This window comes from Ornithinimicrobium cavernae, from assembly GCF_003121625.1.
GTDB lineage: Bacteria > Actinomycetota > Actinomycetes > Actinomycetales > Dermatophilaceae > Ornithinicoccus > Ornithinicoccus cavernae.
The window spans coordinates 1-115,343 of the sequence record NZ_QDDJ01000015.1 but is presented as its reverse complement, the minus strand read 5'-3'; the positions used below and the strand labels follow the sequence as shown (position 1 = coordinate 115,343).

Below are 115,343 nucleotides of genomic sequence, written 5' to 3'. Positions count from 1 at the left end.
TGCAGGGGCCGATCATGCTCGATGCTGCGCAGGCCCTCGGAGTGGACCCGGCGATCGCCATCATGGCCGTGTCCTACGGGGACCAGTGGACCAACATGATTCAGCCGTTCTGGGCGCTGCCCCTGCTGGCGATCGCCGGCCTCAAGATCAGGGACATCATGGGCTACACGACCGTGACCTGCATCGTCTCAGGGTTTGCCTTCGCCGGGACTCTGCTCGTGGCCAGCTTCATCCTCTGACCCGGTGCACGGAAAGGACAACACCTTGACTACCTCACGGATCGTCTGGACGCCGGACGAGGAGCGCGCAGCCGCATCGAACCTCAAACGGTTCATGGAGCTGAACGGCTTCGGTGGCGCGCCCTATGAAACCCTCCACCGCTGGTCCGTCGCCAGGCCGGACGAGTTCTGGTCCGCGCTGTGGACGTTCGCCGAGATCATCGGAGAGCCCGGGACGGTGAGTTTTGTCCGGGACCGGGAACGCCCGATGACCGGGTCCCGCTTCTTTCCCGACGCGAGCCTCAACCTGGCTGAGAACCTGCTCCGGGGTGATGCCGACGCACCAGCCGTGGTCGAGGTCGACGAGACCGGTGAGACCTCCACGCTCACCTACGGAGAGCTTCGTCGCGAGGTCGGCCGCGCGCAGCGCATCCTCCGGGACCTCGGCGTCGAGCCGGGAGACCGGGTGGCGGGAATCGTCCCGAACAACGCGGCGGCCCTGGCCTACACCCTCGGTGCGCTGTCCATCGGGGCGATCTGGACGTCCTGCGCCCCCGAGTTCGGCACCGCTGGTGTGCTCGACAGGTTCGGCCAGGTCGACCCGTCGGTCCTCGTGCTGGCCCCCGACTACCTCTACAACGGTCGACGGCACGACCTCCTCGCCAAGGGCCTGGACATCGCCGGGTCGCTGCCCGGCCTGGGGCACGTACTAGTCCTGGGGGCGGCCCCCGACGTGAGTGGTCCGGCAGGCGTGGGCCTTCACGCGACGGACGAGAGGGCGGACGCTGGCGACGAGCCTCCACACTTCGTGAGGCTCCCGTTCGACCACCCCGCCTTCATCGTGTACACCTCCGGCACCACCGGGCTGCCCAAGTCGATCGTCCACCGGGCCGGCGGGATCCTCGTGAACCTGCTCAAGGAGCACCTCCTGCACAGTGACGTGCACCAGGGCGACCGGATGATGTACTTCACCAACACCGCGTGGATGATGTACCACTGGTCGATCGCGGCCCTCGGCTGCGGTGCCTCAGTGGTGCTCTACGACGGCGCAGCGATCCCGCGCGATGACCCGGGCCTCCTGTGGCGCCTCATCGACGACCTCGACGTGACGCACTTCGGCACCAGCCCCAAGTACCTGTCGATGATGGACCAGCTCGGCGTCGAGCCCGCCAGCACGCTCACGCTCGAGCACCTCAGGGTGATCCTCTCGGCCGGGGCACCGCTGACCGACGACAACTTCACGTGGGTCTATGACAGGGCCAAGTCGGACGTGCAGCTGGCCTCCATCTCCGGCGGAACGGAGATCCTGGGGTGCTTCGTCCTCGGCAACCCGATGGCTCCGGTCCGCAGCGGAGAGATCCAGGTGCTGGGACTGGGACTCGCCGTGAACGTGCTGGACGACCGCCGTGCACCGGTGGTGGGGCAGCCCGGCGACCTGGTGTGCACCGAGCCCTTCCCGAGCATGCCTCTCACGTTCTGGGGCGAGGGCGGGGACGAGCGTTATCGCCAGGCGTACTTCGATGTGCAGCCCGAGGTCTGGCACCACGGCGACCTGGCACAGGTGCAGACATCCGGCGGGATGGTGATCTCGGGGCGCACCGACACCACACTGAAACCTGGTGGGGTGCGGATCGGCACCAGCGAGATCTACCGCGTGGTGGAGGGCCTGCCAGGGGTCACCGACTCCCTGGTCATCGGCTACCCCACGGCCGATGACATGGAGATCTGGCTCTTCCTCGTCACCGGCGAGACCGGAGTCAACCCGGACGACGTGCGGGCTGTGCTGCGCAGGGAAGCCTCCCCACGACACGTCCCGGCACGCATCCTGACGGTCGAGGACATCCCCTACAACCTGGCCGGCAAGAAGGTCGAGGGCGCCGCGCTCAAGACTGTGACCGGGCAGGACGTCAAGAACAGGGACTCCCTGCGCAACCCCGGGTGCCTTGACGGGTTCCGGCTGGACAAGCTGGTCGACCTCCAGGGCGCGTCATGAGCCCCGCCGCGATCGTCGGCATCGGTGAGCTCGCACCACAGCGCTACTCCTCGGGTGCCACCACACTCAGCATGATCGCGAGGGCCGCCCTCGAGGCCACCCGGGACGCCGGGCTGGCGAGGGAGGACATCGACGGGCTCCTCGTGGGACCGCAGGTGGGCGAGACCCCCCAGCACGTCCCGGCGACCGTGGCGGAGTATCTCGGCCTCCACCCGACCATGGCCAACGTGGTCGACCTCGGCGGCGCGTCCGGGGCGGGGATGGCCTGGCGGGCGGCGGCAGCCATCCAGGCCGGGATGTGCCAGACGGTCCTGTGCGTCCTGGGGAACATCAACGAGCGCGGACGCGTGCCCCGCTCACCGAACCGCAACCCCATCCGCGAGTTCGACGTCCCCTTCGGGGCCTCCGGGGCCAACACGTCCTACGCGTTCCTGGCTCAGCGACACTTGGCCGAGTACGGCACCACCAGCGCCCAGCTCGCGACGGCGGTCGTGGCCCAGCGCGAGAACGCCCAGCTCAACCCCAAGGCGGTCTTCCACGGCACCCCGCTCACCGTCGAGGAGGTGCTCGCTTCACCCTTCGTGGTCGAGCCCCTGCGGCTGCTGGAGATCGTCATGCCGTGTGCGGGGGCTGCGGCGTTCATCGTCACCAGCGCGGAGCGTGCCCGCGACCTCCGCCACCGGCCGGTCCTGCTCTCCGGGGCGGGGGAGAAGGTCACTCACCGAGCGATGTCGCAGGCGCCGTCGCTCACCTCGGGGCCGCTGAAGGCAGCGATCGACTCCGCCTACCGGCAGAGCGGCACGGGCGCCCAGGACATGGACCTGCTGCAGCTGTACGACTGCTACTCGATCGTCATCGCGCTCACCCTCGAGGACGCCGGGGTGTGCCCGGTCGGTGAGAGCGGCCCGTGGATGGCCGAGAACGATCTGACCTGGAGGGGCCCCAAGCCGCTCAACACGCACGGCGGTCAGCTGTCGTTCGGCCAGGCGGACCTGGCCGGAGGCATGTCGCACATCGTCGAAGCCGTCCACCAGCTCCGGCACGAGGCCGGGGAACGTCAGGTGGCCGATGCGAGGACCGCCCTGGTGACCGGCAACGGCGCCACGCTGAGTGAGGCGACGGCCCTCGTGCTGCAGAGGGAGGACTCATGACACGCGAGCAGACGACACCCTCCTACCCACCGCCCACGCCCACGGCGGTGAGCGCCCCCTTCTGGGAGGCGGCCCAGGAACGGCGCCTCGCGTATCAGCGGTGTGCGGACTGCGCGCAGGCGGTCTTCCCGCCCCGCGCGCACTGCCCCCACTGCTGGTCGGAGTCCCTGACGTGGCAGGAGAGCACAGGGCACGGGACGATCGCCTCGTTCACCGTCGCGCACCGACCCGGGCACCCCGCCTTTGCCGAGCTCGCACCGTTCGTGCTCGCCCTCATCGATGTGCAGGACGGCTTCCGCCTGCTGTCACGCCTCACCACGAACCCCGAGGAGGGGTTGGCGGTGAGCGCCCCGGTGCGAGTGGTCTGGGAGTCCTCTGGCGACTGGACCCTGCCCTTGTTCGAACTGATCACGGTGGATGGAGGTCCATGATGGACGTCGCGATTCTCGATGCCCTACGCACGCCCTTCGGCAAGTACCTCAGGCGTCTCAGCTCGCTGAGCTCTCGACAGCTCGGTGCCCAGGTGCTCAGGACCCTGCTGGAGCGGCACCCCGAGCTGGTGGACGCTGACGGTGTCATGCTGGCGCAGGTGCTCCAGGGCGGGGCAGGTCAGAACCCGGCCCGCCAGGTGGCTGTCGACGGCGGCGTCTCCATGCGGACACCCGCGATCACGTTGAACAACGTGTGCCTCGGTGGCATGGCCGCCATGGCCGACGCCTCCCGACGTATCCGCCTGGGTGAGGGCACGGCATACGTCGTGGGAGGCATGGACTCGATGAGCCGGGCCCCGCACGCCGGACTCATCCGGCAGGGCCCCTCGATGGCCCGGGCCGACCTGGTCGACACGCTGTCGGTCGACGGGCTGTGGTGCGCCCTGGAGGACTCCTCCATGGGAGACCTCTCCGAGCGCGTCAACACCGAGCTCGGCATCGACCGCGAGGTGCAGGACGCCATCGCGCTGCGCAGCCACCTGACCGCACGCGAGGCCCGGGACAACGGTCACCTCGCAGAGGAGATCGTGCCCCTCGAGGTCAACGGCGAGGCCGTCGTCCACGACGACGGCATCAGGGACGACGCACGCCTGGAGTCGCTGAGCCGCCTCCGCCCCGTCTTTGACGCCCGGGGCACGATCACGGCGGGCAACGCCTCCCAGATGACCGATGGTGCCTCGATCGGTGCGGTGGTCTCCAGGGCCCGCGCCGACGAGTGGGGCCGCGAGCCCCTGGCCCTCCTGCGGGGTTACGCCGAGGTCGGGGGCCCCGACGGGTCGCTGCACCTCAGACCGGCCGAGGCGATCGAGAAGGTGCTCGGCACGGCGGGTCTGCGCGTGCAGGACCTTGCCGTCATCGAGATCAACGAGGCCTTCGCCGGCGTCGTCGAGGCGAGCCGCAGGCAGCTGTCCGTGCCGCTGGACGTCGTCAACGTCAACGGTGGGGCCATCGCGCTGGGGCACCCGCTCGGTGGCACGGGGCTGCGCCTGGTGATGGCGGCTGCCCGTGAGCTCCGACGCCGCGGCGAACGCTACGCGGTGGCCAGCATGTGCGGCGGGGGTGGACAGGGCGCTGCCGCACTCATTGAGAACCCTGCGCACCACGACTGAAAGGAACCAGAGTCATGACGAGTACGGATCAGGCGAGGGAGACGACGATGGACGGCTGGCAAGGGACCCGCTTCGGAAGGCCGGAGGTGGGAGCCACCGCGAGCATCAGCAAGACCTTAGGGGCCCGAGAGGTCGAGCTGTTCAGCGAGATCACCGGGGACCGCAACCCGCTCCACAACGACGAGCAGGCGGCACAGGCATCCCGTTTCGGCGGGCTGATCACGCAGGGGGGAGTGACGTCGGGACTCCTGAACGCCGTCGTCGCGGAGAAGCTCCCCGGGCCCGGCAGTGTCTTCCTCGCGACCCGGTGGTCGTTTCGTAAGCCGACCTACTTCGGCGAGGAGATGACGGCGACCGTCGTGGTGGAGCGCGTCCGCGCCGACAAGCCCATCTGCGAGCTGAGGACCACCGTGACCAACAGTGAGGGTGAGATCTGCATTGAGGGAGAGGCTGTCACCTACACCGCAGATCTCGACTGAGCGGATGCCGGAGGGTCCAGCCACCGTCCCGCGGGGCGCCTGGAGGGCACTGGCCGCCCTGGGGGTGGCCATGCTGCTCGGCATGGCCACCTGGTTCTCCGCCGGTGCCGTCGTCCCGCAGCTGACCGCAGAGTTCGACCTCGGGTCCTCCCAGGTCGCCTGGCTCACCATCGGGGTCCAGTTCGGGTTCGTCATCGGTGCCCTGGCCCTCGCTCTCACCAGCACCGCGGACCGCATCGGACCGCGGCAGCTCATCGCCATGGGAGCGATCGGTGCCGGAGCCGTCAACCTGTCGCTGCTGTTCGTGGGCGCAGGCTGGCAGGTCATCGCGGCCCGCATCCTCACCGGTGTCTGCCTCGCCGGGGTGTACCCGCCGGGCATGAAGGCGATCTCGACGTGGTTCCCCCACTCGAGGGCGACCGCCGTGGCAGTGCTCATCGGGGCCCTCACGCTCGGGTCCGCGGCGCCCCACCTGGTGGCGGCTGTCGGAGGGCTCGACTGGACCTTCGTGGTCATCGGGACCAGCGTGCTCAGCGCTGTCAGTGGTGTCGTGGCGATCGGCATCGTGCGCGACGGCCCGCACCCGTTCCCGGCGAGCGGCCCGTTCCGCCTCGGCGCAGCCGCGCGAGCCTTCTCCAGGCCGCGGGTCCTGTTGACCTCGTTGGGCTATTTCGGTCACATGTGGGAGCTCTATGCCATGTGGTCGTGGTTCGCCGTCTTCTTCGCCCACGTCCTGTCCGGCCACGGGTCGGTGCCCGCGTGGGTCGGCAGCCTGGTCACCTTCCTGGTGATCGGGATCGGCGCCCTCGGGTGCCTGGTCGGGGGCCGGATGGCCGAACGTTTGGGGAGTGCCAGGGTCGCGATCCTGTCGATGTGGATCTCCGGCGCCTGCGCCCTGGTCATCGGCTGGCTCGCCGATGGCCCCGTGTGGCTCGTGGTCGTCGTGGCTCTCGTGTGGGGTTTCTGGATCATCCCCGACTCCCCGCAGTTCTCCGCCCTCATCACCCACGTGGCGGACCAGCGACTCGTCGGCAGCGTGCTCACGCTGCAGCTGGCGCTCGGCTACATCGTCACCATCCCCATCGTGTGGCTGGTCCCGCTCGTGTCCGACAGGGTGGGCTGGGGGCCGACGTTCACCCTCCTGGCCCTCGGACCCATGCTCGGCATCCTCGCGATGCGGAGGCTCCGGACCTCGCTAGCGGGGACCGAGCACGAGCCCGTCAACGCTCGCCGCTGACCCACCCAGCCAGAGCTGCTCGGGCACCGGGTGGCTCAGGAAGTTGGTCATCGCCTGGGTGAACCCGTAGGCGCCGGCCTGGCCGAAGACCAGCAGGTCACCGGGTTGCAGCGGTGCCAGCTCGGCCGTGCCGACCCGGTCCAGCGAGGTGCACAGCGGCCCGGCGAGCGTGTATGTCGCGCGCTCGCCCGGGTCGTCCGCGGCACCGCTGTCGTCGGTCCAGTCGATGGTGGCCAGGTCACGTCGTGCCGACACGGCCCGGACGGGGAAGGACTGCCCGGTCATCAGGGGGCGCAGCAGGTGGTTGATGCCGCCCTCCAGGACCGCGAAGGTCGTGCTGCGGCTCTCCTTGACCCGGACCACGCGGGTCACGTAGACCCCGGTCGGTCCGGACAGCCAGCGGCCCGGCTCCAGCACGACGTTGCCGGTGAACCACGCGTTGGCCTCCAGCAGCTCAGCCAGCCCCGCGCCCAGGGCGACGATGTCCAGCTCGGGTGACCCCACGGCATACGGGATGCCGAGACCACCGCCGAGGTCGATGAGGTCCAGCGGACGGCCGAGCAGCCGCTGCAGGCGCTCGCCGATCGCGAGTGCGGTGCGGTGGTTGGCGAGCAGGGACTGCGCGTCGAGCTCGTTGCTGGCCGAGAAGACCTGCAGACCGGCCAGCCGCACGGACGGGTACTCCGCGCACGCGGCGACGAAGTCGGCCAGGTCCTCCTCGTCCACGCCGAACGCCGACGGGCCGGACCCACCGATGATCGACGCCGTCTCGCTGATGCCGCCGAGCGGGTGGACGCGCACGTTGACGTCGAGGGAGCCGGGGCCGTGGTACCAGTCCGCGAGGCGCTGCACGTCCTCGATGCCGTCGACCTGGATCCGGGCCCCGGCGGCCAGCGCGGCCCGCAGGTCGGCCTCGGACTTGGCCGGTCCGGCGAAGACCATGCGCCCGGAGACCGCATCGGTCACCTCGTCGCGGGCGAGGCCGACCGCGGCCACCTCACCCGCCGAGGCGCAGTCGAACCAGGCGCCCAGGCCGGCCAGCTCGGCCAGCAGCGGGGGACCGGGGTTGGACTTCACGGCATAGGCGAGGTGGACCCGCTCCGGCAGGGCCGACCGCAGCGCCAGGAAGCGCTCCCGCGCGACGTCGAGGCGGTAGGCGAAGCAGGGGGTCGACGCCGTCTCGGCCACCAGGAGGGCCGCCGAGTCCGAGAGCGCGAACAGGTGGCGGTCGTCGTGGGCCGCCGCCGGAGTCGTCTCCGCGTGCCCCACCGGAGCCGCACCGGCCGTGGACAGGCTCACCGGCGCGCTCACGAGGCCTCCCAGAACGGGGCCATCCGCGACAGGCCCTGGGCCAGCAGCCGGGGGTCGCCACCGCAGGAGACCCGCACGTAGCCCTCGCCGGCGGCACCGAAGGCGGTGCCGGGGACCACGATCACGTGGCCCTCGTCGCGCACCCGCCGGCAGAAGCCGAAGGTGTCGTGGGCCTCCCACTCCGGCACCGGGATCCACGCATAGAAGCCACCGGCCGGCGTCGCCACCGGCCGCACGGCCGCGGGCCCGGTCTGGGCGATCGACCAGCGCTGGATCAGCTCGCGCCGCGTCTGGCGCAGCACCTGCTCGGAGGAGCGCAGCAGCGCGGTCGCCGCCAGCTGGCTGGGGCGCGCGGCGCTGGTCGTCATGGCGTTGTGCACCAGGCGGGCCGGCTGCAGCAGGCCGGGGTCGCCGACCGCCCAACCGACGCGCAGCCCGGGAGCCGCCCAGCCCTTGCTCACCGACGACACGACCACACCGCTGTCGGTCACGTCGCGCAGCGAGGCGGGCCGCCGACCGAGGTAGACCTCGCGGTAGACCTCGTCGGAAACGAGCACGGCACCGGCCGCGCGGCACGCCGACGCCACCGTGGCCAGGGCATCCAGCGAGGCCCCGCCACCGGTCGGGTTGCCGGGGTGGTTGAGCACGGCGAGCGCCACGTCACCGGAGTCCAGCGCCTGCGTGAACGCCTCCGCGTCCAGGTCGCCGCGCGGGCCGAGCCGGTAGGGCACCGGGACCGCGCCGGCGAGCCGGGCCAGCGTGGCGTAGGCCGGGAAGCCGGGATCGGGGACCAGCACGAGCTGACCGGGGGAGACGTGGGCCAGGAACAGCGCGGTCAGCGCCGCCTGGCTGCCGGCGGTCACCATGACCTGGTCGGCGCCGTCGTCGTCCGCGAGCAGGTGGTAGTCCGCGATCGCCGAGACCAGCTCGGGGGCACCGCCGTTGGGGCCGTAGCCGAGCGGCTCCTCCCGGCCGGCGCACTCGGCCAGTGCCCGGCCGGCCGGCTCCGGCAGCGCCCAGCCGGGCACGCCGAGACCGAGGTCGATGGCCTCCGGCGGCGCGCCCACGGACATCGCGCGGATCAGCGACGGCGACAGCGAGGTGACCCGGGTCGCGACGCTCACCGCAACGCCTCTTCCAGGACGGTGGAGGCGTCGGTCGAGCCGTCCCGGTACTTCACGATGACCGGCGCGTAGAGGGACAGACCCAGCCGCTCGGCATACTCCCCCCGGGCGGGACGCGACCCCGGCACCACGACGGCGCCGGCCGGGACCTCGCCCTGCACCTCGCGGCCGTTGACCAGGTCGTAGATCACCGTGCGGGAGGTGAGGGTCACGCCGGGGGCCAGCACCGCGCGCTCGCGGACCACGACCCCCTCGTAGAGCCCGCACTGCGCACCGATGAACGCGTCGTCCTCGACGACCACCGGGGTGGCGCCGACCGGCTCGAGCACGCCGCCGAGCTGCACCGCGGTGGACAGGTGGACCCGCTCACCGACCTGCGCGCAGGACCCGACCAGCACGTGGCTGTCGACCATGGAGCCGGCCCCGACCCAGGCGCCGGTGTTGAGATAGCTGGGCGGCATCACGACGGTGCCCGCCGCGAGGCCGGCACCGCGGCGCACCGAGGTGCCGCCGGGGACCAGCCGTATGCCGTGGGCCGGGTCGATCTGCCGCGGCGGGACCAGCGACTTGTCGACCGCGCCGCCCGGCCACCCGGGCAGGGTGACGGTCTCGCTGAGCGCGAAGGCCACCAGGATGCCGGACTTCACCCAGGTGTTGGCGCGCCAGGTGCCGTCGCTGTCGCGCTCGGCGGCGCGCACCTCGCCGGCCTCGAGCGCGTCGAGGAACTCGCCGAGGCGCTCGGCCGAGGCCGGGTCCTCCCGCAGCTGGGCGACAGGGGTGCTGAGGTAGTCCTGCAGGTCCGTGGTCACCGTCGTCATGAGGCCACCTCCAGCTCCGCGGTGCGGTGGCGGGTGCCCAGACCCAGGCCGGACAGCGCCGACTGGATGCGGGCCCAGGTGTCGGGGGCAGCCGGCGCGAGCGGCGAGCGCACCATGCCGGTGGCCAGGCCCAGGCACGCCAGGGCGGCCTTGAGCGGCACCGGGTTGGACTCGGAGAACAGCGCCGACATCAGCGGCGCCAGCTCGGTGTTGAGCCCGCGCGCGAGGGTCAGGTCGCCGGCCACGGCGGCCCGCACGAGGGCGGAGGTCTGGGCGGGGGCGACGTTGCCGCACACCGAGATCAGGCCGGTCGCGCCGACGGCGATCGCCGGCAGGGCCAGGTCGTCGTCGCCGGCGAGGACGGTCTTCCCCGTCGGCGCCTCCTGACAGACCTGGGCGATCTGGCGCAGGTCGCCGGAGGACTCCTTGACGGCCACGACCTCCGGGATCGCCCACAGCTCGCGCAGCGTCTCCGGGGCGAGGTTGGACCCGGTGCGGCCGGGCACGTTGTAGGCGATGACCGGGACGCCCGGCAGCTCCTCGGCGATCGCGCGGAAGTGCGCCACGATCCCGGCCGGCTGCGGCTTGTTGTAGTAGGGGGTGACCACGAGCAGCCCGTCTGCTCCCGAGGCGACGGCATCGCGGGCCAGCTCCACGGCATACTCCGTGTTGTTGTGCCCGGTGCCCACGACCAGCGGCACACCCGGGGCGGCCGACCGGGCCGTCTCGATCAGCGCGGCGCGCTCCTGCTCATCGACCGTCGCGGCCTCTCCGGTGGACCCGAGGACCACCAGGAAGTCGGTGCCGCCGGCGACGACGTGCTCGACCAGGGACCGGAACGCCGTGAGGTCCACGGCGGGCCGCTTGCGGGAGGAACCTCCTGTGGCAAGGGGCTTCGCGGACCCCTCCGTCCCTGTGGTGAACGGGGTCGCGAGCGCGACGCCGAGGCCGGTGAACTGTGCACCGCTCATGGTTCCTCCTTCTGTGTGGGTGTGGGTTGGAACAGTGGGTCGAGGACCTCTGCGGCGAGGTCGTCGAAGGTGAAGGTGCCGCGGCGGCCGTGCAGCCAGCGCACCGCGGTCAGGGCGCCCAGGCCGTAGATCTCCCGGTTGTGCGCCTCGTGCGTGAGGGTGATCGACTCGGCGGCGCTGGTCAGGTGCACGTCGTGCCGCCCGACGACGTCCCCGAGGCGCAGGCTGGCGGTCTGGACACTGTCGGCCTCGCGGCCCGCACCCCGGGCGAGTGCGTCGCGGAGCAGGAGCGCGGTGCCGCTGGGGGCGTCGACCTTGCGGGTGTGGTGGACCTCGCTGACGGCCAGGTCGGCGTCCTGCAGCTGCGCGTAGCCCCCGAGGGCCAGGGCGATGCGCCGCATGAGGGCGACGGTGAGGGAGAAGTTCGGGGCGATGAGTATGCCGTTCGCCGGGCTCTCCCCGCCGCTCACCCGGGCGAGGGCCGGGTCCCAGCCGGTGGTGCCGATGACCAGGGCCGTGCCGGTCGCCCGGGCCCACTCGAGGCGGTCCGCGACGGCGTCGCCGTGGCTCACCTCGAGGGCCACGTCGACGGGGGAGAGGTCCTGTGCCTCCCGGCCGACCTGCCAGGCCACCTCGAGGTCGTCGGCCCGCTCGGCGGCAGCGGCGATCGCGGAGCCGAGGCGGCCCCGTCCGAAGATCCCGATCTGCAGCGGCACAGGAACGAGTATGAGGCACCCGTGCGGGCTCGAAAACCACTAAAACCGCAGGTCAACAAGGGTTTCCGGTCGAAGGGGGCTCTCGCCGGAAAATGTCCGGTGGACCGGCGGGTAGGCCCGGTTCGTTGCTCCAGGATCGCCGAAAGTTCGGACCGGTCCAGCGGGACTGGCGAGAAAGAGCGAGGATTGCACAGCTGGCCCGGCGAACCTGCGCGATCGACGTCGCTCGGCACGTCCTGTGCACAGGAGCGCCTCGCGGCCGTGGCGTGCGACCACGCTCAGTGCGGCAAGGTCGGATACGACCGTGTCGGCGGTGCGGACGTCGTCTTGGAGCCGCGCATCGTTCTGAGAGCGTGTAATAGCCGGCTCGAAGAACGCTTTGCGGCTCCAAGACGACATCGGCGTGTGTCGCCGTCAGGCGGGCCGGGACGCGACGGTCGACCGGGCGTGGGTGCTCCGGAAGGCGCGGGGGCTGGTGCCGTAGCGGGTCGTGAACGCCTGCCGGAGGGTCTCGGCAGAGCTGAAGCCGCAGCGGCGGGCGACCTGGGCGCTGGTCAGGTCCGTGGAGGCGATCAGGCGGGCGGCGAGCTCCAGGCGGATGCGTCGCACGGCGGCCGCGGGCGGGGCGTGCAGGTGCTCCTGGAAGAGCCGGGTCAGCTGCCTGCTGCTCACCCCGGCGAGGTGCGCCAGGGTGCTGGTGCGCAGGTCGTCGTCCGGGTGGGCCAGCGCGTGGTCGAGCACCTGACGGACCACCGCGTGGTCCGGGTGCGGCGCCTCGGTGAAGATGCTCATCTGGGCCTGGTTGCCGGGCCGCTGCAGGTAGGTGACCATCCCCATGGCGACCCAGCGGGCGAGCTCGGCCGTGTGGTCCTCCTCGATGAACGCGAGGGTCAGGTCCAGGGAGGCGGTGACGCCGCCGGACGTGGCGTAGCGGCCCTCGCGGATGTAGACGGGCGTGGAGTCGACCCGCACACGCGGGAACCTCCGGGCCAGGTCGGCGGCGTAGAACCAGTGCGTCGTCGCCCGACGGCCGTCCAGCAGTCCGGCCGCCGCCAGCACCGTGGTGCCGGTGCAGACCGAGGCCACCCTCCGGGCAGTGCCCGCGAGCCTACGGACGTGCCCGACCAGCTGGCCGTTGCGGCTGGCCGGGTCGTGCCCCAGACCCCCGGAGACGACGAGCGTGTCCACCGACGCCACGTCCGCCAGGTCGCACTGGGCGCGGAGGCGCTGCCCCGAGTCGCACAGGATGTCGCGACCTCCGAGGGTGGCCAGCCGCACGGCATACCGAGGCCTGGCCCCCAGCCGGTTGGCGAGGGCCAGCGCCGAGGTGACGCTCGCGATGTCGACCAGCTCTGCGCCGTCGTAGCCGAGGACGAGCACCTCCGAAGCCGCCATGCCCTCAGCATGGCAGCACGAGCGGTGTCCGGGCGGACGGATTTCCCAGGATTCCGGCCATCGCGGTCCGGAGCGCGAGCCGCCGCGGCATCGTCGAGGGAGACCACCCGTCCCGCAGAAGGGAACCCTCATGACGACCACCACCCTCACCGCCCCCGTGCCGCGGGTCGGCACCAGCACCTTCCTGACCGTCTGGATCGCGCTCGGCGTGCTCAGCGCCGTCGGCATGACCTATGGCCTCGCGGCCCTGGAGGGCGAGGGCCTCACGGCGGGGACCACCGCGATGACGCCCGCGACGTCGGTCGGCGTGGCGGCCCTGTGCTACCTGGGGGCCGCCGCCACGCGCACCCGGTGGGTCTCGTGGCTCGGTGTCCCGGTCTTCAGCGCCCTCGCTTTCGCCGGGTTCCTGGTGACCCTCCCGTGGTGGGTGCTGTTCGCGCTCGCTGGTGTGGTCCTGCTGCTGGTCGGGACCCTCACCGGTGCCGGACGGATCACGGCGGTCCAGGCCGTGGCCATGCTCGGTTACTTCGGCGTCGCCGTCGTGGCGCTGTCCCTCTCGCCGCGGCTCGGGCTCGCCGTGGCCGGCCTCGCGCTCGCGGCCCACGCCCTCTGGGACGTGTGGCACTACCGGCGCGACGTGGTCGTCAACCGCTCCCTCGCCGTGTGGTGCATCGGCCTGGACGTCGCCATGGGCGGCCTCTGCCTCGCGCTCGCCGTGACCGGCTGAGCGTCTCGCTGGTCACCCGACGCGGCGGTGCGGTTCACTGGGGCACATGGTGGGACGGCAGGCCGATGGCTGATGTGGAGGACGTCCGCGCGGTCGCGCTCACGCTCGAGCGGGCCTATGAGGTCTTCGTGCGCGGGCGCCGGAAGTTCCGCGTCGGCTCGATCGTCTTCGTGGCCTTCTCCCTGGACGAGGAGATCATCGAGTTCGGCTTCCCGAAGGAGCACCGGGACGGACTGGTAGCCAGCGACCCGGACACCTTCCTGATGCCCGCGCCCAGCGACCTCCGCTTCAACTGGGTGGGCGCCCGCCTGGACCGCCTCGACCCCCTGGAGGCGCGTGAGTTCGTCGTCGAGGCCTGGGCGATGTGCGTGCCGCAGAAGCTGGTCCGCGCGTGGGAGGCCGCCCACCCCGACGGCCCGGGCTGAGGGCGGTCCGATGGGCTGACTGGCCCATGTCCTCCGTGCACGGCCCGATCTGGCCTGGCAGGGTGGGACGATCATGGACGAGACCCCCTGACGGCTCCGTGGCGGCAGAGGTCGACGACATCGAGGATGTCGACCTGGTCGGCGTGCTGCCGCAGATGCGACGCAGCAGCCGGTGGAGCCGCCTCTGGCGTCCGTTCTGGGTGCTGCCGACCGTCATCGTCGTCACGGCCACACTGGTCGGTGCGCTCCTGCCCGAGTGGGAGGAGACCGTCGCCGATCAGCTGCCGCACGTCTTCCAGGGAGGCGCCGACGGCGCCCGCAGCATGCTGAGCACCATCGCCGGGGCGATGATCTCGGTCACCGGTCTGGTCTTCACCATCACGATGGTGGTGGTGCAGCTGGCGAGCAGCCAGTTCAGCCCCCGCCTCCTCAGCGACTTCCTCTCCAGCCGGATCACCCAGACCACCATCGGTGTGTTCGCCGCGACCTTCGCCTATGCCCTCACCGTGCTGCGTGCCGTCCAGGGCGCCTCGGGTGAGGCCTCCTTCGTCCCCCAGATCTCGATCACCGTCGCCTTCGGGCTGGTGCTCGCCAGCGTGGGGACCTTCCTGCTGTTCATCCAGCACATCACGACGTCGATCCAGGTCTTCTCGATCGTGTCCCAGCTCGGCGACCGGGCGATGCGGGTGAGCGACAAGTACTTTCCGAGGGCCGACAGTCCTCCGGCACTGCACCGCGACGCGGACTGAGGACCGCCGGCGGCCACGACCCTGCTGGAGCTGACGTCCCGTCGGCACGGCTACGTCGTGGAGGTGGGCCACCGCACGCTGGTGGAGTGGGCGACGCAGCACGGGGCGGTGGTCGAGGTGCTCATCCCGGTGGGGCGCTATGTCACCGAGGGTGCGCCCCTGGTGCGGATCTGGGGTCTGCCGCTGCCGCAGCAGGAGATCACGCTGAGCGAGCACCAGGACGAGCAGGAGTGGGTGCGGCCCTTCGAGCTGGGGCTTGTCCGCCGGATGATCGTCGTGGAGCAGTGCCGCGCCTTCCACCAGGATCCGTCCTTCGGCGTGCGCAAGCTCGTCGACATCGCCGAGCGGGCCCTCAGCCCGGCGATCAACGACCCGACGACCGCCAGCCAGGTCACCGACGAGCTGCACCGGGTGCTCGCGCTGCTGGTCACCCGGCGTGACCTGCCCAGGGCAGTGCGGCACGGTGGCGCGGTCCGGCTGGTGCACCGGCCACAGCACATCTGCGACCTCATCGACCTGGCGCTGGAGGAGCTACTGCACCACGGGAGGGACTCCGTCCAGATCCCGCGGCAGGTCCTCTCCCTCATCGAGCGGCTGCGGCCGGTCGCCGTGCCCGAGCACGCCAACGTCCTCGACCACTGGGCCGGTGTGGCGGCACACACCGTCAAGGAGACCCGGGACTAGGGGGTCGCCTCGCGATTGCGGGCCGTTTCGCCGTCTGCTGATACTGGCAGGACCGTGAGCACAGGGCCCGACCTCGGCAGGCTGGAGTGAGACGTGACCAGGAACATCTTCGTCCTCGGGATGACCGACCTCCAGCGCCAGGAGCTGGAGACGACGCGCAGTGCCGAGGACTGCCGGTTCCACGGGCTGCTCGACTACGAGCAGCTGGTCCAGGACACCGACTACGACCTCGAGGTGCTACTCGACCGGGCGCGACACCAGCTGGACACCTTCCCCGGGTCGGTCGACGCGATCGTCTGCCACTGGGACTTCCCCAGCTCGGTCATCGGCCCCATCCTGTCCGCCGAGCGGGACCTGCCGGCCCCGACCCTGGAGAGTCTGCTCGCCTGCGAGCACAAGTACTGGAGCCGCCTGGCCCAGCGGGAGGTCGTGCCGGACGTCGTCCCCGCGTTCTGCCCGTTCGACCCGTTCGCCGACGACGTCCGGGCACAGATCGCGCTGGACTTCCCGTTCTGGGTCAAGCCGGTCAAGGCGCACTCCTCCGAGCTCGGCTTCGCCATCCACGACGAGGACGAGCTGGCCCGTGCCGTGGAGCAGATCCGGGACGAGATCGGTGAGGTCGGTGACGCATTCGACCAGGCCCTGGCGCGGGTCACGGTGCCGGAGGAGGTCGGCAGCGTGGGCGGCAACAGCTGCCTGGCCGAGCAGATCGTCACCGGCATCCAGGCGGCCCCGGAGGCGAGTGTCTACCAGGGTGCCTTCCACGCCCACGGCCTCATCGACATGCACAAGGACGAGGACGGGACGAGCATCACCCGGATCGACTACCCGGGCGCCAGCGTCCCAGGGGATGTGCAGGACCGGATGGTCGAGGTCTCACGCCGGCTCCTGGAGCACGTCGGCTTCGACAACGGCGCGTGCAACGTCGAGTTCATGTGGGACCCCGACGCCGACCGGCTCTGGCTCATCGAGGTCAACACGCGCATCTCCCAGTCGCACAGCGAGCTGTTCATCCTGGTCGACGGTGCCTCCAACCACGAGGTGGTGATCGACATCGCGCTCGGCCGGGAGCCGCGGATGCCACACCGCGAGGGACCGTATGCCGTGGCCGCCAAGTGCGCGATCTTCCACGACCGCGACGGCATCGTCCGGCGCGTGCCGTCAGCGCAGGACAAGGAGGCGGTAGCCCGGCGCTTCCCGGGCGCGCGCGTGACGCTCGTGGTGCAGGAGGGCGACCAGCTCTCCGAGCTGCCGCACCAGGACTCGTACCGCTACCTCTGGGGCAACGTCTACCTGGGGGCACACGACCGCGACGAGCTGCAGCAGCGCTACGACGAGGTGGTCGCCATGCTGCCCATCGCGTTCGACCCGGCACCGTGAGGACCGGCGGACCACCGGCTGGACAGGAGGAGAGCAGCGGATGCAGACCGTGACCGACTTCCCGCACGCGATCGAGGCGGTGGAGAACATCTTCATCCCGCTCCGGGACGGCCACCGGGTCGCCGCGCGGGTCTGGCGGCCGGTGGACGCGGACGAGCACCCGGTGCCTGCGGTCCTGGAGTACATCCCCTACCGCAAACGGGACAGCACCCGCAGCCGCGACGCCGTCAACCACCCCTATATCGCTGGGCACGGCTATGCCTGTGTCCGGGTGGACCTGCGGGGCAGCGGTGACTCCGACGGCGTGATGACCGACGAGTACCGCCCGCAGGAGCACGAGGACGCCGAGGACGTCATCGACTGGCTCTCCCGCCAGTCCTGGTGCGACGGCGCGGTCGGGATGATGGGCATCTCGTGGGGCGGCTTCAACGCCCTGCAGCTCGCGGCCCGCCAGCCACCGGCACTGCGTGCGGTCATCAGCGCCTCGGCCACCGAGGACCTCTACGTCGACAACATGCACTACATGGGTGGCTGCCTGCTGGCGGACAACATGTCGGAGGCGACCGTGATGTTCGCTTTCAACAGCCTCCCGCCCGACCCGGCCATCGTCGGAGCCCGCTGGCGCGACCTGTGGCGCGAGCGGCTCGAGGGCAGCGGCCTGTGGCTCGACACCTGGCTGCGCCACCAGCGCCGCGACGACTACTGGAAACCCGCCTCGGTCCGGGAGGACTACTCGGCCATCACCGTGCCGGTGATGGCCGTGGGTGGCTGGGCCGACGGCTACACCAACGCCATCTTCCGGCTGATGGAGCACCTCGACGTCCCGCGGAAGGGACTGATCGGGCCGTGGGGTCACCGCTACCCGCACCTGGGGGTCCCCGGGCCGGCGATCGGCTTCCTGCAGCAGGTGGTGCGCTGGTGGGACCACTGGCTGAAGGGCCAGGACACAGGGGTCGAGGAGGAGCCGATGATCCTGGCGTGGATGCAGGACTCCGTGCCACCGAGCGCGGCCTACGAGCACCGTCCCGGCCGGTGGATCGGGGAGCCGTCCTGGCCCAGCGACAACCTCACCGAGCGCACCCTGGTGGCCTCCGAGCACGGGCTCCGTGACCCGGCCGACCCCGCCCTGCCCGACCGGGCGGTGGAGCTGCGCTCGCCGCTCAGCGTCGGCATGTTCGCGGGCAAGTGGGCGTCCTACTCCGCCGTCCCCGACCTGCCCTACGACCAGCGGGAGGAGGACGGCGGGGCGCTGGTGTTCGAGAGCGAGCCGCTCGAGGAGCCGCTGGAGATCTTCGGGCTGCCGACCTTCACCGCCCGGGTGTCGGCGGACCGGCCGGTCGCCCAGCTGGCCGTGCGGCTCAGCGACGTGGGGACGACGGGAGAGGCCACGCGCGTCACCTACGGGGTGCTCAACCTCACCCACCGGGACGGCAGCGAGGACCCGCAGCCGCTGGAGCCGGGGGAGCGGTATGACGTGTCGGTGCAGCTCAACGGCACCGCCCACTCGTTCCCTACGGGGCACCGGTTGCGGGTGTCGGTCTCCACGTCCTACTGGCCGCTGGTCTGGCCGGCGCCGGAGCAGGCCACGGTGACCGTGCTGACGGGCCGCTCCAGCTTCCTCACACTGCCCGTGCGGGCCCCCCGCCCCGAGGACGGGGACCTGCCGGATCTCGGCGCACCGGAGGGCGCGCCGGACCTGGAGGTGACGCCGCTGGCCACCGGCGAGCACAGCTGGAAGGTCACCCGCGACCTGGCCACCGACGTGTCGACGCTGGAGATCGTCAACGACCAGGGCACGTTCCGCATCGAGGAGACCGGGACCGCGATCCACCGGGACACCAGGGAGTGGTACAGCTTCCGCTGGAACGACGTGAACTCCGTCCGCGGCGAGACCCGCACCGTGCGCCGCTACGAGCGCGACGACTGGCGCACCGAGGTCCACACCAGGACGGTCCTGACGTCCGACCCCGAGTCGTTCTTCATCACGGCCCAGCTGGACGCCTACGAGCTCCTCGAGGAGCGCGGCAACCCACGGGTCTGGTCCCAGAGCTGGGACCGCACCATCCCCAGGGACCTGGTCTGACACGGGACCGGGCACGACACCACACAGGAGGACACGATGAGCACACAGGATCCGGAGGGCGCGGACCTCGGTGACCGGTTCGCGCGGGCGGCGAAGCCCCACGGGACGATGAGCGTCCACGGCGAGGACCCCGACGACGACACCGGCGAGGACGTGCTGCCCGAGGACGAGACCGAGGGGCACGCCGACGTGTTCAGCCCCGGCCGCACCGACCAGCCGGACTGAGGCCGGGCCCGTGAGCGGCCGGCATCCTCCTCACCAGGTCCGCCTTCCCGCCAACCTGCAGACCTGGCGGCACCTGACCTTCCTGCACTGGCCGTATGCCGTGGCGACCGTCCAGCAGCTCGTGCCGGACCGGCTGCGGGTCCAGGAGTGGGAGGGGGTCACCTGGGTGGGCATCACCCCGTTCGAGATGGCCAGGGTGCGCCCGCCCGGGCTGCCGCCACCACCGGGCTGGGACGCCTTCGGCGAGCTCAACGTCCGCAGCTACGTCCGCGCGGACGACGGCCGCGACGGCATCTGGTTCCTCACCATGCTCGTCCCGCGCGTCAGCTTCCAGGCGGCGCTGGGCTCCATCGGCCTTCCCTACGTGCGGTCGGACTGCCGGGTCGAGGCCACCGGGAGCAGCTGGGACTACCGCTTCGGCGAGCCGGCCCAGGTCCACCCGCCGGCCGACGACTGGTTCCGGGCGCACGTGGAGGTCGGCGCCCCGTTGCCCGAGGCGGACCGCACGCAGCTCGTGGACAGCCTCACCGGGCGCTGGTGGGCGTTCCACCGCAGGGCGCGCATCCTCTGGCGGACCCCCGTGCACCACGAGCCGTGGCCGCTGCACACGGCGACGGTCACCGGTGACCTCGTCGCGCCGCTGCTCCTGGCCGGCCTGCCGGTGCCGGAGGGGCCGCCGATTGTCCATGCCGCCCCCGTGGTGCACGCGCGACTCGGCCCGCTGCGCCCGGCGTGATCCCGCGCCGCGTCGCTACCCGTCCTCGGTGGCGACGTCCTCCTCACCGTGGAAACGGCTCGGCCCGGCGAGGTTGCCGTCCCGCCCACCGGTGCCCTCCGCGGCGGCCTCCGGGGTCTCGCCCGCGCCGGCGCCCGTGGGCCGCGGGTCGGTCGCCGCCACGTCCCACTCCTCGCTCACCTGGTCGGCGCCGTGCTGGGTCAGCCCGTCGTCCTCGCGGCCCTGCCCGGACGGGTCCTGGGGCTCCTGCTGGTCCTGCGTGCCTGTCATGGTCCACCTCCTGGTCTCAGTGCCTCCCAGCCTGGCACCGGTGGCCGTGGCCAGCGAGGCGTGCGGGCACCCGGGACGGCGGCGCTCAGCCCACGAGCACGAGGGCGACGACGTCGAGCAATGCGATGCCGATCGCGGCCAGGAAGGGCACCTTCCCCCGCGCGGTCCAGGCCGGGACGGCCAGCAGCGCCGCGACCCCCACGGCGACCCACCCCCAGGCGGGCACCGGCCCTGGGGGAGCGACCGCGAGCACGAGGGTGGCCGTGACCAGCAGCAGCGGCGCCAGGAGGCGGGAGGCGCGGCTGCCGATCCGGTGCGGCAGGCCCCGTATGCCGGCGCGCAGGTCCTCCTCCAGGTCCGGCAGGACGTTGAGCAGGTGGGCGCCGACCCCGAGGAGCGCACCGACGACGACCACCCACCACGGCGCCGTGCCCCGGCCGACCGAGGCCCAGACGAACGCCGGCAGTGTGCCGAACGCCACGGCATACGGCATCCAGGACCAGGCCGTGGCCTTGAGCCCGGCGTTGTAGGCCAGGCCGGACCCCACCACCAGCCCCACGTGCAGTCCCAGACCGAGCCACCCGCCGCTGGCCAGCGACAGCAGGACCGTCAGCACGAGCGCACCGCCGAGCGCTGCGCGCACGGTGCGCGCCGAGACGTCGCCCCGCGCGAGCGGCTTGTCGGCCCGCCCCGCGGCACGGTCACGCGCCGCGTCGAGTAGGTCGTTGTGCCAGCCGATGGCGAGCTGTCCGGTGAGGACCGCGCCGACCACGAGCGCCACCTCGACCGGCGCGGCGCCGAGCGCGAGCAGCAGGGCCAGGACGGTGACCGCCGCGGAGGGCAGGGGGTGGCAGGCCAGGGCCAGGCCGCGCACGGTGCTCACACCCGTGAGCGTAGGGCCCCTCACGCACGGGGCGCAGGCGCCGGCCGCACTCCGTAGGCTCACCTCATGTCGGTGATCGCGTCGGTGCGCGGGGTGCTCCCCGGCCACCGCTACGCGCAGGCGGAGCTGACCACGGGCCTCGCCGAGCTGGTCGGACTGGAGCCGGAGCACCTGACGGTCCTGGAGCAGGTGCACCGCAACGCGGGGGTGGAGCACCGGCACCTGGCGCTCCCACTGGAGGACTACGCGGAGGCGACGGCCGACTTCGGGCGCTCCAACGACCTGTTCATCGAGATCGCCACCGACCTCGGCGCCCGGGCGGTGCGGGAGGCGCTGGCCGCAGCCGGGATCCGTGCCCGTGATGTGGACCTGCTCATGACCACCACGATCACCGGGCTGGCCGTGCCCTCCCTCGACGCCCGGCTGATGGCTCGCCTGCCGCTGCGCGAGGACCTCCGGCGCGTCCCGGTCGTGGGGCTCGGCTGTGTCGGTGGGGCCGCCGGGGTCGCCCGGGTCCACGAGTGGCTGGCCGGCCACCCCGACGGCGTCGCGGTGCTGCTCGCGGTGGAGCTGTGCAGCCTGACCCTGCAACGGGACGACACCTCGACGGCCAACCTCGTGGCCAGCGGCCTGTTCGGCGACGGCGCCGCCGCCGTGGTCATGATGGGGGACCGGGCCGCCGAACGGCTGGCCCCCGAGGGCGTCGAGGTGCGTGCCAGCCGCAGCCGGCTCTACCCGGGCACCGAGCGCGCCATGGGCTGGGACGTGGGGGCCACCGGCCTGCGCATCGTGCTCGGCGCGGAGGTGCCCGACCTGGTCCGCACCCAGGTGCGCGGCGACGTGGACCGGTTCCTCACGGCATACGGGCTGGACCGCTCGCAGGTCGGTTGGTGGGTCGCCCACCCCGGCGGGCCCAAGGTCCTGGACGCGCTGGCCGAGGCGCTGCAGGTGCCCGCCGAGGCGCTGGGGGTCACCTGGCGGTCGCTCGCCAGGATTGGGAACCTGTCCTCGGCCTCCGTCCTGCACGTGCTCGCCGACACCCTCCGCGACGCGCCACCGGAGCCAGGGAGCGCGGGGGTCCTGCTCGCCATGGGCCCCGGCTTCTGCCTGGAGACCGTCCTGCTGCGGGCGCCGGGCGGCCCCCGGTGACCTCCCTGACCTGGTATGCCGTGCTGCTGGGTCTGGTGGCCCTCGAGCGTCTCGCGGAGCTGGTCCTGTCGACCCGGCACGCGGCCTGGGCCCTCGGGCGGGGCGGCGTGGAGCACGGCCGCGGGCACTACCCGCCGATGGTCGCGCTGCACGCGGGGCTGCTGGCTGCCTGCCTGGCGGAGGCGTGGTTGGGCGGCCGGGAGTTCTTGCCGTGGCTGGGCGTGCCGATGCTGGTCGTGGTGCTCCTCGCACAGGCCGTGCGGTGGTGGTGCATCGTCACGCTCGGGCGCCAGTGGAGCACGCGCGTCATCGTGGTGCCGGGTCTGCCGCTGGTGAGCCGCGGGCCGTACCGGTGGCTGCGCCATCCCAACTACGTGGCGGTGGTCGCCGAGGGCATCGCGCTGCCCCTGGTGCACACCGCGTGGCTGACCGCGGTCGGGTTCACCGTGCTCAACGCCTGGCTGCTCACCGTGCGAATCCGGAGCGAGGACGCCGCCCTGGGCGCGGTGCGCGGGGGTGGGGCCTGAGGTGGACGCCGACCTCGTGGTCATCGGTGGGGGACCGGTGGGGCTGGCCACCGCGCTGCTCGCCGAGCGCGCGGGACTCGTGCCGCTGGTGCTGGAGCCGCGGCCCGCCCCGATCGACAAGGCCTGCGGCGAGGGTCTGATGCCCGGCGCGGTCGCCGCCCTGTCGCGGCTGGGGGTGCAGGTCGGCGGGCACCTGTTCACCGGCATCCGGTATGCCGAGGCGCACCGGTCCGTCGAGGCCCGGTTCCGCGGTGGTCCGGGGCGCGGTGTGCGCCGCACCGCGCTGCACGCGGCGCTGACCGCCGCCGTGGAGCGGGCCGGCATCGAGGTCGTGCCGCGGGGGATGGCGACGCTCGACCAGGACGCCGCCGGGGTCCGGGTGGCGCTGCAGGGGTCGCCCGCCGCAGCGGTCCGGGGCCGGTTCGTGGTGGCCGCGGACGGGCTGCACTCACCGACCCGCCGCCTGCTCGATCTGGACGTGCCGCCCCGCGGCCCACGCCGCTTCGGCCTGCGCCGCCACTTCCGGGTCGCCCCCTGGACCGGACTCGTGGAGGTGCACTGGTCGGCGGTCGGCGAGGCCTACGTGACCCCGGTCGCCGACGACGAGGTCGGCGTGGCCCTGCTCGGTTCTGGTCGGGGTTCGTGGCCGGAGCGCCTCCAGGCGTTCCCGGGCCTGCGTGAGCGGCTGGGGTCCGCCGAGCCGGCCTCAACGGTGCTGGGCGCCGGGCCGCTGCGACAGCGGGCGCGGTCGCGGCGGGCGGGACGGGTCCTGCTCGTCGGCGATGCCGGCGGCTACGTCGACGCGCTGACCGGCGAGGGCCTCGCGGTCGGGCTGGCCCAGGCCGGGGCCGCGGTCACCGCGCTCGCGGAGGGTCGCCCGCAGGACTATCCCCATGCCGCCACACGGGTGGGCCGACGCAGTGGCGTCCTGACCTCCGGTCTCCTCGTGGCCACGCGCACCGCTCCGGGACGCCGCGCCGTGCTCGCGACGGCCCACCGGCAGCCGTGGCTCTTCACCCGCGCCGTCAACGCGCTGGCCCACGACTGACGCCGCACTGCCGCCTGCCCGAGCCCGTGCGGCCGGTGGTCGGGAGGTCTGACCCGGCCCCTCGGCATACCGCACTGTGACGCCTCGCACACTGGGCCCGATCGGGGAACATTGTTGAAGGGTCACCTATTGAATTGGGCATGACTTCTCTCAAGATCGGCATCGTCGTCAGCTCCTCCCGCCCGAACCGCATCGGCCCCAAGGTGGCCCAGTGGGTCAGCGAGCTGGCCCCCTACGGCACCGAGGTCGACGTCATCGACCTGGCTGCGGTGGAGCTGCCCTTCCTGGCCGAGCCGGAGCTGCCGGCCACCGGCAACTACACCCTGCCCAGCACCATCGCGTGGTCGGAGCAGGTGCGCGGCTACGACGCCCTCATCATCACGCTGCCCGAGTACAACGCCGGCTACCCGGCCGTCGTGAAGAACGCGATCGACTCCCTCCACGCCGAGTGGAACGGCCTGCCGGTCGGCGTGATCGGCTACGGCTGGGGCGCTGCCGCCAACTCCGTCAAGCAGTTCGGCGAGGTGCTGGATCGCGTGCAGACGGTCCGCCTGGACGGCCCCGGCCTGAAGTTCGGTGAGGACCTCAGCCCCGAGGGCGACGTCCTTGACGCCGCCCCGGAGGATGCCGTCCGCGGCCTCTACGACCAGCTCGTCGCCGCCGTGCGCGAGAAGGTCGCTGCCTGATCCACTGACTTCGGTCAGTCCTTCCCCCACCGGTCGAGGCGGTGGCGCCCGGTGCGCCACCGCCTCGACGTGTGTGTGGCGCCGGAACCCTGCTCCGGCCTGAGCGGCCGGTCAGGCTGCACCGCTCCCGGGCGGGCCGTCCAGGACGCGGGGCACGTAGTCGAGGAGCTGCAGGCCACCCTCGAAGGTGCGGCTCTCGACGAGGTCGAGGGCCACGTCCGGGTAGCCGTCGAAGATGCGTTCCGAGCCCGTCGCGCCGGTGATGACCGGGAAGACGACGAGCCGGTACCGGTCGACCAGGCCCGCGCTGAGCAGCGAGCGGCAGAGGCTGACGCTGCCGAGGGTGTGCAGCGGCTGGTCGCCCTCCGCCTTCATCCGACGCACCTCCTCGACGGCGTCACCCGTCACGAGCCGGCTGTTGGCCCACTCCAGCGGCTCCTGCAGGGTGGAGGAGAAGACCACCTTCGGGGCGTCCGTGAGGCTTCGCAACGCCTCCGCCTCCTGCTCCGTGCCGGTCGCGCCGGCGGCGAACGACGACATGAGCCGGTAGGTCGTGGCGCCCATCAGCGTCGGGTAGGTGAGGTCGGGTTGCTCCTCGAGCCACGCCAGGTACTCGGGGCTCTCCAGCCCCCACCACCCGGGCCATCCGTCCGCGGAGGCGTAGCCGTCCAGCGAGATGATGAAGTCCACCATGAGTTCCTGCACGAGTCGGGTCCTTTCTCGGGAGGCGGGGCTGAGGTCTGCCCGCACACCAGAGATGACCGTCGGACGCCCGACAACTCATCGCCGGCGGCACGCCGGTCCTGCCGGCTCACTGGTCGGCGGGACCGACGCGTGCAGCCTCAGGTGAGGCCGACGAAGTTCGCGAGGAACACGGGCCAGCCGTCGGCGACGCCACGGCTGTAGGCCTCCCAGCCCTCACCGTGACGCTCCAGGTGGCGATGGTCGACCACGACCCTGGTGCGGGTCGGTGAGACCGGCACGAAGCTGATCTCCACCTCACTGGTCCTGCTCAGGTCGGTCTCGACCTGCCACCGGGGGTTGAGGTCCCAGCTGATGACGAAGCTGTCGAACGGGTCGAACGCCAGGACCCGCCCCCAGCGACAGACCGTGCCGTCGACGCCACGGTCGAAGACGTCGCCGCCGACCCGTGGCTCGAGCACGGTCTCGGCGATGTCGACCTCGAGCAGGTTGTACTGGCGCGGTTTGACCCTGTCGAACTGCTCCGTGAACAGCGTGAAGGCCTGCTCCTGGGACACATCGACGGTGACCTCCGCCTGCACGGACGTGCTGGTGGTCGGCTCGGTGTCTTGGGTGCTCATGATCGTTCCTTCCTCGGGGGAGGGGCCGCGGTGTCCACCGCGGTCTCGGTCAGGTGCCGGAAGTTCGCCAACGCCTGGGTCCAGAACGCGTCCAGCTCGCGACGCAGCGCGTCCAGGCCGTCCGGGCGGGCCGAGTAGATGCGGTGGCGACCCTGTGGGCGCACCTCCACGAGACCGGCCTCGAGGAGCACCTGGAGGTGCTGCGAGACCGCGGGCCGACTGACGGGAAACTGCTCCGCCAGTGCGGTCACCGAGCTCGGCTCCTGGGTGATGCGTGCCAGGATCCCGCGGCGCGTGGGATCACCCAGCGCGGTCCAGGCGTCAACATCAGGCACAATGCGTAAGTTACTGCTTACGCGTTGGCTCTGTCAAGGGGTGCACCGTGGGACGGGAGGGACCTCAACTGCTGGCGGCGGACGGCATAGTGTCGTGGCGTGACCGACTCCGAGGACCAGACCCCGCTCGTGCTGCTGCACGGGCTCGGCCAGGCCCCGATGGCGTGGGAGGACGTCGTCGTGCCGCTGTATGCGTCGCGGCGCCTGCTCACGCCGTGGGTGCCCGGGCTCAAGCCGACCGAGAAGAAGCCCGTGTCGGTCGCGGACGCTGCCGCCAGGCTCGACACGGACGTGATGCTGGAGGGGATGCAGCAGGTCGATCTCTGCGGGTTCTCCTACGGAGCCGTCGTGGCCACCCAGCTGGCGGCGGACTTCCCCGAGCGGGTGCGGAGGCTGGTGCTGATCGCCGGGATGGTGGCGCCGCCGAAGGCCCTGATGAGGCTGCAGCTCGGGATGCTCAAGATGATGCCCGCCTCGCGCCTGGCCGACTCCAGCGTGTCCAAGGAACGACTGCTGCGGACCCTGGACGTGGTGCGTGCGGTGGACCTGACCGACGCCCTGCCGAGGATCGCGGCACCGACCCTCGTGCTCGTCGGCGCCAAGGACCGGCCCAACCAGCCCGCAGCCCGCGCCCTGGCCGCGGGCATCGCCGGTGCGGAGCTGCGCGAGGTGCCCGGGGCGGGACACCAGGTCAACGTCGAGCAGCCGCGCGCGCTGGTGGACCTGCTGAAGGGGTTCCTGGACGACGCCGGTTAACGGTCACCGGTGAGGTCCGCGAGCCACGCCCCGAGGACCTGGGCGCTGGCGTCGACCAGCTCCGGCCAGGCCATGGCGCCGGCGTCCGCGCTGTCCGAGACGTGCTTGACCAGCCGCGCCGGGACGCCCAGGGCCTCGCAGGCGAAGGCGACGGCATAACCCTCCATGTCGACCAGGTCCGCCCGGGCGGCCAGCTGGTCGCGCACCACCGGGTCCGTCACAAACGTGTCGCCGGAGGCCAGGACCGTGTCATCGCCGCCGTCAAGGACCAGCTCATCGCGCGGGTCGTAGCCGAGAGCGCGCAGGGCCGCGGCACTGATGTCGTGGTTCACCACCCTCCCGGGGAGGAACAGGCCCTCCCGCCCCGGTCGCAGGGCACCGGCCGTGCCGATGTTGAGCACCACGAGCCCGGACCTGTCCGTCTCCAGCAGGGCCCGGGTCACCGCGGTGGCCGCCGCGGTCTTCCCGATGCCGGTGACGACGACGGGCAGGCCCACGGGGACGTGCGCGGCCTCGGCGCGCGTCGCACTGACAACGAGATAACGGGTCACCCCGAGATCCTAGGGACGGCGGTGCAGGCGGTGACACCCCGACCGCCCCGGCCGTACGAGAGACCGACGCGAGGGCAGGGCACCGGTCACCCCTCACCTGGAACTGCGCGCAGCCCCGACCCGTTGAAGACTGGTGTCATCACCGCCTGACCTCAGGAGGAACCATGGGTTTGCTGGACAACGTGAAGAAGGCCGCCCACGCGGCCAAGGAGCAGGCCGGCCACCTGGCCGAGAAGCACGGAGACAAGATCGACCGGGCTCTCGACAAGGGTGGCTCGATGATCGACCAGCGCACGCACGGCAAGTACAGCGACAAGATCACCAAGGCCAAGGGTGCCGCCCGCAGTGCGGCCGACAAGCTGGCCGCCGAGCGCGGACAGGCCGGCACCTCCGAGGCTCCCGGTCCCGTGCACGCCCCGCCTCCTCCGGGAGCAGGCACGGCAGCCACCGCGCCGCCGCCCCCGCCGCCGGGATCAGGCACGGCAGCCAGCGCGACCCCGCCGCCACCGCCTCCCGGTGGCGCCACGCCACCGCCGGTGGCCGACGAGCTGCCCGGCACCGGAGCCACGACCGGCGCCGCAGCACTCCCCAGCCCGGTGCGTGAGTTCGTCGCAGCGGTCAACGCCCACGACGAGCAGGGCTTCCTCGACAGCTTCGGTGAGGCCGGGGTGGTAGACGACTGGGGCCGGGAGTTCGTCGGCCGCCAGGCGATCAAGGAGTGGAGCGACAAGGAGTTCATCGGTGCCCAGGGCACCATGGAGGTCCAGCGGGTCGACGTCCGGGAGAGCCAGGTCGTCGTGCTCGCGGACTGGCGCAGCACCCATGCCAACGGGCTGTCCGAGTTCACCTTCGACACCGTCGGGGACACGATCCACCGGATGACGATCCGCGGAGCCCACTGAGCGGCATACTGCTGGGTCAAAGAGGTGGCGCCGCGACGCGGTGCAGGCACAGACTGGACCATGATCTGGATCTGCGAGAACTGCGCCGTCGAGACCGCCGACCAGGAGAGCCCACCGGCGCTCTGTGAGATCTGCGCCGACGAGCGCCAGTGGGTCCCTGAGGGCGGTTCGCGGTGGACGACGCTGGAGAAGCTGAAGGCCGACGGCACCCGGCTGGTGGTCACCGAGGTCGAGCCCGAGCTGTGGGGGATCCGGGCCGATCCCGGGATGGGCATCGGCCAGCAGACCATGGTGGTGCGCACGCCGGAGGGGACGCTCCTGTTCGACTGCGTCGGTTATGTCGACGACGAGGCCCTCGAGTTCGTGCGCGGACTGGGCCCGACCCTGGCGGTCGCCGCGAGCCACCCGCACATGTACGGCGTGCAGACCGAGTGGGCCGCCGCGCTCGACGCCCCGGTCCTGGTCACCGAGGCCGACCGGGAGTGGGTCCGCCGGGACGACCGCGTCGAGTTCTACGAGGACGAGCGGGAGGTTGCCCCCGGGCTGACGCTGCACCGGATCGGTGGGCACTTCCGTGGCCAGGCGGTCGTGGAGTGGGCGACCGGCAACTCCGGCCGCGGCGTCCTGCTCGCCGGCGACGCGATCTTCACCAACCCGGACCGCAAGACGGTCAGCTTCATGCGCAGCTATCCCAACCGGCTCCCGCTGTCCGGCAACGTCGTCCAGCGCCTGGCCGCCCACGTCGAGCAGCTGCACTTCGACCGGCTCTACAACAACTTCGGTGCCGCTGTCCGGGAGGACGCCAAGGCGGTCGTGCGCTACTCGGCCAACCGGCACACCGCCTGGGTGCGCGGCGACTACGACCACCTGACCTGAGCTGACAGAGCCCCGACGGCGGGCCCCGGCAGTGGGCCCGCCTTGGGGCGACCTACTCCCCGGACCTCGTCGAGCTCTGGTCGCTGACGGACGTCTTCGCCGCTGGCTTCGGCAACGGCTTCGGCTTCGTCGGCGCTGGCGTCGAGCTGTCCGCCCCGCCGGGCGAGTTCCCCGTCCCGCCACCCGGGCGCTGGGGCGCCTGGGGAGAGGTGGAACTGGTTGTCGACGGTGTCGTGGACGACACGGTGCTGGGACCGCCCGGCGCCGGTGAGGCCGGTCGCGCGGGCGGGCTGGTTGACGTGGCGTCGGTGGGTGTGTCGGAGCCGCCGAGCGTGAGCCGCTTGCCGTAGGGCGCGCCGATCTTGACGGTCCCGGCGCTCAGGTCGATGTCGATGAACGCGTTGGGCTCGAACTTGTCCGCAAACGCCTGCAACGACTCCGCCCGCTTCGTGTCCAGGGCCAGCTTCACAAAGCTGCGGGGCAGCTTGGAGTCCAGGCTGGCGGCGATCGAGGCCGCCACGTCCGGGTTGTCCTTGAGCTTTGCCCGGACAGCCTTGTCGGCGGCCTTCACCATCTCCGCCTGTGCCTGGGTGGTGATGAACATCTGCCCGGAGGGGTCGACATTGCTGATCGGGTTGGCGCCCGCGAAGGAGTAGGCAGCCCGCAGCTCCGGCTGCTCGATCACTGCAAGCGGGTCCTCCACCAGCAGCGAGTCGGGGGAGTACATGAGCTCGTCGCGGCTGTCGTACCACCGCTCGCCCACCCCCAGCAGGTCGCGCTGCTCGTCGTCGTAGTGACCGCCGAACTGGTACGGCGTGCGGAACACGGTGCTGTTCTCCGCGATCCACACCTCGCCGCCGGGGAAGTACTCCTGGTGCTGGAACGTGTCGCCGCGGTAGTCGGAGACGATGTTGGTGCTGCCCTGCAGGTCCTGGTGCAGGAAGTAGCGCTTCAGCTCCTCCGCGCCGCCGTCGTCGCGCTGCGTGGCGATCCGCTCCTCGTCGATCCAGATGTGCTTGTAGATCTCGGTGCCGTTGCGGACGGTGACCCACGGGTTGACGAAGGCGGTCTCGCCGCTCGGGCCGCGCTCGATCATCCGTTGGCCGGTGTCGTCATACCTGAAGGTGGTCTCGTTGGAGGCATCGTTCACCACCGTCAGCCGGTCGGTGGCGTCCCAGGTCAGCTCCCGGATCCACTTGCCCCTGCTGTCCTTGGTGCCCAGCAGGTTGCCGTTGGCGTCGTAGTGATAGGTCGTCGGACCGGCACTGGTCGCCAGTCCCGGCGCCGCGTCGGAGTAGTCCCGGTCGAAGGAGTAGGTCGTGTCCTTCTGCACCAGGTCCTTCTTGCCGTTGTTGATCACATCCCGTTGCGTCTTGCCGATGACGTTGCGGTGCTCGTCGTACTCCAGCTCCAGGTCGTAGACGCGGGTGCTCTTGGTGTCCTGGCGCCACTCGCCGTGGGCCCCGACCAACCGGTCGTAGCCGTCCAGCTCGTAGGTCTGCACGGTCGCGCCACCGAACTGGCTGGACAGCGGCTCGGGCAGGTCGTTGCGGTACTCCTGGACGTTGCCGACCACGTCATAGGCATAGTTCAGGTCCTGGATCTCCTGGTAGGCCGGGTCCGTCACGTTGCGGTGGGGCGAGATCGTCTGCTGGCGGTCCAGCCACCTGGTCGTCGCCTGGTAGGACCACTCCGTGCTCACCTCGTTGCCGTAGGTGGTGGACCGGCGGGCCAGGAACTCGTCATAGGTGCGGTTGAGAACGTAGTCGTACTCCCACGTGCGGGGCACCCGCTCCCAGATCGGGTCACCGAACTCGTCGTAGCCGGTGATGATGTCCTCGTAGCCGTCCTCCTCACCGACGACCTCGCGGACCAGTCCGCCGGAGTCGTAGTCGTAGGTCAGCCGCTCGCCGTCGGGGTAGGTCATCGAGGCGATCCGGCCCAGCCCGTCAAAGCTCCAGGAGGTGGTCCACGTGAAGTCCTCGGCCCGGGCGGGGTCCCAGTTGTGCAGCTTCATCTGCGCGGCCTGCTCCACGACCGACCCGCCGGCACTGTAGGTGAGGTCGACGATGCGCGTGCCGTCCTCGATCCGGGTCACCCGTCCGGCGCCGTTGCCGTCCGCACCCGCGTCGCCGTAGGTGTAGGACACGTCAGGCGTGCCGGTGGGGTGGTCGATGCCGACCAGCTTGCCGAGCCGGTAGGCGTAGGTCGTCTCCTGCTCCGCTGCGCGCAGGTTCGGGCTGACGCGGCTGGTCAGCTTGCCCTCGTCGTCGTAGGCCATGGTGACCAGGCCGCCGTCCGGGGTATCCGTGGTGGTGTGCCGGCCCAGCATGTCGTAGCTGTGGGTGGTCACCTCGCCCGCCGAGTCGGTGAAGGACAGCAGCTCACCCAGGCCGTTGTAGTCGTACCAGGAGGTGAGAGCGACCTCGTCCGCGGGCGCGTCGTCGATGCGCAGCACCTGCTCGCGCATGTCGGTCCAGGTGGTGGTCTGCCGGCCGCGCGGGTCGGTGGTCGTGGTCGCGAAGACCACGGTGCCGTCGCCGATGTCCTCGTAGAGGTACTCGGTCGTGGTCACCCGGTCACCCGGCTCGGTGACCTCGTTGGGCGCGTCCCACAGGTCGAGCACGGTGGTCGTCGCCGCCGCGGGGTCCGGGGCGGTCGTGTCGTATGCCGTGAGGCCGGCCTGCTGGTCGGCGGTCGGATAGTGCTCGGTCACCACCCGGCCGAGCGCGTCGTACTCCACGACGCCGCTCACCACCCGGGCCGCCACGCCGGGCTGACCCGTCGCGACGTGCAGGGTGGCGTCCCGCTTGGTCTGGGTCTCGCGACCCAGCCCGTCGACGAAGGTGATCGTGTCGATGGTGTCGCCGGGGTTGAACTGGTCGGTGTGGTGGGCGATCGCATAGCCGTAGGCGGGCGCGCTGGGCGCGTAGTCGAAGGTCACCAGGTCCTGCGTCGAGCCCGGGATGCTGATCGAGATGACCCGGCCGAAGGCGTCGTATCCGTAGTGGCTGGTGTTGTTGTTGGCGTCCGTGCGGCTCGTCACGCGACCCGACAGCGGGTCGAAGGTGGCCGTCGCGGTGAGGCCGGTGCGCAGCGCGCCGCTGGGGTCGTCGTCCTCCAGGAAGGCGTCCACCGCGGCCTGGGAGTCGAAGTCGTAGTCGGTGACCTGCGCGATGTTGGAGTGCCGGTCGGCGTCCCAGACGTACTTCACGGCATAACGGACGCCGTCGGCACCCTCGGGATAGACGATCCGGTCATAGCTGCCCCACGAGTCGTAGGTCAGGTCGGTCACGGCCACGTCGCCGTCGTCCACCGTCTCCTCGAGGTGGGTGACCGAGGCGTTGTCGCACAGGTCGGTCCGGCCGTCCCGGTGGCGATAGACCACCTCGTCGGCACCGGTCCGGTTGTTGGTCTCGGTGACCACCGCGGGCAGGCTGACCCAGGTGGCGCAGACGTCCTCGTCCCACAGCGGCGAGGTCAGGGCGGGCTGCGCCAGGCAGCCGACACTGGAGGAGATCTCACAGGTGCTGTAGGTGTGCCGGGTGAGCACGTCGTCGGTCGCGTCCTCCAGCTCGCCGCGGTCCAGCTGCTCGAGCACATTGCCGAGCGCGTCATAGACAAAGGTCGTCTCGGTCTGCTGGCCGATGTCCTCCCAGTCATAGAACTCCTCGGTGACCGAGAGCAGCAGCGGGGCGATCGAGCGGCCCAGCGAGCCGATGCCGCGCAGGTCGGAGATGGTCGCCACCGGTGAGACCGGCGCGTGGACGTCCCCGTGCTCCTCGCGCGCGTCGCGGAAGCCCCACGTCATGGTGGCCCCACTGAGGTTGTCCTCGAGGGGGTCGGCCTGCGCGTCGGTCCTGAGGGTCGACCACTCCAGGCCCGCGACGAACACGTTGTCGTTGAGGAACCGGCGGGTGGTGGTGCGGATGGCGGTGCCCGTGGTGGCGTCCATCTCGTGCTCGAGGATGGTCGCGAAGCCGAGGGACTGCCGGTGCGCCCGGTCGTAGTCCAGGCCCTCGTAGTCGTAGGTCCAGGCCAGCACGTCGACACCGTCGCCGGCGCTGTCCCGGCCGTCGTCGAGGGTCACGCTGGTCATCGTGAAGACCGAGCCCGGGTGGGCGATGGTGTTGCCGTCGCGTGCGTAGTCCAGGGTCATGGTGCCCCCGAGCGGGTTGACGACCTCCTGCAGCAGGTTGGTCCTGCCATGGTTGTTGAGCGAGACCTTGAGCTCCTCGTCCGCGGTGGTGGCCACCGAGTCGGCGAAGCCGTCACCGTTGACGTCCTCGAGGGCGACCTCGGTGCTGCTCAGCGAGTTCTGGTAGCTGGCACCGGGGTTGATGACCAGATAGCAGGCGACCAGGCACAGCGGCCCGACATAGACGGTGAAGTCGAAGCCGCCGCCGATGCCGCTGCTGCGGTCGAAGCTGGCGTTGGGTCCCGTCGGCACGCCCATCGCGGCCGCGGCCGACTGCATGTCGCCATAGCTGACTGCGGGGGTCAGCCCGCTGCCGGTGCCGAACCGGACGACGGGGCTGGCGCCCTGGCTGAGTTTGTGGACCTGGTCCAGGATCCCGTCGCCGTTGACATCGGTCCAGGTGTAGCGGGCCAGGTCGTAGTTCCAGCTGAACGCGACGCCTCCGGAGAACTCTCCGAGGGGTGTCGAGAAGCCGGCGTTGACGCCGCTGGAGTAGGACTCCATCGACTCGAAGCCGCCGGTGCCGAGATAGACCGCGCCCTCGGTGAAGCCGTAGCCCAGGTTGTAGTGGGCGAAGACACCCTGCGAGGTCGTGTAGACGCGGTCCGGCAGGCCGTCGCCGTTGACGTCGGCCAGCTCCTGGCTGATACGGGCGCCTTCTTCGGTGGCCTCGGCCCCGGCCTCCTCGACCGCGTCGCCGTGCTCGTCGGAGGGGTTGGAGGAGATGGTGCCCACGATGGGCTCGTCGTCGGCGCCGGAGGCGTTGGGGCTGGTCCAGCTGGCGCCGATGTCGAGACCGATCTCCACACCGCCGGAGCTGTCGCCGGCGTCACCGCCCTTGCCGGCGGCACTGCCCTTGGTGGCGTTGGTGCGCCCCTTGTTGTTGGCGCTGATGTCGACCAGCCCCTGCGAGAGGCCGCCCTCGACGGACATCGTGAGGTCCTGGTTGGTGACCGCCATGAGGCCGTCGTTGATGCTCGTCGCGCTGTCGGCGAACGCGCCCCGCTGGGTCGTGTAGTGCACGCTCCCAGGCGTGATGACGTCGGGATAGCCGTCGCCGTTCAGGTCCTCATAGTCCTGGAGCCCGAAGCTGGGTGACATGCCGAAGCTCGCGCCGAGCGGGCCGGCGCCGATGGCCAGCGCGGCCTGCGGAGCCGTGATCGAGACGCGGGTGACGGCCCGACCGGTCCCGCCGGTCTGGGTCAGCGCGATGCTGTCGGCGCCCAGCCGCGAGGAGCGCATCCGGTCGGCGTTGGCCGCCAGGTTCTCCCGGCTGCCCTGCCACAGGGGTCCGGCCAGGGGGCCGAACTGGGCGGACACGTCGCTGTCCGGCAGGTCCTCGTCGAGGGTGGGCGGGTTGTTGACCGGCAGGTAGGCATAGGACGGCTCGGGGTCCCCGGCGTCCGCCGGGAGGTCGTCGAACCCGTCCGGCTTGGCGCCGCCCTCCTTGAGGGCGTCGGTGTCGATGACGAACGCCTCGTGCACGATCGGATCGGTCGCCAGGTCGCCACCGGCGGTGTAGCCCGCGACGCCCCAGCCGCGATAGGGCAGCGGGAAGATGCCCTGCTGGCCGCTGACCCGCACAGCCGGGGCCACGACGATGTCGCCCGCCCCGTCCGGGGCGCCGTCGGGGCGCAGCGCGAACGAGTCGAGGGTCGTCTTCAGGGACACCTGCGGGTCGGTCATCGTGACCTCGACCCAGTACGCGGTGCCGCTGGAGAGGCCGGCGTTCAGCTGCACGGTCTCGGTGACCGTGCCTCCACCCGTGCTGGCGCCGACGATCCACGGCACCTGCTCGACGACGCCGTCCCGCGTCTTCACCGAGACCAGGACGCGGCCGCCGGGGTGCTTCTCGGCCAGACTCAGGCTGACGCGGGCGTCGAAGGTGCCGGTGGCGGTCGCGGTCCAGGGCTCGGACGGGCCGGCCTCTGCGGCGGCGTCGGGGTGGAGCTGCTGGGGATAGATGTCGATGTTCGGGATGAGCCCGACCTGGATGATCGGCTCTCCGTCGTCGTCCACGACGTCCATGGCGCCGCCGTCGCGGTCGGTCGCGCTGGTGTAGGTGAGGGTCGGGTCCCACGAGATCGTCGAGATGTCGATCGGGGTGTCGACGGCCAGGTGCGCCTCCACCGTGTCCGGCGCCGGGACCGGGGTGTCCGGGTTGTCCGGGTCGGGCAGTGTCGGCTGGGTCACCGGGAAGGTGAGGCTCACCGGGGTCGTGCCGATGAAGTCGGCGTCAATGGTGATGTCGGAGTCCTCGACGATGGTGCCGTTGTGCTCCAGCACCAGTGCCAGGTCGTCGGTGGTCACGGCGGACTTGACGATGTCGGCGGTGAACTCGACCTCGCCGGTGTAGGGCATGACGACGCCGCTGTCGGGACGACCGGCCAGGGTGAAGTCCTCCGCGAGCGCGAAGGTGGTCTGGGACAGGCCGTTGACATCGGTCGGCAGGGTCGCCACGTCGTGGTCCGCGATCGCGGTGTAGGTGATGGTGGGGGACCACTCCACCTCGTCGTTGGCTCCGTCGTTCACGGAGCCGAGCCGGAAGTAGACCGGGTCGCCGGCCGTGACGGGCTCGGAGAGGGCGGTGCCGAAGGCGGTGCTGCCGGGGACCCCCAGGTTGGCCGTGGCGACCTCCCTGCCGGCCACCTGGATCGCGACCCGGACGCCGTCCTTGGAGTCGCCCTTGGTGGGGGAGAGGGTGACAGGCGCGTCGATCGTGACGGTCCCGGTGTAGGGCGCCACCCACCGTCGGACGGTGTCGATCGTCGGGGAGCGCCGGTCCAGGTCGGCCTGCATGTCGGTCAGCAGGTCGCTGTCGGCGCTGGGCGTGCCGCCGCCGGTCGGCAGCGGGACGAGGGTGCTCGCGCTGTCCTCGGAGAAGGTCGGGCGGTCATCGCCGTCGAGGTGGTTGAAGAAGACCTTGCCGCCGGAGACGAGGTCCGGCAGACCGTCGGCGTTGACGTCGGTGAAGTAGGAGTCGCCCCAGGCGACCTCGAGGCCGAGACCGAAGGACGCGGTGACCCCGAGGTTGACCTCGACGCCGCCCTGCACACCGATGTTGTTGTCGTTGGACAGGGTGCCGATCTCCTCGATGTCCTCGGGGTCCTCGAAGGTGGTGCCGCCGGCCGGGCCGGAGGTGTTCAGGCGGTATCTCAGCTCACCGTCCTGCTTCCACACCTTGTCGGGCAGCGAGTCACCGTTGATGTCCAGCCACTCGGCCAGCGCCTGGGTGTTGCCGCCGCCGATCTGCAGGCTGCCGCCGAAGGACCCGTTCTTGTCGGGGATCAGCGGGTTGAAGCCGAGGTAGGCGTGCCCCTCGGCGGAGTTGGACTCGCTGGCGCCCATCGCTCCGGGGCTGACGTTCTCATCGAGCATCGACCGGGTGCGCAGGTCGTCGCCGGTGTTCCACGTCGCCGAGTCGCCGAAACCGCCATACGAGCTCGCGCGGGTGCCGACCTCGTTGTGATAGGCGAAGGTGTGCACCGCGGTGTCGGCGGTGCCGCCGCTCTGGGTCACGCTGGTCAGCAGCGACTTCTCGAACGGCGTCCTGCTGCCCTGCTCGTAGGCGAACTCGTAGCGCACCGCGACGTTGTCGTGGTCACGGGCGGCACCGCCGTCGGGGGCGCCGTGGTTGACCTCCACCTTGGCCAGGCGCTTGACCAGGACGTCGACATAGCCCAGGCTCGCGTCGACCACGGGGTCCGAGCGGTGGATCACGTCCTCGAGCTCGAAGATCACCTCATAGGCCGGGTCGGCCGGCTGCCCCGAGACCTCCGCAGCCGCGGTGTAGTCGATGCTGCTGAGATAGGTGTGCTCGCCGCAGACCGTCGTGTCGCTCTCGGTGCAGTCGGAGGTAACCTGCCAGCCGCTGTCTCCGTCGGCATACTCAATGGTCGTGTAGTGGTACTGGATGAGGTTGACGCCCACGTCACGCTGCGCGGACAGCAGCCACCGCACGGCGTTGTCGTCCTGGTCGGTGACGATCGCCGAGCGGTCGATCCCGCCCTGCGAGGTCAGGCCGCCCTCCGGGCCGCCGACGTCGGGGTGCCCGCCGTACCACCGGACGTTGCCCTGCTTGTCGTAGACCTCCCAGTAGTAGTCCTTGGGGTTGTCGCCGTGGCGGATGATCCGCTCGTAGGAGGTCTCGACCTGGCGGGTCCAGTCCTCGCGGTCCCCGTCCGAGCGCGGCTCCCACGCCTCGCCCAGCGCGTTGGGCACCAGCAGGTCGCCGTCCAGCAGGTAGGACTCGCTCTCGAGGTCGGCATCGAAGTGGGGCGCGCCGAAGGTGGTGTCGACCGAGACCTCGTCGACGGAGAGGTCCCACCCCACGCCCAGCCAGCCGTTGCCGCCGCCGGAGTCATAGGTGAGGGCCAGCTCGGGGGTGATCCCGCGGCCGGGTGGGAACAGGAGGGGATAGGACAGCTGGGCGCTGCCGCCGGTGTTGGCCACCGGCGGGTCGATCAGCGACAGGCCCTCGGTGGGATCGGCGAACTGCAGCCCGTCGATCCCGCCGGTGCCGAGCTGCTCGGGCGTCAGCACCGCCTCCCTGCCCAGGGCGTCGTCGGCGGCCACCGGATCAGCGGTCGTGAGGAGTGACCCTGCTGAGGCGGTCGCCACGAGGGCGAGGGCCAGTGCTGATCCGATGACTTTTCTTGACGCGCGCATGACCGGCTCCTCGCCTGGCACGGTGATGGGCCTGAACTACAACTGACCCGCTGTCATGCCTACTCCCAGGATGTTCCCAGGCACAAGCGACGAAAGTAGGTTGTGCCGACACCCTCCGAGGGTGTACGGAGGTGGCCATGGAGCTCCTCGCGCAGGGCCGGGACGCGCACGTCTATGCCATCGACGGGCACACCGTGCTGCGCCGGTTCCCGGAGCCCCGCGACCTGGGTGGGGAGGTCGCCGCGATGGAGTGCGCCCGCGCCGCCGGGTTCCCGGTGCCTGCGATCCACGAGGTGAGGGCCGACGGCATGGTGCTGGAGCGCGTGCACGGGCCCACCATGCTCGAGGCCCTGCTGGCCGACCCGTCCGGTGCCGAGGCGCACGCGCACACCCTCGGGGAGCTGCACCGCCTGCTCGGCCAGGTGCTGGCGCCGCCCGACCTGCCGACCACCGTGGGGGAGGGCGCGGCCCTGCTGCACCTGGACCTCCACCCGGGCAACGTCATCCTGGGCGACGTGCCCACGGTGATCGACTGGACCAACGCCGCCCGGGGCCCGGCGGGAGCCGACCCGGCCGCCTGCTGGCTGCTGACGCGCATCGTGCAGGTCGACGTGCCCGGCCTGTCCCCGGCGGAGCAGACCGTGCTGGTCGGCGCGTTCGTCGAGACGTTCCTGGACGGCTTCGACACCGAGGAGCTGGTCGGGCACCTGCCGGCGGTGGGGGAGGTCCGGCTCCGCGACCCGAACCTGAGCCCGGAGGAGCTGCGGCGGATCAGGGCCTTCGTCGACGACCCCTGGTGACGGCGCCGGGCCGCTCGGGCCCGGGCCGTCACGCCGAGGCCAGGGCTGGCCCGCTCCGCTCGCACGCCCAGAGACCGGGTTGACCCGAAACCGGGTGTCCTCCGCGGCCGGCCGGTGACAGGATCGGGGCCGTGACCACGGACCAGAGCACCAGCCCGCCCCAGAGCCCGCCGGAGACCCGCGAGCGTGGCCAGCGGGCCGCCGCCGCTCTCGCGGCCGACCTGGGCCTGGGCACCGTCGTCCCGCAGGTCATCTCCGACCGTGGTTCCCTCATGCTGCGGCTGCCCGGCACCGGTCTGGTCGCCCGGGTCTCCACCCACACCCTCGCCCAGCGCCGGGACCCGGGTTGGTGGGTGCGGCAGGAGGTCGAGGTCGGGCGGCTCGCCCACCGGGCCGGTGCTCCTGTCGTCCCGCCGGCCGAGGACGCCGGTCCGCACGAGGTCGACGGTCTGTGGATCTCGCTGTGGACCGACCAGGGCAGCGCCGAGGTGCGGGCGACCCCGGAGGAGTCGGCCGCCGCCCTCGCCGCGTGGCACCGAGCCCTGGCCGGGGCGGGACAGCACCTGCCGGTCATGACGATGGCTCACCAGGTGATCACCGAACCGCTGGAGTATGCCGCCCGGCTGGGTCACCTGGACGCCGCCACCCACGCGGCACTGGCCCGGGAACACGAGGAGGCGCTGGTCGGCATCGAGGGCCTGGGCACCGAGCAGGTGCTGCTGCACGGGGACGCCCACCGGGGCAACCTGCTGCAGGACACCGAGGGGGTGTGGCGCTGGAGCGACCTGGAGGAGTCCTGTCGCGGACCGGTCGAGTGGGACCTCGCCGTCCTGGGCAGCACCCCGACGGAGGAGATCGGGAGAGCCGCGCTCACGGCATACTGCCGGATCACCGGACGGGACGTGCCGACCCGGGAGGAGCTGGCCCCGTGGCTGCGGCTGCGGACCCTGGAGGGCACCGCGTGGCTCATCGGCTGCGCCGTGACCTTCCCCGAGCGCTACGCCGTGCCGGCCCGCACCTACACCGACCAGATCCTGGGCCGCTGAGCGGCCACGGACGCGCCGGGCGATGAGTTGTGACGCGCCGGCCGGTCTGTGTCAGTGTCGGATTCATCCCCCAGAGAGGACACTGCGATGGCACGCACAGTCACGGCACACCTGTTCAACTCCGTCAACGGCGTGGTGGAGTCACCCGACCAGTGGCAGTTCGACTCCTTCGGGCCGGACGACATGGCCGGCATGGGCAAGGCCATCGCCGAGGTCACCGACGTCGTGATCGGACGCCGGCTGTGGCAGGAGTGGGCGGAGTACTGGCCCGGGGCCGACGACCCGTTCGGCGCCTTTATCAACCCGGTGCGCAAGCACGTCATCAGCTCGACCGTGGACGACGTGTCCGGCTGGCAGAACTCCGTGCTCGTCGAGGGTGACCCCGTGGAGTATGTGCGGGCGCTCGCCGAGAACGGGGAGTCGGGGACGATCAGCGTGGCCGGTGGGATCGACACCGTGCGGTCGCTGTTCCTCGCCGGCGTCATCGACGCCCTCACCCTCACCACACACCCCGTGGTCGGGGTCGGACGACGACTGTTCGACGAGTCCGTGCCGGTGACCCGCCTGGAGCTGGTCGAGGCGCCCACCACCTCCACCGGCAACGTGGCGATGACCTACCGCCTGCGCGCCTGACCGGCCCCGTCCAGTCGGTCCGTGACGCAGACTGGGGCCATGCGGATCGCCGTCCTCGCTGCGGGCAGCCGGGGTGACTACCAGCCTGCCCTCGCCGTGGCCCGGGGGCTGCAGTCCCGCGGGCACGACGTCGGGATGACGGCCACGACCGACTTCGTCGACCTGGTCAGGGACGCCGGGGTGCGGGCCGAGGAGGTGGCGGTCGATGCCATGGGCTACTACCGCAACGACGCGCTGCGGCGGGGGATGCCCGTCGGGCTGACCGAGCAGATGGGGCTGCTCGGGGAGGTCGCGCGGGTGATGGCGCCGGCCGTCCGCGCCACGATGACCGACCTGCTCCCGCGCTATGACGGGCTGGTGACGACCGCCATGAGCTCCGCGTGGCCGGGCATGGTCGGCGGTCCCCGCAGGCCGCAGGTGCTCATGATGTTCGTGCCCGCCCTGGCCTCGGTGTGGGGAGACGCCAGCCTCTACGCCGTGCGCGGTGGCCGCTCGGTGCACAACCTCGTCGCGGGTCTCCGGGCGACCGTCCCGTCCCTGCGGCTGGCCTCCGCCGACCCGGCAGCGTCCCGCCGGGACCGCCTGCGGGGGCTGGCGCAGCTGGCGACCGCCCCCGCGTTCGTCGCCAACAGTGCCCGGCTCGTGACGCCCCGACGGGTGGGTGGCCGTCTGGTCCGCAGCACCGGCTACCCGTTCCTGGACGTCCCCGACGGCACGTCGCTGCCGGACCCGGTGGCCCGGTTCCTGGACGCGGGGCCGCCGCCGGTCTACGCCGGTCTGGGGTCGCACACGGTGCCGGCGGTGCGGGCCGCGCTGCGGCACACCGTCGACGCGGCGCTGGAGCTGGGGCACCGGGCGGTCGTGCAACGCGGCTCGGGCCTGGAGGACCAGGAGGAGTATGCCGCTCGCGTCCTGTTCGTCGACGACGTCCCCCACGAGCTGCTCTTCCCGCGCGTGGCCGCCGTCGTGCACCACGGCGGGGCCGGCACCACGGCCCAGGCCCTGCGGGCGGGGCGGCCGCAGCTCGTGCTGCCGTTCACCATGGACCAGCCGTTCTTCGCCCGCAGGGTCCACGAGATCGGGGTCGGCGCCGCGCCGGTCCCCACGCCCGAGGCCACGCCACAGCGACTGCGCGCCGCGCTCACCGAGCTGCGCTCCGCGCGGGTCGCCGCGACAGCCGCCACGGTCGCTCGGGTCGTGCGCGGTGAGGACGGCGTCGGCGGCGCGGTCGCCGTCATCGAGCAGGAGCTGGCGCGCGGCCGCTCCGACCGCGGGGTGAGACACCACCCCCGACCCTGGTCGGATCCGCCGGGCACCGGCGACGAGTAGCCTCCACACCCATGGACCGTGGCGTGCGGACGGCGGACCGGCCGGGGGAGCGCGGACCGGACCTCTCGCGCGTCGGCGTCGGGGTCCTGGCGTTCGTGTTCGTGCCGATCGCTGCCCTGAGCGAGCCCTCGTCCTTGTGGCTGGTCGCGGCCCTCACAGCGGCGGCACTCGGCCTCGCGGCCTGGGCCTTCCTGGAGGTGCCGGTCCACGCCGTGGCCGTCCCGGTGCTCGTGCTGACCGCCGTGTCGCAGCGGGACGCCGGACTCGAGCCGGGCCTGTTCCTGCTGAGCCTCCTGGCCATCGTGCTCACCGGTTGGTCGGACCTCACCTGGACCTCGGTCACACTCGTCCTGGCCACCGCCGCGACGCCGGTGGTCGTCGCGCTGCTGCAGCGCGGCGAGGACAGCATCTCCGGTGGCATCTGGGTGCTCGCCGTGCTCTTCCCCGCCCTGATGGGCTGGGCGTTCCACCGCCAGGAGAAGCTCGCCGCCGAGCTGGAGCGTGCGCGCCTGGCACTCGCAGAGCAGGCCGTGCTCGAGGAGCGCCGGCGCATCGCCCGCGACGTCCACGACCTGGTCGGCCACGGGCTGGCCGCGATGATGCTGCAGATCACCAGTGCCCGGCACGTGCTGGACCGGGACACCGAGGAGGTCCGGGAGGCCCTCACCTCCGCCGAGGACGTGGGCCGGCGCACCCTGCAGGACCTGCGGCGGACCGTCGGCGTGCTGCGCGACGAGGGTGGGGTGCAGGCACCGTTGGAGGGGCTCGAGCAGATCGGTGACCTGGTCGAGGACGCCCGCTCCGGCGGCCTGCGCGCCGAGTACGTCGCGCGCGGCCCCCAGGACGGCGTCGAGCAGTCGGTCGGGCTCACCATGTTCCGCATCGCCCAGGCGGCCCTCGCCAACGCCGCCATCCACGCGCCGGCCGCGCGCACCGTGGTCACCTCCACCGTGACCAGCGAGAATGTGACCCTGGAGGTGCTCAGCTCGGGACCGTTGCGACCCGCCGACCCGCACGAACGGCGCGGCCACTACGGACTGCGGGGTATGCAGGAGCGCGCCGAGGTCGTCGGCGGCGAGTTCAGTGCCGGACCGGTCCCCGGTGGCTGGCTGGTGCGGTGTGGCGTGACCCGGTGAGCGGCGGCCGGGTGAGGGGCCGCTCGGTGAGCGGCGGCCCGGTGAGTGGCGGCCCGGGTGATCGGCCGCTCGGCGCGGCAGCTCGGCCGCCGGTGAGAGGGTGGGGCGAGAGGAGGTGGGCGGGATGATCCGCGTGGTGCTCGTCGACGACCAGCCGATCGTCCGTGCCGGCGTGGGGCGGATCCTCGGCCACGAGGACGGCTTCGAGGTCGTCGCCGAGTGCGGGGACGGCGAGGAGGCGGTGACCGCCGTCGCGGCGCACGGGCCGGACGTGGTTCTGATGGACATCCGGATGCCCCGCCTGGACGGGATCGAGGCGAGTCGCCGGATCGCTCGCCTGCCGGACCCGCCACCCGTCCTGGTCCTCACGACCTTCGACGAGGACGAGGTCCTGTGGGGTGCCCTCGAGGCCGGCGTCAGCGGCTTCCTGCTCAAGGACGCCTCGGCCGACGACCTCATCGCCGCCACCCGAGCCGTCGCCGGCGGGGGAGCGTGGTTCGACCGCTCGGTCGCCCCGCGGGTGCTGGACGCCTACCGGGACCGCGTCGCCCCGGCCAACCGGGAGCGGCAGCGGCTCGAGCAGCTGACCGACCGGGAGAACGCCGTGTTGGCGTTGATCGCCCGCGGCGCCAGCAACCGGGAGGTCGGCGCCACCCTGTTTGTCAGCGAGGCGACGGTGAAGTCGCACGTCGGCTCGATCTTCACCAAGCTCGGCGTCCGCGACCGCGCGGCGGCCATCGTCTTCGCCTTCGACCACGGGGTCGTCGGGATCGGCGAGCGGCACGACGACGGCGGTGGGAGCCCCGGGCACGCACCTCCGCCCAGGGACTGATCCCGGCCCTGGCCCGTGGCCCGATGTGCCGGGCCGTGCGGCTGGCGAGGCTGGAGGGCATGAAACCTCAGACGCTGTCACGGACAGCCCCACAGAGCAGACCACCCACCCCAGGAGCCGGCGCCGACCACGGCCCCGGGCTCGCCACCGACCAGGCCGACAGTGCCGGGCGCGCCACCGACACCGTGATCGACGTGCGCGGCCTCACCAAGACCTACGGCGACCGGTCCGTGATCCGCGGACTCGACCTCTCGGTCAGCCGCGGCGAGATCTTCGGGATCCTCGGCCCCAACGGCGCCGGCAAGACGACCACGGTCGAGGCCATCCAGGGCCTGCGGCGCGTCGACGCCGGTCACTTGCGGGTGCTGGGCCTCGACCCGTTCCGGGACCGGCAGCGGCTGCGGTCGCAGGTCGGCTCCCAGCTGCAGTCGTCCTCGCTGCCCGAGCGGCTCCGGGTGGGCGAGGCCCTGCGCACCTTCGCCCGGCTCGCGGGCGACGTCGTCGACTGGCGCGAGGCACTGGACACGTGGGGCCTGACCTCCCTGCGGCGCAGCGCCTTCGGCGGACTCTCCGGAGGTGAGCGACAACGGTTGTTCATCGCCCTGGCCCTGGTCAACGACCCGCAGGTCGTCTTCCTCGACGAGCTGACCCAGGGCCTGGACCCCGCGGCCCGCCGGGAGACGTGGGCGCTGATCCGGCAGATCCGCGACCGCGGGGCCACGGTGGTGCTGGTCAGCCACTACATGGACGAGGTCGAGCAGCTCGCCGACCGCGCCGCCGTCCTGCACGACGGGCGGATCACCGCGTGTGACACCCCGGCCAACCTGGTGGCGCTCGCCGACGGTGCGGTCCGCACCCGGTTCACGCTCCGTGCGGGCGAGCACCCCGGGCGGCTCGACCAGCTGCCCGGCGTCGTGCTGGTGGCCCGGGAGGGACGGCGCACGGAGGTCGTCGGGGACCGGACCACACCCGTCCTGGTCGCTGCAGAGCTGGCGCGTGTCGGCATACTCCCGGAGGACCTGACCGTCGTCCGGCCGTCGCTGGAGGACGTCTTCGTCCAGCTCACCTCCGGGGAGGTGGCGGCATGACTGCCGTGACCCGGCCCACCGCCTCGCGACCCGTGTCGCCGCTGCGTGCGCTGCTGACCATGACGGGGATGGAGGCGCGGTTGCTCACCCGGGAGTGGGCGCCGATGCTCTTCGCCTTCGTCTTCCCGCCGATGATGATGCTCGTGCTGGCCGGGGTCTTCGCCAGCGACAACGGCCCGGAGTTCCTGGGGCTCAACGGGACCGACTACTACATCGCCGCCTACCTCGCCGTGCCGATCTCGGCGATGACGCTCATCGGGCTGCCCGTGGCCCTGGCCGGCTACCGGGAGCGCGGGGTGCTCCGGCGGCTGTCGGCCTCGGGCCAGTCCCAGCTCACCGTGATCGGCGCGCAGGTGCTGGTGACCGCGCTGCTCGTGGTCCTCGGCGCCGGTCTCGTCCTCGCCGTGGCCGCGCCCGTGTACGGGCTGCCGCCGGTCGACGACCTCGCCGGGGTCGTCGGGGCCTTCGCGCTGGGTGCCGGCATGCTGCTCACCCTCGGTGTCGCCCTCGGGCTGGCCGTGGGGACGGCCCGCTCGGCCCAGGCGCTGGGGCTGTTGCTCTTCATGCCGATGTGGCTGCTCGGGGGCGGCGGACCGCCGCCCGGCGTGATGACCGGACCGATGCAGACGATCGCCGACTTCCTGCCCCTGACCCCGGTCACCACCGCCGTCCGTGACGCGTGGCTGGGCAGTGGCGACCTCGGCGAGCCGCTGCTCTTGACGGCGGCCTGGCTGGCCGGTGGACTGGTGCTGGTGGCCGCGCTGCGGCGGCGACGCGCGCGGGAGTGACCCGGGTGCTCACTCGTCGCCGGGGTCGGGGAACACGATGTCGCCCACTTCGCTGGATGCTTGATCTGGTTGGTTCGGTCCCTCGATGAGCGGGGCCATGGCTTCCCTCGTGAGGGTGCGCACCTCGTGGCCGTCATCGAAGCCATGGTGATCACAGCCTGAATAGCGAGCCACCACCTCGGACGTGCCCGCCGCTGACGTCACACGGAGCACGATCGCTTCGTCGCCGTAGGCGAAGTCGGGGGCGCACTGGTCCGGGTTGTTCGGCCCGCCACCGACGTAGGCCGAGGCGATAGTCTCGATCGCCTGTCGCGCATCCTGACCCTCGAGACGTAGTGACGACAAGATCCCTCCTGCCACCTCACCGCCCGTGCGGGGCCAGGCTCCGCTGAACTGATAACGACAGACAGAGATGGAGGAGACCTCGCTCAGCTGCGCCACGGCAGGGCCGCTGGGTCGCCAGCTGGAATCGCTGGTGACCGGATGGGTCGTAGTGCAGCCGTTGGCGTCGGTAGTCACAAGATGGATGGTCGACACGATCTGGTCACGCAGTGGCTGCCTGGCCTGCACGGTCACGGCCACCCCGTTGACCTGCACAGTGGTGCGGTCTCCCACCTCGGTCGGGCGCACGTCCGGCTGTGGGGACCAGCTGAACATGACGACCTCCCCGGTGTTCTCCACCAGACTGTCCCTGGGGGGACTTGCACCACCGTCCACATCACACCCGACCGCGGTGCTGATTCCGGCGCGGCCCACGATGGGCTGGCTCCGATCACCCTCATCGTTCAGGCACCACTGGTGGATGCGCTGGCTGGGACCGCCCCAGTCCCAGTCGCCGGGGATGCCGACCTGGACTCCGCCGAAGGACTCCCACCGCCACTCCTCAGGGAGGGCCGGAGTGTTTGGTTCTTGGGTGGCGGGCGCCGTCTGGCGAGCTGTCCTGTCGGCCGGGAGCAGTGCCTCATCTCCAGAGCCCCCGGTCTGAGTCAGGGCGAAGGTCAGTGCGAGACCTGCGGCGGCGAGCGAGACGATGCCCAGATTGCGGTTGCGCCGGTGTCGCTCGGCACGCTGCCAAGTGCCACTGACCAGATCGGTGTCTACGGCGTCAGAGGCGCCACGAGCCAGCAGTTCACGGATGTCGTCGTTCACCGGATCTCCTCTCCGTCCAGGCTGTCCTGCTCGAGCGCGAGCTCCTCGCGAAGGCGACGAAGCCCGGCATGTGCCTGGCTCTTGACCGTGCCTGCGGTGACGCCGAGGGCCTCGGCAATCTGCCGCTCGGACAGGTCCTCGTAGTAGCGCAGTACCAGCACGGCCCGCTGTTTGGTGGTCAGTCGCTGGAGGGCTGCACGGATGTCGGCGCCGGAGAGCCAGTCATCTGTCGTCGCGGTGGCGATCACCTCAGGGACCACGGCATGTGCGGGCTCCCGGCTGTGTCGTCGGAAGCGGGACATCGCGCCGTTGTAGATGATGCGTCGGGCGTAGGCGTCCGGCGCCTCGTCGCGCAACCGGGACCAGCGCTCTGCGACCTTGAGGAGTGCGTCCTGCACCAGGTCCTCGGCGGAGGCCTGGTCACCGGTCAGGAGCAAGGCAGAGCGCAGCCAGGCCCCTTGTCGTACCGTCGCCCAGGCGACGAACTCGCCCTCCATGCATTGGCTCACCTAGAACCTCCCTTGCCCAGGTAACGCGGGCAACCCCTCTGAGGTTGGCGCCGGCTCCAACGTGTTGTGGGAGGCGCCAGGACTGGCCCGATGGTCGCATGCGCGGCCCGGGACCCACGGCTCACCGCCGGAGCGGCCAGCTCCGAAGACCCGCAAACGCCAGAACGACTGGCAGTTCGCGGCAACAGGCGGTCGCGCCGTGCTCAGCGACCGCTCGAGCGCTCGAACTGCCAGCCCTTGTGGCGAAATCTGGTGGGTCTGTGCCCTTGACAGGATTAGTTAGTAGGGCATACTAACTACATGACGCAGGTCACAACGCGACCCCGCGGCGGGCGCCGTCCCCTCGGGAAGGTGCTCCCCGGGGACGCCCGCCGACACCATCTCGCGCTCGTCCTCCAGCAGCTGTTCGACGACGGTCCGCGCAGCCGCGCCGACCTCGCGCGGGAGACCGGGCTGACCCGTGTCACCGTCTCCGACCTGGTCTCCGAGCTGCTCACCACCGGCATGGTCGCCGAGCTGGGGCACCGCCCCGGGGTCCGGCAGGGCAAGCCGGCCACGCTGGTCGGCCTGGCCGACACCGCACCCGTGGTGATCGCCCTCGATCTCTCGGGTGACGGCATACTGCGCGGTGCTCTCATCGACCTGCACGGCGGCATCCTGACCGCCGAGGCGACCGCCCTGTCCGCGGGTGAGACCGCGGTCCGGGAGGTGCTGGACCTCGCCCGCCGGCTGCGGGAGGGGGCCACCCGCACCGTGCTGGGCGTCGGCATCGGCACGCCGGGCATCGTCGACCACAACGGCAGCGTGCTCCACGCCCCGAACCTGGGGTGGTCCGAGCTGGGCCTGGCCGCCCGCGTGCAGGACGAGCTGGGACTGCCCGCGCACGTCGGCAACGACGCCAACCTGGCGACCACGGCCGAGAGTACCTTCGGCGCCGGGGACGAGGCCGGCCTGCTGCTGGTCACGATCGGCCACGGCGTGGGGGGCGGGGTCCTCATCGACGGGCGGGTGCTGTCCGGCCCGCTGCTGTCCTCCGGGGAGATCGGCCACGTGGTCGTCGACGCCGAGGGCCCCACCTGCGCCTGCGGCAACCGCGGCTGCCTGGAGACCACCCTGGCCGTGCCAGCCCTGCGCCGGGCCGACGCCGCGACCGAGCTCGCCACCGCCGGGCAGCGCCTGGGCTCGGTGCTCAGCCCGGTCGTCACGACCCTCGGCATCGCCGACGTGGTGCTCTACGGGCCGGCCGAGCTGCTCGACGGCCACCTGCTCCGGGCGACGCAGGACGCGCTCGCCCACCAGACCCTTCCCTTCGTCGCCCAGCAGGTCCACGTCCGGGTGGTCCCGCTCGAGAACGAGCTCGTCCTGAAGGGAGCGGCAGCGTACGTGCGCTACCGCGAGATCGGGGTGGTGTGACCCCCGGGTTCACTGCCGACCAGCACACCGAGAGGTTCAATGATGAAACTCAGCACCTTGACCAGGACCGCGATCGTGACCGCAGTCACCGCGACCATGTTGGCTGCCTGCGGACAGGGCAGCACCACCGATACCCCTGACGCGGGGGCCGACGACACACCGTCGGCCGACGACGCCCCCGCGGACGGCGACGACCCCTCCGCCGGTCCCGGCGAGGCCCCGGCCGCGGCGGGCGGCGACACCCTGACCCTGTGGCTGGCCGGCGAGACCGACACCCCGGTCGAGCTCGAGGAGTGGCTCGTCACGGCGTTCGAGGAGGAGACCGGCGCGACCCTGGAGGTCCAGCGGATCCCCTGGGGCGAGCTGCTGCAGCGCGCCAACCAGGCCCTGCCCGACCCCGACAACACTCCGGACGTCATCGAGATGGGCAACACCCAGGTGCCGACCTACACCAGCGTCGGCGCCTTCGAGGACCTGACCGGCCTGCTCGAGGAGCTCGGTGACATCGGTCCGGAGGGCTTCATCGAGGCCGGCACCTACGAGGACACGGTCTACGCGGTGCCCTACTACTGGGGCTCGCGCTACATCTTCTTCGACAAGGCCGCCTTCGAGGAGAACGACCTCGCGGTGCCCACCACGCTCGCGGAGCTGTCCGAGGCGGCGCTCGCCCTCCGCGGGGCCAGCGGCGACGGCTACTCCGGGATCTGGCTGCCCGGGCAGGACTGGCGCAACGGCATCAGCTGGATCTTCGCCCACGGCGGTGACATCGCCGTGCAGGAGGACGGCCAGTGGGTCGGCAAGCTCTCCTCGGCCGAGAGTGTCGCCGGGCTGACCCAGTGGCAGGAGCTCTACGAGGGTGCCACGACCGCTCCGCAGGACGGTCGGGACGCCGAGCCGTGGGTGCCCTTCAACAATGGTGAGGCCGCCATGTTCATGGCGCCGAGCTGGGCCCGCTGGAGCGTGGAGGAGGCGAAGGCCGAGGACCTGGGCGCGTTCGCGCTGCCCGGCGTCGACGGCGGCGTGGCCCCCGTGTTCGCCGGCGGCTCCAACATCGCCATCTCCGCCCAGTCGCAGCACAAGGAGCTGGCGGCCGACCTGCTGCGGCTCATCTTCAGCGACGAGTACCAGACGATGCTCGCCGAGAACGGGCTCGGTCCCGCCGACAGCGAGTTCACCAGCCTGATGGGTGACGACGAGTTCGCCGAGGCGGCGATCGCGGCCGCGAGCAGCGCAAAGCTGACGCCGGCCTCGCCCGAGTGGGCCGCGGTCGAGACCGCCACCGTGATGGAGGAGGCCTTCGGCCGCATCGCCGGCGGCGAGGACGTGGCGACGGTCGCCAAGGAGACCGACGCCCAGCTGGCCGACCTGCTCAACGGGTGAGTCAGCGGCATACCGGTATGCCGTGGGGGCCGGTGCCGAGCCAGGCGCCGCCCCCCCACGGGCCCGGAAGCGTCGGCGCGGTCCGAGCCGAACCTCCCCGAAATTGCGCGGGGAGCGATCCGAACCTCCCCAAAAATGGTGTCGGAGCGTTCCGAACCTCCCCAAAAATGGGTGCAAACCACGAAGAGAACGGGTGTGAGGATGTCCCAGGAGAGCGGCACCGTGCTCGCGGCCGTGCCACCGGCGGCCGTGGCCGGCGTGCCCGGGCCCGCGCCGCGGCCCGGCCGGCGCAGCAGGCGCGGGCTCGGGCCCTACGGGCTGCTGCTGCCGGCGATCGCGCTGCTCGTCGTGGCCGAGGGCTACCCCCTCGTGCGGCAGGTCATCATGTCCTTCCAGGAGTTCGGCCGCGCCCAGCAGTTCGGTGCCCCGCCCGAGTGGGTCGGCCTGGACAACTACCGCGCCCTGTTCACCGATGCGCAGATGTGGGCGGTCGTCGCCCGCTCCCTCGCCTTCTGTGTCGTCACCGTGGCGCTCACGATGCTGATCGGCACGGCCTTCGCGCTGCTCATGCTGCGCGTCGGGCGAACCCCACGGGTCCTCCTGCAGGTGAGCATGCTGCTCTGCTGGGCGATGCCGGTGATCGCCGCCATGACCGCCTGGCAGTGGCTGTTCGACACCCGCTACGGGCTGGTCAACTGGAGCCTCAACACCCTCGGCGTCGGGGACTTCACCCGGCACAACTGGCTGATCGAGCCGCTCTCGTTCCTCCTGGTCGCCACCGTGATCGTGGTGTGGATGAGCGTGCCGTTCGTGGCGTTCACCGCCTACGCGGCGCTGACCCAGGTGCCCGAGGACGCGCTGGAGGCCGGGCAGATCGACGGCGCCAACGCCTGGCAGCGCTGGCGGTTCATCATCTACCCCTCGATCCGCCCGGCCCTGACGATCGTGCTCATGCTGCAGATCGTCTGGGACCTGCGGGTGTTCGCCCAGATCCACTACCTGCAGGGCGTGGGCGGCGTCCCCAGCGAGACCCACCTGCTGGGCACCTACATCTACACCCTCGGCGTCGGGCAGAGCGAGTACGGCATGGCCTCGGCCTTCGCGCTCTTCGTGCTCGTCCTCACCCTGGTGCTCACCGGCCACTACGTGCGCTCGCTGCTCCGGGCGGAGGCGCCGTGAGGCGCGTGGGGCGCGGCGCGCGCAGCCGGCTCTGGGGAGCGGTCGCGATCGCCCTCGCGCTCGTCTGGATCTTCCCCGTCTACTGGGTCCTCAACGGGGCCCTGCAACCGATCGAGGCGCTGCGGGCACCGACACCCTCGTTCCTGCCCACCGACCTCAACCTGGATGCCTTCCGGCGGGCGATCGACGACCAGTTCCTCGCCTCGCTGCGGCTCAGCCTCTCCGTCACCCTCATCGCGGTGGCCGCCGCCGTGCTGTGTGCGTTCGTCGCCGCGGTGGCGATCTCGCGGTTCCGGTTCCGCGGCCGGGTCTCCTTCATCATCGTCGTGCTGACGATCCAGATGATCCCGCCCGAGGCCCTGTTTATCTCGCAGTACCGGATGCTCAACGAGTGGAGCCTCTACAACACGGTCGGGGGCCTGTCGCTGCTCTATGTCGCGGCCGTGCTGCCGTTCACGGTGTGGCTGCTGCGCGGGTTCGTCGACGGGGTGCCCGTGGAGCTGGAGGAGGCGGCCATGGTCGACGGCTGCAGCCGGGTGCGGGCGTTCTTCACCATCACCTTCCCGCTGCTCGCGCCCGGCCTGATCGCCAGCGGCGTCTTCGCCTTCCTCCAGGCCTGGAACGAGTACACCCTCGCGGTCGTGGTCATGGAGCCGGACAACCGCACGCTGCCGCTGTGGCTGCGCGGCATGACCACGGTGTCCAACGAGGCGATCGACTGGCCCGCCGTCATGGCCGGCTCCGTCCTGGTGGCCGTCCCGGTCATCGTCTTCTTCCTGGTCGTCCAGACCAGGATGACCGCCGGCCTCGTCTCCGGGGCGGTGAAGGGGTGAGCGGCCTGGACCGGGCCGCCCGTGGGGTGCTCCTCGCCGGCTTCGCCGGGCCCGACGTGCCGCGCTGGTTGCCCGAGGAGCTCGAGCTGGGCCTGGGCGGCGTCTGCCTGTACGGCAACAACGTGGCCCCCGGCCGGGACCTGGCCGAGCTGGCCCGCACCGTGCGCGGGCTCGCCGGAACGGCGGTGCTCGCGGTCGACGAGGAGGGCGGGGACGTCACCCGGTTGCACGTCACGACCGGCAGCCCGTATGCCGGACCGGCCGTCCTCGGGCGGCTGGACTCTCCCTCGGTCACCCGAGCGGTCGCCACGGGGATCGGCGCCGAGCTGGCCGCAGCGGGCATCTGGCTCGACCTGGCACCCTGCGCCGACGTGAACTCCGACCCGCTCAACCCGGTCATCGGCACCCGCAGCTTCGGCGCCGACCCCGCGCTGGTCGCCCGGCACACCGTCGCCTTCGTGGAGGGCCTGGCCGCGGCGGGGGTCGCGGCGAGTGTGAAGCACTTCCCGGGGCACGGCGACACGCGGACGGACTCCCACCACGCGGTGCCCACCGTGCGCGCGGGCCGGGAGGTGCTGCACGAGCGCGAGCTGGTGCCGTTCGCGGCGGCCGTCCGGGCGGGGGCCGCCACCGTCATGACCTCGCACGTCGTGATCGAGGCGCTCGACCCCGACCGGCCGGCGACCTTCAGCCCCGTCCTGCTGCAGGACGTGCTGCGCGGGGAGCTCGGCTTCGAGGGGGTGGTCGTCACCGACGCGCTCGACATGGCCGGTGCCCAGGGCGATGGCGGGATGCCCGGGGCGGCGGTCCGCGCGCTCGCCGCGGGCGCGGACCTGCTGTGCCTGGGTCCGGGCACCGACGAGGGGCCGCTGGTCGTGCGCCGGGTGGCCCGCGCCATCGCGGCGGCCGTGGAGGAGGGCAGCCTGCCCGCGGAGCGCCTGGCCGACGCCGCCGACCGGGTCGGTCGCCTTCGCGCGGCCTGGTCCGGACCGTCCGACCCCGCGGGTCCTCTCCCGGCCGGCCCTCTCAGGACCGGTCGTGCCACGACCATGACCAGCGCGACCCGTGCGACGGTGATCGCGCACGCCAGGCAGGCCTCGGCGCGTGCCGCCACCGCCCTGCTCGACGGCATCCCGTCCCTGCCCGCGGCCCGCGTCATCCACCTGGAGACCGGCACCAGCCCCGCCGTCGGGCAGACCGCGTGGGGGCTCGTGGGGGCGGACACCCCGCGACTGCTGCCGTCCGCCCTGGCGGCCACGGCGCTGCCGCAGGGCCCGACCCTGCTGCTCGTCCGGGGTGCCACCTCCGACGTGCGGGTCTGGCGGTGGGTGCGCGAGACGCTGACCACGAACCCGCAGGTGTGGCTGGTCGAGCTGGGCTGGCCGGCCCCGGAGCTGGACCGGTTCGAGCGGGTCATCCGCACCTACGGCGCCTCCGCCGCCTCGACGACGGCCCTGACCCGGGCCCTGGGGTGGACGCCGTGAGCCTCCGGGTCGGGGTCGACATCGGCGGCACGTGGGTCGACGCGGCCGCCGTCGAGGTCGTGGCCGGCGGGCACCGGGTCGTGGCCCGGCAGTCGGTCCGGAGCATCCGCGGACCGGCGGGCGTGCTGGGCGGCCTGCGCACGGCATACGGCCTGCTCCTGGAGGAGCTCGGGACCGGCGCCCGCGTGGCCGCGCTGGGCATTGGGGTGCCCGGCATCGTCTCCGGCGGTCGGGTCACCCACGCCGTGAACCTCGGCCTGGACGGCCGGCCGCTGGACCTGGCGGCGGAGGCCGCCGCGCTCACCAGCGCCCCCGTGCTCGTGGAGAACGACGTCAAGGCCGCCGCGTGGGGCGCCGCCCACTGGCTGCGCAGCTCGGGGGACGGGCACGGGCAGGACCTGGCCCTGCTCAACGTGGGCACCGGGCTGGCCGCCGGACTGGTGCTGGACGGCGTCCTGCGACGGGGCGACCGGGGTCTGGCCGGCGAGATCGGCCACCTGGTCACCGACCGGTCGGGGCCGCCGTGCCCGTGCGGCAAGCAGGGCTGCCTGGAGCTCTACGCCTCCGGCGGCGGACTCGCCCGGCGCTGGGCCGGCTCCGCGGCCGAGCTCATGGCGGCCGCGGCCGCCGGCGACCCGACTGCCACCGGGGTGCGAGACGACCTGGTCGCCGGCCTCGCCCAGGCGGTGCGGATCCTGGTGCAGACCACCGACGTCGCCGACGTCGTGCTGGCCGGTGGGGTCGTCACCTCCACCCCCGCACTCCAGGAAGCGCTGCTGGCGGCGCTGCGTGACCACGGCGACTCGGGCTTCGAGCAGACGCTGGCCGTCGACGAGCGGGTGCGCTGGCTCCCGGAGGACTACCCGGCCGGGTCGGTCGGCGCCGCGCTGTTGCCCCAGCCGCAGGAGCCGGTCACGCCCACCACCTCGCCCCGCACCGGGGTGGGCACGGGCCGGCCCGGGGGATAGGCCGTGGAGGTCGTCATCACCGCGACACCCCGGGAGGCCGGGGTGGTGGTCGCGGACATCCTCGAGGGCACGGTCCGGGCGGGCGGCACGCTGGGGCTGGCGACCGGCTCCTCGCCGGGACCGGCGTACGACGAGCTGGTCCGTCGCCACCGTGAGGAGGGCCTGTCGTTCGCGGGGTGCCGTGCCTTCCTGCTCGATGAGTACGTCGGGATCCCTGCCGGGCACCCGCAGGCCTACCGCCAGGTGATCCGGCGCATGTTCAGCGACCACGTGGGTCTGGAGGTCGCCGGCCCCGACGGGACCGCCACGGACCTGGTGACGGAAGCGACGGCATACGAGGAGTCCCTCCGCCGTGCCGGCGGCGTCGACGTGCAGCTGCTGGGCATCGGCACCGACGGGCACCTCGGGTTCAACGAGCCGGGCTCGTCCCTGGCCTCGCGCACCCGGGTCAAGACGCTGACCGAGCAGACCCGGCGGGACAACGCGCGCTTCTTCGCCCCCGAGGAGGTCCCGCACCATGTGCTGACCCAGGGGCTGGGCACGATCCTGGAGGCCGCCCACCTGGTGCTCGTCGCGACGGGTGAGGGCAAGGCCGGGACGGTGGCGGCCGCACTCGAGGGGCCGGTGAGCGCGTTCTGTCCCGCCTCGGTGCTCCAGCTCCACCCGCACGTGACGACCGTGCTCGACGAGCCGGCCGCCGCCCGGCTGCGCCTGGTCGACTACTACCGCTTCGTGCACGGGCACAAGCCGTCCTGGCAGGGTTACTGAGCCGGCTCGACCACCCAGCGACCTCGGCGCAGCACGCCGGTGACCCCCAGATCCTCACCGAGGAGCACCAGGTCCGCCCACGCCCCGGCCGCCAGGACACCCACGCCCTCCAGGTCGACGGTGTGCGCCGGCACGGCCGTGGCGGCCCGGAGCGCGCCGGCGAGCGGGATGCCGGCCGCCACCGCGGTGCGCACGGCCCGCGACATGCTCAGCGTGCTGCCGGCGACCGCCCCGCCCTCGACCCGGGCGACGCCCCCGCGCACGTTCACCCGCTGCGGACCCAGCAGGTAGTCCCCGTCCGGGGCCAGCGCTCCCGCCATCGCGTCGGTGACCAGGACCCAGCCGCCGCGGGCACCACGAGCGGCCAGGGCGAGCACGTCGGGGTGCAGGTGCTGGCCGTCGGCGATCAGCTCCACGACGACGCGGTCGTCACCCAGCAGCACCGGCACCGGGCCGGGCTCGCGGTGGTGGACCGGCGGCATCGCGTTGAACAGGTGCGTGGCCACGGTCGCCCCCGCGTCCACGGCCCGCGCGATGGTCGCGGCCGCCGCGTCCGTGTGCCCGATGGCCGCGACGACGCCGCCCCTCACCAGGCGCCGGACCGCCTCGATCCCACCCGGCAGCTCCGGGGCCAGGGTGACCATCCGCACGCTGCCCTCACCGGCGGTCAGCAGCCGGGCCACCGCGGCCGGCGCGGGGTCGGCGAGCCGGGCCGGGTCGTGGGCACCGCAGCGGGCCGGGCTGAGCCAGGGCCCCTCGAGGTGGATCCCGGCCAGCTCGCCGGCGGTCACGAAGCTGTGGAGCGCCGCGATCTGCGCCTCCAGCGCGTCCAGCTCGTCGGAGACCAGACTGGCCACCAGGCTCGTCGTCCCCTCCTCGCGGTGGGCCCGCACGGCCTCGCGGATCTCGGCCGGGTCGCCGGAGGTGAAGGCACCGCCACCGCCGCCGTGACAGTGGATGTCGACGAACCCCGGGCTCAGGACCGGGACCTCCACGTCCGGCGGCCCGATCGCGGACAGGTCACCCAGCACCTGCACGATCCGCTCGCCCTCGACCTGGAGCCAGCCGGGCGCCAACGCGCCATCGACGTGGAGCATCCGGTCGGCTCGGATCAGCATGACCCCATCGTGGCAGGTCGCGGTGACTTGCGGGGCGGCCCGGCTCTGGTAGGCATAGGGGCACCCGATGAAGGGAGGCCCCGTGACGGCCCGCTGCATTCCCCCGGACTCCGTGTTCACCACCCAGTCGGAGCGGGAGGTCTGGGAGACGCTGCGCCGCCAGCTCGACGACGACGCCGTGCTCCTGGCCAGTGTCCGCCTGACCAACGAGCAGGGCGACCACGAGCTGGACCTCGTCGCGATGCTGCCCGGTGCGGCCGTCATCGTCATCGAGGTCAAGGGCAGTGGCGTCTCGGTCGATGCGGACGGGCAGTGGTGGTTGCGCACCCCGAGGGAGATGGTGCGGGTCGATCCGGTCGAGCAGGCGATGCGCGGCAAGCACGAGCTCCGCCGCTATATCGAGGGTCATCCCGCCTGGGGGCGCGAGAAGGTCCGGTGGGCGCACACGGTCGTCCTGCCGTTCACCCGCCTCGGTCCGGACTTCTCGCTGCCCGACCTGCCGCGGTGGATGGTCCATGACCAGGACGACCTGCCGCACCTGGCGCCCCGGCTGCGCGACCTGGCCACCCGTCAGGAGACGAACCGCCCCGTGCCCGCCGCGGACCATGTCGAGAAGGCGTTGGAGATCTGGCGCAGCCGCAGCACCGCGGCGCCGAGCATCGCCGCGGAGGCCGACGAGCGGGAGGCCGCGGCGACCGACCGGCTCACCCGGGAGCAGCACATGCTGCTCAAGGTGACCCGGCTGCTGCACCGGGTCGAGGTGCGCGGGGGTGCAGGCAGCGGCAAGACCGTCCTCGCGCTGGCCCAGGCCAAGGGGCTCACCCGGGGGAGCGCGAGCGAGGGCCGCCCGGCCCAACGGGTCGCGCTGCTGTGCTACTCGATCGGCCTGGCGACCTACCTCGACCGGGAGATGAGCAGTGCGAACAGGAGGGCCCGGCCGGCCTACGTGGGCACCTTCCACGGGCTCGGGAGGAGGTGGGGGGCGCCGGACGGCGACCGCAACGACAGCCACTTCTGGGAGGTCGAGCTGCCTGCGCTCATGCTCGAGCTGGCCCAGGGGCTGGAGGAGAAGGACAGGTTCGACGCCATCGTCGTGGACGAGGCACAGGACTTCGCCGAGTCGTGGTGGGCGCCGTTGCTGGCCGCGCTGCGGCACCCCGACGAGGGCGGGCTCTACATCTACTCCGACGAGAACCAGCGGCTCTTCCCGCGGTTCGGCCGCCCGCCGATCGAGCTGGTGCCCCTCGTGCTGGACCACAACCTGCGCAACACCACCCAGATCGCCGAGACGTTCGGGCCGCTGGCTCCCTCGCGGATGCGACCGCTGGGCGGCGACGGACCGGACGTCACCTTCATCGCGACCAGCACGGACGAGGCGCTGGACACCTCCGACGACCAGGTGGACCTCCTGCTCGACGAGGGCTGGGACCCGCAGCAGGTCGCGCTGATCACCACCGGCTCCCGGCACCCGCAGCAGCGGGAGCTGCAGGAGACGCGCGGCGACGAGAGCTACTGGCAGAGCTTCTGGGACGCCGACGAGGTCTTCTACGGCACCGTCCTGGGCTGCAAGGGCATGGAGCGCCGCGCCGTCGTGCTGTGCCTCAACTCCGAGAACACCGAGCGGGCGCGGGAGCGCCTGTATGTCGGTATGTCCCGGGCCACGGACCGGCTCATCGTGGTCGGCGACCCGGCCTGGGTCCGCGAGGTCGGCGGCGACCAGGTGGCCCGCCGGCTCGGCATCGGTTGAGCTGCGGGCCGGGTCGCGGCACCGGTCAGTCCTGGCTGAACGCCGAGTCGAACGAGGCCGTCGCGGGGGAGTAGTCGAACCGCTTCAGGAACTGCAGCGCCTCGGGTGCGCCCTCGAGGCGGTCCATGCCCGCGTCCTCCCACTCCACCGAGATCGGCCCGTCGTAGCCGGCGGCGGCCAGGGCGCGGAAGCAGTCCTCCCAGGGCACGTCACCGCGCCCGGTCGAGACGAAGTCCCAGCCGCGCCGCGGGTCGCCCCAGGGCAGGTGTGAGCCGAGCCGCCCGTTGCGGCCGTTGCCGACCCGCATCCGGGTGTCCTTGCAGTCCACGTGGTAGATCCGGTCGGCGAAGTCGGTGATGAAGCCCACCACGTCGATGTCCTGCCACAGCATGTGGCTCGGGTCCCAGTTGAGCCCGAACGCCTCGCGGTGCCCGATCGCCTCCAGGGTCCTCACCGTCGACCAGTAGTCGTAGGCGATCTCGCTCGGGTGCACCTCGTGGGCGAAGCGGACGCCGCACTCGTCGAAGACGTCCAGGATCGGGTTCCACCGGTCGGCGAAGTCCTGGTAGCCCGCGTCGATCCTCGAGGCGGGCACCGGCGGGAACATCGCGACGTACTGCCAGATCGAGGAGCCGGTGAACCCCACGACCGTGTCCACGCCCATCCTCTGCGCCAGTCTGGCCGTCAGCTTCAGCTCCTCGGCGGCCCGCTGCCGCACGCCCTCCGGGTCCCCGTCGCCCCACACCCTCGAGCCGACGATCGACTGGTGCCGCTCGTCGATCGGGTCGTCACAGACGGCCTGCCCCTTGAGGTGGTTGGAGATCGCCCAGCACCCCAGGCCGTGGCGACGCAGGATCTCCAGCCGCCCCTCGACATACTCCTCGTCGTCCCAGCGCCAGGCGTCCAGGTGCTCACCGGAGACGGCGATCTCCAGCCCGTCATAGCCCCACCTCGCGGCGAGCTCGGCCACCTCCTCGAGGGTCAGGTCGGCCCACTGTCCGGTGAAGAGGGTGAATCGGCGTGCCATGGTCTCTCCTTCGTCCTGCTCCAGGATGTCAGTCGGTCAGTTGCCCGTCTCGGTCAGCGCGCCGCCGCGCCCGTGGCTGGTCTCGACCGCCTCGAGCACCCGCTGGACGGCCAGGCCGTCCTCGAAGCTGGCGTGCGCCGGGTCGCCGGTCGCGATCGCGCGCAGGAAGTCGGCGGCCTGGGAGGTGAACGTGTGGTCCCAGCCCAGGACGTGCCCGGCCGGCCACCACGCGTCGACGTAGGGGTGCTCGGGCTCGGTCACCAGGATCGTGCCGGCCGCCTGGGTGCGCGGGTCACCGGTCTGCGTGAGCACCAGCTCGTTGAGACGCTCCAGGTCGAAGCTCAGCGACCCGGTCGTGCCGTAGACCTCGACGGTCAGGGCGTTCTTGCGCCCGGTGGCCACCCGGCTCACCTCGAGGCTCGCCACGACACCCGAGGCCGTATGCAGCGTGGCCCAGGCCGCGTCATCGACCGTGACCGCCTCGGTCCCGTCGGGGCCGGGCCGCTCCGGGACGAAGGTGCGCAGGGTCCCGCTGGCCCGGGTGACGTGCTCGCCGAGCAGGTAGTGCAGTTGGTCGACGGCGTGCGAGCCGAGGTCGCCCAGGACCCCCGAGCCGGCGGTCTCCCTGCGCAGCCGCCAGGTCATCGGCGCCCCAGGGTCGCTCAGCCAGTCCTGCAGGTAGCTCAGCCGCACCTGCTGCACCGTGCCGATCCGGCCCTCGGCCACGAGCCCGCGGGCCAGCGCCAGGGCGGGGACGCGGCGGTAGTTGAAGCCGAGGAGTGCCCGGCCCGTGGCGGCTGCTGCGGCGGTGACGAGCTGCTCGCACTCGGCGACGCTGTTCGCGAGCGGTTTCTCGACGAGCACGTGCTTGCCCGCCGCCAGCGCGGCCAGCGCCACCTCGGCGTGCAGGTGGCCCGGCGTGCACACGTCGACGATGTCGATGTCCTCGCGCTCGAGCACGGAGCGCCAGTCGGTGACGCTGGAGTCCCAGCCGAGCTCGGCGGCGGCCCGCGCGACCCTGGCCCCGTCGCGTCCGACGAGGGCCCTCATCCGCACCGGCGGCACGTCCGGGTAGAAGGCGGCGACGTTGCGCCAGGCGTTGGAGTGGGCGCGGCCCATGAAGGAGTAGCCGATGACGGCCACGCCGAGGGGCTCGGCGGTCGGGTCAGGCACGGGGTTCCCCCTCGGTCGGTGCGGGCTCGGTCGGTGCGGGCTCGGTCGGTGCGGTGAGGGAGCGCAGGAAGGCCAGCCCGCTGGTCGCCAGCTCGTCCTGGCTCGGGGCCAGCGGTCGCCAGATCGACGTGGCGGTGGCGATGGCCTCGTTGTCGGCGGTGAAGCTCTCGATGTTCAGGGGGCCGGTGTACCCGACCTCGTCGAGCGCCTCGAGCAGGGCGGGCCAGTCGGTCTGGTCCCCGCCCGGTGCGCCGCGGTCGCTGCCGGAGGCCTGCACGTGCACCACGTGCTCGCCGGCCCGGCGGACCGCCCCGGCGGACGACCGCTCCTCGATGTTCAGGTGGTAGGTGTCCAGCGCGAGCCCGACGCCCTCGTCCAGCAGCTCGCCGAGACCCTCGAGGGCCTGGTCGACGGTGTTGATCAGGGAGGTCTCGTAGCGGTTGAGCGGCTCGATGCCGATCCGCACGCCTGCCTGCCGCGCGTGCGCGGCCACCGGGGCCAGGTTCTGCCGCCACTGCGCCAGGGTGGAGGCGCGCTGCTCCGGCCCCATGCGCCATACGCGGCCCGTCGCGGCATAGAACGGACCGCACACCGACGCCGCCCCGATGCCCTGCGCCAGGTCGATGCAGTGCCTCAGGTAGTCCTGGGTGGCGCGGACCTCGCTCGCCCCGGCCTCGACCAGGTCGCGGCCGGGGGCCATCGCGCCGACGACGTAGGGGGTCAGGCCGGTGTCGGCCAGCACCGCCGAGACGGCCGGGACGCTTAGGTCACCGGGGTGCTCGAGCGGGAGCTCGACAGCGTCGAAGCCCATCGCCGCGATCGTGCCGAGCAGGGCGGGCAGCTCGCGGTCGGTCAGCGGTGAGGTCCAGACCCAGGTGTTGACGCCGATGGCTCGCAACGCTGGTCTCCTCTCGTGGGTGGCAGGGTGGGACGCCCGTCCCCGGGGGACGTGACACCGGTGTGCTGAGGCGCACCAGTGTCACGTCCCCTCCGGGTGGGTCGCCGGGCAGGGGTCCGGGGTTACGGGATGACCCGCTCCTGCCACACCTGCGGGTAGCCGGGCAGGTCCTCGCCGCCGAACTTGGCGTAGTGCCCGTCCGGCATGCCCTCGTTGGCGGCCAGGAAGTCGCCGCGCTCCTCCTCGGTGATCGGCGACTGCGGCAGGACCCACTCGGTGGGGATCTCCTCGCCGGCGAAGATCTTCTCGATCGCCAGCAGCGGTGTGCGCCACTGGAAGTTGGAGTAGACCGGGGCCAGGCCGGTCAGACCGGTCTCGTCCCACTTGCGCAGGAAGCTCATCTCGTCCTCACCGGTCATGACCGGGTAGTCCGCGCCGGCGTCCTCGAAGGCCTCGATGGCGGCGACGGCGCCGTCACCGGCGTCCATCCAGACACCCTGCACGTCGCCGGTGGCCAGCTCGTCGCTGATGATCTTCTTGATCTCGGTCGGGTCGGCACCGGTGAAGTAGTCGACCGCCTCGATGCCGTTCTCGGAGAAGATCTTCTCCGCGGCCGCCCAGCGGTGCTCGAGGACGTCCACGCCGGGCAGGATGCGCAGCGCGACGACCTTGTCACCCTCCTGGAGGTTCTCCACGAGGAACTCGGCGGTGTCGATGCCCCACGCGTAGCCACCGATCGGGTGGATGAACGTGGTGGCGCAGTCGGTCTCGACGCCGCGGTCGAAGACGACGACCGGCAGGCCGGTGTCGCAGGCCCGCTCGACGGCCGGGGTGAGGGCCGCCGTGGAGCTCGGGCTGATGACGAACGCGTCGCAGTTGCCCTCGTTGATGAAGTAGTCGATGTCGGCGATCTGGGTGTTGTCGTCGTCCTGGGCGTCCCGGGTCTCCATCTCGGAGATGACGCCGGACTCCTGCAGCACCTTGAGCTGCTCGTTCATCGTGATCCAGCCGGTCTGCCGCCACGGGTTGCTGATCGAGGCGTTGGAGAAGCAGACCTTGTGCGGCCCCTCCGCGGCGTACTCGGAGGTGTCGGTCATCGGTCCGTCGATGTACTGCAGGTAGGGCTGGGCGGCATCGCCCTCGAAGGTCGCCGACCGCTGCTCGTACTCGGTGTCGTAGACGGCCTGGTCGAACCACTCGTCCGAGCCCTCGGCGGCCGGCTCCTCACCGGTGGCCTCGCCCTCGTCGGCGGGGGGCGCGGCCGGGTCCTCCGCGGACTCGGCGGCGGAGGGGTCGTCCAGCGACTCGTCGGTGGAGCACGCCGCCAGCATGGCCAGCGCCGCCACGGCCGCCAGGGGGGCGGTCAACATCCTTCTGCGCATCAGTTCTCTCCTGTGGTGGAGCCCGGGACGGGCTGGGTGGGACCGGAGTCCCCGGCGGAGGTGCCGGGAGTATGAGGGGTGGCCGGCTCGGTGGCCGGGGTGCGGGCGGGCCGCGGGTCGCCGGGGGCGGTCACGGGGGAGGGTTCCCTGCGGCGGGGACGCAGGCTGCCGCGCCAGGCCTTCCCGGCGGCGGCGACCGCGAGGATGATGATCACGCCCTGCACGGAGTCCCGCCAGGTCGAGGCCACCCCGACGAAGTTGAGCAGCGTGAACAGCAGCTCCAGGGCGAAGGCCCCCGCGGCGGCCGACAGCACCCAGCCGCGTCCACCACCGAGGACCACGCCCCCGAGCACCACGGCGGTGATGGCCGTGAACTCGTAGCCGTTGCCGACCGAGGGGTGCACGCCGGCGTAGCCGACCAGGATGATCCCGGCGACGGTGGCGGCGAGCGAGGAGAGCATGAACGCGCGGGTCTTGACCCACCACACGGGCGCGCCGGCCAGGTGGGTGGCCTCCGGGTTGTCACCGGCGGCGACCAGGGTGCGGCCCCACGGGCGCCGCATCAGGACGACGGCGCCTACCGCCAGCACGACCAGGATGATCGCGGGGTAGGGGATGATCTCCAGCACCGGCACGTCGCGGATGCCGCCGCGGCCGATCTGGCGGAACGTGTCGACCGGGTTGCCGGTGGCCGCGCCGCCGGTGAGGTAGAGCACGAGCCCCGACAGCGCGAGCATCGTGCCCAGGGTGACGATGAAGCTGGGGACGCGCAGCAGCGTGGTGGCCAGGCCGTTGACCAGCCCGACGAGCGCACCGAGCACGAACATCAGCAGCATCACCGGCAGGATCCGGGCCTCGTCCTGGCCGATCAGGTTGCCGGAGAGCACCACCTGCATGGTGACGACCGAGCCCATCGAGAGGTCGAACTCGCCGGAGACGATGACGAAGTACTGGCCCATCGCGGCGATCGCGATCGGTGCGGTGCGGCCGATGAAGCGGATGAGCGAGCCGGGCTCACCGAAGTTGGGGTTGGTCGCCACGATGGCTGCGAGCAGCACTCCGACCAGGATGAACACGGCGCCACCGGGCGTGCCCAGCGTGCGCGCCAGCCGCTGGAGCCGGCTGCCCTGGTGCTCGACCAGTGCGGCGGGGGCGCGGCCTGCCGTCTGGGTGGTCATCGCGCCTCCTGCAGGGCCGCGTCGGTGAGGGACTGCTTCTGGAAGCGCGGTGGCCGCTGACCGGCGCTGCGGCGGGCGTAGACGGCGACCGCGACCACGATGACCACCCCGCGCACGACGTCCTTGAGGAACGGGTTGACCTCCATCACGCCCATGACGTTGTCCATGACCGCAAAGATCGCCACGCCCCCGAGCGTGCCCAGGATGTTGCCCTTGCCTCCTGCCAGCACGGTCCCGCCGAGGACGACCGCGGCGATCGACATCAGGTCGTAGCCGCCCTGGCTGCCGATCGTCGGGCTGCCGACGCTGAGCCGGGCCAGGAGCAGCAGCCCGGCCATGCCGGCCAGGAGCGAGCAGAGCACGTGCGCCATGACCACGGGGGTGGCCGTGTGCAGGCCGGACATGCGGGCGACCTCGCGGTTGCTACCCACGGCATACAGGTGGTGGCCTGCTCGGGTGCGGCGCAGGAGCAGGATGACCAGCACCGCACAGCCGAGCATGATCAGCGTGGACACGGGCACCGGGCCGATGTTCGTGGCGCCGATCAGCCGGAAGTCCCGCGGCGCGGAGCCGGCCGAGCCCTTGTAGTTGGTGCCGAGGTAGCCGGCCAGGATCAGGCCCATGCCGAGCGAGGCGATGAAGCCGTGCACGTCCAGCAGGGCCACGACCAGGCCGTTGACCAGGCCGATCAGGGCCGAGACACCGAGGGCCACGACGACGCCCAGGACGATATTGCTGGTCTGCCCGGCCATCAGCACGCCAGCGAGCAGACTGGCCAGGCTGGTCACGTAGGGGACCGACAGGTCCAGGCTGCCGGCCAGGATCACCAGCGTCTGCCCGATGGCGATGAAGCCCAGGATGGAGGTGCCGGTGAGGATCGCCGAGATGTTGCCCGGGCTGAAGAAGTTGCGGCCCGACATCGCCGTGAGGACCGCGCCGGCGACGAGGGTCAGGGCCAGCACGAGGAAGACGATGCCGGTCGAGGTGATGGGCACGCGGCGTCGGCCGGTGACGGGGCTGCTCATGGCTGCCGGTCCTCCTTCGGGTCGTCGCGTTCCGGCTGCTCGGGTCGCGCGGGTGCGGCGCCGGTGGCCAGGTGCAGGATCTCCTCCTCGGAGGAGCCGGCCGGCAGCTCACCGGCCAGGCGCCCCTCGTGCATCACGAGGATGCGGTCGGACATGCCGATCACCTCGGGCAGCTCGCTGGAGACCATGAGGACGGCCACGCCGTCGGCGGCCAGCTGGCGCATCAGCTCGTAGATCGCGTGCTTGGCGCCCACGTCGATGCCGCGGGTCGGCTCGTCCATGAGCATCACCCGTGGGTTCGTGCTCAGCCACCGGGCCAGCACGACCTTCTGCTGGTTGCCGCCGGAGAGGAACTGGACCTCCTGGTCCATCCCCCGGGCGGCGACAGCCATCGAGGACAGGACCCCCGGCATACCCCGCCGTGCGGTTCCTGTGCGCCGCGGGAACACCGCGTGCACGACGCCGAGCGCGTTGTCCAGGATCGACTGGTTGAGGGACAGGCCCTTGGCCTTGCGGTCCTCGGTGACCAGGGCCAGTCCGCGGCGGATCGCCTCGCGCGGGGAGCGGACGCGGACCGGTCTGCCGTCGAGCGTCATCGTCCCGCGGGTGAACGGCTGGGCGCCGAAGATGCCCTCGACCAGCTCGGTGCGACCCGACCCCTGCAGTCCGGCCAGGCCGACGATCTCGCCGGCCCGCAGGCTGAGGTCGATGCCGTCCACATAGCCGTTGCCGGCGCCAGTGAGGGTGAGCGCCGCGGCTCCGGGGGCGGTGCCGGGCAGGGCGTCGGGGAAGAACGCAGACATCTCGCGGCCCACCATCATCCGCACCAGGGACGCCTCGTCGAGCTCGGCCGCGGGTCTGGTCGCGACGTGCCGACCGTCCTTGAGGACCGTGATCGTCTCGCAGAGGTCGAACAGCTCGGCCAGCCGGTGGGACACGTAGAGGATCGCCACCCCGCGCTCCTGCAGCCGGCGGATCATGCTGTAGAGCAGCTCGACCTCGTGGTCGGCCAGGGCCGCGGTCGGCTCGTCCATCTGGATGATCCGCGCGTCGTAGCTGACCGCCTTGGCGATCTCCACGATCTGCTGCTCGGCGACCGAGAGGGTGCGCACGACCGTCGCGGGGGACAGGTTGTGCACGCCGAGCCCCTCGAGGAGCTCGGCGGTGTCGCGCTGCATCTGGCCCGTGTCGACCAGGAGGCCGCGGCGCGGCTCGCGACCGAGGTAGATGTTCTCGGCGACGCTGCGGTCGGGCAGCAGGTTGAACTCCTGGAACACCGTGGCCAGCCCTGCCTGCTGGGCCTGCACCGGGTGGCCGAAGGTGCGGGGCTCGCCGGAGATCTCCACGGTGCCGCCGTCCGGCTGGTGGACGCCCGCCAGGATCTTCATGAGCGTCGACTTGCCGGCACCGTTCTCGCCGACCAGCCCGTGCACCAGGCCCGCGTGCAGCTCCAGGTCGACGTCCTGGAGGACGGCGTTGCCGAAGAAGCGCTTGGTCAGGCCGGTGGCGCGCAGCAGCGGCCCAGCGTCGGTGGCTCCTGCCCCGTGGGAGGGGTGCCCGGGTCGGGCGACATCGGTGTCGTATGGCACGAGCCGACTATGACACGGGTCATCCACTTTTGTCGAGTGCCCGGCGAAAGTTGCGTGTTGAGCATTTGCAAGTCACGTGGTTCACTTCGGAGGTGCGCACCAGCGACGTCTTCGACCTGCTCCGGGACGGCCGACCGCGGACCCGGGCCCAGCTCGCCGAGTCCACCGGCCTGGCCCGATCCACGATCGCCGCTCGCGTCGATGTGCTCATGAGGCTCGGCCTGGTCGCCCCCTACGGCGACGCCCGCTCCACCGGTGGCCGACCCCCGTCGCTGTTCGCGCTCAACCCCTCCGTGCGGGTCGTGGCCGGCGTCGATGTCGGCGCCACGCACGCGGTCGCCGTGCTGACCGACCTCTCGGGGGAGGTCCTCGCCGAGAGCCGGGCCGGGCTCGACATCGCCAGCGGGCCGGTGGAGGTGCTCGGCTGGGTGACGGCCACCGTCGGTGAGCTGCTCGTCCGCGCCGGCCGCCCCGCCTCCGACCTGGCCGCGATCGGCATCGGGCTGCCCGGCCCCGTCGAGCACTCGACCGGCCGACCGATCAACCCGCCGATCATGCCGGGCTGGGACCGCTACGACGTGCCCGGTCACGTGCAGCGCACCTATCCGGTGCCGGTGCTGATCGACAACGACGTGAACATCATGGCGCTGGGTGAGCAGCAGACCCACCTGCGCGACGTGGACGACCTGGTCTTCATCAAGGTCGCGACGGGCATCGGTGCGGGGATCATCAGCAACGGGATGCTGCAGCGGGGCGCCCAGGGCACCGCGGGCGACCTCGGGCACGTGCGCGTGCTGCGCGGTGCCGGCGTGATCTGCCGGTGCGGCAACGAGGGCTGCCTGGAGGCCGTCGCCGCCGGGCCCGCCCTGGCCGCCCGCCTCCGCGAGGCGGGGGCGGAGGCCAGCTCCACCCAGGACGTCGTCGACCTGGTCCGCGGCGGTGACCTCGCCGCCCTCCAGGAGATCCGGCAGGCCGGCCGCGACATCGGCGAGGTCGTCGCCACGATGGTCAACCTGATCAACCCGTCGGTCGTCGTCATCGGCGGCCGCCTCGCCGACGCGGGCGAGCACCTGCTGGCGGGGATCCGCGAGGTGGTCTACCGCCGCTCACTGCCGCTGGCCACCGAGTCGCTGCGGGTGGTGGCCTCCCGCGCCGGCGTCGAGGCCGGTGTCCGCGGCGCCGCGTCCATGGCGATCACGCACGTGCTCTCACCCGAGGCGATCGAGGCCGCGAGCGCGAACGTCGGCTGACCAGTCCGGGCAGCGGTCCCGCACGCCAACCCGCCCTCGGTGGCGGTCGCGCACGCCCCACACGCCCCTCGATAGCGGTCCCGCACGCCCCACCCACGTCGTCTTGGGGCCGGAAGTCGTTCTTGGAGCGTGGCACAGCAGGCTCCAAGAACGATTGCCTGCTCTCAGTTGACCGCCGGAGCCCCGAGCAGCCTGGCCCTACCGGCCTCTGTCCAGCGCACGGCAGGGAGCCGGGCTGGTCGTCGGCCGGTCAGTCGGTGACCGCGCTCCTCGACGCCCCGTAGAGGACGTCGGCGTACTCGGGGTTCCGGCCGACCCAGGCCAGGAGGAAGGGGCACGTGACCAGCGCCTTCGTGCCCCGCTCCCGGATGTCGTCCAGCGTGGCCCTCGCCAGCGCACCGCCGACCCCCTGCCCCTCGAACGCCGTGTCGACCTCGGTGTGGGTCAGGGCGCGCAGCTCGGTCGTGGGGTGGTAGTCCACGAATCCGGCGAGCCTGCCGTCCAGGTGTGCCTCGTAGCGGTGCAGGGCAGGGTTGTCGGTGACGACGAGTTCTGTCATGGCCCCTACTCGATCCGACCCAGCAGGATCTCGACGCTCGCATTGATCGCGTTGTGCCCACCCAGCACGTAGATGAGCTCGGGGTCGAGCCGGGCAACCTCGGCCCGGGTGGCCTGCGGGATGTTCCCCTTCTGGACCAGCAGGATGGGGGCCGCGTCCCGGCCCGCCCGGGCGGCGCCGGCCAGGGCGTCCGGCCAGTTCTCACCGGTGGCGATGTAGACCATGGCCGCCTTCTGGTAGTCCTGGCTGATCTTGGCCGCGGTGCCGTAGCGGTGGGTGCCTGCGACGCGACGGACCTCGCCGTACTGTCCCAGCTGGGCAGCCACGGTCTGCGAGATCGCCGAGCTGCCACCGAGCAGCACGATCTGGTCCGGCGCCAACCGGCTGAGCTCGGTCCGGGTCGCCTTGGGGAGGTGGTCCGTCTGCGTGAGCAGGACCGGGCCGTCGAGGGCGCCCGCACGGGCGGCGCCGGCGAGGGCATCGGGGTAGTTGTGGCCCGTGGCGACATAGACGACGTCGGCGTGGTCGAAGCCCCGCGAGATCTGGGCCGCGGTCCCGAACCGGTCACCACCCGACATACGGGAGACCGAGCTCCCCGTGATGTCGCGGGCCTCCTGCCCCACCTCGGCCGAGATCACGCTCTGGCCGCCGAGGAGGACCACGTTCTTCGGAGCGAGCTGCTTCAGACGCCAGCGCGTGGCCGCGGGGATCTGGTCCTGCTTGGTCAGCAGGACCGGGGCTGCCTTGCTGCCGGCGAGCGCGGCTCCCACGAGCGCGTCCGGGTAGTCGGCGCCGGTCGCGAGGAAGACGGTGTTGACGCCCGGGGAGTGCGAGGCGGCGATCTGCGAGGCCGTCGCGTAGCGGTCGGAGCCGGACAGCCGGCGGACCGGGGTGGCCGGGGCGGCGTCGATCAGGGCCGCGACGTTGAGCCGGCCCTGGCCGAAGACGTTGTTGTTGGCCGCGGTGCCTCCGCAGCTGGTGTTGTCCGTGTCCGTCGCGGTGCCGTCGAGCAGCTCGCGGGTCACCTCCACGTCGCCCCTGAGGTCGGGCTTGGCTGACCAGAGCAGGGCCACCGCACCCGCGACGTGCGGTGACGCCATCGAGGTGCCGTTGCCGTAGGCGTAGTTGCTCTCGTTGAAGGTGGAGCGGATCCCGGTGCCGGGAGCGGAGATGTTGGGCTTGATGACGCCGTCCTGGCCGGTGCCCCGGCTGGAGTCCACGGCGATGTCGTGCTTCTGGGTGTAGTTGCCGACCGAGTAGTTGACGATCCGGCTGCCCGGGGAGGCGGACGTCCGGCACCTCGAGCCGTGGTTGCCGTTGGCGAAGACGGAGAACTGCCCGGAGGAGGTCCACGCCTTCGAGATGTCCTCGAGCAGGGGCGAGTTCGACGGCAGGCCCGAGCCCCACGAGTTGTTGATGATGTGGGGCCGACGGCTGGGGTCAGCCTCCTTGCCGGCCAGGTTGGTCGGCGCCAGGGTCCACTGGCCGGAGGCGATGAGAGCACGGTCGCTCGGGCAGCAGCCGTTGGCCGCGATCCACCTGGCACCGGGGGCGACGCCGACCTTGTTCGCCCCGCCGTCGTCGCCGACCATGGTGCCGGTGACGTGGGTGCCGTGACCGTTCTTGTCGGTGGGCTGACCCGGGCTCTTCGTGGTGGCGTCGAACCAGTTGTAGTTGTGGTTGACCGTGCCGTCCGCGCGGGTGCCGCGGTACTGCCGCTTCAGCGCCGGGTGGCTCCACTGGACGCCGGTGTCGATGCTGGCCACCACGATGCCCTCGCCGGTGATGCCTCGTGCCCACACCTCGTCGGCCTTGATGTCCGTCAGGTTCCACGCCACGGCGTCGGGCTCCGCGTCCGGCCGGGAGTCCGCCTCGATGGGCTCGAGCTCGGGCTGCTCCACCTCGAACGTGCCGAGGATGTGCGCCACGTCGGACTGTCCGGCGAGCGACTCCACCAGGTCCGCGTCACCGTCGGTCACCCGGATCGCGTTGGTGGCCCAGAACGTCTCGTAGGAGACCCCCGCCTCGTCCAGCTCGGCCCGGAGGTCGGCCTGGCTGGCCTCCGCCGTCGCGGTCAGGGTCTCGTAGACGAACTGTCCGCGCTCGTCCCAGTCCGTGATATCGGCGGCCGCGGAGAGGTCCGCCTCGGCCGCGAGGTCGATCCAGAAGTCCGCGGTGCCGTCCTCGTCGAGCTCGGACTGCACCCGGCCGTCGATCCGGTCGCCGGTCCAGAGGTCGTCGGCCGTGGCGCTGCCCGAGCCGGTGTCCTCTGTCGGGGCCGTCGACAGGGCCCCCGGCGCGGCCAGCGGCCCGCCGTCGTGGATGCCGGCTCCTGCTGCCAGGCTGGTGGCGCTGAGCGAGATGCCCGCCAGTCCGGTGAGCAGGACCCTGCCGAGTCCGTGCGAGCGTGCCATGGGTGAGACCTCCGAGTCCGTCCGAGACGTGTCTGGAGCCCGGCCCCCCGGACTCCCCGGCTCAGGTTATGGCCAAGGACGTGCCAGAACCTAGCGAGCGGGTGGCCCGGGCCACCGGGTGCGCGGGGTGTCGTCCGGGGGCGTCCGGCCTCCCACCTGGTGTTTCACGGTGATCACGTGCTCGCACGGCCAGCCTCTGACGGGGTGCGGCCCGTGCGCGAGCGCGCGAGACTGATGGCGATGGGTGAACCGCAGGTCGACTCTGGTCCGAGAGCGCTCACCGCCGGCTGGGCGCAGTTGTCGGACGCCCGGTGGGCGGCCGCGCGCTCGTCGTTCACCCAGGCCCTCGCCCTGGACGAGTCCGCCGAGGCGTTCGAGGGACTCGCCTGGGCAGCCTGGTGGCTGGATGATGCAGACGGGGTGTTTACGGCCCGCCAGAGCGCCTTCCGCCTGTATCGCGAGCGTCACGAGGACGTGGCCGCGGCGCGGCTGGCGATCTGGCTGGCCAGTGACAACCTCGACTTCCGGGCGGCCGCCTCGGTGGCGAGCGGCTGGCTTCGCCGGGCTCACCGGCTCCTGGCCGACGCCCCTCTCTGTCCCGAGCACGGCTGGCTGGCCTTTCTCGAGGGCTACCTGGCCGCCGGTCGGGGCGACGACGCCGCTGCGGCGCACCTGGCGGCCGAGGCCACCGAGGCAGGACGTCAGCTGGAGGACCCGGACGTCCAGATGCTCGGCCTGGCCCTCGAGGGAGCGATCCTGGTGGGGGCCACGAAGGTCGACGAGGGCATGTGCCGTCTCGAGGAGGCGACGGCCATGGCCGGGGACGCGACCAACCCGATTGCTGGGGGCTGGGCCTGCTGCTTCCTGGTCTCCGCCTGTGCCGCTGTGCTCGACCTGGAGCGGGCTGCCGAGTGGTGTGAGCGCATCGCCGACTTCGCCGACCGGTACGGCAGCCGGTACCTTCGCGCTGTGTGTCGCGCGGAGTACGGCACCGTCCGACTGTGGCGTGGCCAGTGGGCCGACGCGGAGCGGTTGCTGGAGTCCTCGGTGCAGGACTTCGCCCGGTCACGGCCGGCGTTTGTCGGTATGCCGCTCGTGGCACTCGCCGAGCTGCGGCGACGCCAGGGTCGGCAGAGTGACGTGTCGACGCTCTTGGAGCGTGCCGGGGCCTCTGGCCAGGCCCTGCTGTGTCAGGCACGGCTGGAGTTCGATCGAGGGTACGTGCGACGCTCCGCCGAGCTGGTTGAGAGGATGGTGCGCCAGTCACCGCCGGAGCGACGGGTCGATCACGCCCCGGCGCTGGAGCACCTGCTGCGGTCACGGATAGGGGCGGGTGACCTCGAGCGGGCGGGGGAGGTGCTCGAGTCGCTCCGCGAGCTCGACCGGCTCGTCGGCACGGAGCCGGTGGGAGCCCTGACGTCGCTGGGTGAGGGACTGGTGGCCGCGGCGTCCGGGGACCATGAGGCGGCGCGCACCCGCTTCGAGGACGCCGTCGACAGGTTCACCCGGTGCGGAGCGCCGTTCGAGGCAGCACGGGCACGCGTCGACCTCGCCACCAGTCTGGTGGCGCTCGACCGGCTCCCGCTCGCGGAGCGGGAGGCCGGGGACGCACTCACCGCGCTGACTGCGCTCGGGGCCCGGACCGAGGCCACCCGGGCACGCCGCCTCATGGCCCTCTCCACCGCACCGGCACAGCGGGGCACGGGCCTACCGGTCACGGCGCGCGAGCAGGACGTGCTCGTCCTGCTCGCCGAGGGTCTCACCAACCGTGAGATCGCCCACCGGCTCGTGGTGTCGGAGCACACGGTGCACCGACACGTCACCAACATCCTGCGCAAGCTCGACCTGCCGTCCCGCACGGCCGCTGCCGCCCTCGCCGTCCGCTCCGGCTGGGTTCACTGAACGCAGCGACCTCAGATGGCCCGTTCTGGCGATGCGCCGCACTGTCGCCGCTTCGTACGGTGCGGAGATGGACAGCACTACAGATCCGGTGAAGGTCGCCGCCCGCTCGGCCTGGGCACAGGGTGACTACCACGCGTTCGCCCGGGCGACGATCTGGGAGATGGGCCCGGTGCTGGTGCAGGCGTGCGGCATCGGCCCTGGTCAGCGAGTGCTCGATGTCGCCGCCGGCACCGGCAACACCGCGATCCGCGCGGCCGAGACCGGAGCGTCGGTCGTCGCCTCGGACCTCACGCCGGAGAACTTCGACGCCGGCCGGCGAGAGGCACGGGCCCACGGCGTCGATCTCGAGTGGGTCGAGGCCGACGCAGAGAACCTGCCGTATGCGGACGGCGAGTTCGACGTGGTGACCTCGTCCTTCGGCGTGATGTTCGCACCCCATCACCAGGCGGCTGCTGATGAGCTGGTCCGCGTCTGCCACGAGGGCGGCACGATCGGTCTGCTCACGTTCACCCCCGAGGGCATCATGACCGGCTTCTTCGAGGCGTTGGCGCCCCACCTGCCACCACTGCCGCCGGACGCGTCACCGCCGCTCCTGTGGGGGAGTGAGGAGCACGTGCGCCGGCTGTTCGGTGACCGTGTCGACCTGCGGTTCACGCGTGGGGACTACGGGGAGTACGCCGCGAGCCCGGCCGCCTACGTGGACCTGCTCAGGCGCACCTTCGGCCCCATCGTGGCCGCCTACACCGACGGTGCCGACGACCGGGGGAGGACCGCGGACCTGGACCGGGACCTGCTGGACTTCGCGACCCGTCACAGCAGGCCGGCCGCCGACGGGCAGGTGGTCCTCCGCTACGAGTACCTGCTCACGGTCGGGCACCGCCGCTGACTCTCGCCGGCCGGCGACCGCCCGGTCGATGGACGGTCAGTCGCGGACGGCGGCCTCGACGTCCCACGACGGTCGCAGCGGGAGGCCCGCGTTGCCGGTGTCGGAGGTGCGCACGCCCAGCACCTGGTGCAGCTGGATGTTGTTGTGCTCGAAGTTGACCCGCGACCCGGCGAGGTAGACGCCCCAGACGCGGGCGGTGCCCAGCCCGGCCTCGGCCACACAGGCCTCCCAGTTGGCCGACAGGTTCTCCGACCACGCGCCCGTCGTCCGCGCGTAGTGCTCGCGCAGGTTCTCCTGGTGGCGCACCTCGAAGCCCGTGTCCTCCATCACCGCGACGATGTGGCCGGAGCCGGACAGCTCGCCGTCAGGGAAGGTGTAGCGGTTGGTGAACGGGTCACGCAGCATCCCGTTGCGGGTGTTGTCGGGACGGGTGATGCAGTGGTTCAGCAGGCGGCCCTCGTCCCGCAGGCGCTCGTGCAGGAAGCGGAAGTATGCGGGGTAGTTGCGCACCCCGATGTGCTCGGTGAGGCCGATGCTCGAGACCGCGTCGAACCCCCGCTCGGTCACGTCCCGGTAGTCGGTGTGCCGGATCTCGGCGCGGCCGGTCAAGCCCTCCCGCTCGATCATCTCCTGTCCCCAGCGGGCCTGGTTGCGGGAGAGGGTCACCCCCAGCGCGGTCACGCCGTAGTGCGTCACGGCGTGCCGGACCATGCCGCCCCACCCGCACCCGACATCCAGCAGACGCATGCCGGGAGACAGACCCAGCTTGCGGCATACGAGATCGAACTTGTAGGACTGGGCCTCCTCCAGGGACGCCTCGGCGTCCGGATAGACCGCGCAGGTGTAGGCCATCGACGGGCCGAGCACCATCTCGTAGAACGTGTTGGACACGTCGTAGTGGTGCGCGATCGCACTCGCGTCGCGCGCCCGGCCGTGACGCAGGCCGTAGGCCAGGCGGCGCCACGGGGCGGGGGCCTCCTGCGGCGGCAGGTCCGGCACGTGCAGGCCGGTCTCGGCGACGAACCGCGCCAGGTCCGGCAGCTCGCGCAGGCTCGGCCGGCGCGCGGAGAGGCGGGTCAGGTAGGTCGTCAGCTCGGGGTAGGGGTTGCCCTCGTCCATGCCCTCGATGCTGAGCTCGCCGGTCAGGTAGGCCCGCATCATGCCGATCGAGCGGGGCGCGGTGAGCAGGTAGTTGAGCGCCTCGGGGCTGCGCAGCCGCAGCACCTGGCCGTCCGGGTCGCCGCCGACGGACCCGTCATACGCCTCGACCCGCAACCCGCTCCCGGAACCGAAGTACCGGTCGAAGGCCTCGCCGACCGTCATGCTCATCGTGCGCGCACCGCCTTGTCGTAAAGGGTCGGGAAGCGGCCGTCGGGGTCGTACCGCTCCTTGACCCGGTCGTAGGTCACCCCGCCGTAGAGCGCGGCGAAGGTCTGCTCGTCGTAGAACGCCTCGGAGTAGAGCCCCTTGTGCCCGCCGAGCTCGGTCACCCGGGCCTCGATCGCCCGGTTGGTGTCGCCGTGCCGGCGGCCCTCGGTGATCGGCACGGCCGACCAGAAGCCGACGTTGACATACGGGGTGCCGGCGCGCATGGGATACAGGGGCCAGGGGGTCGCAGGGTCCGTATGCCGTGCACCGGGGGCGGCGGTCACGTCACCGGCGGTCCCGGTGTCCCGGAGCTGGACCGGGCACAGCCAGAGCGGCTCGATGGGGACACTGGCCAGGAACCAGTGCAGGAACTCGGCCGTGTGGTCCAGGGGGATCTCGACGTCCTGGATGACGCGCTCCTGGGCGGGTCGGCCGCGGAGCCGGTCGATCCGGGCGACGACCCCGCGGCGCGCCTCGAGGTCCTGGATCTTCCAGTAGAAGTCGCTGCGCAGCAGGCGTCGTGGCCAAACCCGCCGGATCGCGGGGACCTGCGCGCCGAAGGCACGCGAGCACCAGAACCAGTCCGTGTCCCAGCGCCACAGGTAGTCCCGGACGGTCAGCAGGTCGCGGCGGCGGTGCTGGATCGAGCGGTAGTAGATCTGCTGGCCCGTGTAGTCGCTGGGGCCGGCGTAACCCTCGGTGTTGTCGGCCCAGCGCCCCAGGGTCAGGTAGGACTCGGTCGCGGAGAACACCACCCCGTCGAGGAAGTCGACGGGCTCGCCGTCCCAGTCCCGTGCCTCCATAATGTGGCCGATCGCGGCGACCACGTCCTCGAGGCGGGTGAACCGCACGTGCCGCAACGCGACATACGGATGCGTCGGGGCCGTCTCGATGGTCAGGGTGAGCGCGTAGCCCAGCGACCCGTAGCTGTTGGGGAAGGCGTGGAACAGGTCGGCGTGCGCGTTGTCCGGTGTCGCGGTGACCGCCTCGCCCGTGCCGGTCAGGACCTGCATCGCCGTCACCGACTCGTGGGGCAGGCCGTCCCGGAAGCTGGTGGACTCGATGCCCAGGCCCGTGACCGCGCCGCCGAGGGTGATGGTCCGCAGCTGGGGGACCACCAGCGGCACCTGTCCGAGCGGGAGCAGCTCGTCGACCAGCTGCTCGTAGGTCGTCAGGCCCCCGACCGTGGCCGTGGCGGGACGGTCCGCGGTGGCCGTGGTCGTCGCCAGGACGCCGGTGAACGCGGACAGGTCCAGCCCGGCGGCCCCGTCGGCCGCGCGCGGGCGGAACAGGTTTGACGTCTTCTTCGCGAGCCTCACGCGCTCCATCGAGCGCACGTCGGCCTCTGCCCGGGCGACGGCCAGGGCGATGTCTCCCTGGTGCGCAACCATGGCGCCCATCCTGCCGTACGGGTGGTTCCCGGCGCACCCGGGTTCCGGCCCGTGTCGCGGGTCAGGCGGACGCCGGCGGGTCCTCCGACGTCGGGAAGTCCATCCGCTCGACCATCTCCAGGAAGCGGGCCAGCAGGGGGAGGTCGTTGTCCCGGCGCCAGGCCAGCACGAGGTCGCTGGTCACCGCCGGCCAGGACAGCGGCTTGTGCACCGCACCGGTGACGTGGATGTGCTGCACGGACTCTGCGGCGAGGGCGACGCCGAAGCCCGCGGCGACCAGGCTGACGAGCGTCGAGGTCTGGGTGACCTCCTGCACGATCCGCGGGGAGAAGCCGGCCTCCCGGCAGGAGTTGACGGTGAGCTCGAACATCGTGGAGCCGTAGCGGCTCGGGTACGTCACGAACGGGTCGTCTGCCAGCTCGTCGAGGCGGACGGAGTCGCGTCCGGCGAGCCGGTGGTCCTGCGGCAGCAGCACCGTGATGGCCTCCGTGCAGATGACCCGGGACTCGAACTCCGGCCCCACCAGCTCCTGGCGTCCGAAGCAGGCGTCGAGCTGCCGGGTGAGGAGGGCCTCCTCCTGCGCTGGGGTCAGCATCTCGCCCTGGGCGTGCAGCTCGGCGTCCGGGAACTCCTCGCGGAAGCGCCTGGCGACGAGGGGCAGCATGGAGTAGGTGTTGGAGCCGGTGAAGCCGACGGCCAGGCGCCCGGTGAGACCGTGGGCCGCCCGGACCGCGACCTGGCGGGAGGCGTCCACCTTCTCGAGGATGGCCCGTGCCTCGACCTCGAAGGCCCGGCCTGCCTCGGTGAGCTTGACCGAGCGGGTCGTGCGGTGGAACAGCTCGGTGCCGAGCTCCTTCTCGAGCTGGCGGATCTGTCGGCTCAGGGGAGGCTGCTGCATGTGCAGCCGCTCGGCGGCGCGGTTGAAGTGGAGCTCCTCGGCCACCACCACGAAGTAGCGCAGGTGCCGGATCTCCATCGCGCCAGCATGGCACAGCGGATCCCGCCAGCGGCCTCCCGTTTCAGGCACGGAGCCGCTGCGCGCGGTCGGCCGCCGGGTCCCCGGCGGTGACCTGTCCGCGGTCGATGAGGTCCTGGATCTCTGCGGGGTCCAGACCCAGCTCGGTGAGGACCGCGCGGGTGTCCTGGCCCAGGACCGGCGGGGCGGACCGCATGGAGGGCGGTGTCTCGGACAGCCTGACCGGTGACCCGACGCTTCGGACCGGTCCGACGCTCTGGTGCTCGAGCTCGACGATCATGTCCCGCTCCCGCAGGAGTGGGTCCGAGAGGGCCTCGCCGATGGAGTTGACCCGTGCGGCCGGCACCGCAGCCGCATCGAGTCGCTCGAGCCAGGCCTGCGTGGTGTCTGTCGCCAGGACCCGCTCGAGCTCGCCGCGCAGCTCCTCGCGGTGCGCCACCCGGTGCGCGTTCGTCGCGAAGCGGGCGTCCTCGAGCAGGCGCTCCACGCCGAGGGCCTGCGCCATCCGCACCCACATGGCGTCGTTGCCGGCGGCCACCATCAGCAGACCGTCGCTGGTGGCGAACGCCTCCGAGGGCACGATGCTGGGGTGGCCGGTGCCGTAGCGGGCGGGGACACCGCCGGAGGCGAACCACGCGCCCGCGACGTTGGAGAGCCAGGACACCTGGGCGTCGAGCAGCGAGAGATCCAGCCACTGGCCCCGGCCGGTTGCCGTGCGGTGGTGCAGCGCGGCCAGGGTGCCGATGGCGGTCCACATGCCCGCGCTGATGTCCGCGCTCGCGACGCCCACGCGGGCCGGCCCACCCAGGGCCTCGCCGGTGATGCTCATCAGTCCGCTGCGGGCCTGCATGATCGGGTCGTAACCGGGTTTGTCGGACTCGGAGCTGTCCTGTCCGTAGCCGCTGATCGACGCGTAGATGACTCCGGGGTTGAGCTCGCGCACCGCCTCGTAGCCCAGACCCAGGCGCGCGGCGACGCCCGGTCGGAAGTTCTCCACGACCACGTCGACCTCCGCGGCCAGCGCCCGGGCGATCTCGCGTCCGCGGTCGGACTTCAGGTCCAGCGCGAGACTGCGCTTGTTGCGGTTGACGCTCATGAAGTAGGCCGACTCGGTCTCGACGAACGGTGGCCCCCAGTGCCGGGTGTCGTCACCTCGCGCCGGGTCCTCGATCTTGACCACGTCGGCGCCCAGGTCCGCGAGGATCATCGTCGCGAACGGGCCGGAGAGGACCCGGGTGAGGTCGAGCACCCTGATGCCGGCGAGCGGCCCGGTGGGCTGGGTGTCAGCCACCGAAGACCCCTCCTGCGCGGCCCAGCGAGCGTCCGCCGTCGATCACCAGGTTGTGTCCGGTGACATAGCTCGCGTAGTCGCTGAGCAGGTAGACCGACGCGTCCGCCGCCTCCTGCCGCGTGAGCATCCGCTTCATGGGGATCGCCTGGACCTGCTCGTCCCACTGGCCCTCCCCGCCGAAGAGGAAGGTCATCGCCCCGGTGCCCTCTGTCGGTCCGGGAGTCATGACGTTGACCCGGATGCCGTGCTCCGCCCAGGCGGCCCCCAGCGACTTGGTGAGGGCGATGACGCCCGCCTTGGCGGACGTGGAGTGCACGGTGCTCGGTCCGCCGATCAGGGCGGCCGTGGTGCCGATGCTGAGGATCGACCCGCCACCACCGCGCTCGATCATGTGCTGCCCGACGACCTGGCTGAAGTTCCACGTCCCGTCGAGCACGATCCGCACGACCGCCGACCAGGCATTGGGGGAGAGGTCCTCGGGCCTGGCCTGGAAGTTGCCGGCCGCGCTGTTCACCAGGTGGTCGATCCGGCCCCACTGCTCAACGACATCGGAGACCGCAGCCTCGACCGCCGGCCGTTCCCGCACGTCGACGGCGTAGGTCGCGACCCGGGTGCCGTGCTCCTGCAGCCGTTCCGCCGCGGCATCGAGCTGCTCCTGTCGTCGCCCGACGATCGCGACGTCAGAGCCGAGTCGGGCGAGCTCCTGGGCGATCGCCTCTCCGATGCCGGAGGAGCCGCCCGTGACGAGCGAGACCCGGCCAGCGAATGTGTCATTGGGGAGCATCGTTGTTTCCCACCTTCAGAGCCTGCAGAACCTGGTTGGAGGCCAGGGCTGTCCCCTGGCACTCCTGCCAACGTAGGGAGGAGTCGGCGATACCCACAAGGACCTATTGGGGCAACGATTGATACCCTCCGTCCCCGGCGATGGTGCCGCTTCCTGTTCCTGCAGGTGACAGCGATCAATACCCGTGAGGTCCTTGTCCGTCCTGAAAGAGGTACTTCACAAGATCAGTCTCAGGGGTTCATCGTTGTCGCAACCGGGTCGTCCGACCCCCGACACGAGGAGCCTCGCAATGGCGCGACACACAACTCTGGCAGCCGTGGTAGCCCTGGTCGCCCTCACCGGCCTCACGGCCTGCGGAGACGGCGGCGGTGCCGGCACTGCTGCGGAGTACCCCAGCAAGACGGTGCGCATGGTGGTCCCGTACCCGGCCGGCGGCGGGGTGGACATCGCGGCCCGAGCAGTGGCGCCCTGCCTCGAGGAGGCCCTCGGTGAGAGTGTCATCGTCGAGAACAAGGCCGGTGGGAGCGGCGCCGTGGGCACCACCGACATGCTGGGCCAGCCCGCCGACGGGCACACCCTCGAGATGGTGCTCACCAGCTCGGCCGTGGTCACCCCGCTGAGCAACGACGTGGGCTACTCCCTCGAGGACCAGCAGGCGATCGGACAGGTCGCCTCCTTCCCCTACGTGATCCTGGTCAACGGCGACTCGCCCTACCAGACGCTCGAGGACCTGCTCACCGCCGACGCGGACCTCAAGGCCGCGGCACCCGGTGCCGCGTCACAGGGCACGCTGGAGCTGGAGGCCGTCAAGGCCGCGGGCGCCCCCATCACCCTGGTCCCGTTCGACGGCACCGCCGGTGTGAAGTCCGCCCTCCTGGGCAACCAGGTCGACTTCGGCACGGCGGTGATCGACGACGACCTGCTCAAGCAGCACGAGGACGGCAGCCTGCGCATCCTGGGTGTGACCTCGGGCGAGCGTGTCGACTACCTGCCCGACGTGCCGGCCGTCAACGAGATCCCAGGGTTCGAGGACCTCGGTGCGGGCACCTCCTACTTCGGCCTGGTCGTCCGCGCCGGCACCCCCGAGGAGATCGCCACCCGACTGAGCGACGAGCTCGAGACCTGCATGGGTGAGGACTCGGTGCGGGAGATCATCGGCACGGAGTTCGTGAGCGAGACCTTCGTCGACGGCCCGGCCCTGCAGAAGGCGTTCGAGGAGCAGTCCGAGGCCTACTCGGCCGTTATCGGTGGATGAGCGCATGAGCCAGCACGCGTACCGGTTCGGTGCCCTCGCCATCCTGGCGCTCGGTGCGGCGGCGGCCCTGGGCGCTGTGCAGCTCGGCCTCGGCGGGCTGTCGGCACCGGGCTCCGGCCTGTGGCCGTTCATCACCGCCCTGGTGATCATCTTCTGCGGCCTGGTGCTGATCGTCGAGGACACCCCCGACGACTACGAGACGTGGACGCGGCGGTCGGGCAAGGTGGGCATCGCCTTCGTCGCCCTGGGTGTCTTCATCCCGGTCCTGCAGCTCCTTGGGATCATCCTCGCCGCCTTCCTGCTGCTCACCTTCTGGATCCGGTTCCTGTCCCGTGAGCCCTGGCGACTGACCCTCGTGCTCGCCGTCGCCGGGTCCGTCGGGCTGTACCTGGTGTTCGGGCAGTTCCTCGAGGTGCCCTTCCCCGTCGGCATCATCGGCCGGCAGACCGGACTGGAGTTTGGGCTCTGATGGACATCTTCGACGGCATCGCCACCGGGTTCGCAACGGCCGCGACCGCCCAGAACCTCCTCTACGTCTTCATCGGCGTCCTCATCGGCACCGTGATCGGGGTGCTGCCCGGGCTCGGCCCGTCGGCCACCATCGCGCTGTTGCTGCCGCTCACCTACACCCTCGAGCCGGCGACCGCCGTCATCATGCTGGCCGGTATCTACTACGGGTCGATGTACGGCGGCACGATCACCTCGGTCCTGCTGAGGTTGCCGGGTGAGGCCGCCTCCGTCGTGACGAGTATCGACGGCTACGAGATGGCCAGACAGGGACGGGCCGGGGCGGCCCTGGGCATCAGCGCGGTCGGCTCGTTCATCGGCGGCATGGTCGCGGTGGTCGGGCTCATGCTGCTCGCCCCCACGCTGGCGGACATCGCGGTCGGCGTGGGGCCACCGGAGTTCGTCGCCCTGGCGGTGCTGGGCCTGCTGCTCGTCACCTACCTCGGCACCCGGCACCCGTTCAAGAGCCTGGCGATGGCCGGCATCGGACTGCTGCTGGCCACCGTGGGCCAGGACCCGATCACCGGCGCCACCCGGTTCACCTTCGGCCAGCTCTCCCTCATCGACGGCTTCGACTTCGTCGCGATCGCGATGGGGCTGTTCGGTGTCGGCGAGATCCTGCACGCCATCGAGCAGGACCAGGCCGTCAAGGCGCTGACCTCCAAGGTCCGCAACATCTGGCCGACCCGGCAGGACTTCCGCGACTCGGCCGCTCCGATCGCGCGCGGCTCCGTGCTCGGGTTCCTCATCGGCGTGCTGCCCGGTGGCGGTGGCGTCGTCTCGTCCCTGGCGTCCTACGGCGCCGAGAAGAAGCTGAGCCGGAACGGCCGGCACGAGTTCGGCAAGGGGGCGATCGAGGGCGTCGCCGGCCCGGAGACCGCCAACAACGCCTCCTCCACCTCCGCCTTCGTCCCCCTCCTCACCCTGGGGCTGCCGTCCAACGTCGTCCTGGCGCTGATCTTCGGTGCCCTGACGATCCAGGGCATCACGCCCGGGCCGACCCTGATCGACGACCACCCCGACATCTTCTGGGGAGTCATCGCCTCGATGGTGATCGGCAACGTCATCCTGCTCATCCTGAACGTGCCCCTGGTCGGCGTGTTCGTCCAGCTGCTCCGGGTGCGGCCCGGGATCCTCGGGGCGTTCGCCCTCCTGATCACCATGGCCGGGGTCTACTCCATCAACAACGACCTCAACGACATGTGGGTCGTCCTCGGTTTCGGCGTGCTCGGCTGGCTGATGAAGAAGACCGGTTTCGAACCCGGGCCGCTGGTGCTGGCGTTCGTCCTCGGACCGATCCTGGAGGGCTCCTTCCGCCAGTCGATGCTGCTGTCCGACGGGAGCCTGGGCATCTTCGTCCAGCGTCCGGTCGCCGGTGTCGTGTTCGGGCTGATCGCCGTGTTCCTGGTGTGGAGCACCGTGATGGCCCTGCGCGGCCGGCTCACCAGTGGCGCCGAGATGATCGAGCACGCGGCCGCCGACGAGGCAGAGCTGGAGGCCCTGCGCAGTCCCGCCGCCCCGGAGCAGGACCGGGCCGACGCCGACGGAGGCGGGGACGCCCGTGCGACAACCCGCACCACGACACGATCCCGGCACGAGGAAGAGGACTGACATGGGACTGCTCCAGGACCGGGTGGCCGTGGTCACCGGTGGCGCGCAGGGCATCGGGCTCGCGATCGCGACCGCCTTCATCGCCGAGGGCGCCAGGGTCGTGATCGGCGACATCAACGAGGCCGTGGCGCAGGACGCCGTCCAGCAGCTCGGCGGATCAGAGGTCGCGCGCTCGGTGGTCTGCGACGTCCGTTCCGCCGATCAGGTGGAGGCCCTGCTCACCGCCGCCGAGCAGGCGTTCGGACCCGTCGATGTGATGGTGAACAACGCGGGCATGACCAGGGATGCCACCATGCGCAAGATGACGGAGTCCGACTTCGACGACGTCATCGCCGTGCACCTCAAGGGGTGCTGGCTCGGCACCCGGGCGGCAGCCGCCCGGATGCGGGAGCGCGGCACCGGCTCGATCATCAACGTCAGCTCGATCTCCGGCAAGGTCGGCATGCTCGGCCAGACGAACTACTCGGCGGCCAAGGCCGGGATCGTCGGACTCACCAAGGCGGCCTGCAAGGAGGTGGCCTTCAAGAACGTCCGGGTCAACGCGATCCAGCCGGGCTACATCCGCACCGCCATGACCGACGCCATGCCCGAGCACGTCAAGGAGTCCAAGGTCGCCGAGGTGCCCATGGGGCGGCCCGGCGAGGTCTCGGAGGTCGCCAGCGTCGCGGTGTTCCTGGCGTCCGACATGTCGAGCTACATGACCGGCACGGTCCTGGAGATCTCCGGCGGACGGCACATCTGACATGCGCACCTTCGACACCATCTGGGAGTTCGCCGGGGCGGCGGGGGAGCACCTGGGCCACAGCGGCTGGCGCACCGTGGACCAGGCCATGGTCAGCGCGTTCGCCGAGGTGACCGGGGACCGGCAGTGGATCCACACCGAGCCGGAGCGGGCGGCAGCCGGCCCCTACGGCGGCACGGTCGCCCACGGCTACCTCATCCTGTCCCTCCTGCCCAGCATGGCGAGCGAGGTCTACGAGGTCCGCGGCGTGGCCGCGACCGTCAACTACGGCCTGGAGCGGGTGCGGTTCCCGTCCCCGGTCCGGGTCGGCTCACGCGTCCGGGTCGGAGTCCAGATCATCTCGGTGGAGGCGGGCTCCGCGGGCGCGACCCACGCCGTCCTCCGGCACACGGTGCAGGTCGAGGGGGCCGACCGGCCCGCCTGCGTCGCGGACACCGTGCGACGTTTCGTGCCGGCAGCCATGGCCAGCGCGGCGGCCGACCGGGCCGGTGCCTGACATGACCGGGTCGACCCTCCTGACCGACCGGGCCGGCGCCGTCCTCACCCTGACCCTGAACCGACCACACCGCAAGAACGCGCTCGACGACCCCACCCTGCAGCTCCTCCAGGACGGGCTGCTCGCGGCCAGGGAGGACCCGGCGGTCCGGGCGCTCGTCCTCACCGGGGCAGGGGGTGACTTCTGCTCCGGCGCCGACGTCGGCGGCACCCGTCGCGAGGGCCACCCCGTCGACCGTATGCGGTGGCTCGGCGACATCGCCATGCTCCTGACCGAGCTGCCCAAGCCGGTCATCGCCAAGGTCCGGGGCGTCGCGGTCGGCGCCGGGTGCAACCTCGCCCTGGCCGCCGACTTCGTCGTCGCCGCGCCGGACGCCCGGTTCTCGCAGATCTTCGGGCGCCGGGGACTGTCCCCGGACTTCGGCGGAACGTGGCTCCTGCCGCGCACCGTCGGTCTGTTGCAGGCCAAGCGGCTGGCGCTGCTGGCGGAGATCATCGACGCGACGGAAGCCCACCGGCTCGGCATGGTGACCTGGGTGAAGCAGGCCGCCGAGATCGACCCGTTCGTGACCGACCTGGCCGACCAGCTGGCCGCGGGCCCGCCCGTCGCGATGGCCCAGACCAAGACCATGCTCAACCAGGCCTCGTCGCAGGGCCTGCGCGAGGCGCTGGAGAGCGAGACGCGGGCCGCAGCGATCAACCTCGCCACGGACGCCCTCGCCGCCCGTCAGGCCTTCGTGGACAAGGTCGAGCCGGTCTTCGAGGGTCGCTGGCAGGCGGGCCCGTCCGTGCGGCCCGCGGACCGAGGAGACGCACGGTGAAGATCACCCGCATCGAGGCGATCCCGTTCGCCATCCCCTACGCCAAGACGCTGAAGTTCGCCAGCGGCGAGGTCCGGACGGCCGACCACGTCCTCGTCAGGGTGCACACGGACGAGGGACTGGTCGGCACCGCTGAGGCACCGCCGCGGCCCTACACCTACGGCGAGACCCAGCAGTCGATCGTCGCGGTGATCGAGACGGTCTTCGCACCCCAGATCATCGGACGTTCAGCCCTGGAGCGCGAGCAGATCCACGCCGTGCTCCACCGCACGGTCGGCAACCCGGCCGCCAAGGCGGCGATCGACATGGCGCTCTGGGACGTCATCGGCCAGGGCCTGGAGGTCTCGGTCAGCCAGCTGCTGGGCGGGTGGACCGACCGGATGCGGGTCAGCCACATGCTCGGTTTCGACACCCCCGAGCGGATGGTCGCCGAGGCGCAGTCGGTCCACGACGCCTACGGCATCTCGACCTTCAAGGTCAAGGTCGGCCGCCGCCCGGTGACACTCGACGTCGACGTGTGCCGAGCCCTCCGCGAGCACTTCGGGGACACCGTCGAGCTCTACATCGACGGCAACCGCGGCTGGACCCCGTCGGAGTCGGTGGACGCGCTCCGTCGCATGGCCGACCTGGGCCTGACTCTCGCCGAGGAGCTCTGCCCGGCGGACGACATACTGGGCCGTCGTTGGCTGGTCCGTCAGTGCCCGGTGCCGTTCGTCGCCGACGAGAGCGCGACCCGGCCCGGGGAGGTGACCAGGGAGCTGCTGGACGGCAACGCCACCGCGCTGAGCATCAAGACCGCCCGCACGGGATTCACGGTCTCGGGGCGGATCCTGGCCCAGGCAGAGGGGCTCGGCGTGGAGGTGGTGATGGGCAACCAGATCGACGGACAGGTCGGCACCCTCTGCTCCGTGGCGTTCGGTGCGGCCCACCGGACCACCTCCCTGCGGGCGGGGGAGCTGTCCAACTTCCTCGACATGCAGGACGACCTGTTGGCCGAGCCCCTGCAGATCGCCGACGGCGCCCTCGAGGTGCGCCCGGGCCCCGGACTCGGGCTGACGATCGATGAGGACAAGCTGACCCACTACCGCCAGGACGCCTGAGTGACACCGGTGCCCACCACTGAGGAAGGAGCCGCCCCGACCACTCACCCGGCCGTCGGCGACCTCGTCCCCGCAGCCGGGCCCGGCCTGACGGCCGACAGCCGGCCCGCGGATACTGGGGACGGCAACCACACGACATACGACCTCGTGCTCGACCCGGCCTGACCGGCACGGGACCCCGAACCGAACTCAACCACAGGAGGCGGCACAGTGCTCTACGCCGTGAAGATGGACGTCGCGATCCCGCGCGACCTGGACCCCGAGGTCCGGGCCGACATCGTGGCGCGCGAGAAGGCCTACAGCCACGAGCTCCAGCGGGCCGGGGAGTGGGTGCACATCTGGCGCATCGCCGGGCAGTACTCCAACCTCAGCATCTTTGACGTCGCCGACAACGAGCGGCTCCACGAGGTCCTGTGGAACCTGCCGCTGTTCCCATTCATGACCATGGAGGTCACCCCGCTGGCCCAGCACCCGTCCGACGTGGCGGCGTCATGAGCACGCCGACCGCGCCGGCGGCGACCGACATCGTCATCTGCTCGCCGCTACGCACCCCGGTGGGAGCGTTCCAGGGCGCGCTGTCGTCCCTCTCGGCGGGCCAGCTCGGCACCCAGCTCATGAAGGCGCTGGTCGAGCGCACCGGACTGGGCGAGGACGACGTCGACGACGTGATCATCGGGCAGGCCAACTCCAACGGTGAGGGACCGGCGCTCGGCCGCATCCTGGCGCTCGATGCGGGCCTGGGGACCGGGGTGCCGGGGACGCAGGTCGACCGCCGGTGCGGCTCCGGCCTGCAGGCCGTCCTGTATGCCGCGATGCAGGTGGGCAGCGGCGGCTCGTCCCTGGTGGTGGCCGGCGGGGTGGAGGCGATGAGCCAGGTCGAGCACTACGCGCTGCTGCGCCTGGGGGTGCGGGGTGACGTCGACCTGCAGGACCGTCTCGCGCGGGCCCGGGCGACCGCCGGCGGTGAGTCCCACCCGGTCCCGGGCGGCATGATCGAGACCGCGGAGAACCTGCGCAGGGAGTTCTCGATCAGCCGGGAGGACCAGGACGCCCTGGCCCTGCGGTCCCAGCAGCAGTATGCTGCGGGGCTGGCCGCCGGGAACTTCGCCGACGAGCTCGTCCCGGTCGAGGTCAGGGGCCGCAGGGGCACGGTGGTCGTCGACGCCGATGAGCACCCGCGCCCGGACACGACCATGGAGATCCTGGCCGGGCTGCGCCCGATCATGGGGCGCACGGACCCGGAGGCAACGGTCACGGCCGGCAACGCCAGCGGCCAGAACGACGCCGCCGCCCTGTGCGTGGTGACCACCCGCGCCGAGGCGGAGCGCCGGGGCCTGGAGCCGCTCGTGGTGCTGCGGTCCTGGGCTGTCGCGGGCTGCGGGCCGGAGGTCATGGGCATCGGCCCGGTGCCTGCCTCGGCTGCCGCCCTGTCGCGGGCGGGCCTGTCGCTGGCCGACATCGACCTCATCGAGCTCAACGAGGCCTTCGCCGCCCAGGTCCTGGCCGTGACCCGGCAGTGGCAGCTCACCGACAGCGACTGGGAGCGGGTGAACGTGAACGGCTCGGGCATCTCGATGGGACACCCCGTCGGTGCCACGGGCGCGCGGATCCTGGCGACCATGGCCTACGAGATGCGCCGCCGGGGCAGCCGCTACGGGCTGGAGACGATGTGCATCGGCGGCGGCCAGGGACTGGCCGCAGTCTTCGAGCGGGCCTGAGCGTGGCTGCGGTCGAGGTCCACCACGAGGAGACAAGGGCGCCCGGGGTGGGGGAGGACGCACCGGTCGTGGTGCTGTCCAACTCCCTCGGCTCGGCCCTGGGGATGTGGGACCCGCAGGTGCCGGCGCTCGCCGAGCACTTCCGGGTGGTCCGCTACGACACGCGCGGGCACGGGCGCTCACCCGTGCCGGACGGTCCCTACGTCCTCGACGACCTCGTGGACGACGTCGTGGCACTGCTCGACCGCCTGGATATCCGGCGGGCGCACTTCGTCGGGCTGTCGCTCGGCGGGATGACCGGTATGCGGCTGGCGGCGCGGGAGCCCGAACGCGTCGACCGCCTCGCGCTGTTGTGCACCGGTGCCGTCATGCCCCCCGCCTCGAGCTGGACCGGGCGCGCCTCGGCGGTGCGCTCCGTCGGCACGGGGGCGGTGGCCGAGGCGGTCGTCGCCCGCTGGTTCACCGACGGTTACCGGCAGGCCCGTCCCGAGCAGGTCGCCGCCCACGAGGCGATGGTCGCGGCGACGCCCGCCGAGGGCTATGCCGGGTGCTGCGAGGTGATCGCCGGGATGGACCTGACCGGGGACCTCGCCGCGGTCCGGGCGGCCACGCTCGTCCTCGCCGGTGCCGACGACCCGGCCGCACCGCCGGCCATGATGCAGAGCCTCGCCCACGGCATACCGGATGCACGGCTGGTCGTGGTGCCGCAGGCCGCCCACCTGGCCAACGTCGAGCAGCCCGACGTGGTGACCGAGGCCCTGCTGCGCCACCTGAGCGGCAGTGGAGCGATGGAGCGTCGGTCAGAGGACCTGAGTACCTCGCGCCGACTGCGTCGTAGGTCCAGCGGGCACGCCGGTCCCTCGTCAGGAGCGTGAGGTCGTGGTGTGCCGCGGTGGCGCCGATGAGGGCGTCGTAGACCGCGCCGCCACGCACCCCGGCACCGCCCAGGTCGCGGATGAGCTGATGGTGCTGCTCACCGGCGCGTCGAGTCCAGGGTGTCGCGCACCTGCTCATCCGTGAGAGGGGGCAGGGCCTCGACCGGCCGCACGACGGGAAGTCCGTCGTCGTCCTCGACCACCACCTGGGCAGGAGCCAGCTCGACCTCGATCCGGCCGTCCGTGTAGGTCACATCAACCGCGCTCCCCGCTGACAGGTTCATCGCGTCGCGGACCGCCTTCGGCACGACGATCCGCCCGGCAGCATCGATGGTTGTCCGCATGGCATCAGAATGCCAGGTGCTGTGCCACCGTGGCCCGCTGACGGTCTACGAGGCAGAGGCCGCCAGGTGCACCCAGCCGAGCCACACGTTCGCCACAGGTGACTGCACGCGCAGACGGTCCTCCTGTTCACGCAGGTCCAGCCTCCGGTCGATGGTGGTGTCATAGAGCACGTAGTGCGTGTCGCCGGTGCCCCCGGAGGCGCCGCCGATGATGCCGCGCGCCGAGAGGGTCTCGTCGGTCTGGATGAAGGCGAACAGGATGGGTGTGGCCGTCGGTTCCTTCAGCGTCTGGATCACCCGCAGGAACCCGTTCCGGGGGTCCACCTCCACCGACTCGACCCCGGCACACAGGTGCGCGCCGTTGGCGTGGATGCTCGGCCAGCCCTCGGGGTCGGAGAAGCGGACCACACACCCGCTGATGAGGATGTTGCTGCCCGGGACGGCGTCGGTCATGAACTCGTTGGTCATCCCGCGAGGCTAACGAGAGCCTGACGCGGAGGCCTGTTGGTGGCCGCCGCGGTCCGCTAGCGTCGGTCCTGTCGACCGACCGAGGAGTGGGTATGCCGGACAGTCACCCGAGCGGGCCGGTCACGAGGCCCCGCCTCCCGCCCCGTTGGGTCATCAGGACCGCGTGGAAGGTGCACCGTGCCCTCTATCGGTTCACCCCCGGCAGCGTCGGACTGAGCAAGCCCCGGCCCGGCGGCTACGGGCTGATGCGGGTCACCACCATCGGACGGCGCAGCGGTGAGGAGCGCAGCGTCATCCTCGGCTATCTCGAGGACGGGCCCGACCTGGTGACGATGGCGATGAACGGTTGGGGCGAGGGTGTGTCGGCCTGGTGGCTCAACCTGCAAGCGCAGCCCGAGGCGACGGTCCAGCTCAAGGACGGCGTCAGGAGGGTGACGAGGCGCTCGGTGAGCGTTGGTGACTAACGAGTAGGTCACAGGACGTGGACAAAGGTCACAAATCTCCCAAGGGACGTCCACGATTCGGCCACCGCTCTTTCGGGTGGCTCCCAGGCGGACTACGTTCCGGGGCATCCGTGTGGCCGCGTCTCCTCTGGCGTGTGCCTGGTCCCGTCACTGGAGTAGCAATGTCGCTGCGTACAACTGCCTGGTCCCGCCTGCTCGCCCTCGTCCTCGGCTGGTCGCTCGTGCTGAGCGTCCTCGGCGCGGCACCGACCACGGCGGCCGGCACGGCACCACCCACCGGCACACCGGCAGCCGCTGGCGCCGCAGCCCTGTCGGGACTGGCCGCCGGGGCGGCGCTCGCCGCAGACGGAGCCGACGCGGAGAACGAGGACCCGGTGGCCCTCGAGGGGGAGAGCACCTCGTTGTTCGAGGGGCTCGAGGTGCCGGTCGCGGACATCGACCCGGAGGCGGCGCAGGTCACCGGCGCGAGCGCCGAGGACGGGAACGGGGAGGACGACACCGCGGCTGATGGCGACGACGCCGAGGCCGAGGCAGCGGCCGCCGCCGTGCCGACCAGCCCGCTGGATGCCGCGCTCGTGCGTCCCGAGCCGGCGGAGGCCACGGTCAACCCGGCGGTCACCGAGGCGCTGGCCGGCGACGAGGACGGCCTGGTCAACGTCGTCATCGAGCTCACCGGGTCGGCGGACCTGGAGGCCGTGAACGCCCGGGCCGAGGCCGCCGGGCTCGAGGCCGCGCAGGAGGTGCGCGCCCGGGCCCGCTCCTACAACGCCGGGACCGCGCGCGCCGCTGCCCAGGCCGCCGACGCGGCCCGCGGGCAGGTCGTCGTGGAGAACCTCCGCGCCGCCGGCGCCGCCGAGCGCGCCGCCCTGATCGCCGACCTCCGGGGCGCCCGCCCCGACGGCGCAGCCGCCGGCCAGGACACCGACAGGACCGCGACCGGCACGCCCGCCCTCGGCGACCCCGTCGACCTCTGGATCGTCAACAGCGTCGGCGCCACCGTCGACGCGGACACCCTCGCCGCGCTCGAGGCCCGGGAGGACGTGGCCCACGTGCGGCTGGAGGAGCAGGTCGAGCTGCCCGAGATCCAGAGCGAGCCGGCGCTGCCCACCTGGTCCCTGGAGAAGGTCCACGCCCCACAGACGTGGGGCGAGTACGGCTACCGCGGCGAGGGTGTCACGGTCGCCGTCCTCGACACCGGCGTCGACTTCGAGCACCCCGCCCTGGCCGGTCAGTACCGCGGTCGCGACGGCGACCACTCCGACTCCTGGTTCGTCACGACGGGGGAGAACTATCCCGTGCCCGGGGACGGCAACGGCCACGGCACGCACGTCACCGGCTCGATCGCCGGTGGCGCGCCCGGTGAGATCATCGGCGTCGCGCCCGACGCTGAGTGGATCGGCGTGAAGATCCTGACCGACGGCGGCCGCGGCGGCGAGGTCGGCATCCTCAGCGGTATGCAGTGGGTCCTGGCCCCCGGTGGCGACCCCGACAAGGCGCCGGACATCGCGAGCAACTCCTGGGGCGGCGGGCCGGGGAACAACCGGGTCTTCTGGGAGGCCGTGGCCGCGTGGCGCGCCGCAGGCATCGTGCCGCTGTTCGCCAACGGCAACGACGGTCCCGCGGGCGGCACGGTCGGCAACCCCGGCGGCTACCCGCACTCGATCGGCGTCGGCGCCACCGACAGCAACGACCAGATCGCCAGCTTCTCCAGCCGTGGCCCCGTCGTCTGGGACGGCGTGGAGTACACCAAGCCGCAGGTCAGCGCCCCCGGCGCCGCGATCTACTCCGCGTGGCCGCAGGACTCGGGGCAGGACTACCACACGATCTCGGGCACCTCGATGGCCACGCCGCACGTCAGCGGGGTCGCCGCCCTCGTGCTCTCCGCCGCGCCCGGGCTCAGCGTGGACGAGCTCCAGGAGGTCCTGGAGGACACCGCCCGCACCGAGCAGTTCATGGGTGCCCTGCCCAACAACGCCTACGGCCACGGCATCGTCGACGCCTACGCGGCCACCACCCGCGCGGCGCACTCCGGCCTCATCTCGGGCACCGTGACCGGCCCCGACGGTCCGGTCGCCGCGACGCTGACCGTCGTCGACGGTCCCGGCACGACGGCCGACGCCGCCACCGGCGCCTACGACCTGTATGCCGTGTCCGGCACCCAGACGGTGCGGGTCACCGCCTACGGCTACGCCGCCCAGGAGCACACCGTCGAGGTGACCCGGGGCGGGCACGTCACGCTCGACGTCACCCTGACCGCCCGCGCCAGCGCCACCCTGTCCGGCACCGTGACCACGGACGGTGCCCCGGTGACCGGCGCGGCCGTCCAGGTCGTCGGCCAGGCCGGCACCACGACCTACAGCGACGAGGCCGGTGCCTTCGCGCTCGACGTGCCGCACGGCACCCACGAGATCCGCGTCCAGGCCACCGGCTACCGCCCGTGGACCGGTGAGGTTTCCGTCGAGGGCGACACCGTGCAGGACGTCGCGCTGGCGCCGCTCGCGCTGCCGGGCACCGACACCTGGACCCAGCTCAAGGCCAACCCGGCCGGGCACGGCCTCGCGGACACCGGCCTGCACGCGCCGACCCTGGAGCAGCAGTGGAGCACCAGGCTCGGCGCCGTCATGTTCAGCTCACCGGTGGCCGACCAGGACAGCATCTACCAGCTGGAGGCCACCGGCCGGCTGAGTGCCCTGGACCGCGCGAGCGGCGAGGTCCGCTGGCAGGTCTCGACCGGCGGTGGCCAGCGCGCCACACCGGCGATCTCGGCGGACGGCGCGACCCTCTATGTCACCACCGGCGGCAACGCCACGCTGCTCGCGCTGAACACCTCGGACGGCTCCACGCGCTGGACCTACAGCCTGGACGGGGACGTGCCGACCTACGCCACCCCGACCGTCGTCGACGGCACCGTCTACGTCGCCGCCGGGATCGGCGAGGCCGGCTCGGTCCACGCGGTGGACGCCGCCACGGGAGAGCGGGTCTGGCGCACCCCGATCGGCGGTGGCGTCTTCTTCGGCCCCGCCGTCGCGGACGGCGTCGCCGTCACCTCCAGCACCGCCACCGGACGGGTCGTCGCCCTCGACACCGCCACGGGCGCCGTCCTGTGGGAGCGCAGCGACACCATCTCGATCAGCCTCCCGGCGATCGACGCCGGCAAGGTCTACCTGGGCACCAGCAACAGCTCGTTCACCAGCGGCTCGGTCCTGGCCCTCGACCTGCTCACCGGCGCGCAGGTGTGGGAGGCCGAGGGCCACGGCGACACCCAGGGCAGCAGCCCGGTGCTCTACGACGACCTGGTCATCCTCGGCTCGCACACCGCGGGTGCGGTGTCGGCCTACGACGCCACCAGCGGTGAGCTGGTCTGGAACCACTTCGTGGGCAGTGCCGTGACGTCCTCGGTCGCTGTGACCACCAGCGGCGTGGTCCTCGGGGCCTCGCAGAACTGGGGTGTCTACGCCCTCGACGCCACCTCCGGCGAGCGGCTCTGGGAGGACCAGCTGCCCGCCCCGATCCTGTCCTCGACCGCGGTGTCCGACGACAGCGTGGTCTTCGTCTCCCGCGACGGCACCGTCGCCACCTACCGCTCCACCGGCACCGTCAGCGGCACGGTGACCGGACCCGACGGGCCGGTCGAGGCCACCGTCGAGCTGGTCGGGACCCCGCACGGGACGACCACCGACCCGGCGACAGGCGCCTACGAGCTGCGTGCCCCGGCCGGCGACTACACCCTGCGGATCAGCCGCTACGGCCTGTCCACCCACACCGAGGAGATCACGCTCCGCGCCACCTCCGGCGTGACGGTCGACGCGGCCCTGACCGCGGTCGGCGACGGCGCGGTGAGCGGCACGGTGACCGACGCCGAGGGCAACCCGCTGGAGGGTGCCACCGTCACGCTGGACGGCGTGCCGCTCGAGCCGGCCACCACCGCCGCCGACGGCACCTTCACCATCGACCCGGTCGCCGAGGGCGACTGGCGGGTGCGGGTCGAGCTGACCGGCTGGGCCCCCCACGAGGAGACGGTCACGGTCACCACCGGTGAGACCACCACGCTCGCGGTCGCTCTGGACGGCTTCGACCTGGCGGTCGTCGCCGACTACCGCAGCCGGCTGTCCGGCATCCTCCGGGACCAGGGCTTCTCGGTCGACGAGCTGACCTTCGCCGAGGCGGCGCAGGCACCCGAGCAGTACCAGGCGATCGTGCTCAACGGCACGTCGGGCGACTACGCCCGCGACAACGTCGAGCACATCGAGGCGATCCTGGCCGGCGCCGACGCCGCCGGCACCAGCATCATCGCCCTGGACAGCTGGGGCGCGACCAGCGGCAGCATCGACCAGGTGCTCGCCGCGCGGGGCAGCGCGGCAACCCTGGCCACCCAGTCCAGCGACCGAGGCCGGGTCTGGCTGACCCACCCGGTCGCCCACCCGGTCACCGCGCCGATCGACCAGGACCGCTACCCGATCCTGACCGGCAGCTACCACGCCTGGCTCGAGGGCTACGAGGGCGGCACCCTGGCCACCCTCGGCAGCGACGAGGACGGTGCGCGCGGCACCGGCATCGGCTACGACCGCACCTCGGACGACTCCGTCCAGGTGCTGCTGCCCAGCCACTCCGCCAGCGTGCTCGTCGGCCCGGAGGAGACCTGGGCCCCCGGCGCGGAGGCCGTCTTCGTGGCCGCTGTCGAGCACGGGACGACCGCCGAGTTCGGGACGGTCGCGCTAACGGTGACCGGCCCGGACGGCGCGGTCGACGCCGACGTCAGCGTCGTCGGCTCGTTCGAGCAGCAGGCGCTGCCCGGCGGCAGGGGTGACCTGTTCCTCCCGGCCGGCGAGCACACCCTGCGCCTCACGGCCCCCGGGATGACGGCGCTCGAGCAGGCCGTCACCGTCACCACCGGTGGGACCACCGACGTTGCCGTGGGGCTCACCGCCTCCGACAACGGGGCCATCGGCGGCACCGTGAGCACCGCCTCGGGGGCGCCGGTGCCCGGCGCACAGGTCTCGGTGGAGGGCGGCGAGCCCGTCACCACCGGCACCGACGGCAGCTACCTTCTCGCCGACCTGGCGGTCGGCAGCTATGCGGTCACCGCCTCGGCCGACGGCTTCACCGCGACGACGGTCGAGGGCGTGCAGGTGACCGCGGGCACGGTCACCGACCTGGACCTCACCCTCGTCGCGGCCCCCTCGGTCGCCGTCGTGGGGGACTACAGCAACCGGATCACCGACTTCCTGACTGCCGAGGGGATCCCCGCGACGGCCCTCGGCTGGGAGGTGATGGAGCAGCTTGAGGACTACGACGTGGTGATCCTCAACCACCCCGCGACGATCCCCGACCAGCAGTGGCTGGACAACCTCGCGGCCTTCGACGCCGCGGGCGTCAGCGTGGTCTTCCCCGCAGCCAACAGCCCGGTCAACACGCGCGGCATCTACGAGCTGTCCGACCTCACGGGCAACCCCGCCGACGTGGAGCGCTTCGGCGGCTACGGCAGCGCGCCCAAGGAGCTCACCGGCGTGGTCGACCACCCGATCACCGCGGGTCTGGGCGAGGAGCCGGTGATCTACCTCAACGGCAACACCGACGCGCCCTACCTCGTCGACTACCAGGGGACCGTCCTGGCCACCGTCGGCACGGCCGGCACCCCGGTCGGTGCGGGCATCGCGTATGACGTGCGCACGCCGGACAGCGTGCACGTGCTGCTCAGCGGACTGTTCGTCAGCGCCGGCACGGAGACCGACGTGGAGTGGGCACCGGAGGGGCGCCAGCTCTTCCTCAACGCGGTCCGCTACGCCGGGTCCCCGGGCCTGGCCCAGGTCACCGGGTCGGTCACCGACCCGGACGGGCTGCCGGTCCCGGACGCCCGGGTCGGTGTCGTGGGCACCACCTGGGCCGCGACCACGTCCACCGACGGCGAGTTCCTTCTCGGCCTGCCGGACGGCACGCACACGGTGGAGATCAGCGCCTTCGGCTACCTCGAGCAGACGCACGAGATCACCGTCGTGGACGGTGCGGCCCAGGTCCTCGACGTCGTCCTGGAGCTGGGTGACATCGGGGCGCTCAGCGGCACGGTCAACGGGGCGCAGCTGCCCGGGACCGGCCTGCCGGCCGGGAGTGGTCCCGCGGTGGACGGCGTGCCCGTCGAGGGCGCGGTCGTGCGCATCGTCGGCACCCCGCTGGAGACGGTGACCGACGCCCAGGGCCGCTACTCCTTCCCGCGCGTCGAGGCCGGCGAGCAGGAGCTGGAGATCGAGCTGGACGGCTACATCCGCACGCTGCACGCGTTCACGATGGTGAGCGGCGCGCACACCGAGGACGCCGTCATCCTGGAGTCCGCGCAGGTCGGCGTGGTCGGCGACTCGACCTCGGGGGTCCACGAGGGACGGCTCAGTGCGTTCCTCACCGACTGGGGCTACGAGCCGGTCGTGGTGGACTGGACCGACGGCGCGGCGCTGGCCGAGCTGGACATGGTCCTGGTCAACGACCCACCGTCGGCCAGGGCCACCCTGCCGACCTTCCTGGACCACGCCAACCGCAACGACCTCCCGGTGGTCTGGACGGGCAACCGCGACCGGGGAGTCATCGAGGACATGGTCCCCCTCTACGGCAACCCCGAGACCTGGGTCGAGGGCTCGCTGGACGGTGACGTGACCACGACGGTCACGGTGGAGCACCCCCTGACCCAGGGGCTGCCGCAGACGTTCGCCCCCACCGACCACAACCGGATGTACGCCGGTTTCACCGGCTACTCCGGCACCACGGTCGCCACGATCGTGAGCGGGGACGGCACCACCGGTGACGCCATCGCCTATGACGGCCGCACCGTCGGTGCGGTCGACGTCCTGCTGTCGACCAACGGAGCCACCTCGTACGGCGCGGTCGGCACCCGGGACCTCGCGGAGTTCTACTTCACGCCGGAGACCTCACGGTCGCTGACCAACGCGCTGCAGTGGGCGCTGACCGCCGACGGGCTCGGCGCGGACACCCGCGGCACGGTCGTCACCTCGGACGGCACACCGCTGGAGGCGACGGTCACCGTCGAGGAGACGGGCCGCACCTACCCGGCGCGTGAGGGAGACGGGAGCTACGTCATACCGCTCGAGCCGGGCACCTGGACCCTGACGGCGACCACCTTCGGCTACGAGGCGGCCAGCACGACCGTCACCGTCGCCGAGGGAGAGTCGACCGCCTCCTCGATCACCCTGCCCCGGTCACCCGGGGCCGGGGTCAGCGGCACGGTCCTGTCGGCCTCCGGAGAGCCGGTCGCCGGAGCCTCGGTGCTCGTGGACGGCACGGAGTATGCCGACACCACAGCTGCCGATGGCACGTTCACCTTCGAGCACCTGCCAGCGGGTGAGTGGATGCTCGTGGCCAGGGCCGAGGGGCAGGTCACCGACTTCGTCGACGTCACCGTGGCCGACGGCTCACCGGCCACGGCCGAGGCACGCCTGGGCGTGACCAAGCACCTCGCGCTCGTCGGCGACCTGTTCAACGGCTCGATGGGCGACTTCCTGGTGGCCAACGGCTACACGATCGAGCGGTTCGGCTATCGCGAGCTCGCCCAGGTGGACCTGACGACCGGGGCCTATGACCTGGCCTTCGTCAACGGCGCCAGCCTGGAGCCCACGGCGGAGGAGTTCACAGCCTTCCTCGACGAGGCCGCCGCCCACGACGTGTCGCTGATCCTGCCCTCGCAGTACGGCTCCGGGTCGATCCGCACCCTGTCGAAGTACACCGGGGACCCCGAGTCCGTGGACAGCGACTTCGAGCCGGACGCGGTCGGCTACCTGGTCGGTGCCGAGCACCCCGTCCTGGAGGGCTACGACGTCGGTGAGACGGTCACGCTGCTCACCAACCCGGGCCTCAACCAGCAGTTCCAGTCCTTCGCCGGCTACTCCGGCACGGCGCTGGCGCAGACGGTGCACCCCGAGACCGGCACCACCTTCGATCTGGGACTGGCCTACGACTTCGTCACTCCGGGCTCGGTGCACCTGCTGCTGGGCAACCTGGGGGCGAGCTCCTACGGCTCGCCGATCAAGGCCTGGACCACCGACGCCGAGCGCATCACGCTCAACGGTGTCGCCTGGGCGATGGAGGCCCGGCAGAGCGACGTCCACGGGACGGTCACCGGCAACGGCGGCCCCGTCGAGGGTGCCGAGGTGACCGTCGCCGGGACGGCGACCCGCGCCGAGACCGGTCCCGACGGGGCCTACCAGCTCGGCGTGGCCTCCGGTGAGGTCACCCTCGAGGCGACCGCGGACGGGTTCGAGCCCTACACCGCGACGGTCACCGTCGCGCCGGAGCAGAGCCTGCTGCACGACATCGAGCTGACCCCGCTGGCCGAGTCGGCCCTGACCGTCACGGTCCTCGACGACGTCACCGGCCAGCCGGTCGCCGGCGCGCAGGTCGAGGCCGCGGGACCGACCGACACGTCCGTCGCCTCGGGTGCGGACGGCACGGCCGTGCTCGAGCCGCTGCTGGTCGGGGACTACACGCTCACCGTCCAGGGCCCGAACCACGTGGTCGTCACCACCGAGGTGACCGTGGGCGAGGAGCCCGCGGCGCTCACGGTGGAGATCTCCCCGATCCAGGTCGGCGTCCTGGGCGACGTGCGCGGAGACCTGACCGAGTTCCTGGTCTCCGAGGGGGTGGCCTCCGAGGAGGTCGCCTGGGGGGACGTCGTCGCAGCCATCGACGACTACAGCGTGGTCGTCGTCAACGGTGGCGAGCCGACCGCCGCGGAGTTCGACGCCCTGGTCGCGGCTGCCGACACCGCCCAGGTGGACCTGGTCTTCAGCGGCACCCACGGCGTCACCGAGGGCGGCCTCCGGCTGCTCGAGGAGCACGGCGAGGGAGTCACCGTCGGTGGCCAGGGCTACCGCGACGGACCCGTGGGGCTGACGGCGCTGGCCGCGCACCCGGTGTTCGCCGACGTCGCGGACCCGGCCCACATCGTCGCGGACGACGGCTACTACAGCTGGCTGTCGGCATACCGGGGCGAGTCCTTGGCCACGCTCACCGTGGCCGGGTCCCCGGTGGGCACGGCCGTGGCCTTCGAGCAGCGCACCGACCTCAGCGGTCACCTGCTGCTGAGCTTCGCGGCGGTCTCGGACTACATGGGGCCGGACCGCGGGTGGACCGAGGGCACCGAGCAGGTGGTCCTCGACTCCCTCGAGTGGCTGCTGCTCGCGCCGCCACAGGTGCCGACGCTGACGACCCCGCAGACCCTGGTCGGGACGAGCCCGGTCCAGGTCAGCGGCCGGGCGGTCGGAGCCGACGAGGTGCAGATCCTGCGTGGCGAGGAGGTGCTGGCGACGGTCGTCCCGGCCGACGACTGGACCTACACCGCGACGGTCGGGCTGACCGAGGGCGAGAACACCCTGGTCGCCGTGGCCGCCAACGAGCTCGGCACGACCGAGAGCGAGCCCCTGGTGGTGGCACTGGACACGACGGCACCCGAGCTGTCCTGGACCCCCGGTGAGGGCACCGCGGTGCTCGAGCCGGAGGTCACGGTCACCGGCACGGTCTCGGACGCGTTCGCCGAGCCGGTCACGGTGACCGTCCAGGGTGAGCCGGTCGACGTCGCGGCGGACGGGTCGTTCACCGTGGTCGTGCCGCTCGTGGAGGGTGCCCAGGAGGTGACCGTCGTGGCCACCGACACCCTCGGCAACGAGGTGAGCCAGACGCGCCAGGTCGCTCACTACGCCTACGACGTCGCGTGGAACCTCGCCGGCGGCAAGGGCAGGGTCCAGCTGGTCAAGCTCGCGCTGACCGGTGCCGACGGCCAGCGGGTCCAGGTCGACGGGGCGGTGCTCGAGCTGCGCCAGGGCGGTGAGGTGGTCGAGACCTTCGACATGGAGTTCGTCGACGAGGAGGAGTACCTCGCCCTCGTGCGCGGCGCCGCCAAGGGGTCCTACGACCTGCGGGCCGTCCTCACCGTCGACGGTTTCGAGGCGGTGGTCGACGGGCCCGTGCTGCGGGTGCGCTGAGGAGACGCGGACGACACGGAAACTCGCGCACAAAGGCTGTTCCCCCCGGGCGCGCCCACGGGTATGGTGGCGATCCCGCGGAGTCCACCGTGATCTTGGTCTCATCGGGGAGAAGCAGACACACCTTCGCAGACGTCAGCGCCGACGAACTGGAGAGACATGGCCATCGTGCGAGCAGCAATCACCCAGACCACCTGGACCGGGGACAAGGACTCGATGCTGGACAAGCACGAGCAGTTCGCCCGGGACGCGGCCGCGGACGGGGCGGAGGTGATCTGTTTCCAGGAGCTCTTCTACGGTCCCTACTTCGGCATCACCCAGGACGCCAAGTACTACCGCTACGCCGAGCCCGTCGACGGTCCGATCGTGCAGCGGTTCGCCGCGCTGGCCAAGGAGCTGGGGCTGGTCTCCATCCTCCCGATCTACGAGGAGGCGCAGACCGGCGTCTACTACAACACCGCCGTGGTCGTGGACGCCGACGGCTCGGTGCTGGGCTCCTACCGCAAGCACCACCTGCCGCACCTGGACAAGTTCTGGGAGAAGTTCTACTTCCGTCCCGGCAACCTGGGCTACCCGGTGTTCGACACCGCGGTCGGCAAGGTCGGGGCCTACATCTGCTACGACCGGCACTTCCCCGAGGGGTGGCGCGAGCTGGGGCTCAACGGCGCACACATGGTGTTCAACCCCAACGCCACCAAGCCGGGCCTGAGCAACCGGCTCTGGGAGGTCGAGGGCCCCTGCGCCGCCGTGGCCAACGGCTACTTCGTGCTGCAGCCCAACCGGGTCGGCCGCGAGGACAACGAGTACGGCGAGGACGCCGTCGACTTCTACGGCACCAGCCAGGTCATCGACCCGCGCGGCAACTTCGTCGGAGAGCGCGGCTCCTCGGAGTCCGAGGAGGTGCTGGTCCGCGACCTCGACCTCGACATGGTGCAGCAGATGCGCGACGACTGGCAGTTCTACCGAGACCGTCGCCCGGACTCCTACACCCAGATCGCGCGGCCCTGAGAGGAAGACCATGACCACGACATACATCAGGGGCGGCACGGTCGTCTCCTCCACCGGACGCACCGAGGCCGACGTCCTCGTCGACGGCGAGAAGATCGTGGCCGTCCTGTCGCCGGGCTCCACCGTGCTCGGCCACGACCTCGCCGGCAGCGTGGACACGGTGATCGACGCGACCGGCAAGTACGTGATCCCCGGCGGCATCGACGCGCACACGCACATGCAGATGCCGTTCGGCGGGACCGAGGCCTCGGACACCTTCGAGAGCGGCACCCGGGCGGCCGCCTGGGGCGGGACGACCACGATCATCGACTTCGCGATCCAGCGCTATGGCGAGCGCGTCGAGGACGGCCTGGCCGCCTGGCACGGCAAGGCCGAGGGCAACTGCGCCATCGACTACGGGTTCCACCAGATCATCGGGGGAGTCGACGAGTTCTCGCTCAAGTCGATGGAGACCCTGCTCGACGAGGGGATCAGCAGCTACAAGCTGTTCATGGCCTACCCGGGCGTCTTCTACAGCGACGACGCCCAGATCCTCAAGGCCATGCAGAAGGCCGCCGACCTGGGCCTGCTGACCATGATGCACGCGGAGAACGGCCCGGCGATCGACGTGCTGGCCGAGCAGCTGTACAACCAGGGCAAGACCAGCCCCTACTACCACGGGATCGCGCGGGCGTGGCAGATGGAGGAGGAGGCCACGCACCGGGCGATCATGCTCGCCGACGTCACCGAGGCACCGCTCTACGTCGTGCACGTCAGCGCCAAGCAGGCCGTCGAGCAGCTGGCCGCCGCGCGCGGGCGCGGGCGCAACGTGTTCGGCGAGACCTGCCCGCAGTACCTCTACCTGTCCCTCGAGGAGCAGCTGGGGGCGCCGGGCTTCGAGGGGGCCAAGTGGGTCTGCTCCACGCCGCTGCGCTCCCGGGCCGAGGGGCACCAGGACGCGATGTGGCAGGGCCTGCGGACCAACGACCTGCAGATGGTCTCCACCGACCACTGCCCGTTCTGCATGAAGGACCAGAAGGAGCTCGGCCGCGGCGACTTCCGCGCGATCCCCAACGGCATCGGCTCCGTCGAGCACCGGATGAACCTCATGTACCAGGGGGTGGTCACCGGCGAGATCAGCCTGGAGCGGTGGGTCGAGCTGACCTCCACCACCCCGGCGCGGATGTTCGGGCTCTACGGCACCAAGGGTCTCATCGCGCCCGGTGCCGACGCCGACATCGTCGTCTACGACCCGAAGGGCCAGACCTCCATCGGGCTGGACAAGACGCACCACATGAACATGGACTACGCCGCGTGGGAGGGGTTCGAGATCGACGGGCACGTCGACACGGTGCTCTCCCGGGGGCGGGTGGTCGTCGACGACGACCAGTACCTCGGCTCGGCGGGCCACGGGCGCTACCTCAAGCGCGGCCTCAGTCAGTACCTGATCTGAGACCGGCATGGACTTCGGAGCGGTACTCCAGACCAACCCGCCCTCCAGCAGGGTCGTCCAGCTCGCGCAGCTCGCGGAGCACCACGGCTTCAGCCACGTCTGGACCTTCGACAGCCACCTGCTGTGGCAGGAGCCCTACGTCATCCACTCGGCGATCCTGGCCGCGACCCGCAAGGTGCGGGTCGGACCGTTCGTCACCAACCCGCTCACCCGCGACTGGACCGTGACCGCGAGCGTGTTCGCCACGCTCAACGAGATGTACGGCAACCGCACGGTGTGCGGGATCGGGCGCGGCGACTCGGCCGTGCGGGTGCTCAACGGCCGGCCGTCCACGCTGCGGACCCTGCGCGAGAGCGTCCGGGTGATCCGGGAGCTGGCCAACTCACGGTCGGTGGAGCACGAGGGGGCGACCCTGCGGTTCCCGTGGTCGACCGGTTCCTCCCTCGAGGTCTGGGTCGCCGCCTACGGGCCGAAGGCGCTGGCCCTCACCGGTGAGGTCGCTGACGGCTACATCCTGCAGCTGGCCGACATCGACATCACCCGGTGGATGATCCAGGCGGTCCGGGACGCGGCCGAGCGGGCCGGTCGCGACCCGCTGTCGATCAAGATCTGCGTGTCCGCACCGGCCTACGTCGGGACGGACCTGGACCACCAGCGGCAGCAGAGCCGGTGGTTCGGCGGCATGGTCGGCAACCACATCGCCGACCTCGTCGACCGCTACGGCACGTCGGGGGAGATCCCGCAGGCGCTGACCGACTACATCGCCGGCCGGACCACCTACGACTACAACACCCACGGCCGGACCGACAACGACCACGTGGACTTCGTGCCGGACGAGATCGTCGACCGGTTCTGCCTGCTCGGCACGGCCCAGGACCACATCGACAAGCTCACCGCGCTCAAGGACCTCGGGGTCGACCAGTTCGCCGCCTACGTGATGCACGACAGCAAGGAGGAGACCTTGCGGCAGTACGGCGAGATCATCATCCCCGCCCTGCGCGAGCACGTCGTGGCGAAGTCCTGATGGCTGTTGGCAGCGTGCGCTGGCGGCCGGTGGCCCTCGGGGCGGCTGGGGTGCTGGGGCTGGTCGTCCTCTGGGAGGGCTACAAGGCGCTCGGTCCCGCCGAGGGAGTGACGGTCGCCGGCCAGGCGGTGCTGCCCCGCACCACCGACCTGGGTATGCCGCACGTCTGGGACATGATCGGACGTGCCCTCGAGCCGGCGACCAGTATCGAGGGCGCGGCACCGGTGTGGCTGGCCGTGGTCCAGGCGGCCCTGGTCACCCTCGGCACGGCCACGGCGGGCCTGCTGCTCGGCACGGTGGTCGGCATCCTGCTGGCGCTGCTGATGCAGCGCTTCGTGGTCGCCGAGTGGGCGGTGCAGCCGTGGCTGATCCTGAGCCAGACCGTGCCGCTCATCGCCCTGGCCCCCCTGGTGGTGAGCTGGGGCGGGCGGCTGCAGCTGGGTCCGGTGCAGTGGGAGACCTGGATGAGCGTGGGCGTCATCGCCAGCTACCTGGCCTTCTTCCCCATGGCCGTGGGGGCGCTGCGCGGCCTGAAGTCGCCCGAGGCCGCCCACACCGACCTCTTCCGGACCTACGCCACGTCGTGGTGGACGACGCTGCTGCGCCTGCGGCTGCCCGCCGCCGTCCCCTACCTCCTGCCCGCGCTGCGCCTGGCCACCGCGGCCGCGATCCTGGGCGCGGTCGTCGCCGAGGTGTCCACGGGCCACAAGGGCGGGATCGGGCGGCTGATCATCGAGTACGCCCAGTCCGGGTCCGCCGACCCCGCGAAGGCCTGGGCACCCATCGCCGGGGCCGTGCTGCTGGGGCTGTTCGCGGCCGGGCTGGTCTATCTGCTGGGGCTGGCCCTGGGCCGCTACCGACGTCAGGAGGAGACCGCATGACACAGGACCGTCTCACCGTGCCCGCGACCGCGACCACGCCGACCTCCGGAGGCGATCCCGCGGTCCGGGTGGCCGGGGTCGACAAGGTCTTCACCGGCCGCCGCGGCCAGGTGGAGGCGCTGCACCAGGTGGACCTCGTGGTCGACCCGGGGGAGTTCGTGTCCCTGATCGGGCCGTCCGGTTGCGGCAAGTCGACGCTGCTGCGGCTCGTGGCCGACCTGGACAGCCCGACCGCCGGGACGATCGAGGTCTTCGGCAAGAGCGCGCGCCGGGCCCGCCTCGACCAGGACTACGGGATCGCCTTCCAGAGCGCCGGCCTGCTGCCCTGGCGCAGTGTCGCCGACAACGTCGAGCTCCCGCTGCGGCTGCACGGGGCCGACGGCGCGACGCGTCGCGGCCGGGTCGCCGAGCTGCTGGAGATGGTCGGGCTCAGCGAGTTCGCCGGTTCCTTCCCCGACCAGCTGTCCGGCGGGATGCAGCAGCGGGTCGCGATCGCCCGTTCGCTGGCCGAGAACCCCCGGCTGCTGCTCATGGACGAGCCGTTCGGCGCCCTCGACGAGATGACCCGGGAGCGGATGCAGTCCGAGCTGGTCCGCATCACCTCGGAGACCGGGGCGGCGGTCGTCTTCGTGACGCACTCCATCCCGGAGGCGGTGTTCCTGTCCCACCGGGTCGTGGTGATGACCCCGCGGCCCGGCCGGATCACCGGCGAGGTCGACGTCCGGCTCGGTGACCAGCGCGACGAGGACCTGCGCGAGGACGAGCGGTTCTTCGCGGCCGTCACCGCGGTGCGCGAGGCGCTGCACGGCAGGCCGACGCCGGCCTCCGGCGCCCACGGGCGGGACCTGCGATGAGGACCACCGGCCCGCTCACCGGCCCGCTCACCGGCCGTCGGCCGGCCCTCGGTGGGGCACCCCGATGAGGGGCACCGCGGTGCGGGTCGGCGCCCCCCTCCTGCTGGGCGTGCTCGCCCTCGCCGGCTGGGAGGTGCTGGTCAGGGGTGCCGCCCTGCCCGCATACCTCCTGCCGCCCCCGACCGAGATCCTGGGTCAGATCCGCGCCATCTGGGACGGTCTGGTCGACGCCACCAGGGCGACCGGCACGAACGCCCTGGTCGGGCTCGTCGTCGGCGCCCTGCTCGCGGTGGTCACCGCTGCCGTCGCGGCCCGCGTGACCTGGCTGGACCAGATGGTCGCGCCGCTGGTGGCAGCGGCCGCGGTGGTCCCGATCGTGGCGCTGGCACCGGTGCTGTCCAACATGTTCGGCGCCACCAGCGAGACGCCCCGGCGGGTGATCGTCGCGCTCGTCGTGTTCGTCCCCGTGTTCCTCAACACGCTGCGTGGGCTGCGGCAGGTCAGCCCGGTGCACCGGGACCTGATGCGGTCCTACGCCGCCACGCCCTGGCAGGTCACCCGCACCGTGACCCTGCCCGGCGCCGTCCCCTTCATCTTCACCGGGCTCAACATCGCCTCCTCGCTGGCCGTCATCTCGGCCGTGGTCGCCGAGTACTTCGGCGGCCTGCAGAACGGCCTGGGCTCCCGGATCGCCAGCGCCGCCGCCCAGAGCGGCTACGCGCGCGCCTGGGCCTACGTGGCCGCCTCGATCGCGCTCGGTCTCCTGTTCTACGGGTTCACGCTGCTGCTCGAGCGCGCGGCGACCCGCCGTCATACGGGCTAACACCACCACACCACCACAGAGAGGACACACCATGGGCCACACGAGGAGGATCCCCGGGCTGGTCGCTGCGGCGGCGGCCGGGGCGCTGTTGCTGAGCGCCTGCGGCGGCGGCACGAGCGAGGACGAGAGCCCCGGCTCGGCCGAGGGGGAGGCTGACGGCGGGCTGACGCCCGTCACGCTGCAGCTGCAGTGGTTCGCCCAGGGTCAGTTCGCGGGCTACTACGCGGCACTCGACCAGGGCTACTTCGAGGAGGAGGGCCTGGACGTCACCATCCGCGAGGGGGGCGCCGACATCGTCCCCCAGACCGTCGTCGCCGACGGCCAGGCGGACTACGCGATCGCGTGGGTGCCCAAGGCACTGGCCTCGCGCGAGCAGGGTGCGGGCATCACCAGCATCGCCCAGATCTTCCAGCGGTCGGGGACCCTGCAGGTGTCCTGGGCGGACAACCCGATCACCACCTCGGCGGACCTCGCGGGCAAGAACGTCGGCAACTGGGGCTTCGGCAACGAGTTCGAGCTGTTCGCGGGCATGACCGAGGCCGGTCTGGACCCGGCAGCCGACGTGACGCTGGTGCAGCAGGCGTTCGACATGTCGGGGCTGCTGGCCGGTGACATCGACGCGGCGCAGGCGATGACCTACAACGAGTACGCCCAGCTGCTGGAGACGGTGGACCCGGACACCGGCGAGCTGTACACGCCCGAGGACTTCGCGGTCATCGACTGGAACGAGGAGGGCACCGCGATGCTGCAGGACTCGCTGTGGGCCGACAGCGAGCGGCTGGCGAGCGACGCGGAGTACCAGGACACGACCGAGGCCTTCCTGCGTGCCACGATCCGGGGCTGGATCTTCGCCCGGGACAACCCCGAGGAGGCCGCCGCCATCGTGGTCGAGCACGGGTCGCAGCTGGGCGCGAGCCACCAGCTGTGGATGGTGAACGAGGTCAACAAGCTGATCTGGCCCTCGCCGAACGGGATCGGCATCACGGACGAGGCCGCGTGGGCGCAGACCGTGGACATCTCCCTCGGCACGGCGAACGTCGACGGTGCGACCGTGCTCACCGCCGAGCCCGACGAGGAGGCCTACACCAACGAGTACATCCAGGCGGCGCTGGACAGCCTCGAGGGTGAGGACCTGGACCTCGTCGGAGAGGGCTTCCAGCCGATCGAGGTCGAGCTCAACGAGGGAGGCAGCTGAGCGTCAGCCCATGACGACGATCGAGCGTCCCCGGATCTGCCCGGCGTCCAGCAGGTCGTAGGCCGCCGGCGCCTCGTCGAGGGTGAAGCGTCGGGTGACCGCCCGGCGCACGTCGAAGGCGCCCTCGGCCGCCAGCCGCACGACCTCGGGCAGGTCGCGGCGGGTGCGCGCGCCGAACGAGCCGGTGATCGTCAGGCCACGCCGGACCATGCCGGTGATCGGGATGGCTGCCGTCGTCGCGCCGGCGGCGATGCCGACGACCACGAGCTGGCCGCCCTCGCGCAGCAGGGACAGGCCGAGCTCCACGGTCTCCGGCCGGCCGATGACCTCCAGCGCCAGGTCGACGCCGGCTCCGCCGGTGGCCTCCAGCACCGCCTCGCGGGCGTCGGTCGTGGTCGAGTTGACGGTGACGGTCGCGCCGAGGTCGCGCGCGACCTCGAGCTTGGCGTCGTCCACGTCGACCGCGATGATCGGGTCCGCGCCGAGGTGCCGGGCGAACTGGATGATGCTGGAGCCGACCCCACCGACGGCGACGACCGCGACCGAGCGGCCCGTTAGCTCGCCGCCGGCACGGGCGAGGGCGCCGTACGCGGTGAACGCGGCGCAGCCGAGCACCGCGGACTCCTCCAGGGGCAACCCGTCGGGCAGGGGAGTGAGGGCGGTCACCGGCACCACGGCATACTCCGCGAGCCCCGCCATGGAGTACATCGACAGCCGTGACCCGTCGCCCCGGGTGAGCCGCGACGTGCCGTCAAAGAGGTTGCCGCGCAGACGGTTCTGCGCAAAGAAGGGCTCGCACAGGTCGTCCCGCCCGGCCTCGCACTGGTGGCAGGTGCCGCACGGCATGATGAAGGCCCCGACGACCCGGTCACCGACCGCCAGGCCGGAGACGCCCTCGCCGAGCTCCTCGACGTGCCCGGAGATCTCGTGTCCCAGGACGCCGGGTGCCGGGAAGGCGACCTCGCCCTTGATCACGTGCAGGTCCGTGTGACAGACGCCGGTGGCGGCGACCCGCACCAGGGCCTCGCCCGGCCCAGGGCGCGGCACGGGCACCTCCTCGACCGTCATCGGTGTGCCAGGTCCGTCCCACACGACTGCTCTCATGGGCCTCATCGTGGCACGGCAGTCACCCGGCCGGCCTGTCGGTGTCCCGTGCGATGGTGAGGCCATGCACCTGATCGACGGCCGTCCGCGGCTCAGCGCCACCGACCTCACCACGCACCTGGCCTGTGCCCACGCGACGACCCTCGACCTCCGGGCGGTCCGGGAGCAGCTGGAGGTGCCCGCGGGGGGAGGCTTCGACGAGCAGGTGCAGATGATCTTCGACAAGGGCCTGGCGCACGAGCGGGGTTACCTCGCCGAGCTCAGGGCCCGGGGTCTGAGCGTGGTGGAGGTGCCCGACCGCGGATCCGTCGCCGAGCGGGAGGCGGCGACCGTGCAGGCCATGTATGCCGGGGCGCAGGTGATCTACCAGGCCGCCTTCGGGGACGACACCTGGGTGGGCTACGCCGACTTCCTGCTCCGGGTGGATCGCCCGAGCCGGTTGGGTGACTGGTCCTACGACGTGGCCGACACCAAGCTGGCCCGGCACCTGCAGACGGCGGCGCTGCTGCAGATGGCGTCCTACGCCCAGCACCTGGAGCGGATCCAGGGCGTGGCGCCCGAGCAGCTGGTCGTGGTGACCGGTGACGGTGCCGAGAACCCGTGGCGGCTGGTCGACGTCGAGTCCTACGCTCGGCGCACGCGGGAGCGGCTCGAGGGCTTCGTGGCCGGTGACACGCCGACCCGGTCGGTCAAGGTGCCCCACTGCGGGCGGTGCCGCTGGAAGTCCCACTGCGAGCAGGAGTGGGAGGACCGTGACGACCTGGTGCTGGTGGCCGGGCTGCGCACCGACCAGCGTGAGCGCCTCGAGGCCGCCGGCATCACGACCGTCGCGGCACTCGCCCGCGCCAGCGACGAAGCGCTCACCGGGGTCCTGAGCAGCGGCACCCGCGACCGCCTCCGGAGCCAGGCCCGGCTCCAGGTGAGCGAGCGGGACACCGGTGTGCCGGCATACGAGCTGCTGTCGCCGCGCAGCGGTGAGGGTCTCGAGCTGCTGCCCGAGCCCGACCCGGGCGACGTCTATCTCGACTTCGAGGGCGACCCGTTCGCCGAGGACGGTGCCGGGCGGGAGTACCTCGCGGGCGTCTGGACCCGCGACGAGGAGTTCCTGGCCTGGTGGGCGCACGACCGGGCCGAGGAGAAGCAGCTGACCGGCGACCTGCTGACCTGGCTCGATGCGCGGTGGCGGCAGTTCCCGGGCATGCACATCTACCACTACGCGGCCTACGAGCAGACGGCCCTGAAGCGGATGGCGCAGCAGTATGCGACCGCCGAGACCGAGCTGGACATGCTGCTGCGCGGGGAGCGGTTCATCGACCTCTACGCCGTGGTCCGGCAGAGCCTGCAGATCAGCAAGCCGAGCTACTCGATCAAGAAGCTCGAGGCGTTCTACTGGGACCACACCCGCACCGGCGTGGGCGACGAGGTCGCCGACGCGCTCACCTCCGTGGTGGAGTACGAGCGGTGGCTGGCGCAGGGCCGCACCGACCAGTCGATCCTGCAGCGGCTGGCCGACTACAACCGCGAGGACGTGCGGTCGACGTGGGCGCTGCACGAGTGGCTGGAAGAGCGGCGGGACGAGGCGGGTGCGCTGTTCGGGACCACCCTGGGGCGCCCGGCACCCGAGGAGCGCGCCGAGGCCACCGACAGCGAGGCGATGCAGGAGGAGACCGCGATCGCCGAGCGCCTGGTCGCGGTCGGGCAGGAGCTGCTCGCGGGCTGCATCGGCTTCCACCGGCGGGAGCAGAAGCAGGGATGGTGGGACTACTACCGCACGGCGGAGATGAGCGACGAGGAGCTGGTCGAGGACCGGGCCGCGACGCTGGGTGGTCTGGGCTCGCCCGTCGAGGTGGGCACGATCGCCCGGTCCGTGCTGTGGCGCTACGAGTTCCCGCCGCAGGAGACCGCGATCGGGGTCGGTGCGCAGGTGGACGACGCCCGGGACCACACCACGGTCGGCACCGTCCAGGAGATCGACCCGGAGGGTGGCTTCGTCATCATCAGGCGGGGCAAGAGCAAGGAGCCGGCCTCCCCGACCGGTCTGGTGAGCAGTGGAGTGGTGCGGGCCGAGGCGCTGCAGGACTCACTCAAGCGACTGGCGCAGGACACCCTCGCGGGCCGGGACACCCTGGGGGCGGCACTGCTCGCCGGTCAGGTGCCTAGCGGCATGGAGCCGGTGGGTGACGAGGCGCCCGGTGACGTGGTCCGGCGCGTGGGTCGTGCGCTGGACCGGCAGGTGCTGGCCGTCCAGGGGCCGCCCGGGTCGGGCAAGAGCTACTCCGGCACCAAGCTGATCCGCGACCTCCTGGACGCGGGGCTTCGCGTCGGGATCACCGCCAACTCGCACGCAGTGATCACGCACCTCATCGAGGGGGTGGGGCGGCCGGGCGTGCGCAAGGGCATGGTGCCAGCGGGCCAGAGCGGTCCCGTGCGGATCGTCGGGGACAACAAGGAGATCGAGAAGGCGATCGAGGAGGGCGCGACGCTGATCGGCGGCACGGCCTGGTTGTGGTCCCGGCAGGGCATGGCGGACTCGGTGGATGTGCTGGTCGTCGACGAGGCGGGGCAGTTCGCGCTCGCGAACGCGCTGGCTGTGGCGCAGGCGGCCACGCGCGGGATCGTGCTGCTCGGTGACCCGCAGCAGCTGCCCCAGGTCACCCAGGGCACACACCCCTACGGCGCCGGCCGGTCCGCGCTGGAGCACCTGATCGACGGGGCCGACACGATCGCTGCGGATCGCGGGATCTTCCTGGACCGGACCTATCGGATGCACCCGGAGATCACCCGGTTCGTCTCCGACCTGTCCTACGCCTCGCGGCTCGAGTCGGTCCCGGGCCTGGAGCGCCAGCGGGTCAACGGCCTGAGCGGGTTGAGCGGCTCCGGTGTGGACGGCTCCGGGTTGGACGGCTCCGGGTTGGACGGCTCCGGGTTGCGCTGGGTCCCCGTGGTGCACGAGGGCAACGCCTCGGACTCTGCGGAGGAGGCGGCGGCCGTGGCCGCCCTGGTCGACGAGCTGCTCGACACCACGTGGACCGACGCCGCAGGGGAGGTCTCCCCGATCGGCCTGACCGACATCCTCGTCGTCTCGCCCTACAACGCCCAGGTCAGGCTGCTGCAGGAGACTCTGCCCGAGGGGATCCAGGTCGGCACGGTCGACAGGTTCCAGGGGCGGCAGGCACCTGTCGTGATCTTCTCGATGGCCAGCTCCAGCGCGCACGACGCGCCCCGCGGCGTGGGCTTCCTGCTCGACAGCAACCGGGTCAACGTCGCGGTGTCGCGCGCGAAGGCGCTCGCGATCGTCGTCGGCAGCCCCGCCCTGCTGGAGTCGCCGGTCAGCACCCCCGAACAGCTGCGCCTGGTCAACGCCCTGTGCCGCTTCGTCGACCTCGCCGAGGCATCGGTCGACCTGTCCGACCGGGGCGTGGCCTGACGACCAACCGCGCACACCGCGTGGGCCACCACCCCACACCTGTGTGGTCGCACGCCCCTGCCCCTGGTCGATCGTGGGAGACGTGACATCGGTGTCGCCTCGTGCACCAGCCGACTCATTGGTGTCTTGAGGTGCACCAGCCGACTCATTGGTGTCTTGAGGTGCTCCAGTCGACTCATTGGTGCGCCGGGGCAGAGCAGTGTCACGTCCCCGGGAGGACGGCATTCCCAACCGCACCTCCCTACTGCTTCGACCGACCTCGGGCAGTGTCGGCACGCGTTGCGGCTGTCGACCAGGTCGGGCACGGTGCAGCAGCGACGTACCCTGATGCCGGACAGTGCTGGAGTGGGCGCGAGCCCCTGGGGAAGGACGCTGATGAGGACAGCCCGATGGCCGCGAATCGGCGCACTGGGAACGGCTGCCACGCTGGCCCTGACGCTGACGGCCTGTGGCGGAGCGGCACCCGACACCGAGCAGGTCTCGCTGCCGCCGGGGTTCGGGGAGCACACCGCAGCTCCAGAGACGCCAACGGCGAGCCAGCCGCCCGTGCGCACACGCGAGAGCGCGGGCACCACGCAGACACCGACCACGGAGGCCACTGAGGCACCGACGGCCTCGGACCACGGCGACGCGGCTCCCACGACTCCGCCACCCCCGGCCGCCGCTCCTCCAACAAGCCAACCACCGGCGGCGACCGGGCCGACACCGCCCGAGGGTGGCGGCGTCCCGATCGGTTGCTCCACACGGGAGGAGGTGGCCTTCGAGGCCGGGCAGCCCGCCTCTGCCGGGTGGGGCGATGCAGTCGAGGTCGAGAGCGCACTCGGCGACCGCTTCAGCGTCGTCGTGGACAAGCCAACCATCCGGGAGACCGACTTCAGGCTGCCCGAGGAGCCGCCGCTCGTCTGGGAGGCGGAGGTCACCGCCAGACACGTCAGCGGCATGGGCTTCACCTCGATCACCGACTTCGTGCTGCTGGACCCCTCGGGGAGCCAGTGCGCCATCGCCTGGGCCGACACGACCCTGTGGGGCCTCATGGTCTACGACGAGGGTGACGTCGAGTCAGGCACGGCAGCCTTCCTCGTCCCGACCAGCGACATCTCGGACTACCGGCTGGTCTTCGTCGGGTCCGATCCCGCCGTCGCGCGTCACGTCTGGGAGGAGTGAGACCAGTGCCCCCGGCGACGGCGACTGCGTTCCGGCCCGGCCCATCCCTCCTCAGCGAGGGCGACGCCGCCCGGAGAGCCAATCTGCGGCGGATGCGCCTGATGGCCACCGGGCTGCTCGTGCTGGCCGCAGTCGTCTTCCTCCTGACCCACGGCCGCGAGGGCGCGTGGGGCTATGTCAACGCCGCCTCCGAGGCCGCCATGGTCGGCGCCGTCGCGGACTGGTTCGCGGTGACGGCGCTGTTCCGTCATCCGCTGGGGCTGCCGGTCCCGCACACGGCGATCATCCCGCGACGGAAGGACATGCTGGCTCGCAGCCTCGAGCAGTTCGTCGCCGAGAACTTCCTGACCGAGCAGACGATCCGCGAGAGGTATCTCGACGCCGAGGTGACCCGACGCCTGGGGGAGTGGCTCGGTGACCCGGTCAACGCCGAGCGGGTGATCCAGGAGGCCTCACCACTGGCCGCGCAGGCCCTCGAGCGGGTCGGGGGCGAGGACCTGCAGGAGTTCATCAAGGTGACCCTGCTGCCGCGGGTCCGCTCCGAGCCGCTCAGCCCGCTGGCTGGAAACCTGCTGGAGCAGGTGGTGGCCGACCAGGCGCACCACGGTCTCGTGGACATCGGCTTCCGTGAGCTGCACTCCTGGCTCGCCGCGCATCCCGAGGACGTCCGACGGATCATCGGTGCCCGGGCCCCGTGGTGGTCGCCGAGCTGGGTCGACGACATGGTGGTCGGCCGCATCTACTCCGAGCTCGTCGCCTGGGCGCGGGAGGTCGCCGGTGACCCGCAGCACCGGATCCGCCAGGCCCTGGACTCCTATCTCGCCGACCTGGCCCGCGACATGCAGCACGACGCCGACACCATGGCCAGCGCCGAGCGGCTCAAGGAGCGGTTACTCGACCACCCGCAGGTCGCGCCCAGCCTCGTGGCGGTGTGGGACGCCGTGAAGGTCGTGCTGCTCGAGCAGCTGGGCGACCCGCTCGGCCAGCTCCGCACCCGGTTGGCCCAGGAGCTCGGTGACCTCGGTGAGCGAATGGTGTCGGACACGACCTTGCGTGCCCGTCTGGACGCCTGGGGCGCGGACGCGGCGGCTGTGCTGGTGTCCCGCTACGGCTCAGAGCTGACCACAGTCATCAGTCACACGATCGGGCGCTGGGACGGCCGGGACGCTGCGGACCGGATCGAGCTGCACGTAGGTCGTGACCTGCAGTTCATCCGCATCAACGGCACGGTCGTCGGTGGACTCGTCGGGCTGTTGATCCACACGGTGTCCCAACTGCTCTGAGGTCACCTGATCGGTTCGACGTCTTGATTCGGGGTCGGCTGGCGTCCGACACGTCATCCGCCGCCTGCTGGACCAGCAGCCGTTGCATGCACTCCCGCAGCGGCAGTTCCGGCCACTCAAGCCCGGCTTGCTCCGGGCCAGGGCCGGTGACGGGTTCATCGTTCGCATAGCCTTCGAGGCATGTGGAGTGTCGGTCAGGTGGCAGCGACGCGAGCGGCGTTTGCTCTGGCGGGGTATGAGGAGCCGCTGCGAACTCTCCCGGTGAACTCCGAGGATGAGCGCATCTTCGTCGTACCGACCGAGTGCTTGCCGCTCATGGGCGATCTGCGGAGCCTCGAGCAGGTCCTCACGCAGTTGCTCGGCCGGAAGGTTTGGGTGCTGGGGGACCGCGGCACTGAAACGGTCCCTTTCTGCTGATGCCACCGGTCGGCGGCAGATGAGTGCACTCAGGCCGAGGCGGCCGAGGCGGCACCCGCGACGGCAGCCCTGTACTGGCTCTCCTCGAAAGTGAAGGGTCCGAACGCTGCGTAGTCCCAATCGGGCCGGTGCGGCTGCCGGAAGTCTGTCCACGTGACTCGACCACCCGCGATAGTGGTCGTGACCTCGAGGGGCCAGCACCCAACTTCGCCGCAGTCGCAGCCGAGCAGCCACATGCGGCCAGTGCCTGGCCACTGCCGTTGGTTCTGTCCGAGGTAGTAGGTCGTTAGGTCACCGAAGTTGAAGTGCGCGGGAATCAGCCCGGCGTAGCTACCCGACGGCGTCATTCCATGGGCCGACTCGTAGTCGCCGACGAGCTGCGCCAGCGAAACGCCGTCAACCACTGGGACGAGTTCGACGCTGCCTTCCATGTCAGCGACGACGAAACTCAACTCGTTCACGAGGCCAATGCTCGCACGCCCTGTCGCCAGTAGTCCCGGCAAATCCCGTCCAACCTCCGGCATGATGCGTATGTGCCCGAGCAAACTCCGACTTGTGTCCGCTGCCAGCGACCCGTGCTTCGGCATGCGAGTGACTACGAGACGTTCGAGCGCATGCACTGGAGTTGCTTCCACTACGAGTTCGAGCACGAGCTAGAAGGCTCGTCGCCAGACCCAGACGTGGCGTGCCGCAATCCCGGATGCCCCGCCCGTGCGTTCGACCCGGAGCCTCAACCGGACTGGTCCACGGACCGATAGGCCGCGCGCACATCGGCTACGTGTTTCATTGACGGTAGGAGCGGGCCTGGCCAGGCTTGGTCCTAGGTGACCGGGTCGGTCGCTCTCAATTCGGCTGCCCACGCTCT

96 protein-coding genes and 1 pseudogene (1 of these 97 running past the window's edge) are annotated in these 115,343 nt (G+C 71.8%); 63 read left to right on the top strand and 34 right to left on the bottom strand.

What is annotated here, in order from left to right:
• The 7 genes in view from DA085_RS16810 to DA085_RS16780 are tightly spaced (at most 25 nt apart) and all read left to right on the top strand, a layout consistent with a single transcriptional unit that may run on beyond the window.
• Positions 1 to 239, top strand: the 3' end of a protein-coding gene (locus DA085_RS16810) for a short-chain fatty acid transporter (protein WP_109474139.1). The gene continues 1,084 nt to the left of window position 1, outside the view; 239 of the gene's 1,323 nt are visible here — the last part of the coding sequence; its start codon lies off the left edge, out of view; it ends in the stop codon at positions 237 to 239.
• Between the two features lie 25 nt (positions 240 to 264).
• Positions 265 to 2,211, top strand: coding sequence for an acetoacetate--CoA ligase (locus tag DA085_RS16805; protein ID WP_202619290.1), 1,947 nt, complete (start codon positions 265 to 267; stop codon positions 2,209 to 2,211).
• Positions 2,208 to 3,362, top strand: coding sequence for a thiolase family protein (locus DA085_RS16800; RefSeq protein WP_109474138.1), 1,155 nt, complete (start codon positions 2,208 to 2,210; stop codon positions 3,360 to 3,362). The genes DA085_RS16805 and DA085_RS16800 overlap by 4 nt, the downstream gene beginning before the upstream one ends.
• Positions 3,359 to 3,793: a Zn-ribbon domain-containing OB-fold protein gene (locus DA085_RS16795; RefSeq protein WP_109474137.1), complete on the top strand. Its 435-nt coding sequence runs from the start codon at positions 3,359 to 3,361 to the stop codon at positions 3,791 to 3,793. Before DA085_RS16800 ends, DA085_RS16795 begins: the two co-directional genes overlap by 4 nt.
• Positions 3,793 to 4,962, top strand: a complete 1,170-nt coding sequence (locus tag DA085_RS16790) for an acetyl-CoA C-acyltransferase (RefSeq protein ID WP_109474136.1) — start codon at positions 3,793 to 3,795, stop codon at positions 4,960 to 4,962. Before DA085_RS16795 ends, DA085_RS16790 begins: the two co-directional genes overlap by 1 nt.
• Before the next feature lie 14 nt (positions 4,963 to 4,976).
• Complete coding sequence (locus DA085_RS16785; protein ID WP_202619289.1) at positions 4,977 to 5,441, top strand: MaoC family dehydratase; 465 nt, start codon at positions 4,977 to 4,979, stop codon at positions 5,439 to 5,441.
• Between the two features lie 4 nt (positions 5,442 to 5,445).
• Positions 5,446 to 6,678 (top strand): MFS transporter, encoded by a 1,233-nt coding sequence (locus DA085_RS16780; RefSeq protein WP_109474134.1) that lies wholly within the window; start codon positions 5,446 to 5,448, stop codon positions 6,676 to 6,678.
• On the opposite strand, the gene DA085_RS16775 is transcribed toward DA085_RS16780, so the two are convergent.
• The 6 genes from DA085_RS16775 to DA085_RS16750 all read right to left on the bottom strand — a co-directional run bounded on the left by DA085_RS16775 (position 6,637) and on the right by DA085_RS16750 (position 13,013).
• On the bottom strand, positions 6,637 to 7,989 hold the full coding sequence (locus DA085_RS16775) for a type III PLP-dependent enzyme domain-containing protein (protein ID WP_161958531.1): 1,353 nt from the start codon (positions 7,987 to 7,989) through the stop codon (positions 6,637 to 6,639). The genes DA085_RS16780 and DA085_RS16775 overlap by 42 nt on opposite strands.
• On the bottom strand, positions 7,986 to 9,113 hold the full coding sequence (locus tag DA085_RS16770) for a pyridoxal phosphate-dependent aminotransferase (protein WP_109474132.1): 1,128 nt from the start codon (positions 9,111 to 9,113) through the stop codon (positions 7,986 to 7,988). Before DA085_RS16770 ends, DA085_RS16775 begins: the two co-directional genes overlap by 4 nt.
• Positions 9,110 to 9,931, bottom strand: a complete 822-nt coding sequence (locus DA085_RS16765; protein WP_109474131.1) for a 2,3,4,5-tetrahydropyridine-2,6-dicarboxylate N-succinyltransferase — start codon at positions 9,929 to 9,931, stop codon at positions 9,110 to 9,112. Before DA085_RS16765 ends, DA085_RS16770 begins: the two co-directional genes overlap by 4 nt.
• Positions 9,928 to 10,902: a 4-hydroxy-tetrahydrodipicolinate synthase gene (dapA, locus tag DA085_RS16760; protein ID WP_109474130.1), complete on the bottom strand. Its 975-nt coding sequence runs from the start codon at positions 10,900 to 10,902 to the stop codon at positions 9,928 to 9,930. The genes DA085_RS16765 and dapA overlap by 4 nt, the downstream gene beginning before the upstream one ends.
• The gene (locus tag DA085_RS16755) at positions 10,899 to 11,618 is read right to left on the bottom strand and encodes a 4-hydroxy-tetrahydrodipicolinate reductase (RefSeq protein ID WP_161958530.1); all 720 of its coding nucleotides are present in this window, start codon (positions 11,616 to 11,618) and stop codon (positions 10,899 to 10,901) included. Before DA085_RS16755 ends, dapA begins: the two co-directional genes overlap by 4 nt.
• A 414-nt stretch (positions 11,619 to 12,032) precedes the next feature.
• Positions 12,033 to 13,013 (bottom strand): GlxA family transcriptional regulator, encoded by a 981-nt coding sequence (locus tag DA085_RS16750; RefSeq protein ID WP_109474128.1) that lies wholly within the window; start codon positions 13,011 to 13,013, stop codon positions 12,033 to 12,035.
• A 130-nt stretch (positions 13,014 to 13,143) separates the two neighbouring features.
• Between DA085_RS16750 and DA085_RS16745 the strand changes: the two genes are divergently transcribed.
• The 7 genes and pseudogenes from DA085_RS16745 to DA085_RS16710 all read left to right on the top strand — a co-directional run bounded on the left by DA085_RS16745 (position 13,144) and on the right by DA085_RS16710 (position 20,022).
• Positions 13,144 to 13,740, top strand: coding sequence for a hypothetical protein (locus tag DA085_RS16745; protein ID WP_109474127.1), 597 nt, complete (start codon positions 13,144 to 13,146; stop codon positions 13,738 to 13,740).
• Positions 13,741 to 13,805: 65 nt separating this feature from the next.
• Positions 13,806 to 14,165, top strand: coding sequence for an MmcQ/YjbR family DNA-binding protein (locus DA085_RS16740; protein ID WP_109474126.1), 360 nt, complete (start codon positions 13,806 to 13,808; stop codon positions 14,163 to 14,165).
• 26 nt (positions 14,166 to 14,191) lie between these two features.
• Positions 14,192 to 15,598 (top strand): annotated as a pseudogene (locus tag DA085_RS21710) (DUF2254 domain-containing protein).
• Between the two features lie 93 nt (positions 15,599 to 15,691).
• The gene (locus DA085_RS16725; protein ID WP_109474123.1) at positions 15,692 to 16,978 is read left to right on the top strand and encodes an ATP-grasp domain-containing protein; all 1,287 of its coding nucleotides are present in this window, start codon (positions 15,692 to 15,694) and stop codon (positions 16,976 to 16,978) included.
• Positions 16,979 to 17,018: 40 nt separating this feature from the next.
• Complete coding sequence (locus DA085_RS16720; RefSeq protein ID WP_109474122.1) at positions 17,019 to 19,061, top strand: CocE/NonD family hydrolase; 2,043 nt, start codon at positions 17,019 to 17,021, stop codon at positions 19,059 to 19,061.
• Between the two features lie 36 nt (positions 19,062 to 19,097).
• Complete coding sequence (locus DA085_RS16715; protein ID WP_109474121.1) at positions 19,098 to 19,286, top strand: hypothetical protein; 189 nt, start codon at positions 19,098 to 19,100, stop codon at positions 19,284 to 19,286.
• 10 nt (positions 19,287 to 19,296) lie between these two features.
• Entirely contained in the window at positions 19,297 to 20,022 is a 726-nt protein-coding gene (locus DA085_RS16710; RefSeq protein WP_109474120.1) for a YqjF family protein, read from the top strand.
• A 15-nt stretch (positions 20,023 to 20,037) separates the two neighbouring features.
• On the opposite strand, the gene DA085_RS16705 is transcribed toward DA085_RS16710, so the two are convergent.
• Positions 20,038 to 20,292: a hypothetical protein gene (locus DA085_RS16705; protein WP_109474119.1), complete on the bottom strand. Its 255-nt coding sequence runs from the start codon at positions 20,290 to 20,292 to the stop codon at positions 20,038 to 20,040.
• 85 nt (positions 20,293 to 20,377) lie between these two features.
• Positions 20,378 to 21,175 (bottom strand): UbiA family prenyltransferase, encoded by a 798-nt coding sequence (locus DA085_RS16700; RefSeq protein WP_237565577.1) that lies wholly within the window; start codon positions 21,173 to 21,175, stop codon positions 20,378 to 20,380.
• A 66-nt stretch (positions 21,176 to 21,241) separates the two neighbouring features.
• Here DA085_RS16700 and DA085_RS16695 point away from each other — a divergent pair, with 66 nt between their 5' ends.
• From DA085_RS16695 to DA085_RS16680, 4 genes are all read left to right on the top strand, one after another.
• Positions 21,242 to 22,324, top strand: a complete 1,083-nt coding sequence (locus tag DA085_RS16695) for a type III polyketide synthase (RefSeq protein ID WP_109474117.1) — start codon at positions 21,242 to 21,244, stop codon at positions 22,322 to 22,324.
• Positions 22,321 to 22,851: an isoprenylcysteine carboxyl methyltransferase family protein gene (locus DA085_RS16690; RefSeq protein WP_202619288.1), complete on the top strand. Its 531-nt coding sequence runs from the start codon at positions 22,321 to 22,323 to the stop codon at positions 22,849 to 22,851. The genes DA085_RS16695 and DA085_RS16690 overlap by 4 nt, the downstream gene beginning before the upstream one ends.
• The gene (locus DA085_RS16685) at positions 22,841 to 23,899 is read left to right on the top strand and encodes an NAD(P)/FAD-dependent oxidoreductase (RefSeq protein ID WP_237565576.1); all 1,059 of its coding nucleotides are present in this window, start codon (positions 22,841 to 22,843) and stop codon (positions 23,897 to 23,899) included. Before DA085_RS16690 ends, DA085_RS16685 begins: the two co-directional genes overlap by 11 nt.
• A gap of 140 nt (positions 23,900 to 24,039) precedes the next feature.
• The gene (locus DA085_RS16680) at positions 24,040 to 24,585 is read left to right on the top strand and encodes an NADPH-dependent FMN reductase (RefSeq protein WP_109474116.1); all 546 of its coding nucleotides are present in this window, start codon (positions 24,040 to 24,042) and stop codon (positions 24,583 to 24,585) included.
• Positions 24,586 to 24,696: 111 nt separating this feature from the next.
• On the opposite strand, the gene DA085_RS16675 is transcribed toward DA085_RS16680, so the two are convergent.
• The 3 genes from DA085_RS16675 to DA085_RS16665 all read right to left on the bottom strand — a co-directional run bounded on the left by DA085_RS16675 (position 24,697) and on the right by DA085_RS16665 (position 26,242).
• The gene (locus DA085_RS16675; protein ID WP_237565575.1) at positions 24,697 to 25,290 is read right to left on the bottom strand and encodes a dihydrofolate reductase family protein; all 594 of its coding nucleotides are present in this window, start codon (positions 25,288 to 25,290) and stop codon (positions 24,697 to 24,699) included.
• A gap of 137 nt (positions 25,291 to 25,427) precedes the next feature.
• Positions 25,428 to 25,907, bottom strand: coding sequence for an SRPBCC family protein (locus DA085_RS16670; protein WP_109474115.1), 480 nt, complete (start codon positions 25,905 to 25,907; stop codon positions 25,428 to 25,430).
• Positions 25,904 to 26,242, bottom strand: coding sequence for an ArsR/SmtB family transcription factor (locus DA085_RS16665; RefSeq protein ID WP_109474114.1), 339 nt, complete (start codon positions 26,240 to 26,242; stop codon positions 25,904 to 25,906). Before DA085_RS16665 ends, DA085_RS16670 begins: the two co-directional genes overlap by 4 nt.
• Positions 26,243 to 26,341: 99 nt before the next feature.
• Between DA085_RS16665 and DA085_RS16660 the strand changes: the two genes are divergently transcribed.
• Entirely contained in the window at positions 26,342 to 26,998 is a 657-nt protein-coding gene (locus DA085_RS16660) for an alpha/beta fold hydrolase (protein WP_109474113.1), read from the top strand.
• Here DA085_RS16660 and DA085_RS16655 read toward each other — a convergent pair.
• Complete coding sequence (locus tag DA085_RS16655) at positions 26,995 to 27,549, bottom strand: nucleosidase (protein ID WP_109474112.1); 555 nt, start codon at positions 27,547 to 27,549, stop codon at positions 26,995 to 26,997. The genes DA085_RS16660 and DA085_RS16655 overlap by 4 nt on opposite strands.
• 164 nt (positions 27,550 to 27,713) lie before the next feature.
• Here DA085_RS16655 and DA085_RS16650 point away from each other — a divergent pair, with 164 nt between their 5' ends.
• Complete coding sequence (locus DA085_RS16650; RefSeq protein ID WP_109474111.1) at positions 27,714 to 28,451, top strand: Rv0909 family putative TA system antitoxin; 738 nt, start codon at positions 27,714 to 27,716, stop codon at positions 28,449 to 28,451.
• A gap of 60 nt (positions 28,452 to 28,511) precedes the next feature.
• Entirely contained in the window at positions 28,512 to 29,327 is an 816-nt protein-coding gene (locus tag DA085_RS16645) for an MBL fold metallo-hydrolase (RefSeq protein WP_109474110.1), read from the top strand.
• Between the two features lie 52 nt (positions 29,328 to 29,379).
• Here DA085_RS16645 and DA085_RS16640 read toward each other — a convergent pair whose 3' ends face one another.
• Positions 29,380 to 38,193: a SpvB/TcaC N-terminal domain-containing protein gene (locus DA085_RS16640; protein ID WP_154402237.1), complete on the bottom strand. Its 8,814-nt coding sequence runs from the start codon at positions 38,191 to 38,193 to the stop codon at positions 29,380 to 29,382.
• A gap of 137 nt (positions 38,194 to 38,330) precedes the next feature.
• Between DA085_RS16640 and DA085_RS16635 the strand changes: the two genes are divergently transcribed.
• The 8 genes from DA085_RS16635 to DA085_RS16600 all read left to right on the top strand — a co-directional run bounded on the left by DA085_RS16635 (position 38,331) and on the right by DA085_RS16600 (position 45,845).
• A complete protein-coding gene (locus DA085_RS16635; protein WP_109474108.1) occupies positions 38,331 to 38,993 on the top strand; it encodes a phosphotransferase in 663 nt (220 codons plus the stop codon).
• 131 nt (positions 38,994 to 39,124) lie between these two features.
• Positions 39,125 to 40,039, top strand: coding sequence for a phosphotransferase family protein (locus DA085_RS16630; RefSeq protein ID WP_109474107.1), 915 nt, complete (start codon positions 39,125 to 39,127; stop codon positions 40,037 to 40,039).
• An 87-nt stretch (positions 40,040 to 40,126) separates the two neighbouring features.
• Positions 40,127 to 40,672, top strand: a complete 546-nt coding sequence (locus DA085_RS16625; RefSeq protein WP_109474106.1) for a dihydrofolate reductase family protein — start codon at positions 40,127 to 40,129, stop codon at positions 40,670 to 40,672.
• Between the two features lie 39 nt (positions 40,673 to 40,711).
• Entirely contained in the window at positions 40,712 to 42,001 is a 1,290-nt protein-coding gene (locus DA085_RS16620; protein WP_109474105.1) for a glycosyltransferase, read from the top strand.
• An 11-nt stretch (positions 42,002 to 42,012) separates the two neighbouring features.
• Positions 42,013 to 43,137: a sensor histidine kinase gene (locus DA085_RS16615; RefSeq protein ID WP_109474104.1), complete on the top strand. Its 1,125-nt coding sequence runs from the start codon at positions 42,013 to 42,015 to the stop codon at positions 43,135 to 43,137.
• Between the two features lie 124 nt (positions 43,138 to 43,261).
• Positions 43,262 to 43,969, top strand: a complete 708-nt coding sequence (locus tag DA085_RS16610) for a response regulator transcription factor (protein WP_109474103.1) — start codon at positions 43,262 to 43,264, stop codon at positions 43,967 to 43,969.
• Between the two features lie 59 nt (positions 43,970 to 44,028).
• Positions 44,029 to 45,057 carry an ABC transporter ATP-binding protein gene (locus tag DA085_RS16605; protein ID WP_109474175.1) on the top strand — a complete coding sequence of 343 codons (1,029 nt, stop codon included), beginning with the start codon at positions 44,029 to 44,031 and terminating at the stop codon, positions 45,055 to 45,057.
• Positions 45,054 to 45,845, top strand: a complete 792-nt coding sequence (locus DA085_RS16600) for an ABC transporter permease (protein WP_202619287.1) — start codon at positions 45,054 to 45,056, stop codon at positions 45,843 to 45,845. The genes DA085_RS16605 and DA085_RS16600 overlap by 4 nt, the downstream gene beginning before the upstream one ends.
• A gap of 9 nt (positions 45,846 to 45,854) precedes the next feature.
• On the opposite strand, the gene DA085_RS16595 is transcribed toward DA085_RS16600, so the two are convergent.
• Together DA085_RS16595 and DA085_RS16590 are read right to left on the bottom strand one after the other, a co-directional pair.
• Positions 45,855 to 46,994, bottom strand: coding sequence for a hypothetical protein (locus DA085_RS16595; RefSeq protein ID WP_109474102.1), 1,140 nt, complete (start codon positions 46,992 to 46,994; stop codon positions 45,855 to 45,857).
• A complete protein-coding gene (locus DA085_RS16590; RefSeq protein WP_237565574.1) occupies positions 46,991 to 47,503 on the bottom strand; it encodes a SigE family RNA polymerase sigma factor in 513 nt (170 codons plus the stop codon). Before DA085_RS16590 ends, DA085_RS16595 begins: the two co-directional genes overlap by 4 nt.
• A gap of 300 nt (positions 47,504 to 47,803) precedes the next feature.
• Here DA085_RS16590 and DA085_RS16585 point away from each other — a divergent pair, with 300 nt between their 5' ends.
• The 7 genes from DA085_RS16585 to DA085_RS16560 all read left to right on the top strand — a co-directional run bounded on the left by DA085_RS16585 (position 47,804) and on the right by DA085_RS16560 (position 55,528).
• Entirely contained in the window at positions 47,804 to 48,916 is a 1,113-nt protein-coding gene (locus DA085_RS16585; RefSeq protein ID WP_109474100.1) for an ROK family transcriptional regulator, read from the top strand.
• Positions 48,917 to 48,958: 42 nt separating this feature from the next.
• The gene (locus DA085_RS16580; RefSeq protein WP_161958527.1) at positions 48,959 to 50,296 is read left to right on the top strand and encodes an extracellular solute-binding protein; all 1,338 of its coding nucleotides are present in this window, start codon (positions 48,959 to 48,961) and stop codon (positions 50,294 to 50,296) included.
• Positions 50,297 to 50,497: 201 nt separating this feature from the next.
• A complete protein-coding gene (locus DA085_RS21395) occupies positions 50,498 to 51,475 on the top strand; it encodes a carbohydrate ABC transporter permease (RefSeq protein ID WP_202619286.1) in 978 nt (325 codons plus the stop codon).
• On the top strand, positions 51,472 to 52,308 hold the full coding sequence (locus DA085_RS21390; protein ID WP_202619285.1) for a carbohydrate ABC transporter permease: 837 nt from the start codon (positions 51,472 to 51,474) through the stop codon (positions 52,306 to 52,308). Before DA085_RS21395 ends, DA085_RS21390 begins: the two co-directional genes overlap by 4 nt.
• Positions 52,305 to 53,792 carry a glycoside hydrolase family 3 protein gene (locus tag DA085_RS16570; protein ID WP_161958526.1) on the top strand — a complete coding sequence of 496 codons (1,488 nt, stop codon included), beginning with the start codon at positions 52,305 to 52,307 and terminating at the stop codon, positions 53,790 to 53,792. Before DA085_RS21390 ends, DA085_RS16570 begins: the two co-directional genes overlap by 4 nt.
• Complete coding sequence (locus DA085_RS16565; RefSeq protein ID WP_161958525.1) at positions 53,789 to 54,760, top strand: ROK family protein; 972 nt, start codon at positions 53,789 to 53,791, stop codon at positions 54,758 to 54,760. Before DA085_RS16570 ends, DA085_RS16565 begins: the two co-directional genes overlap by 4 nt.
• A gap of 3 nt (positions 54,761 to 54,763) precedes the next feature.
• Positions 54,764 to 55,528 carry a glucosamine-6-phosphate deaminase gene (locus DA085_RS16560; protein WP_109474096.1) on the top strand — a complete coding sequence of 255 codons (765 nt, stop codon included), beginning with the start codon at positions 54,764 to 54,766 and terminating at the stop codon, positions 55,526 to 55,528.
• Here the strand turns inward: DA085_RS16560 and nagA are convergent.
• A complete protein-coding gene (gene nagA / locus DA085_RS16555) occupies positions 55,522 to 56,646 on the bottom strand; it encodes an N-acetylglucosamine-6-phosphate deacetylase (protein WP_109474172.1) in 1,125 nt (374 codons plus the stop codon). The genes DA085_RS16560 and nagA overlap by 7 nt on opposite strands.
• Before the next feature lie 82 nt (positions 56,647 to 56,728).
• Here nagA and DA085_RS16550 point away from each other — a divergent pair, with 82 nt between their 5' ends.
• Positions 56,729 to 58,393: a nuclease-related domain-containing DEAD/DEAH box helicase gene (locus DA085_RS16550; protein WP_237565573.1), complete on the top strand. Its 1,665-nt coding sequence runs from the start codon at positions 56,729 to 56,731 to the stop codon at positions 58,391 to 58,393.
• A gap of 25 nt (positions 58,394 to 58,418) precedes the next feature.
• On the opposite strand, the gene DA085_RS16545 is transcribed toward DA085_RS16550, so the two are convergent.
• The 7 genes from DA085_RS16545 to DA085_RS16515 form a co-directional block, all read right to left on the bottom strand.
• Positions 58,419 to 59,420 carry a sugar phosphate isomerase/epimerase family protein gene (locus tag DA085_RS16545; protein ID WP_109474094.1) on the bottom strand — a complete coding sequence of 334 codons (1,002 nt, stop codon included), beginning with the start codon at positions 59,418 to 59,420 and terminating at the stop codon, positions 58,419 to 58,421.
• Between the two features lie 36 nt (positions 59,421 to 59,456).
• Positions 59,457 to 60,593 (bottom strand): Gfo/Idh/MocA family protein, encoded by a 1,137-nt coding sequence (locus tag DA085_RS16540; protein WP_109474093.1) that lies wholly within the window; start codon positions 60,591 to 60,593, stop codon positions 59,457 to 59,459.
• Positions 60,586 to 61,491: a sugar phosphate isomerase/epimerase family protein gene (locus DA085_RS16535; protein WP_109474092.1), complete on the bottom strand. Its 906-nt coding sequence runs from the start codon at positions 61,489 to 61,491 to the stop codon at positions 60,586 to 60,588. Before DA085_RS16535 ends, DA085_RS16540 begins: the two co-directional genes overlap by 8 nt.
• A gap of 122 nt (positions 61,492 to 61,613) precedes the next feature.
• The gene (locus DA085_RS16530; protein ID WP_237565572.1) at positions 61,614 to 62,861 is read right to left on the bottom strand and encodes a substrate-binding domain-containing protein; all 1,248 of its coding nucleotides are present in this window, start codon (positions 62,859 to 62,861) and stop codon (positions 61,614 to 61,616) included.
• A gap of 11 nt (positions 62,862 to 62,872) precedes the next feature.
• Positions 62,873 to 64,051, bottom strand: a complete 1,179-nt coding sequence (locus tag DA085_RS16525) for an ABC transporter permease (protein WP_109474090.1) — start codon at positions 64,049 to 64,051, stop codon at positions 62,873 to 62,875.
• Positions 64,048 to 65,076, bottom strand: a complete 1,029-nt coding sequence (locus tag DA085_RS16520; RefSeq protein ID WP_109474089.1) for an ABC transporter permease — start codon at positions 65,074 to 65,076, stop codon at positions 64,048 to 64,050. The genes DA085_RS16525 and DA085_RS16520 overlap by 4 nt, the downstream gene beginning before the upstream one ends.
• The gene (locus DA085_RS16515; protein WP_237565579.1) at positions 65,073 to 66,593 is read right to left on the bottom strand and encodes a sugar ABC transporter ATP-binding protein; all 1,521 of its coding nucleotides are present in this window, start codon (positions 66,591 to 66,593) and stop codon (positions 65,073 to 65,075) included. Before DA085_RS16515 ends, DA085_RS16520 begins: the two co-directional genes overlap by 4 nt.
• Positions 66,594 to 66,757: 164 nt before the next feature.
• Here DA085_RS16515 and DA085_RS16510 point away from each other — a divergent pair, with 164 nt between their 5' ends.
• A complete protein-coding gene (locus DA085_RS16510) occupies positions 66,758 to 67,915 on the top strand; it encodes an ROK family transcriptional regulator (RefSeq protein ID WP_237565571.1) in 1,158 nt (385 codons plus the stop codon).
• A 250-nt stretch (positions 67,916 to 68,165) separates the two neighbouring features.
• Here the strand turns inward: DA085_RS16510 and DA085_RS16505 are convergent, their stop codons facing one another.
• Positions 68,166 to 68,474 (bottom strand): GNAT family N-acetyltransferase, encoded by a 309-nt coding sequence (locus tag DA085_RS16505; RefSeq protein WP_109474087.1) that lies wholly within the window; start codon positions 68,472 to 68,474, stop codon positions 68,166 to 68,168.
• Positions 68,475 to 68,479: 5 nt separating this feature from the next.
• Positions 68,480 to 70,888 (bottom strand): cell wall-binding repeat-containing protein, encoded by a 2,409-nt coding sequence (locus tag DA085_RS16500; protein WP_109474086.1) that lies wholly within the window; start codon positions 70,886 to 70,888, stop codon positions 68,480 to 68,482.
• Positions 70,889 to 71,128: 240 nt separating this feature from the next.
• Here DA085_RS16500 and DA085_RS16495 point away from each other — a divergent pair, with 240 nt between their 5' ends.
• A complete protein-coding gene (locus DA085_RS16495) occupies positions 71,129 to 72,790 on the top strand; it encodes a helix-turn-helix transcriptional regulator (protein ID WP_161958524.1) in 1,662 nt (553 codons plus the stop codon).
• 67 nt (positions 72,791 to 72,857) lie between these two features.
• Positions 72,858 to 73,676 carry a class I SAM-dependent methyltransferase gene (locus DA085_RS16490; RefSeq protein ID WP_109474084.1) on the top strand — a complete coding sequence of 273 codons (819 nt, stop codon included), beginning with the start codon at positions 72,858 to 72,860 and terminating at the stop codon, positions 73,674 to 73,676.
• 36 nt (positions 73,677 to 73,712) lie between these two features.
• Here DA085_RS16490 and DA085_RS16485 read toward each other — a convergent pair whose 3' ends face one another.
• The 5 genes from DA085_RS16485 to DA085_RS16465 all read right to left on the bottom strand — a co-directional run bounded on the left by DA085_RS16485 (position 73,713) and on the right by DA085_RS16465 (position 79,486).
• Positions 73,713 to 75,005, bottom strand: a complete 1,293-nt coding sequence (locus DA085_RS16485) for a class I SAM-dependent methyltransferase (RefSeq protein ID WP_109474083.1) — start codon at positions 75,003 to 75,005, stop codon at positions 73,713 to 73,715.
• On the bottom strand, positions 75,002 to 76,435 hold the full coding sequence (locus DA085_RS16480) for an FAD-binding oxidoreductase (protein ID WP_202619284.1): 1,434 nt from the start codon (positions 76,433 to 76,435) through the stop codon (positions 75,002 to 75,004). The genes DA085_RS16485 and DA085_RS16480 overlap by 4 nt, the downstream gene beginning before the upstream one ends.
• Positions 76,436 to 76,496: 61 nt before the next feature.
• Positions 76,497 to 77,411 carry a LysR substrate-binding domain-containing protein gene (locus DA085_RS16475; protein ID WP_109474081.1) on the bottom strand — a complete coding sequence of 305 codons (915 nt, stop codon included), beginning with the start codon at positions 77,409 to 77,411 and terminating at the stop codon, positions 76,497 to 76,499.
• Between the two features lie 43 nt (positions 77,412 to 77,454).
• A complete protein-coding gene (locus tag DA085_RS16470; RefSeq protein ID WP_109474080.1) occupies positions 77,455 to 78,702 on the bottom strand; it encodes a CaiB/BaiF CoA transferase family protein in 1,248 nt (415 codons plus the stop codon).
• Positions 78,695 to 79,486, bottom strand: coding sequence for an SDR family oxidoreductase (locus DA085_RS16465; protein ID WP_109474079.1), 792 nt, complete (start codon positions 79,484 to 79,486; stop codon positions 78,695 to 78,697). Before DA085_RS16465 ends, DA085_RS16470 begins: the two co-directional genes overlap by 8 nt.
• 289 nt (positions 79,487 to 79,775) lie before the next feature.
• Between DA085_RS16465 and DA085_RS16460 the strand changes: the two genes are divergently transcribed.
• The 11 genes from DA085_RS16460 to pcaD are packed head-to-tail and all read left to right on the top strand — an operon-like array spanning position 79,776 to position 88,610.
• Entirely contained in the window at positions 79,776 to 80,741 is a 966-nt protein-coding gene (locus tag DA085_RS16460; RefSeq protein ID WP_109474078.1) for a tripartite tricarboxylate transporter substrate binding protein, read from the top strand.
• A gap of 4 nt (positions 80,742 to 80,745) precedes the next feature.
• The gene (locus DA085_RS16455; protein WP_154402235.1) at positions 80,746 to 81,210 is read left to right on the top strand and encodes a tripartite tricarboxylate transporter TctB family protein; all 465 of its coding nucleotides are present in this window, start codon (positions 80,746 to 80,748) and stop codon (positions 81,208 to 81,210) included.
• Positions 81,210 to 82,859, top strand: a complete 1,650-nt coding sequence (locus DA085_RS16450) for a tripartite tricarboxylate transporter permease (protein WP_109474076.1) — start codon at positions 81,210 to 81,212, stop codon at positions 82,857 to 82,859. The genes DA085_RS16455 and DA085_RS16450 overlap by 1 nt, the downstream gene beginning before the upstream one ends.
• A 1-nt stretch (position 82,860) precedes the next feature.
• On the top strand, positions 82,861 to 83,601 hold the full coding sequence (gene fabG, locus DA085_RS16445) for a 3-oxoacyl-ACP reductase FabG (protein ID WP_109474075.1): 741 nt from the start codon (positions 82,861 to 82,863) through the stop codon (positions 83,599 to 83,601).
• Position 83,602: 1 nt separating this feature from the next.
• Positions 83,603 to 84,097 (top strand): MaoC family dehydratase, encoded by a 495-nt coding sequence (locus DA085_RS16440; protein WP_109474074.1) that lies wholly within the window; start codon positions 83,603 to 83,605, stop codon positions 84,095 to 84,097.
• A gap of 1 nt (position 84,098) precedes the next feature.
• A complete protein-coding gene (locus tag DA085_RS16435) occupies positions 84,099 to 84,917 on the top strand; it encodes an enoyl-CoA hydratase/isomerase family protein (RefSeq protein ID WP_109474073.1) in 819 nt (272 codons plus the stop codon).
• Positions 84,914 to 86,017 (top strand): mandelate racemase/muconate lactonizing enzyme family protein, encoded by a 1,104-nt coding sequence (locus DA085_RS16430; RefSeq protein ID WP_109474072.1) that lies wholly within the window; start codon positions 84,914 to 84,916, stop codon positions 86,015 to 86,017. Before DA085_RS16435 ends, DA085_RS16430 begins: the two co-directional genes overlap by 4 nt.
• Before the next feature lie 9 nt (positions 86,018 to 86,026).
• Positions 86,027 to 86,182, top strand: a complete 156-nt coding sequence (locus DA085_RS21050) for a hypothetical protein (protein WP_161958523.1) — start codon at positions 86,027 to 86,029, stop codon at positions 86,180 to 86,182.
• A 45-nt stretch (positions 86,183 to 86,227) separates the two neighbouring features.
• Complete coding sequence (gene catC, locus DA085_RS16425; protein WP_109474071.1) at positions 86,228 to 86,512, top strand: muconolactone Delta-isomerase; 285 nt, start codon at positions 86,228 to 86,230, stop codon at positions 86,510 to 86,512.
• Entirely contained in the window at positions 86,509 to 87,735 is a 1,227-nt protein-coding gene (locus DA085_RS16420) for an acetyl-CoA C-acetyltransferase (protein WP_109474070.1), read from the top strand. Before catC ends, DA085_RS16420 begins: the two co-directional genes overlap by 4 nt.
• Before the next feature lie 2 nt (positions 87,736 to 87,737).
• Positions 87,738 to 88,610, top strand: coding sequence for a 3-oxoadipate enol-lactonase (gene pcaD / locus DA085_RS16415; RefSeq protein ID WP_109474069.1), 873 nt, complete (start codon positions 87,738 to 87,740; stop codon positions 88,608 to 88,610).
• A 98-nt stretch (positions 88,611 to 88,708) separates the two neighbouring features.
• Here pcaD and DA085_RS16410 read toward each other — a convergent pair whose 3' ends face one another.
• Both DA085_RS16410 and DA085_RS16405 read right to left on the bottom strand, forming a co-directional pair.
• Complete coding sequence (locus DA085_RS16410; RefSeq protein ID WP_109474068.1) at positions 88,709 to 88,954, bottom strand: AbrB/MazE/SpoVT family DNA-binding domain-containing protein; 246 nt, start codon at positions 88,952 to 88,954, stop codon at positions 88,709 to 88,711.
• 45 nt (positions 88,955 to 88,999) lie between these two features.
• The gene (locus tag DA085_RS16405) at positions 89,000 to 89,422 is read right to left on the bottom strand and encodes a hypothetical protein (RefSeq protein WP_109474067.1); all 423 of its coding nucleotides are present in this window, start codon (positions 89,420 to 89,422) and stop codon (positions 89,000 to 89,002) included.
• A gap of 92 nt (positions 89,423 to 89,514) precedes the next feature.
• On the opposite strand from DA085_RS16405, the gene DA085_RS16400 reads away from it, so the two are divergent.
• From DA085_RS16400 to DA085_RS16360, 9 genes are all read left to right on the top strand, one after another.
• A complete protein-coding gene (locus tag DA085_RS16400) occupies positions 89,515 to 89,886 on the top strand; it encodes a nitroreductase/quinone reductase family protein (protein ID WP_109474066.1) in 372 nt (123 codons plus the stop codon).
• A 161-nt stretch (positions 89,887 to 90,047) separates the two neighbouring features.
• Positions 90,048 to 99,866, top strand: coding sequence for a carboxypeptidase regulatory-like domain-containing protein (locus tag DA085_RS16395; RefSeq protein WP_109474065.1), 9,819 nt, complete (start codon positions 90,048 to 90,050; stop codon positions 99,864 to 99,866).
• Positions 99,867 to 100,025: 159 nt separating this feature from the next.
• Complete coding sequence (locus tag DA085_RS16390) at positions 100,026 to 100,874, top strand: nitrilase-related carbon-nitrogen hydrolase (protein WP_109474064.1); 849 nt, start codon at positions 100,026 to 100,028, stop codon at positions 100,872 to 100,874.
• 10 nt (positions 100,875 to 100,884) lie between these two features.
• Entirely contained in the window at positions 100,885 to 102,306 is a 1,422-nt protein-coding gene (hydA, locus tag DA085_RS16385) for a dihydropyrimidinase (protein ID WP_109474063.1), read from the top strand.
• Between the two features lie 7 nt (positions 102,307 to 102,313).
• Positions 102,314 to 103,330, top strand: a complete 1,017-nt coding sequence (locus tag DA085_RS16380) for a TIGR03842 family LLM class F420-dependent oxidoreductase (protein WP_109474062.1) — start codon at positions 102,314 to 102,316, stop codon at positions 103,328 to 103,330.
• Entirely contained in the window at positions 103,330 to 104,211 is an 882-nt protein-coding gene (locus tag DA085_RS16375) for an ABC transporter permease (RefSeq protein WP_109474061.1), read from the top strand. Before DA085_RS16380 ends, DA085_RS16375 begins: the two co-directional genes overlap by 1 nt.
• Positions 104,208 to 105,065 (top strand): ABC transporter ATP-binding protein, encoded by an 858-nt coding sequence (locus DA085_RS16370; protein ID WP_109474060.1) that lies wholly within the window; start codon positions 104,208 to 104,210, stop codon positions 105,063 to 105,065. The genes DA085_RS16375 and DA085_RS16370 overlap by 4 nt, the downstream gene beginning before the upstream one ends.
• Before the next feature lie 64 nt (positions 105,066 to 105,129).
• On the top strand, positions 105,130 to 105,888 hold the full coding sequence (locus DA085_RS16365) for an ABC transporter permease (protein WP_109474059.1): 759 nt from the start codon (positions 105,130 to 105,132) through the stop codon (positions 105,886 to 105,888).
• A 31-nt stretch (positions 105,889 to 105,919) separates the two neighbouring features.
• Complete coding sequence (locus DA085_RS16360; RefSeq protein ID WP_109474058.1) at positions 105,920 to 107,083, top strand: ABC transporter substrate-binding protein; 1,164 nt, start codon at positions 105,920 to 105,922, stop codon at positions 107,081 to 107,083.
• A gap of 3 nt (positions 107,084 to 107,086) precedes the next feature.
• Here DA085_RS16360 and DA085_RS16355 read toward each other — a convergent pair whose 3' ends face one another.
• Positions 107,087 to 108,187 carry a zinc-binding dehydrogenase gene (locus tag DA085_RS16355; protein ID WP_109474057.1) on the bottom strand — a complete coding sequence of 367 codons (1,101 nt, stop codon included), beginning with the start codon at positions 108,185 to 108,187 and terminating at the stop codon, positions 107,087 to 107,089.
• A 64-nt stretch (positions 108,188 to 108,251) separates the two neighbouring features.
• On the opposite strand from DA085_RS16355, the gene DA085_RS16350 reads away from it, so the two are divergent.
• From DA085_RS16350 to DA085_RS16340, 3 genes are all read left to right on the top strand, one after another.
• Complete coding sequence (locus DA085_RS16350; RefSeq protein WP_109474170.1) at positions 108,252 to 111,614, top strand: TM0106 family RecB-like putative nuclease; 3,363 nt, start codon at positions 108,252 to 108,254, stop codon at positions 111,612 to 111,614.
• A gap of 375 nt (positions 111,615 to 111,989) precedes the next feature.
• Positions 111,990 to 112,778: a hypothetical protein gene (locus DA085_RS21045; RefSeq protein WP_154402233.1), complete on the top strand. Its 789-nt coding sequence runs from the start codon at positions 111,990 to 111,992 to the stop codon at positions 112,776 to 112,778.
• Positions 112,779 to 112,870: 92 nt separating this feature from the next.
• Positions 112,871 to 114,061: a DUF445 domain-containing protein gene (locus tag DA085_RS16340; RefSeq protein WP_109474055.1), complete on the top strand. Its 1,191-nt coding sequence runs from the start codon at positions 112,871 to 112,873 to the stop codon at positions 114,059 to 114,061.
• A gap of 446 nt (positions 114,062 to 114,507) precedes the next feature.
• Here the strand turns inward: DA085_RS16340 and DA085_RS16335 are convergent, their stop codons facing one another.
• A complete protein-coding gene (locus DA085_RS16335) occupies positions 114,508 to 114,939 on the bottom strand; it encodes a hypothetical protein (protein WP_202619282.1) in 432 nt (143 codons plus the stop codon).
• Positions 114,940 to 115,343 lie beyond the last annotated feature (404 nt).

Excerpts from the sequence above, each read along its gene's own strand:
- DA085_RS16750 (WP_109474128.1), bottom strand. The coding sequence starts at position 13,013 with ATGGCGGCTTCGGAGGTGCTCGTCCTCGGCTACGACGGCGCAGAGCTG.
- DA085_RS16490 (WP_109474084.1), top strand. The coding sequence starts at position 72,858 with ATGGACAGCACTACAGATCCGGTGAAGGTCGCCGCCCGCTCGGCCTGG.
- DA085_RS16625 (WP_109474106.1), top strand. The coding sequence starts at position 40,127 with ATGGCACGCACAGTCACGGCACACCTGTTCAACTCCGTCAACGGCGTG.
- DA085_RS16795 (WP_109474137.1), top strand. The coding sequence starts at position 3,359 with ATGACACGCGAGCAGACGACACCCTCCTACCCACCGCCCACGCCCACG.
- DA085_RS16485 (WP_109474083.1), bottom strand. The coding sequence starts at position 75,005 with ATGAGCATGACGGTCGGCGAGGCCTTCGACCGGTACTTCGGTTCCGGG.
- DA085_RS16450 (WP_109474076.1), top strand. The coding sequence starts at position 81,210 with ATGGACATCTTCGACGGCATCGCCACCGGGTTCGCAACGGCCGCGACC.
- DA085_RS16585 (WP_109474100.1), top strand. The coding sequence starts at position 47,804 with ATGACGCAGGTCACAACGCGACCCCGCGGCGGGCGCCGTCCCCTCGGG.
- DA085_RS16440 (WP_109474074.1), top strand. The coding sequence starts at position 83,603 with ATGCGCACCTTCGACACCATCTGGGAGTTCGCCGGGGCGGCGGGGGAG.
- DA085_RS16340 (WP_109474055.1), top strand. The coding sequence starts at position 112,871 with ATGCGCCTGATGGCCACCGGGCTGCTCGTGCTGGCCGCAGTCGTCTTC.
- DA085_RS21395 (WP_202619286.1), top strand. The coding sequence starts at position 50,498 with ATGTCCCAGGAGAGCGGCACCGTGCTCGCGGCCGTGCCACCGGCGGCC.
- DA085_RS16505 (WP_109474087.1), bottom strand. The coding sequence starts at position 68,474 with ATGACAGAACTCGTCGTCACCGACAACCCTGCCCTGCACCGCTACGAG.
- DA085_RS16420 (WP_109474070.1), top strand. The coding sequence starts at position 86,509 with ATGAGCACGCCGACCGCGCCGGCGGCGACCGACATCGTCATCTGCTCG.
- DA085_RS16480 (WP_202619284.1), bottom strand. The coding sequence starts at position 76,435 with ATGGTTGCGCACCAGGGAGACATCGCCCTGGCCGTCGCCCGGGCAGAG.
- DA085_RS16705 (WP_109474119.1), bottom strand. The coding sequence starts at position 20,292 with ATGACAGGCACGCAGGACCAGCAGGAGCCCCAGGACCCGTCCGGGCAG.
- DA085_RS16435 (WP_109474073.1), top strand. The coding sequence starts at position 84,099 with ATGACCGGGTCGACCCTCCTGACCGACCGGGCCGGCGCCGTCCTCACC.
- DA085_RS16640 (WP_154402237.1), bottom strand. The coding sequence starts at position 38,193 with ATGCGCGCGTCAAGAAAAGTCATCGGATCAGCACTGGCCCTCGCCCTC.
- DA085_RS16745 (WP_109474127.1), top strand. The coding sequence starts at position 13,144 with ATGACGACCACCACCCTCACCGCCCCCGTGCCGCGGGTCGGCACCAGC.
- DA085_RS16635 (WP_109474108.1), top strand. The coding sequence starts at position 38,331 with ATGGAGCTCCTCGCGCAGGGCCGGGACGCGCACGTCTATGCCATCGAC.
- DA085_RS16400 (WP_109474066.1), top strand. The coding sequence starts at position 89,515 with ATGCCGGACAGTCACCCGAGCGGGCCGGTCACGAGGCCCCGCCTCCCG.
- DA085_RS16475 (WP_109474081.1), bottom strand. The coding sequence starts at position 77,411 with ATGGAGATCCGGCACCTGCGCTACTTCGTGGTGGTGGCCGAGGAGCTC.
- DA085_RS16520 (WP_109474089.1), bottom strand. The coding sequence starts at position 65,076 with ATGAGCAGCCCCGTCACCGGCCGACGCCGCGTGCCCATCACCTCGACC.
- fabG (WP_109474075.1), top strand. The coding sequence starts at position 82,861 with ATGGGACTGCTCCAGGACCGGGTGGCCGTGGTCACCGGTGGCGCGCAG.
- DA085_RS16395 (WP_109474065.1), top strand. The coding sequence starts at position 90,048 with ATGTCGCTGCGTACAACTGCCTGGTCCCGCCTGCTCGCCCTCGTCCTC.
- DA085_RS16355 (WP_109474057.1), bottom strand. The coding sequence starts at position 108,187 with ATGAGAGCAGTCGTGTGGGACGGACCTGGCACACCGATGACGGTCGAG.
- DA085_RS16615 (WP_109474104.1), top strand. The coding sequence starts at position 42,013 with ATGGACCGTGGCGTGCGGACGGCGGACCGGCCGGGGGAGCGCGGACCG.
- DA085_RS16605 (WP_109474175.1), top strand. The coding sequence starts at position 44,029 with ATGAAACCTCAGACGCTGTCACGGACAGCCCCACAGAGCAGACCACCC.
- DA085_RS16670 (WP_109474115.1), bottom strand. The coding sequence starts at position 25,907 with ATGAGCACCCAAGACACCGAGCCGACCACCAGCACGTCCGTGCAGGCG.
- DA085_RS16545 (WP_109474094.1), bottom strand. The coding sequence starts at position 59,420 with ATGGCACGCCGATTCACCCTCTTCACCGGACAGTGGGCCGACCTGACC.
- DA085_RS16610 (WP_109474103.1), top strand. The coding sequence starts at position 43,262 with ATGATCCGCGTGGTGCTCGTCGACGACCAGCCGATCGTCCGTGCCGGC.
- DA085_RS16765 (WP_109474131.1), bottom strand. The coding sequence starts at position 9,931 with ATGACGACGGTGACCACGGACCTGCAGGACTACCTCAGCACCCCTGTC.
- DA085_RS16525 (WP_109474090.1), bottom strand. The coding sequence starts at position 64,051 with ATGACCACCCAGACGGCAGGCCGCGCCCCCGCCGCACTGGTCGAGCAC.
- DA085_RS16740 (WP_109474126.1), top strand. The coding sequence starts at position 13,806 with ATGGCTGATGTGGAGGACGTCCGCGCGGTCGCGCTCACGCTCGAGCGG.
- DA085_RS16465 (WP_109474079.1), bottom strand. The coding sequence starts at position 79,486 with ATGCTCCCCAATGACACATTCGCTGGCCGGGTCTCGCTCGTCACGGGC.
- hydA (WP_109474063.1), top strand. The coding sequence starts at position 100,885 with ATGACCACGACATACATCAGGGGCGGCACGGTCGTCTCCTCCACCGGA.
- DA085_RS16365 (WP_109474059.1), top strand. The coding sequence starts at position 105,130 with ATGAGGGGCACCGCGGTGCGGGTCGGCGCCCCCCTCCTGCTGGGCGTG.
- DA085_RS16350 (WP_109474170.1), top strand. The coding sequence starts at position 108,252 with ATGCACCTGATCGACGGCCGTCCGCGGCTCAGCGCCACCGACCTCACC.
- DA085_RS16800 (WP_109474138.1), top strand. The coding sequence starts at position 2,208 with ATGAGCCCCGCCGCGATCGTCGGCATCGGTGAGCTCGCACCACAGCGC.
- DA085_RS16780 (WP_109474134.1), top strand. The coding sequence starts at position 5,446 with ATGCCGGAGGGTCCAGCCACCGTCCCGCGGGGCGCCTGGAGGGCACTG.
- DA085_RS16620 (WP_109474105.1), top strand. The coding sequence starts at position 40,712 with ATGCGGATCGCCGTCCTCGCTGCGGGCAGCCGGGGTGACTACCAGCCT.
- DA085_RS16650 (WP_109474111.1), top strand. The coding sequence starts at position 27,714 with ATGGGTTTGCTGGACAACGTGAAGAAGGCCGCCCACGCGGCCAAGGAG.
- DA085_RS16370 (WP_109474060.1), top strand. The coding sequence starts at position 104,208 with ATGACACAGGACCGTCTCACCGTGCCCGCGACCGCGACCACGCCGACC.
- DA085_RS16460 (WP_109474078.1), top strand. The coding sequence starts at position 79,776 with ATGGCGCGACACACAACTCTGGCAGCCGTGGTAGCCCTGGTCGCCCTC.
- DA085_RS16410 (WP_109474068.1), bottom strand. The coding sequence starts at position 88,954 with ATGCGGACAACCATCGATGCTGCCGGGCGGATCGTCGTGCCGAAGGCG.
- DA085_RS16600 (WP_202619287.1), top strand. The coding sequence starts at position 45,054 with ATGACTGCCGTGACCCGGCCCACCGCCTCGCGACCCGTGTCGCCGCTG.
- DA085_RS16380 (WP_109474062.1), top strand. The coding sequence starts at position 102,314 with ATGGACTTCGGAGCGGTACTCCAGACCAACCCGCCCTCCAGCAGGGTC.
- DA085_RS16455 (WP_154402235.1), top strand. The coding sequence starts at position 80,746 with ATGAGCCAGCACGCGTACCGGTTCGGTGCCCTCGCCATCCTGGCGCTC.
- DA085_RS16785 (WP_202619289.1), top strand. The coding sequence starts at position 4,977 with ATGACGAGTACGGATCAGGCGAGGGAGACGACGATGGACGGCTGGCAA.
- DA085_RS16495 (WP_161958524.1), top strand. The coding sequence starts at position 71,129 with ATGGGTGAACCGCAGGTCGACTCTGGTCCGAGAGCGCTCACCGCCGGC.
- DA085_RS16720 (WP_109474122.1), top strand. The coding sequence starts at position 17,019 with ATGCAGACCGTGACCGACTTCCCGCACGCGATCGAGGCGGTGGAGAAC.
- nagA (WP_109474172.1), bottom strand. The coding sequence starts at position 56,646 with ATGCTGATCCGAGCCGACCGGATGCTCCACGTCGATGGCGCGTTGGCG.
- DA085_RS16500 (WP_109474086.1), bottom strand. The coding sequence starts at position 70,888 with ATGGCACGCTCGCACGGACTCGGCAGGGTCCTGCTCACCGGACTGGCG.
- DA085_RS16405 (WP_109474067.1), bottom strand. The coding sequence starts at position 89,422 with ATGACCAACGAGTTCATGACCGACGCCGTCCCGGGCAGCAACATCCTC.
- dapA (WP_109474130.1), bottom strand. The coding sequence starts at position 10,902 with ATGAGCGGTGCACAGTTCACCGGCCTCGGCGTCGCGCTCGCGACCCCG.
- DA085_RS16715 (WP_109474121.1), top strand. The coding sequence starts at position 19,098 with ATGAGCACACAGGATCCGGAGGGCGCGGACCTCGGTGACCGGTTCGCG.
- DA085_RS16580 (WP_161958527.1), top strand. The coding sequence starts at position 48,959 with ATGAAACTCAGCACCTTGACCAGGACCGCGATCGTGACCGCAGTCACC.
- DA085_RS16790 (WP_109474136.1), top strand. The coding sequence starts at position 3,793 with ATGGACGTCGCGATTCTCGATGCCCTACGCACGCCCTTCGGCAAGTAC.
- DA085_RS16695 (WP_109474117.1), top strand. The coding sequence starts at position 21,242 with ATGTCGGTGATCGCGTCGGTGCGCGGGGTGCTCCCCGGCCACCGCTAC.
- DA085_RS16680 (WP_109474116.1), top strand. The coding sequence starts at position 24,040 with ATGACTTCTCTCAAGATCGGCATCGTCGTCAGCTCCTCCCGCCCGAAC.
- DA085_RS21045 (WP_154402233.1), top strand. The coding sequence starts at position 111,990 with ATGAGGACAGCCCGATGGCCGCGAATCGGCGCACTGGGAACGGCTGCC.
- DA085_RS16375 (WP_109474061.1), top strand. The coding sequence starts at position 103,330 with ATGGCTGTTGGCAGCGTGCGCTGGCGGCCGGTGGCCCTCGGGGCGGCT.
- DA085_RS16530 (WP_237565572.1), bottom strand. The coding sequence starts at position 62,861 with ATGTTGACCGCCCCCCTGGCGGCCGTGGCGGCGCTGGCCATGCTGGCG.
- DA085_RS16390 (WP_109474064.1), top strand. The coding sequence starts at position 100,026 with ATGGCCATCGTGCGAGCAGCAATCACCCAGACCACCTGGACCGGGGAC.
- DA085_RS16645 (WP_109474110.1), top strand. The coding sequence starts at position 28,512 with ATGATCTGGATCTGCGAGAACTGCGCCGTCGAGACCGCCGACCAGGAG.
- DA085_RS16360 (WP_109474058.1), top strand. The coding sequence starts at position 105,920 with ATGGGCCACACGAGGAGGATCCCCGGGCTGGTCGCTGCGGCGGCGGCC.